The organism is Bradyrhizobium sp. 27S5 (assembly GCF_037217225.1).
Lineage (GTDB): Bacteria > Pseudomonadota > Alphaproteobacteria > Rhizobiales > Xanthobacteraceae > Bradyrhizobium > Bradyrhizobium septentrionale.
In genome coordinates, this window is sequence record NZ_CP147714.1 from 3,146,984 (window position 1) to 3,259,430 (window position 112,447).

Genomic DNA, 112,447 nt, shown 5'->3' on the forward strand with positions numbered 1-112,447 from the left:
GCACTGGCGAGCCGGAGCGAGTAGATGGGACGCATCATCTGCTGCGGCCTCGGCCCAGGCGATCCGGACCTGATGAGCGTACGCGCTGATCGCACTGTGCGTGCCGCAAAGCACGTCGCCTATTTCCGCAAGAAGGGCCAGCTGGGTCAGGCCCGCCGCATCGTGGAGGGGTTGCTCGTCGCCGACGTTAGCGAATATCCGATGGAATATCCCGTCACCACTGAGATCGCTTTCGACAGTCCGGACTATGCGCGGCTGCTCGCGGGATTCTATGACGAATGGGCCGAGCGCCTGGCGCGGCTTGCGCGCGCGATCGATGTCGTCGTGCTTTGCGAGGGCGATCCCTACTTCTACGGCTCGTTCATGCACCTGCATTCGCGCCTGCAGGCGCGTGTCGAGATCGAGGTGATCGCCGGCATTCCCGGCATGGCGGGTTGCTGGAATTCGGTCGGCCAGCCGATCGCGCTTGCCGACGACGTGACCACCGTGCTGATGGGCACGCTGCCGGAGGCGGAGCTCGAACTGAGGATGCGGAGTTCCGACGCGCTCGTCGTCATGAAGACCGGCCGCAATCTCAGGAAGATCCGACGCGCGCTCGCCTCGGCGGGGCGTCTCGACGATGCGTGGCTGGTCGAACGCGGCACCATGCCGGATCAGCGTGTCGCCCGGCTCGCCGAGATCGGCGAGGCCGACTGTCCGTATTTTGCGATCGTGCTGGTGCACGGGCAGGGACGGCGCAGGGAGGCGGCCGAATGACGGGAACGCTGACCATCGCGGGATTGGGACCGGGCGACGAGGCGCTGATCACGCCGGAAGTCACATCCGCGCTTGCGGCTGCGACCGACATCGTAGGCTATGCGCCCTATGTGACGCGCGTGCCGCCGCGCGCCGGGCTCACGCTGCATTCCTCGGATAATCGCGTCGAGCTGCAGCGCGCCGCCGACGCGTTGCGGCTTGCATCCGAAGGGCGCCACGTCGTAGTGGTGTCTTCGGGCGATCCCGGCGTCTTTGCGATGGCGTCCGCCGTGTTCGAGGCGCTCGAGGACGCGCCGCAATGGCGCGACCTCTCGATTCGCGTGCTGCCCGGCGTGACCGCGATGCTGGCGGCGGCCGCGAGCGCCGGTGCGCCACTCGGTCATGATTTCTGCGCGATCAACCTCTCCGACAATCTCAAGCCGTGGCCGCTGATCGAGAAGCGCCTGCGGCTTGCGGCCGAAGCCGATTTTGCCATCGCGATGTACAATCCGCGCTCGGCGAGCCGGCCGGAAGGTTTTGGTCGCGCGCTCGAAATCCTGCGCGAGGCGGGTTGCGACGAGCGGATCGTGGTGTTCGCGCGTGCCGTCAGCACGCCCGATCAGCGGATCGAGACGGTCGAGCTGCGCGACGCGAAGCCGGAAATGGCGGACATGCGGACACTGGTGATCGTCGGCAATTCGGCGACGCGGCGGGTCGGGCGCTGGGTCTACGCGCCGAGGCAGGTCCGATGACCGAGCCATTGCATCACATCGCCGACGCTTTCCAGCCGTGGTCGGTCGGGCAGAGGTGGCCGGGTGATCATGATGACGGGAAGGCCAAGCGCACGGGCGGCGTCGATCTTGGCGCGCGCGCCGGTTCCGCCGGAGTTGCGGGCAACGATCCAATCGATGCGACGCTCGCGCATCATCTCGAGCTCGCCGTCGAGCGTGAACGGTCCGCGCGACACGATGACGTCGGCATCGGGCAATGGCAGCGCTTGCTCGGGCGGGTCGACAAATCGCAACGTATAGGCGTGTTGCGGCCGGCTGCCGAACGGCGCGATGTGCTGGCGGCCGATCGCGAGGAATACGTTGGCGCGGCTGTCCGGCAGCGCGGCGACGGCGGAGGTGACGTCCGCGACCTCGATCCAGCGGTCGCCGGATGTTTTGTCCCACGGCGCGCGCTCGAGCGCGACCAGCGGCGTTTCGGTTTGCGCGCAGGCGGCGATCGCGTTGCGGCTCATCTCGACCGCGAAGGGATGCGTCGCGTCGATCACATGGGTAATGGCTTCGCGACGCAGATAGTCGGCAAGACCGCTGACGCCGCCGAAGCCGCCGATCCGGGTCGGCAGCGGCTGGTCGGCCGGCGCACGCGTGCGGCCGCCATAGGAATAGACCGCGTCGATCCCCGCGCGCGCGATTGCAGCGGCGAGCAGATTGGCGTCGGCGGTTCCGCCCAGGATCAGGGCGCGCATCATGAATAATCCCTGGTTGACCATCATCGGCATCGGCGAAGATGGCCTTGACGGCCTCTCCGACGCAAGCCGAAAGGCGCTTCGCGAAGCCGAAACAGTTTTCGGCGGTGAACGCCACCTCGCGCTGGCCGGCATCACCGACCGTGGCCGTGCCTGGCCGGTGCCGTTCGATGCGGGCATCGTGCTTGAATGCCGCGGCCGTCCGACGGCAGTGCTCGCCTCGGGCGATCCGTTCTGGCATGGCGTCGGTGGGAGCCTTGTCGAGACGCTGCAGGCCGGCGAGTGGGTCGCATACTCCGGACCATCGACGTTCTCGCTTGCGGCGGCACGCTTGGGCTGGCGCTTAGAGACCGTCATCTGCCTTGGCCTTCATGCGGCACCGTTCGAGCGTCTGTTGCCGCATCTCGTGCGCGGTGCACGGATCATCTGCTTGGTGCGCGATGGCAAGGCAGCTTCCGATCTCGCGCAATGGCTCACGGGCCGCGGCTGGGGGCCGTCATCGATGTGGACGCTTTCCGCGCTTGGCGGACCCCGTGAGTCCGTCACGCAGCATCGCGCGGACGGCTACGCCGGCGACGCAAGCGACAGCCTGGTCGCGGTCGCGTTGGAGGCGAGGGGAACGCTAGGGATCGCGCGCAGCTCAGGTCTTCCCGACGCACTCTTTGTGCATGACGGGCAACTGACAAAACAGCCGATCCGCGCGCTTGCATTGTCGGCGCTTTCGCCGCGGCCTGGCGAGCGGCTGTGGGACATCGGCGCCGGCTCGGGTTCGATCTCGATCGAATGGGCGCTGTGCGGCGGGACGGCGATCGCGGTCGAGGCCCGTGGCGAACGTGCCGCGAACATCCGCAGCAATGCTGCGAGCTTCGGCTTGGCCCACCGGATCACCGTGATCGACGGCGAGGCGCCCGGCATTCTATCGAATCTCGAAGCGCCCGATGCGGTGTTCATCGGTGGTGGCCTCGATGCGGCGATGTTCGACGCGATCTGGTCGCGTATCGCGACGGGAGCGCGACTGGTTGCGCATGCGGTGACCCTGGAAACCGACGCGCTGCTCTCCGATCTGCATCAACGCCATGGCGGCGACCTGATGCGCGTCGAGATCGCCCATGCCGAGCCGTTGGGGCGGTATCGCTCCTGGAAGGCTACGCGGCCGATCGTGCAATGGAGCGTTATCCGATGAAGGTCGCAGGTTTCGGATTCAGGCGTGACGCCAGTGCCGCGTCCTTGCGCGAGGCGCTCGACGCGGCCGGCGGTTCCGATGGCCTTGCGGCCGTTGCAACGGTGAGTGACAAGGCCGATGCGGTGGCGTTGAAACTGCTGGCGCAGGAACTGGATTTGCCGATCCGGGGGATTTCGGCAGAGAAATTGGCTGAGATAGAGACCGTAACGCAATCCGGGTTCATCAAGGCGAGGTTTGAAACGGGCTCGGTCGCCGAAGCCGCGGCAATCGCTGCGGCAGGACGCGGTGCGCGCCTGATTTCGGTCAGGGCGACGTCACAGGATCGGATGGCCACTGCGGCGATCGCGGAAGGAGACGGCGAATGACGGTGCATTTCATCGGCGCAGGGCCAGGCGCTGCCGATCTCCTGACCTTGCGCGGGCGCGATCTCATCGCCTCTTGCCCGGTCTGTCTTTATGCCGGATCGCTCGTGCCGGAAGGGGTCCTGGCGCATTGCCCAAAAGATGCGCGTATCGTCAACACGGCGCCGCTGTCGCTCGACGAGATCGTCGCCGAGATCGCCTCCGCGCATGCGGAGGGCAAGGACGTCGCGCGGCTGCATTCGGGCGATCTCTCGATCTGGTCGGCGATGGGCGAACAGTTGCGCCGGCTGCGCGCGTTACAGATTCCCTATTCGGTGACACCAGGCGTTCCGGCTTTTTCGGCGGCCGCGGCGGCACTGCAGTCCGAGCTGACGCTGCCGGGCCTTGCGCAATCGGTGGTACTGACGCGCACGCCGGGCAGGGCGAGCGCGATGCCAGACGGTGAAACGCTCGCGGCCTTTGCCGCAACCGGCGCGGTGCTCGCGATCCATCTCTCGATCCATCTGCTGGACAGGGTCATTGCCGAGCTCACGCCGCATTACGGAGCCGACTGCCCGGTGGCGATCGTCTGGCGTGCGAGCTGGCCGGACCAGCGCATCGTGCGCGCGACGCTTTCGACCCTCGACGCCGCCGTTGGCCCGGAACTCGAACGCACCGCGCTGATCCTGGTCGGCAAGACGCTGGGTGCCGATGAGTTCGCCGAAAGCCGCCTCTATGCGGCTGACTACGACCGCCGCTACCGGCCTGTGGGAGCCGAGCCACGCTTTCCGGAACCATCGCGATGAGCGCGGGACTTGTGATCTCGGCGCCGGCATCCGGCGTCGGCAAGACGACGCTGACCTTGGCGCTGGCCCGCGCCTATCGCAATCGCGGGCTGAAAGTGCAGTGCCTGAAGAGCGGGCCTGACTACATCGATCCCGCCTTTCATGCGGTGGCTACCGGACGCGCGTCGGTCAATCTCGATAGCTGGGCGATGGAGCTCGAGGCGATCGAGTGCCTGGCGAGCCGCGGCGCGGACGCCGACCTGGTGCTGGCCGAGGGCTCGATGGGCCTGTTCGACGGCGTTGCCGCGCGCGGCGTGTCCGGCACCGGCGCCACCGCAGATGTCGCCGAGATGATGGGGTGGCCGGTGTTGCTGGTGATCGATCCTTCCGGCCAGGCGCAGACGGCGGCCGCGGTCGCGGCAGGACTACGCGATTTCCGCACCGGCGTGCGGTTGGCCGGCGTCGTTCTCAACCGCGTTGCAAGCAAGCGGCATGAGGATCTGGTGCGCGGCGCCATGGCAGGCGCGGGCATTGCTGTGTTGGGTGCGCTGCCTCGCCATGCCGAGATTGCCTTGCCGAAGCGGCATCTTGGCCTGGTGCAGGCCGAAGAGCAGGCCGAGATCGACGGCCTGATCGAGGAAGCCGCGCGCTTCGTCGCCGAGCATGTCGACCTGGACGCCGTGCTGCGATCGGCCCGCGTCTCGCCGGTGCAATCGTCCACGCGCCGCTTCGGCGTCACGCCGCCCGGCCAGCGCATCGCGCTCGCCCGCGACGCCGCATTCTCGTTTGTCTATCCGCACATGCTCGAAGCGTGGCGCGCGGCCGGCGCAGACATCGTGACGTTCTCGCCGCTTGCCGACGAAGGCCCCGACGCCGACGCCGATGTGTGTTGGCTGCCCGGCGGCTATCCCGAACTGCATGCCGGCCGGCTTGCCGCCAACGGGCGATTTCTCGGGCAATTGCGTGGCTTCGCCGCGACAAAGCCGGTGCATGGCGAATGCGGGGGCTACATGGTGCTGGGCCGCGCGCTGACCGACGCCGATGATGTGCGCCACGAGATGGCGGGGTTGCTCGGCCTTGAGACGAGCTATGCCAAACGCCGCATGCATCTGGGCTACCGGCTTGCCGAGCTCGTTGCACCGATGCCCGGGCACGAGCCGGGCGCACGCCTGCGCGGCCACGAGTTTCACTACTCGACGATCATCGCGCAGCCGGATACGCCGCTCGCGGCGGTGCGCGATGCGACCGGCGCGATCGTGGCCGAAACCGGATCGCGGCGCGGCCGTGCAACGGGGACATTCTTCCATCTGATTGCGGAGGACCGGTGAGCGGATTCGTCTCCTTCGTCTCGGCCGGCCCCGGTGACCCCGAGCTCCTGACGGTGAAAGGGGCGGCGCGGCTGCGCGAGGCCGACGTGGTGCTCTACGATGACCTTGCCTCGGGCGCGATCCTCGATCTCGCGCGCAGCGGCGCCAATCTTGTCGCGGTCGGCAAGCGCGCCGGCCGGCTGTCGGCCAGGCAGCATCATGTCAGCCGGCTGCTGGTCGATTATGCCGCGACCGGCGTGCGCGTGGTGCGCCTGAAATCGGGCGACGCCGGCATCTTCGGACGGCTCGAAGAGGAGATCGAGGCGCTGCGCGCGGCAGGCATCGGGTACGAGATCGTTCCCGGCGTGACTTCGGCCTCGGTCGCCGCCGCACAGGCCGGCATTCCGCTGACGCGACGGCTGACCTCGCGCCGGGTCCAGTTCGTGACCGGCGCCGACGTCACCGGTGAATTGCCTGCGGACCTGAATTGGGCGGCGCTGGCCGATCCGGAAGCGACCACCGTCGTCTATATGGGGCGGCGCACCTTCCCGGCGCTGGCGGCAAGGCTGATCGCGCACGGCCTTGCGCCCGAGACGCCGGCGTTGCTGGCGGAATCGCTCGGCCATGCCGACGAGCGGATTGTTCGCACCACGATCGTGGACCTTGCCGAACGGCTCACGCATGCGGGTGCCGCAACGGCGGCCGCAATTATTCTGTTCGGTGCTTTGGCGCCGGACCAAGGGTGACGCGGTCATGCTGACGCTTTCTCTCATCGGCATCGGTTGCGGCGATCCCCAGCAGCTCACGCGTGCTGCGATCGCCGCGATCAATGCCGCCGATCTGATCCTGATCCCGCGCAAGGGGACCGCGAAGTCGGATCTTGCCGAATTGCGGCGAACGATTTGCGCGGAGGCGTTGAGCAACGACCGGACACGCATTGCGGAGTTCGACCTGCCGGTGCGCGATGCCGGCGAGGAGGATTATCGCCGGGGCGTGGACGATTGGCATGATGCGGTGGCCGCGACTTGGTCGCAGGAAATCGCGCGCCATCTCGGCGGCGAGGGCCGGGTTGCCCTGCTGATCTGGGGCGATCCGTCGCTCTATGATTCAAGCCTGCGGATTGTGCGACGGCTCGATCCGCTGCCATCGATCGAAGTCATCCCCGGCATCACGTCGATCCAGGCGCTGTGCGCGGCGCATTCGCTGCCGCTCAACGAGATCGGCGAGCCGTTCCTGGTCACCACAGGCCGGCGGCTGCGCGAGGGCGGATGGCCGTCCAGCACCGACACGGTGGTCGTGATGCTCGACGGGGGTGCTGCCTTCCAGACGCTGGATCCGGCGGGGCTGCGGATCTGGTGGGGCGCCTATCTCGGCATGGCGGATCAGATCATCATGGCCGGTGAGTTGGCCGAGGTCGGCCCTCGCATCGTCGCCGCGCGGCGTGAGGCGCGCGAGCGACACGGCTGGATCATGGATTGCTACATCCTCAAGCGGCAATCGTGATCCACGGGCGGCGCCAGCGTGCGGGGGCCGCTAATCCTTGAACGCGCGAATCGACGGCTGGATGGTCAGACGGTAGGCGACGAGCTTGTCGCCATCGAACAGCTCGAGCGTCGTCTCGCAGACCGGGCAGCGATACTCGCCCTTGTTTCCTGAGCCGGACGTCAACTCGAGGCGTCGGAATCCAGCCCCGCAGCGCGGGCACGTGACGTCGTCCTTCTTCATCGGCTCACCCCAGAACAACACCGGCGGTATTTTGTAACCCAGACCGCGCGGCTGAACTATGGTCATGGCCGGAGAGCTACCGGATCATTCGTGCATGGCAACGCCGACGCGACTTGGATCGAACAACCGAGCCGATAATTCGATCTCGCACGGGAAACGGATCGGCAATTTCAACGTATTCTGCAAATTCGGCAACGAGTTATGGCGTGACATCGAAGCACGTTCTGAACCTTACCTGCACCGCAACAATCGCCGCCGCGTCGCGATGCCCGTCGGTTTCCCAGTCCGCCCCGCCCCCCGTCAACACGCGATCGCCGGCGAACGCTGGGTTCGCCGGCGATCCGTCGCCATCAGCGGATGCCACCTATTGCCGCGTCAAGCGAACCACGTCCTGTCTCAGCAGGTAGAGCGAGACGGCGAGCAGGACGACATCCTTCATCAGGAAGGGCACGTTGCCGGTCATCGCAGGGAAACCTCCGGCCGCAACGTCCCAGCCTTCCGGCATGAACGGGATGATGGTGACCGTCGCGATGAACGTGCCGGTTGAGCCGAGCGCGCCGAGAACGCCGAGCCGCTTGTCCCAGAAGCCTGCGAGCAGCAGGGATCCGAAGGTCCATTCCGAGGCGCCGAGGAAATAGCTGGCGCCGGCATGGCCGAAGACGGGATACAGCCACCAGATCAACGGCCCGTTGCTGATGAACGGGACCAGCCGTTCGAATTCATACGGGAACCACTTCTGGTAACCGAAGAACAGGAACATGATCACCATCGAGGCCCGGACGATATGGTAGTCGAGATCCTCCGCGAGCAGGCCGGACCGATACAGCGCGCGAACAAGCGGATTTTGCGTGGTGTTGGCAAGCGTGGTGTTGGAAAGCGTGGTCATGGTCGTGATCCTTTGACGTGACATCGCGCGGTCGCTTCACGCGACGGCGGGGAAGTCGATGTCGGTGTCGTTGATGCGGTTGAAGACGTTGGTGAAGACGGTGGTCGCGAACGCCAGGCTGATCTCGACCAGTTGCGCGTCGCTGTAACCGGCCGCCTGGATCGCGGCGAAGTCCTCGGCGCTGACGGTGCCGCTCGACTGCGCAAGCTTGCGAACGAAATTGACCAGCGCATCGCGCTTGGCATCGCCGCTCGGCTCGCCGTCGCGGATCTGCTTCAGCGCGTCGGCCTTCACGCCGGCGAGTCTCGCGAGGTGCGAATGCGCGGCGACACAGTAATCGCAGCCGCCCGCGGCGCTGATCACGAGCTTGATGACCTCCTGATCGCGCTTGGGCAGGCTGCTGCCGGCCAGCACCGCATCGGCGGCGAGGATCGCCTTCAGCGCGGCCGGACCGTGGGCGGCGATTGCCGCGTAGGTGTTCGGGACGCTGCCGATCGCCTTCTTGATCTGGGCGTAGATCTGGCCCGACGGGCCGGTGTCGGTTTCGAGATTGGGGACTGAAAGACGGGACATGGTGGCACTCCGTGTTGGGGTTGGTGATCGATTACGGAGTGACAATAGAATTGCGATATGAGACATTGAATGTCGTCAAAGCTAACATATATGCTCTATCGTCTCAATCTGGCCGCTTCAGGAGATCGCCCATGGATTGGCTCAGCCGGCTGTTCGAGATGATGCCGGTGCGCGGCTGGCTCGACCTGCGCTGCAGCTACGGCGTGCCCTGGCGCATCGACCAGGGACCGGGGGGGAGCAACGAGATCCCCTATCATGCGGTGCTCGCCGGCTCGGCGATCCTGGACGACCCAGCGGGCGGCCGGCCGTTGCAGCTGAAGGCGGGCGACATTCTTCTGCTTCCCGGCAACCCGCGACACGTGATGCATGACGGCGGCGGGACACCACCGCTGCCGGCGCGCAACCGGGCGGCGCAGAATTTCACGATCAGCGAAAACCTGGGTTCGGACGAGCGGCTCGACCTGCTGTGCGGACACTTCGCTATCGCACCTCCGCACGACCGCCTGTTGCGCACCTATCTCCCGCCGCGGCTTGTCGTGCATGCCGGACCGCAGGTGGGAGAGGGGACGGCCGCACAACTCGCCGGACTTGTCTCGCTGATGCGCAGCGAAACGGCGGACGATCATCTGGGCGGCCGCGCCATGCTGAACGCGCTGTCCACGGCGATGTTTGCGCTTGTGCTGCGGCTTGCGAGCGAGACCGACGCAAAGTCACGCGGTCTGCTTGCGCTGGCCGGTGATCTTCGTCTTGCGCCGGCGGTGGCCGCCATGTTCAACGAGCCTGCGCGCGCATGGTCGCTGCCGGAGCTTGCGCGTCTCTGCAACATGTCGCGCGCAACGCTGGCACGGCAGTTCCAGGAGAAGCTCGGGCGATCGGCCAGCGATCTGCTCACCGATATCAGGATGACGCTGGCGGCGAACGAGTTGAGGCGATCGTCGCTCTCGACCGGCGGCGTTGCGGAAATGGTCGGCTATCAGTCGGAGGCCGCATTCCAGCGCGCCTTCAAGAGCCACATGGGCGTCACGCCGGCGCAGTGGCGAAAAGCGCAGCATTCCGGACAGGACGTGCTGGCGGACCGGGTCGCATCGGCCGATCCGAAGGCGATGTCCGCTGCTGTTGATCGATAGCCTGCGAAAGAGAGGCGGCCGATGGGCGATCGCCACCGGCCGCTTCGTGTGCCATCACGCCCGCACGGCGGCGGCCTGCTGCAGAACCGGGATCATGTCTTCCGGCTCCGGGCGGCTTGTGTAATCCGGGTTGACCTCGGAGTAGAGGATCACGCCGTTCTGTCCGATCACGTAGCGCCCCGGCATCGGCAGCGTCCAGCTCGGATCGTCGTTGAAGCTCGGCAGATCGTTCTTCAGCTGCTTGTAGAGCGCGACCAGATCATCGGGCAGATGGAAGCGCAGTCCGAAGGCCTCGCTGACCTCACCCTTCACGTCGGACAGGATCGGGAAGGAGAGCTTGTTCTGGCGCACCGATTTGCGGCTGTTCGGCGCGGTCTGCGGCGAGATCGCGACCAGTGAGGCACCGTATTTGTCGAACTCCGCTTTGGCGGCTTCGAGCGCCTGCAGCTCCATGTTGCAATACGGACACCAGACGCCGCGGTAGAAACTGAGCACCAGCGGGCCGCGCTGCAGCAGATCGGCCGAATTGACGACGTTGCCGTCGGGATCCCTGAGCGAGAACGACGGGGCGACATCGCCGGCCCGCCTGGCGCGCTGCGCGGCGCCGGACTCGATCAGCTCCGCGGTGGCGCGGTGCATGATCTCGATGACCGGCCGGGGAACGCTGTAGGGCGGCTTTCCGGCTTCGAAATCGGCTTTGAAAGCGTCGAGCTTGGCTTGAAGCGACATGCTTGGCTGCTGAGTGGTGGACGGCGGCGCCGTCCGTGTTGTTGAACTCACACGCAGCAAGCTAAAGGAGATCGCGGGGCCGGGTAGCGCTGCCGTCCGACTAGTCCTTATTCCCGTCGGGAATAAATCGAGTGGTCAGCAGCCGCGGCAGATGACCAGCCTGTGGTCGAGGTCCTGGTCGAACTGCTGTTGCTGTCGCTCCCATGCCGACACGGTCTCGGGCCTGGGAGCGTCGGCGCGCTGCGGCTGCCGGTGGCCGACCGGTGCCAGCCAGGGCCGGCGCGAGGTCAGCGCAGCCGCCTTGACGTCGGCATGATCCGCCATCGCGCTGATCTGCAAATCGGGAAACACGCGGATCGTATCGGACTGGTTGGCGTTCGCAGGTGAAAGCAGGCTGGCGAAGACGAAGGCCGCGGCGGCGGTATGGGCAGCGCGCTTCACGATCGAGATGCGGGACATGGCGACACTCCTTGGCGGGAGGCTCGGGATGAGCAACTCCATTGCCGCCACCCTACGCCGCGGTGCGCCGCGCTGAATGCCATCGGGGATCGAAGACATGCTCATTCGTCTCACCGGCCGCCGACGCGGGCCGGGGGACGTCGTCATTCGTTGAACGTGCGCTCGAAGAACGTCACGAACGTCCGCGCCTTGGCGGTCGCCGCGCGCCCGCCCGGAAGCACGGCCCAGAGATCGAGCGCGGGCAGACCCCATTCCGGCAACACCGCCCGCACGGCGCCCGACCGGAGTTCGGGGCTGAACATCCATTCCGATGCGACGGCGATGCCTGCATCGGCAAGCACTGCGGCCCTGACGCCTTCGGCGGCGGTCACCCGCAGCCGGCTCTGCACGGTGACGGCGAGCTCGGTGCTGTCGCGCCGGAACGACCACACGCTGCCCTCACGGAGATACACGACGGCCTGATGCCGGCTCAGCTCGCTCGGCGTGGACGGCGTGCCGGCGCGCTTGAAATAGGCCGGCGTACCCAGCACCAGGCGTTTGCATCTGGCGACACGGCGTGCGGTCAGCGTCGAGTCAGTCATCTTGCCCATTCGCAGCGCTACGTCGATGCCCTCCTGCACGAGGTCGATCTGACGGTCGTCGAGCACGACTTCGAGTTCGAGCTCCGGGTTCAGCGCCAGAAACTTCGGCAGCATCGGAATGAGGTGGATGCGGGCGAAGGTGACGGCGGCGCAGATCCGCAATCGGCCCTTGAGGCCGGCGCCGGCGCCGCGCGCGGCGAGCTCTGCTTCGGCGGCCTCTTCCAGCGCGCGCCTAGCGCGCTCGAGATAGCCCAACCCCGCTTCCGTCGGGGTGAGGCCACGGGTCGAACGGGTGAGCAGTTTGACCCCGAGGAATTCCTCGAGCTGCGCGATGGACTTCGAGACCGCCGGCTGGCCGATCCGAAGCTGCCGCGCGGCGCCGGAGAAGGATCCGGTTTCGATCACCCGAACGAAGGTCTCCATTGCCGCCAGGCGGTCCATGATATTCTCCGCAGGAATGAGCAGGTCCATCCTTTCTGCCATGCCCTGCGAAGGTTGACCACGCGTCCGCCGGTGCGCGCCCTCGGCCGCTCGATGGCGTCGCTAACGGTCGAACAGGGTTGGCTTGAACACGGAGAGCGGCGCGGGATCGCGGCTCGGCGGCGGCGGGACCTTTCCGTCGATATCGGTGAAGCCGTATTCGGCTGCCAGCTCCGAGGCGAGCAGGATCTGGCCGCTCTTGGCCATCACGTCGGGATCGGCGGCAAGGGCGGCGACCGCGCGGCCGGCGAACACCGGCGTCTCGCCGCGCTCGGCAATCAGCCTAGCGAGCGCCGGCGGCACGCGGTCGGGCTGCGCCGCAAGCTTCTCGCTCTTGATGTAACCGGGCCAGATCGAGACCGCGGCAATGCCGAAAGGCTGCAGCTCATGCGCCATGTCGCGCGCCATCCGGTCGACGCCTGATTTCTGAACGCCGAACGGGACATTGAAGGTGTATCTGACGCCGCCGCCCGACGAGGTGTTGACGATCAGGCCGCGCGCTTGCGGCAGCATCAGCGGGACCGCGAGCTGGCTGGCGACGAAATGCGAGCGCAGGCCGACACGATGCAGGGTGTCCCACAGCGAGGCCGGCACCTGCCAGAACGGGACATTGACCGGCATCACGTTCGGTGCCGCAAACACATTGTTGACGAGCACGTCGAGGCGGCCATGGTCGCGCCGGATCAGGTCGAAGATCTCCTGCACCGAACCGTCGTCCGAATGATCGCACAGCAGGCCGATGCCGCGGCCGCCGGCCTCATCGATCGCGGCGATGGTTTCATCCAGCGATCCCGGCCATTCCGATCCGCCGCGGTTGCGTGTGCGCGCCGTGACAATGACGGTCGCGCCGGCTTCGGCGAGGCCGATGGCCACGCCCTTTCCGACGCCGCGGCTTCCTCCCGTCACCAGCGCGATGCGATCCTTGAGGCGTCCCTTGGTCATGCGATCTCCCGATATGGCTTCTTCGGAAGATAACTTGACAATAATCTTCCTGGGAAGATATTAGGCTCAGAACGTCGAAGGCGTCAACCAGGGAGGTTTTGCGATGGTCACGAGGGAAGAGAATGAATTGCTGTGCCGCGTCACGGGTGACGCGCCGATGGGACGGATGCTGCGGCAGCATTACTGGCTGCCGGCCGTTCTCTCGGTGCGCGTGCGCAAGGGAGAGGCGCCGGTCCGGGTCAAGCTGTTCGGCCGCAACTTCGTGGCGTTCAGGGGCAAGGACGGCACCGTCGGCTTCCTCGATGAGGCCTGTCCGCATCGCGGCGCCTCGCTTGCGCTGGCGCGGGTCGATGATTGCTCGCTGACCTGCCTGTTTCACGGCTGGAAGATCAACGCCAGCGGCGAGGTACTGGACGTTCCGAACGAGCCGAACAACCCCAGGGAATTCGCCAAGACCGTGAAGGCGAAATCCTATCTGGTGCGGGAAGGCGCCGGGCTGATCTGGGTCTGGCTCGGGGAGGGCACCGCGCCGCCCGCGCCCGACTTCGAGTGGATGGATCTGCCGCCGGATCAGGTTTACACGGCCGGCATCGAGCTCAATGCCAACTGGCTGCAGGGCGTCGAGGCCACCATCGATTCCTCGCATGTCGCGCTGCTGCACCAGAGCTGGACCGCAACATCGTCGAGCGACTTCGGCGCGACCCGCGTCAATACCGAAGTCGGCTACGAATTCGAGAAGAAGTCCTACGGCTTCCGCGCCGCGGCGCTGCGCACCGCGCCGGATGGATCGTGCCTCGCCCGCGTCACCGAGTTCGTGATGCCCTACTATGGCCTGATCGCGCCGATCTTCTCCGGACCGCAGCAGGATCGCACTGCGATCATTGCGGTGCCGATCGACGACGAGAACCTGATCCAGTGGTACATCTTCTACAATCCCGAGAAGCCGGTGGATTCCTGGCGCAAGGTGCAGCGCGCCAACCAGTGGCCGATGGCCGGCGGCCTGCCGGGTGACCAAACCAACAATTGGGGACAGAACCGCCAGATCATGGATGCCGGCAACAGCACCGGTTTCCACGAGATCGTCATCGAGGATTTCGTGGTGATGGTCAGCATGGGGCCGATCGTCGACCGTTCGCAGGAATATCTCTGCTCGGCGGACCAGGCGATTGTCAGGGTGCGTCGCCAGCTGCTCGACGAGGTGCGCGGCTTCATGGAGGGCAAGGCGCCGAGGAGCGGCCAGAGCGAGACCATGTCCTACAAGGACATTCGCGCGGTCGGCGGCCGGCTCGCCTCCGCCTCGGAGGATTGGCGGCAGATTCCCCGCTGATCGGATTGGACCCCCAAGGGAAGTCGAGGGCGCGGACGGTGCGTCCGCGCCCATGTCCCGGCCCTGGCCCAGGAGACGCCATCTCATGACATTGCAAAAATCGACCTGGCATCATCTATGTGCCGCCGCGAAACTGTCGGAAGGCGAGCCGCTCGGCTTCAAGGTGGGCGCCCGGCGTGTCGCGCTCTACAAGGTCGACGACGACATCTTCGCAACGGACGATGTCTGCTCGCACGCGTTTGCGCTGCTGTCCACCGGGTTTCTCGAAGGGCATGTGATCGAGTGCCCGCTGCATGGCGCGATGTTCGATGTCCGTGATGGCAAATGCCGGTCGAGCGCCTACAAGGATATCGAGGCGTTCAAGGTCGAGATCCGCGATGGCGAGGTCTATGTGCAGCTCGACGGCGGTGCTGCGCTCGAAACTGCGCGTGACGGCGGCGTGAGCGTCAAATCGTGAGCGGCCTTGTCGTCATCGGCGCATCCTATGCCGGCATTCAGGCGGCGCTTGCGGCGCGTGATGCCGGCTATGCCGAACCGGTGACCGTGATCGCCGACGAGAGCGCGCTGCCGTATCAACGGCCGCCGCTTTCCAAGGACTTTCTGCTCGGCGAGATCGGCGCACAGGAGCTCCTCATGCACGACGAGGCCATTTTCGCGGGCAAGCGAATCGAGCTGCTTCTGGGCCATCGCGTCGTTGAGATCGATCGCAGTGCTGGCCGGGTCACGTCGGCGGATGGCGCGGTACTCGCCTTCGACAGCCTCGTCATCGCCACCGGCTCGCGTGCGCGAAGGATCGCTATCAGCGGCGCTGAACTCGACGGCGTCTGCTGTCTGCGATCAATCGCCGATGCCGTCGATCTCAAGGCGCGGCTCGGGCAGGCCAGCGAGATCGTCATCGTCGGCGGCGGCTTCATCGGGCTCGAGGTGGCGTCCTCCGCGGCCAGGCTCGGCAAGCGGGTGAGGGTGATCGAGGCCGCGTCCCGATTGCTCGAGCGGGCGGTATCTCCGGTGGTGTCGCGCTTCCTGCTCGATCGTCACGTCCGGGCGGGCGTTACGGTGAAGTTCGGCACAGCCGTTTCGGCCATGATCGGAGAGGGCGGACGGGTCGTGGCGGTCGAACTGAACGGTGGTGTTCGTCTCGGCGCCGACCTTGTCGTCGTCGGCATTGGCGGCATCGCCAATGATGAGCTCGCGATTGCCGCGGGGCTCGAATGCGCCAATGGCATTGTGGTGGATGAGCATGGCCGGACGGCACGCCCGGGCATCTACGCCGCCGGCGACTGCGCCAATCACTACAGCCGGTTCGCGGAGGGCTGGATCAGGCTGGAGTCGGTTCAGCATGCGCAGGATCAGGGAGCGGCCGCAGGGCTTGCGATCGCGGATCGCCACGAGCCGTACTGCAGTGTGCCGCGGTTCTGGTCGGATCAGCACGATCTCAAGCTTCAGATCGTCGGCTGCGCCGGGCGCAGCGACCGGACAGTGATCCGCGGCGCGATCGACGCCGGACGGTTCTCCGTGTTCAATTACCGACATGGCAGGCTGGTGGCGGTCGACAGCATCAACAATCCGGCCGACCAGATGGTGGCGCGGCGCCTGATCGCTGCCGGCATTTCGCCGACACCGGACCAGGCCGAAGACAGCTCATGTGATCTCAAATCGCTGTTGAAGACGGGCAACAAGGCTGTTGCGTAGTGTGTCGGCGGAGGCGGTCAATCGGCTGCGGCAAGCCGGCCGGACTTCTTCGGCGCCTTCACGGTTCGGACGGCGAGCAGCTTGCGCAGGCATCGGTCGAGCATGGCGAGCTCCGCCTTGGTCAGCCCGCTTGCCTCCGTCACGCCCTCAACGACCCTCGCCACCTCGGCAATGCCGCGGTCGGCGGTCGCAAGGCCCTTGGCGGTGAGGCGGACCAGCTCCGAGCGGCCGTCATCGCTGGCCGAGACGCGCAGCACGAAGCCGCCTTCCTGGAGCCGGGCCACGCGCTTGGTCATGGCGCCCGATGTGACGAGGAGGGCGCGGAACAGGTCGGTCGGACGCAACTCGTACGGCTTTCCCGAGCGCCTGAGCGCGAGCAGGACATAGAGCTCACCGGTCTGCAGGCCGACGGCCTTCGCTATGTCCTGCAGGCGCATCTCATGAAGCTGGTTGACGCGCTCGAGCCGCAACAAGGTGCAGGCGGCGGCGAGGTCGAGGTCGGGGCGCTGTTCGAGCCAGGCGGCCTCGATGTCGTCGTAAAGGGTGCTGTCGGGTGCAGGCGGCTGCTTGATCGCAGGTTCGGCGCGGCGTGACACGCTGCTCTTCTTCATTCCCTTCCAGTCCCCTTCGTCCCGCGCCAGCGGCGCGGCATCATCCGTACGATAATCTAACACCGTCGAATTGATGTGTCGCCCCGCAAGTTCCTGGACTCGCTCCAGGCGCTGCACATCGCTCTCCGGAGCGGCCATTTGCCGCTTGAGGTTTGGGTTGACAATTATCTTCCTAGGAAGGATATTCCGGGTAAGAAAACAGAGGGAGGCGCGCATGCGCGGACTTCGCGCGACATTCTGGTTCGCAGCCTTGCTGGCTGCTTGCGGTTCGGCCAGGGCGGCCGAGACCGAGTTGATCCTTGGACAGACCATGCCCTACAGCGGCCCTGCGTCGGCGCTGAGTGCCGTCGGCAAGGTGCAGACCCGCTATTTCCAGATGATCAACGACCGCGGCGGCATCAATGGCCACAAGGTCAGGCTGATCTCGCTCGACGATGGCTATAGCCCGCCGAAGGCCGTGGAGCAGACGCGCCGGTTGATCGAGAATGACGAGGCGGTCGCGATCTTCGGCAGCATGGGAACCGCGCAGAATGCGGCGGTCCAGAAATATCTCAACGCCAAGAAGATCCCTCAGCTGTTCGTGTTCGCGGCCAGCGAGCGCTTCGCCGATCCGAAGACGAGCCCCTACACGATCTCGGGGATGACGCTGTTCAGCACCGAGGCTGCGATCTATGCGCGGCTGGTGGCCGAGCACATTCCGGCGTCGCGCGTCGCCGTGCTGTACCAGAACGACGACTACGGCCGCGAATATCTCCGCAGCTTCAAGGTCGAACTGGCCCGGCTCGATCCCAAGGCCGAGATCGTCGCGGCGTCGCCTTACGAGGTCACGTCGCCGACGGTCGATTCGCAGGTGGTCTCGCTGGCCAGTACCAATGCCAACGTCTTTCTCAATGCGTCGACCGGCAAGTTCACCTCGCAGGCGATCCGCAAGGCAGGTGAGCTCGGCTGGCGTGCGCAGCAGTTCCTGCCGATCGGCAGCAACTTCGTGCCGACGATCCTCAAGCCGGCCGGGCTCGACAACGCCAAGGGGGCGATCTCGGCGACACCGACCAAGTCGGTCGGCGATCCGGAATGGGCCAACGATCCCGCCTATCTCGAGTGGCTGGCCTTTATGAAAAAGTACTATCCCGAGGGCGACATCGAGGATCAGCTCAACTTCACCGGATGGAACATCGCTGTCCTCATGACCAAGGTCATCGAGGCCTGCGGCGATGATCTGTCCCGGCAGAACCTCATGAAGCATGCCACCGCGCTGAAGAACGTTGCGCTTCCGGGGCTGATTCCGGGCATCACCGTCAACACCAGTCCGGACGATTATCGTCTGATCGCGTCGCTGCGGCCGCAGCGTTTCGATGGTGAGCGTTGGGTTCCGATGTCCGGGGCCATGGCCGCGCAGTGAGGTGTGCGCCGGTGATTGCCGCTAACGCCCACGCCTGAGCTCTTCGGTGGCGCGGCGGAGCACCTCGTGAAGCCATTCGTGCGATGGTTCGTCCTCGACGCGTTCGTGCCAGAGCAGCCGAACCTCAACGGGCGTCGTGGTGTAAGGCAGCTCATGGGTCGTGATCGCATGCGCCTGCTCGAGCGCCCGCGCCAGCGGCCGCGGAACGATCGCCGCCAGTTCGGACTCGACCAGCAGCGCGGGCAAAGCAAGGAAATGTGGCAGCGAGACCGCGATCCGTGGCGGGTGGTCACTGTCGGACAGCGCCCGTTCAAGCGCGGGGCGGTCATACATCTCCGAACGTCTGGCAAGCCCGCGCTCGGAGATGTAACCACCGATCGCGCCTTCCTGCTCGCCGCCAAAGGACACGACGACCAGCGGCAGGGTCGCGAGCTTTGCCTTGTCGAGCCGGCCAAGCTTGCGTTTTTTGCCGACGATCAGCACGTCGTCATATTCGAACAGCAGGGCGGTGCGGAAGCGGCTCGGCGGCGACGAGAACACGCCGATCGCGACATCGATGCGGCCGAGGTCGATCTGCTCGGCAAGATCGATCCGCGTCACCGGCTTGATGGTGAGGTCGATCGCGGGAGCCTCCCGGCTCAAGATCTTCAAGAGCGGCGGCGCCAGCACCATCGTCGTGAAGTCGTTGGCGGCGAGCGTGAACGGCTTGGTCGAGACCGCCGGAACGAAGGTCGGCAGCTCGACCGCGGCCTCCAGCGACCGCAGCGCCTGGCGGACCTGCGGGGCCATCGTCAACGCGCGGGCCGTCGGCTGCATGCCGGTCGCCGTGCGCACGAACAGGTCGTCATCCAGCATCTCGCGCAGCCGCGCCAGCGAATGGCTCACGGCAGACTGGCTCAGCGCGACCTTCTGGCTGGCGCGCAGCACGCTGCGCTCCTCCATGACGGCGTCGAACACCTTGAGCAGGTTCAGGTCCAGTGTCTTGAAGGAAACGGACACGATGGCAGTCCCGTCTGTAGCGGATCGCTCGCTCCGGCAAATCGTTACGATCGTGTGCAGTTAAGGCCAGGCGTACGGTGGATGCAACCGACCGGATCGTCCGGGAGCGCATCGCAGTATCGCTGCCATTGGCGATCTGAAGCCGGTTCAGGATCAAGCTGCAAGACTTTCACTTCCGCAACGCGACGTTCTGGCCAAGATTGCCGCCACCGGGTTTGGAGGAGAAAAACGATGAAGCCCTGGGTGAGATCGGCCCGAAGTGGTGTGCGCAAATCAGTTGGACTGGCGCTGACGCTCCTGGCTGTGGCGCCGTCCGCGGTTGCACAGAACGGGCCGGTCAGGCTCGGCGTGCTGACCGACATGTCGTCGCTCTACGCGGACAATGGCGGCCAGGGCTCAGTCGTCGCCGCGCAAATGGCGGTGGATGATTTCAAGGGCAAGGTGCTCGGGCGGCCGATCGAGATCGTCGCGGGGGATCACCAGAACAAGGCGGATATCGGCTCGGTGATTACCCGGCGCTGGCTGGAAAACGAGAACGTCGAGGCGATCCTCGATGTTCCGAATTCCGCGGTCGCGCTGGCGGTGCAAGGCATCACGCGCGACAAGAAGAAGCTCTTCCTTGCTACCGGCGCAGCGACGTCCCGGCTGACCGGCGACGAGTGCTCGCCGACCGGCATCCACTGGACCTACGACACCTATGCGCTGTCGCAGGGGACGACGCGCGCGATCTCGCGTCTCGGCGCCAGGTCCTGGTTCTTCCTGTCGGCCGACTATTCGCTCGGAGCGCAGCTCGAGGCCGACAGCCGCAAGGTGATCGATGCCACCGGCGGCAAGGTGGTCGGCGCGGTGAAGCACCCGATCAACACGCCCGATTTCTCGTCCTTCCTGCTGCAGGCGCAGGCCTCCAAGGCCGACGTGATCGCGCTCGCCGACGCCGGCGGCGATTTCATCAACGCCGTGAAGCAGGCGGGCGAGTTCGGCGTGACGCGCGGGCAAAAGCTGGCCGGCCTGATCGTCTTCATCGCCGACATCCACAGCCTCGGCCTGCAAAGCGCGCAAGGCCTGATGCTCAGCTCAGCCTACTACTGGGACCTCAACGATGAGACGCGGGCGTGGTCGAAGCGCTTCATCGAGAAGACGAAGAAAGTGCCCACCATGATCCATGCCGGCACCTATGGCGCTGTCATGCACTATCTCAAGGCGGTCGAAGCCACCGGTACGCTCGATGGGCCGACCGTCGCCGCCAAGATGCGCGAATTGCCGGTGAACGATTTCATGACCCGTAACGGCAAGATCCGACAGGACGGAAGGCTGGTCCGCGACATGTATCTGTTCCGCGTCAAGGCTCCGGAAGAGTCGAAGTACCAGTTCGATTACTACCAGCTGTTGGCGACGATCCCGGGGGACGAAGCTTTCAGACCGATGGAGGACGGCGGATGCCCGTTCGTGAAGAAGTCGTGATTGATGGGGTCGGCGCGTGCGGAGCTGCGCGCAATCCAATCGACGACGTGATCGCGAGCCGCCTTTCGTGCCGTCAGTTCTCCGACAGTCCGGTCGCGCGGTCGACCATTGAGCAAATCCTGCATGTGGCGCGGTTTGCGCCGAGTGGCGCAAACATCCAGCCCTGGCACGTCTACGTGCTCGCGGGCGCTGCCAAGACCGAGGTGTCGGCGGCCCTCCTGCACGCCTATGAGCGGGAGCCGAGCGAGCACGTCTCCGAGTATCAATACTACGCCACCGAGTTCCCCGAGCCGTATCTCAGCCGTCGCCAGGAGTTCGGCCGATTGTTCTATGGCTCGCTCGGGATAGAGCAGAGCGATGCCGCGGCGCGGAGCAGGCAGACCGCCAAGAATTTTGCCTTCTTCGGTGCGCCGGTCGGATTGATCGTGACCATCGATCGCCGCCTTGCCATGGGAAGCTGGCTCGATCTCGGCATGTTCATCCAGACCATGATGCTGGCTGCGGTGGGACGCGGACTGCAATCCTGCCCGCAGGAAACGCTCGCCAAGTACCACCGGATTTTGCGTTCGATGCTGTCGATCCCAGCGGAGCAGATGGTGGCCTGTGGCATCTCGATGGGCCATCCGAGGGAGCAGGCGAGAGCGCGGCTGATGCCGCGCGCGGATTTGGAGGCGTTCGCCTCCTTTGAGGGTTTTGAGAACTAGAACAGGAGTAAGTCATGGGAAGCCGGGAACAGCTTATCGAACGCAGCATTCCGTTTCTGCGCGAAGTCAAGGACATGACGCCGAGCGCGGCGATGGAGCGATGGCTCAACGAGACCTACGGGGAAGAGAGTGCGCTTTACCAGGATCTGGCACGCCTCATCAAATTGGGCGTCGAGGAAGGCTGGGCGGCGAACCAGGAAGTGGAGGGTCCGAACTATCGGCGCAGCCGCATCCTTGAGCCGGTCCCCGAGACGTTCCAGTTCAGCATCACCGCGGTTTACATGAACAGCGCCGATCCGCGCCGCTTCAAGGACGACGACGATCATGACGTGCTGCGCGGGCAGTATCACGGTCATCCCTACGGCGAGCTCAACCTCGTCGTTCCCCTCGACAAGGGCGCGCAGTTGAAGGGCTTGCAGGGCTGGCAGGGGCCGGGCTGGACGGCGCCGGATCCGGGCAGCCGACACTATCCCGAGGTCAGGGGCGGCGCGGTGATCGCCCTGTTCTATTTGCCGGCCGGGCGCATCTCCTACGATTTCAAGGTGCCGGCCTGACGTCCGGCGCCGGTGGCATCGGCAGCAACTCGGTCTGGAGCAAACCCATGACGTTGATCTATCCGGTCGCTTCGAACAGCGTCCATCCCGCGCGGCTGTCCCCTGCGTACCGGAGCGCGATCAAACGCGCGCCGCAAAAGCCGCTGATCCCGATGCGGCACACGCTCTCGGAGCTGACCGGGCCGGTCTACGGTCATGAGACCGTGCGCGAGCACGACAATGATCTCACCATCCAGGCGAGGGGTGAGCCGCTCGGCGAACGCATCATCGTGCACGGCCATGTGCTGGACGAGGACGGCCGCGGCGTGCCTAACACGCTGGTCGAGCTGTGGCAGGCCAATGCCTGCGGCCGCTACATCCATGTCGTCGACCAGCATCCGGCGCCGCTCGATCCGAATTTCACCGGCGCCGGGCGTACGCAATCCGATGCCAAGGGCTACTACAAGTTCATCACCATCAAGCCCGGCGCCTATCCCTGGGGCAATCACCACAATGCCTGGCGGCCGGCGCATATCCACTTCTCGGTGTTCGGCCACTCCTTCGTCTCGCGTCTGGTGACGCAGATGTATTTCCCCGGCGATCCCTTGTTTCCGTTCGATCCGATCTTCAACTCGGTGACCGATGAAAAGGCGCGGGCGCGGATGATCTCGTCGTTCGATCTCGACAACACCCAACCGGAATGGGCGCTGTGCTACTGCTTCGATATCGTGCTGCGCGGCCGCAACGCCACGCCGATGGAGACCAAGTAACGTGTCGAACCCGCGTCCTGATGGAATCACGCCCTCGCAGACCGTCGGCCCCTATTTCAAGTACGGTCTGACGCCGAACGGCGAATATGAGTGGAACGACGCCTTCACCAACAATCTCTTGACGGGCGATGTCTCGGGCGAGCGCATCCGCGTCGAGGGCAAGGTCTATGACGGCGCCGGCGCCGTGATCCCAGATTGCATGCTGGAGATCTGGCAGGCCGATGGCCAGGGCCGCTTCTCCGATCCGCAGGATGCGCGCGCACTGCCGAATTCGTCCTTCAAGGGTTTTGGCCGCTGCGGCACCGACAAGAGCGGCAGCTACGCCTTCGACACCTTCAAGCCGGGTGTGGTGCCGGATGCCGACGGCAAGCCGCAGGCGCCGCACGTCGCGCTCGCGGTGTTCGCGCGCGGCATGCTGTTGCATCTCTACACGCGGATCTATTTTGACGATGAGGCCGGCAACGCCGGCGATTCCGTGCTGGCGCTGGTGCCGGCTGATCGCCGCGCCACCTTGATCGCCAAGCGCAACGCCGGTGCGGGCAATACCTACAGTTTCGACGTCCATCTGCAGGGCGACAACGAGACGGTGTTCTTCGACGTCTAGCCGGTTGGGACGAATAGCTCAGCTCAAGCGGGGGACCGCCTCAGGACTTGCGGTGCCTCGCGTTGACCGCGATCGCGGCCGCGGCGGTGCGGTTCTCGACCCCGAGCTTGGCGTAAATCTGCTCGAGATGCTTGTCGACGGTGCGCGGGCTCAAGCCCAGGATCTGCGCAATGTCGCGGTTGGTCTTGCCCTTGGAAAGCCACGACAGCACCTCGCCCTCGCGGGTGGTCAGGCCGAGCTCGCTGGAGAATTCGGCCGGCATGTCGCCGCTGGTGTCCTTGGCCAGCCGCAGCAGGAATTCGTTGGGGCCGAGCTTGCCCATGAATTGGAGCCGAAGCTGCTCGTTGCCTGGAAACGACGCCACCGTCGCGGTCTTCTTTCCGGCACCGCCTTTTTGCGCCTGCTCGAGCCATTGCGGCATCGGCTCGGGCAACGCGAAATTGTCGGCGGCGTCGGCCAGCGTGTCGGACAGCAGTTTCTGTGCCTGCGGCGTCGCCCACAGCAGCGCGCCCGCGCTGTTGACCGCGAGCAGATAGCGGCCGGAGACGTCGAGCGCCGCACGGGCGCTTTGCGTCATCCGCGCATTGGCGAGATGGACGCGAATGCGGGCCAACATCTCCTCGACCACGATCGGTTTGGTGACATAGTCGACGCCGCCGGCCTCGAGCCCACGCACGATGTGCTCGGTTTCGGCCAGTCCCGTCATGAAGATGATCGGGACGCCGTCGAGCCCGGCGTCGCGCTTCAGCCGCCTGCAGGTCTCGAAGCCGTCCATGCCGGGCATCACGGCATCGAGCAGCACGATATCCGGCGTGATCTGGTCGACGATGCGCATCGCGGAGGCCCCGTCGAGTGCGACCATCACGGTCATGCCGGCGCCATCGAGCGCGTCGGTGAGGAGGCGCAACGTCTCCGGGGAGTCGTCGACGACGAGCGCTACGTCGCGCTTTCTTTGTTCAATGGTCATAGCTGTGCAATATCTTCAATGTCGCCATATACTGATCGAGATCGAACCGGTCGATCAGCGTGCGCATCTGGCCGACGAAATCGGCGTGTTCGGGATGTTCGTTGCCGATTTCGTCGAGCTTGAGCTGGATCGCCCTGATATAACCGAGCTGGCCGAGGCTGATCAGCTCTTCGACATATTTCACGGGCGGACGAGAGCCACCATCGGGTTTCCATTGCGGGGCCGGAGCCTGCTCGGCCTCATACTGCCACTCGATCTTGAGCAGCAGGCGGATGGTCTCTAACAGTCGCGGGATGTCGATCGGCTTCATCAAATAGCCGTCGTGGAACGGCTGCGCCAGCGGTGCGCCGTGAGCCTCCAGCGCGCTTGCCGAGATCATCAGGATGCGGGCCTGGTGATGACCTTCGGAACGCAAGGTCTCGGCGACCGTCCAGCCGTCCATGCCCGCCATCGAGATGTCGAGCAGGAACATGTCCGGCCGGCAATGCTGTGCGAGTGCAAGGCAGCCGGGTCCGTCCGGTGCGCTGAGCAGGATGAAGCCAAGCGGCGCCAGGATCTCGCGCAAAAGGTCGCGGTGGGTCGGGTCGTCGTCGGTGATCAGGATCGTCTTGCGCGGGCCATGATAGCCGTAGACGGGAGCATCGACCGGTGCATCGCGACGCGGATTGGTGACTTCGGAGAGCAGCAGCTTGACGCGGAACGTGCTGCCGGTGCCGACCGTGCTCAAGACCTTGATGTCGCCGCCCATCACGCCGGCGAGCAGGCGGCTGATGGTCAGGCCAAGCCCGGTGCCGGTCTGCGGTTGGGTGACGCCGAGCGCGCCGCGCTCGAAGGGCGCGAAGATCCGCTCGAGGTCGTCGGGCTGGATGCCTGGCCCGGTATCGATCACCTCGAACTCGGCGACCGGGCTGCGGTAGTGCACGACGAACTGCACCCGTCCGGTTTGGGTGAATTTGATCGCGTTCGAGAGCAGGTTGATCAGGATCTGCCGCAGCCGCTTCTCGTCGGCATAGACCACGACGGGCAGCACGGCCGGCCGCCTGAACACGAAGTCGATGCCCTTGGCGGCGGCCTGCAGGCGGAACATGCCGACCAGCTGCTCGAGGAAATCGTTCAGCCGCACCTCGTCGCGCGAGAGATAGAGCCGGCCGGCCTCGATCTTGGAGATATCCAGAATGCCGTCGATCAGTCCCGACAAATGATCGGCGCTGCGGCGGACCACGCGCACCTGGTCGCGCGGCCGAGTCTGCAGGCTGTTGTCTTGCTCCAGCAGTTGCGCGTAGCCGGAGATCGCATTCAGCGGCGAGCGGAGCTCGTGGCTGAGGCCCACGACGTATCGGCTTTTGGCGAGATTGGCTGATTCCGCGACTTCCTTGGCGCGCTGCAGTTCGGCATCGGTGCGCTTGTGGGCGTCGATCTCCTGGATGAGGAGGGTGGTCTGGCGGCGCGTTTCTTCTTCGGCGGCGCGCCGGCTCTGTTGCGCCAGCACGAACAGCCAGGCGACGACGCCGATGATGAGGGTCAGCGCAAAGAATACCTTCCACAACACGTCGGCCAGCAATTCGTTGGCATGCACGGCCGCCGTGGTCTGCAAATAGATCAGGCCGAGCACCAGTGCCACCAGACCGGCCGAGACTGCGAACACGCCGAGGTAATGTCCGAGCTGCGAGTTGAGGCGCGCATAGATCGGCTGCGGCATCACCTTGCCGAGGGCGTCCGAGACCTGCGCGCCGATCCGCGCGTGTGGCTTGCAGAGATCGTGGCAGCGCGCGTCGAGCGAGCAGCACAATGAGCAGATCGGGCCGGCATAGGCCGGGCATGAGGCCATGTCCTCGGGCTCGAATGCATGCTCGCAGATACAGCACTGGATCGATTCCAGGTTCTGCCAGCTGCGCTTCGGCTTGCGTGCGATGTAGTATTTGCCGTCGGTCGCCCAGGCAATCAGGGGGGCCGCGATGAACGCGACGGCCAGCGCAACGAAGGCGGACAGCGCCTTCGCCGTCGGGCCGAACAGGCCGTAGAACGCGCTGATCGAGACCACCGTCGCAATCGTCATCGCGCCGACGCCGACCGGATTGATGTCGCAGAGATGGGCGCGCTTGAACTCGATATGCTGCGGCCGCAAGCCGAGCGGCTTGTTGATGACGAGATCGGCCACCAGCGCGCCGACCCAGGCGATCGCGACATTCGAGTAGAGCGCGAGCGTCTGCTCCAGCGCCTTGTAGACGCCGATCTCCATCAACAGCAGCGCGACGACGACGTTGAACACCAGCCACACCACGCGGCCGGGATGCGAGTGGGTGAGGCGGGAGAAGAAGTTCGACCAGGCGATCGAGCCGGCATAGGCGTTGGTGACGTTGATCTTGACCTGCGACAGGATCACGAAGGTCCCCGTCAGCGCCATTGCGAGATCCGGCTGCGACAGCACGTAACGGAAGGCTTCGAGATACATGTTGGCGGGCTCGGCCGCGTGCTCGGCCGAGACGCCGTGGCTGAGCGCGAAGAAGGCCAGGAACGAGCCGGCCAGCAGCTTCAGCGCGCCGAGCACGATCCAGCCCGGACCGGCGCTGAGCAGGGCGATCCACCAGGCCTTTCGCGAGGTGCGGCGGTCACGCGGCAGGAAGCGCAGGAAGTCGACTTGCTCGCCGATTTGCGCCACCAGCGCGAACACGACGGAGGCCGCGGTGCCGAACAGCAGGAGATCGAGGTTGCCTGCGGGATCGCCGTGATCGCCAGCGAATTTGCGCCACTCGGTGAACGAATGCGGGTTGGCCCAGGCGATCGCCGCGAACGGCATGATGTGGAGGATGATCCACAACGGCTGGGTCCAGAGCTGGAAGCGGCTGATCAGCGTGATGCCGTAGATCACAAGCGGAATGATCACGACCGCGCTGATCAAATAGCCGATCGGTCGCGGAATGCCGAAGCACATGTCGAGTGCGCTGGCCAGGATCACGGCCTCGATCGCGAAGAAGATGAAGGTGAAGGAGGCGTAGATCAGCGAGGTGATGGTCGAGCCGATATAGCCGAAGCCGGCGCCGCGGGTCAGCAGATCGATATCGATGCCGCATTTCGCCGCGTGGTAGGCGATCGGCAGCCCGCAGAGAAAGATGATGACGCTGACGACCAGGATCGCGGCGGAGGCGTTCATCGCGCCATAGTTCAGCGTGATGGTGCCCCCGATCGCCTCCAGCGCAAGGAAGGAGATCGCGCCAAGCGCGGTGTTGGCGACGCGGGCGGCGGACCAGCGCCTGGCGCTCTTGGCGGTGAAGCGCAGCGCGTAGTCTTCCAGCGTCTGGTTGGCGACCCATTGATTGTATTGGCGCCTGACGCGGTCTATCCGCTGCCGCCCTGCCACTCGTTCTTACTCCTGGTCCACGATGCTCTGATCGCGGGCAAATCCCGTACCAAAAACCTACGTCGCTATTTTGCGGTGCAGTATACGCGATCTCACGTATCAGTGCGGTGCACAAAAGTAAGCAATCCTCGCCTCATCAATAAGCGTTCTCGAACCAGATGGGGTGCTCATGTCAGACGAAACAAAACCAGGCCTGCAGTCTCCGCTTCGGCGCAAGCTCTTGATGGGAATGGCCGCTTTGCCGGCCGTTTCGATGCTGGGCCGTCCGGCATTTGCCGATGTTCCTGCAACCTCCGCGGTCAACACCACGGGTCTTGCAGTCACCGATAGCGAAGTCACGGTCGGTATCCTGCACTCGGTGACCGGCACCATGGCGATCTCCGAGACCGGATCGGTCGAGGCCGAGAAGCTCGCGATCGAGCAGATCAACGCCGCCGGCGGCGTGCTCGGCCGCAAGATCAAGTTCATCCAGGAAGACGGCGCGAGCGACTGGCCGACCTTCGCGGAAAAGGCGAAGAAGCTCCTGGTCAACGACAAATGCGCGGCCGTGATGGGCTGCTGGACCTCGGCCTCGCGCAAGGCGGTGCTGCCGGTGTTCGAGCAGTACAACGGCATGCTGTATTACCCGACCTTCTATGAAGGCCTCGAGCAGTCCAAGAACGTCATCTACACCGGCCAGGAGGCGACGCAGCAGATCATCGCCGGCCTCGACTGGGTCAACAAGACCAAGGGCGCCAAGAGCTTCTATCTGCTCGGCTCGGACTACATCTGGCCGCGCACCTCGAACAAGATCGCGCGCAAGCACATCGAGAACCACCTGCAGGGCTGCAAGGTGGTCGGCGAAGAGTACTTCCCGCTCGGCTCGACCCAGTTCAATTCGGTCATCAACAAGATCAAGCTGACCAAGCCGGACGTGATCTACGCGATCATCGTCGGCGGCTCCAACGTTGCGTTCTACAAGCAGCTCAAGGCGGCCGGCATCGACCTATCGAAGCAGACGCTGCTGACGATCTCGGTCACCGAGGACGAGATCGACGGCATCGGCGGTGAGAACATCGCGGGCGCCTACGCCTGCATGAAGTACTTCCAGTCGCTCGACAATCCCAACAACAAGGCGTTCGTGCCCGCCTTCAAGAAGATGTGGGGTGAGAAGACCGTGATCGGAGACGTCACGCAGGCCGCCTATCTCGGCCCGTGGTTGTGGAAGTTGACGGTGGAGAAGGCGGGCTCCTTCGACATCGACAAGATCGCGGCGGCATCTCCCGGCGTCGAGTTCAAGGGCGCGCCGGAAGGTTACGTCCGGATCCACGAGAACCATCATCTGTGGTCGAAGACCCGCGTCGGACGCGCCAAGGCCGATGGCCAGTATGAACTGATCTACGAGACCGCCGATCTCGTCGAGCCGGATCCGTTCCCCAAGGGCTACCAGTGAGGCGGCGCGCTTAGCGCGCCACCCTCAACCTCAACGCATCGCGGCGTGGACGTCACCGCCCACGCCGCCGATCGGGCGCCGCTGCGCGGCGGCGTATGCTCCTTGGACTGGAGGATCAGATGTTCGGCGACTATTCGATCGGTGATCTCGGCGCCATCCTTGCGATGCAGGGATTCGCCGGGCTCATCCTGTTCTCCGTCTATGTGCTGATGGCGCTGGGGCTTGCCATCATCTTCGGCCAGATGGGCGTCATCAACATGGCCCACGGCGAGTTCATGATCCTCGGCGCCTACGTCACCTGGATGACGTCGAACACCGTGCAGCACATCGCGCCCTGGCTGTTTCCCGGCTACTTCTTCATCGCAATGATCCTGGCGTTCATCGCCTCAGGCGCGCTCGGCATGCTGGTCGAGTGGGCGCTGATACGCCATCTCTACAAGCGTCCGCTCGATACGCTGCTCGCGACCTGGGGCCTGAGCTTGATCTTGCAGCAGGCCTATCGCTCGATCTTCGGCGCGCGCGAGGTCGGCGTCGAGCTGCCGGAATGGATGATGGGCTCCTGGCAGGCGACCGACTCGATCCAGATCCCGATCAACGGCATGTTCGTGATGGCGCTGACCATCCTGATCACGATTGCGGTCGCTTACGTGCTGTTCTGGTCGAGCTGGGGCAAGCAGGTGCGCGCCGTGGTGCAGAACCGTGTGATGGCCGGCGCCGTCGGCATCAACACCGAGAAGGTCGACCGCTACACCTTTGCCCTCGGTTGCGGCATCGCCGGCGTCGCGGGCTCGGCCTTCACCATGATCGGGTCGACCGGGCCGACCGCCGGCCAGCTCTACATCGTCGATACCTTCCTGGTGGTGGTGTTCGGCGGCGCCGCGTCCCTGTTCGGCACCATCGCCTCGGCCTTCTCGATCTCGCAGACCCAGTCGACGCTGGAATTCTTCCTGTCGGGATCGATGGCAAAGGTGATCACGCTGCTCACGATCGTCGCGATCCTGATGGTGCGTCCGCAGGGGCTCTTCGCGCTCAAGGTCCGCAAATGAGAACAACAGGCAGGTCATGATCATCAACTCGCGCTTTTTCAATCGCTCCGAACTGATCGGCTTTTTTGCGCTCGCGGTGCTGTTGTTTGTCATCCTGCCGCTGTCGCTGGATATCTTCCGCCTCAACCTGGTCGCGAAATACCTGACCTACGCCTTTGTCGGCATCGGCCTCGTGCTGTGCTGGGGCTATGGCGGCATCTTGAGCCTGGGGCAGGGCGTGTTTTTCGGCCTCGGCGGCTACTGCATGGCGATGTATCTCAAGCTCGAGGCGTCCTCGGTTGCGAACACCAAGATCCAGTCGACGCCGGGCATTCCTGACTTCATGGACTGGAACCAGATCACGCAGCTTCCGCTGTTCTGGAAGCCGTTCCACAGTTTTCCGGTCACGGTACTGGCGATCTTGCTGGTTCCCGCCTTCTTCGCGCTGATCATCGGAGCGGCGATGTTCAAGCGCCGGGTCGGCGGCGTCTACTTTGCGATCATCACGCAAGCGATCGCCGCGATCCTCACCATTCTGATCGTGGGACAGCAGGGCTACACCGGCGGCATCAACGGCATCACCGACTTGCGTACGCTGCACGGCTGGGACATCCGCACCGATCACGCCAAATTCATTCTGTACTTCGTCGAGGTTGTGTTGCTGTTCGGTTGCATCGTCGCCGCGCAGTTCATCCGCCTGACAAAACTCGGGCGCATCCTGGTGGCGATGAGGGAGCAGGAGGACCGCGTGCGCTTCTCCGGATACAGCGTCGCCAACTTCAAGATCTTCGCGTTCTGCGCCGCGGCGGTGTTCGCCGCGATCGGCGGCGCGATGTTCACGCTCGAGGTCGGCTTCATGTCGCCGTCCTTCGTCGGCATCGTGCCGTCGATCGAGATGGTGATCTACACCGCGGTCGGCGGCCGGATGTCGATCTTCGGCGCGGTCTGGGGCGCGCTGCTGGTCAATTTCGCCAAGACCAGCCTTTCGGAATCCTTCCCGCAGCTCTGGCTGTTCGGCCTCGGCGCACTGTTCATCGCGGTCGTGCTGGCCTTCCCGAACGGGCTCTCCGGCATCTGGGCGGACCACGTCCAGCCGCGCATCGATCGCCTCTTGGCATCGCGAAGATCAAAATCGGCGGGCCTTGTCGCCGACGGCGCCCCGGCCGAGTGAGGAGGAACCAACATGCTCGTCGGCCATCAGCCCAAGGATTTTCTGCTCGCCGTCTCCGGACTCACCGTGTCCTTTGACGGCTTCAAGGCCGTCAACGATCTCTCCTTCTATGTCGAGGAGAACGAGATCCGCGTCATCATCGGCCCGAACGGCGCCGGAAAGACCACGGTGCTCGACCTGATCTGCGGCAAGACTCGGGCCACATCGGGCTCGATCCAGTTCCGCGGCCAGGAGCTGACCAGGCTGCGCGAGAACGAGATCGTGCAGGCCGGCGTCGGCCGCAAGTTCCAGACGCCGTCGGTGTTCGAGGACCTCACCGTGTTCGAGAACCTCGAAATCTCCTACCCGCGTGGCCGCACCGTGTTCGGCTCACTGGCCTTCCAGCGCGACGACGCGGTCAAGCAGCGGGTCGAGGAGGTCGCCGAGATGATCTTCCTGAAGGATCGCCTCAACACCTATGCCGACCAGCTCAGCCATGGTCAGAAGCAATGGCTCGAGATCGGCATGCTGCTGATCCAGGACCCGGACTTGCTGATGCTCGACGAGCCGGTCGCCGGCATGAGCGTGTCCGAACGCGCCAAGACCGCCGAGCTGCTCAACCGCATCATCAAGGATCGCTCGGTGCTGGTGATCGAGCACGACATGAAATTCGTCGAGGACATCGCGCACAAGGTCACGGTGCTGCACCAGGGGCAGATCCTGTCCGAGGGGACGATGGAGCACGTCAAGAACGATCCCAAGGTTATTGAAGTGTACCTGGGTCACTAAGGAGCGCGTCGATGCTGGCAATCAATGATCTTCACGTCGCCTATGGCCAGAGCGAGGTGCTGCACGGCCTCAACGTCTCCGTCGCGCCCAACGAGATCGTTGCGATCATGGGCCGCAACGGCATGGGCAAGACCACGCTGATGAAGTCCCTGATGGGCATCCTGCCGACCAAGAGCGGCAAGGTGACCATGGACGGCACCGAACTCGGCGCCATGAAGAGCTATGAGCGGGTCGCCAAGGGCCTGGCCTATGTGCCGCAGGGCCGCATGATCTTCTCCACCATGACGGTGAAGGAGAACATCGAGACCGGGCTCGTGGTGTCAGGCGGTTCCGAGGTTCCCGGCGATATCTACGAGCTGTTCCCGGTGCTGCTCGAGATGAAGGGCCGCCGCGGCGGCAATCTCTCGGGCGGGCAGCAGCAGCAGCTCGCGATCGCCCGGGCGCTTGCGACCAAGCCGAAGGTGCTGCTGCTGGACGAGCCGACCGAGGGCATCCAGCCATCAATCATCAAGGACATGGCGCGGACCTTGAAGCGGATCCGCGACGAGCGGGGACTGTCGATCGTCGTCTCCGAGCAGGTCCTGAGCTTCGCGCTCGACATCGCCGACCGTGTGCTCGTCATCGAGAACGGCGAGATCGTCCGCGACGATCCACGCGACGGCGTCGATGCCTCGCAGATCTCGAAATATCTGTCTGTCTAACCAGTAACCCAAGGGGAGCAAGCGATGCCAGATACACTGATCAAGGTTGATCTCAGCAAGTCCGCCTATGAAAACGACAAGATCCACAACCGCTGGCATCCGGAGGTTCCGATCGTCGAGTGGGTCAGCCCGGGCGACGATTTCATCATCGAGACCGTCGACTGGACCGGCGGCTTCATCAAGAATAACGACTCGGCCGACGACGTTCGCGACATCGACCTGTCGATCGTGCACTTCCTGTCGGGCCCGATCGGCGTCAAGGGTGCCGAGCCCGGCGACCTCCTGGTTGTTGACCTGCTCGACGTCGGTCCGCTCAAGGAGAGCCTGTGGGGCTTCAACGGCTTCTTCTCCAAGCAGAACGGCGGCGGCTTCCTCACCGACCATTTCCCGCTGGCGCAGAAGTCGATCTGGGACATCAAGGGCCTCTACACCTCGTCGCGTCACGTCCCCGGCGTGAACTTCGCCGGCCTGATCCATCCCGGCCTGATCGGCTGTCTGCCTGATGCCAAGATGCTGGCGGCCTGGAACAAGCGCGAGGCCGAGCTGATCGCGACCAATCCGACCCGGGTGCCGGGCCTCGCCAATCCGCCGTTCGCGCCGACCGCACATGCCGGCCAGGCCAAGGGCGATGCGAAGGCCAAGATCGGTCTTGAGGGCGCCCGCACCGTGCCGCCGCGCGAGCATGGCGGCAATTGCGACATCAAGGATCTGTCGCGCGGCTCGAAGATCTATTTCCCGGTCTATGTGCCGGGCGGCGGGCTCTCGATGGGCGATCTGCATTTCAGCCAGGGCGACGGCGAGATCACCTTCTGCGGCGCCATTGAAATGGCCGGCTGGCTGCACATCAAGGTCGATGTCATCAAGGACGGGGTGGCGAAGTACGGCATCAAGAACCCCGTGTTCAAGCCGTCGCCAATCACGCCGAACTACAAGGACTACCTGATCTTCGAGGGCATCTCGGTCGATGAGGCCGGCAAGCAGCACTATCTCGACGTCCACATCGCCTATCGCCAGGCCTGCCTGAACGCGATCGAATACCTGAAGAAGTTCGGCTACTCCGGCGCCCAGGCCTATTCGATCCTCGGCACCGCACCGTGTCAGGGCCACATCTCCGGCGTGGTTGACGTGCCCAATGCCTGCGCCACGCTGTGGCTGCCGACGGAAATCTTCGACTTCGACGTGATGCCGTCGTCGGCGGGACCGATCAAGCACATCAAGGGCGACATCCAGATGCCGATCTCGCCCGACAAGTAATCCTTCAAGTGATCCCTGCGCGAAGGATGCGGGACGGCTGCGTATTGGCCGCCCCGCATCCGCCGCGGGAGACCTCACACGATTGCGCGAGGATACGGAAATGCCGATCTACGAATATCTCTGCAACGACTGCGGTCCCTTCACCGACATGCGGCCGATGGCCGAATGCGACCTGCCGCAGGACTGTCCGCAATGCGAGACGACGTCGCCGCGCGTGATCCTGACCGCGCCGGCGTTCTTCTGCATGTCCTCGGACAAGCGCAAAGCTCACGCCACCAATGAGCAGAGTCGGCACGCGCCGAAGACGCTCGATCAGTACAAGGCCGCGCACGGCCTGGGCTGCGGCTGCTGCTCGACCACGGGAAAGAAGAAGCCGGCTCGGCTGATGACCAAGACCAAGAGCGGGGCAAAAGGCTTTCCGACCGCGCGTCCCTGGATGATCAGCCACTGACGACGGGGCGGGCCGTCAGGCCTGCTCGGCGACCTTCAAGGCCTCGGTGCGGATCTCCTCGACCAGCCGTTCCTTCAGGGTGACGAATTCTGGCGTGGTCTTGATCTTGTAGGAGCGGGGATGCGGCAGGTCGACCGTAATCTCGGCCTTGATACGGCCGGGACGCGCGCTCATGACGATGACGCGGCTGCCGAGGAAGATCGCTTCCTCGATATCGTGGGTGACGAACAGCACCGTCTTCTGGTCGCGCTCCCAGATGCCGAGCAGCATCTCCTGCATCAATGCCCGCGTCTGGTTGTCGAGCGCGCCGAACGGCTCGTCGAGCAGCAGGATCTTCGGATCATTGGCCAGCGCCCGGGCGATCGCGGTGCGCTGCTGCATGCCGCCCGACAGCTGTTTGGGCCAGTGATTTTCGAAGCCGGATAGTCCGACCCGGCGAATGAAGGCGTCGGCGATCTCGTGGCGCTCCGCCTGTCCAACGCCGCGCTCGCGCAGGCCGAAGGCGATGTTCTCGCGCACGGTCAGCCATGGAAACAGTGTGTAGGACTGAAATACCATGCCGCGATCGGCGCCGGGGCCTGTGACCTCGCGGCCATCGAGCGTGACCCGCCCGCTGGTCGGCCGGTCGAGCCCGGCAATGATCCGGAGCAAGGTGGACTTTCCGCAGCCGGAGGGGCCGAGGATGGTGACGAAATCGTTGTCGCCGACATCGAGCGTCGTCGGCTCGAGCGCCCGGGTCGGCGCGTGGCCGGCGCGGGCGGGGAAGGTTCGCGAGACCTGATCGATCCTGAGCGCGGTCATGCGAGCTTCCACGGGAACAGCCAGGCGTTGAAGGCCTTGAACAGGAAGTCGGAGATCAGGCCGATCAACCCGATGACGATGATGCCGAAGATGATCTGGCCGGTGTTGAGCAGCGCCTGGCTGTCGGTGATCATATGCCCGATGCCCGACGACGAGCCGATCAACTCGGCGACGATGACGTAGGTCCAGGCCCAGCCCAGCACCAGCCTGAGGATTTCGGCAATCTCGGGGGCTGCGGACGGCAGTAGCACGCGGCGGATGATGCCGCGGTCGCGCGCGCCGAGCGTGTAGGCGGCTTCGACCAGGTCGCGCCGCGTGGCGCCGACGGTCACCGCCACCATCAGGATGATCTGAAACACCGCGCCGATGAAGATCACGAGCAGCTTTTGCAGCTCGCCGATGCCCGCCCACAGGATCAACAGCGGGATGAAGGCCGACGCCGGCAGATAGCGCGCAAAGGACACGAAGGGTTCGAGGAAGGCTTCGATCGGCTTGTAGGCGCCCATCAGCACGCCGATCGGCACCGCAATCACGGCGGCAAGGGCAAAGCCGCCGACGACCCGCCAGACCGTCATCCCGATGTCGAACAGAAAGCCTTGCTTGGCGATCAGCTCATAGCCCTCCTGCACCATGGTCAGCGGGTTGGCGAGGAATGTCTTCGACACATGGCCGCCGAACGTGGCCCAGGACCAGAGGGCGACGAACAGCACGAAGAAGGCGAGGCCATAGGCCACGCGCTGCGTCGATGTCGTGGGCTCGAGGGGACGCATCACGGTATCCAGGCGTATCTCACGCGCCGGTCCCGCGCGCAGTGTCGCGAGGCGGGGCCGGCCGAAATGATTGTTGCGTTACTTGATGAAGCTTGCGTCGTAGATGTCCTCGACCTTCGGCGCAGCCTTGATGATGCCGACCTCAAGCAGCAGCTCGGCGGCGTCCTTGTTGAAGCTGAGGAAGTCGCCGGCGAAGAACTTCTGGTTGGCGGCCTTGTCCTGCCAGCGCAGGTATTTTGCCGAGTTGCCGAACTGCTCGCCGGACTGCTTCACGTCCGCGCCCATGATCTCGTAGGCCTTGGCCTGATCCTTGGCGATCATGTCGAGCGCCTCGAAATAGCTGTCGGCGAGCGCCTGGGCGGCCTTCGGATTCTCGCTGAGGAATTTCGGCGTGCAGCCGAACGTATCCATCACCATCGGATAGTCGAGCGTGGTCGCGATGATCTTGCCCTTGTCGGGCGCCGCGCGCACCGTCGATAGATAAGGCTCGTAGGTCATCGCGGCATCGTTCTGACCGGAGACGAAGGCCTGCGCGGCGGCAGCGGGCTCCAGATTCACCACGGTGACGTCCTTCACCGTGAGGCCATTCTTCTTCAGCATCCAGGCTAGCGCGAAATAGGGCGAGGTGCCCGGCGCGGACGCGGCGACGGTCTTGCCCTTCAGGTCCTTGATCGCGGCGACGTCGCTGCGCACCGCCATGCCGTCGGCGCCATAGCTCTTGTCGAGCTGGAAGATCTGCTTGGTCGCGACGCCGTTGGCATTCCAGGAGATCCAGGTCTCGACCGTCGTGGCGGCGCACTGGATGTCGCCCGAGGCAATCGCGAGATGCCGGTCCTTCTGCGGGATCTTCTTCAGCGTCACGTCGAGGCCGTTCTTCTTGAAAATGCCGGCCTCCTTGGCGAGCGTCAGCGGTGCGAAGCCGGTCCATCCGGAGATGCCGACGCCGACCTTGACCTCATCAGCGAATGCGGCGGTGGACGCGAGCAAAGCTGCGACTGCGGGCAATAGCTTGAAGGAACGCATGATTGTCGACCCCTTGGACGATGGATTGAACCCTGTTGATCTCTTCACGTCAGTGATCTCCTCACGTCAGTGATCTCTTCACGTCAGTGATCTCTTCACGTCAGTCGCGGCGGATTGCCGCATGAGACGCGTCTGTGAATGGTGGCCCATGATGCATTGCATGAATTATGCCGCGCAAGGCGTCCTCAGCCTCCCTTGAAGCGAGCCACCAGGCGGTGCGTCTCGCCCGGATAATGCAGCCGCACCGCGGTCAGCGTCCGCGCGCTACGCCAGGTGTAGCGGTCGATGACGAGACAGGGCGCGCCGACCGCGATGTCGAGTGCCTCGGCGGTGCGATCGTCAGCAACGACGGCGCTGATTGTATGTTCAGCCTCGGTCCACGGCACATGATGCAGTAGCCACGATCCCGGCGGTTCGCGTGCAAAGTCGGCCGTCGCGGCCTCCGGCACGGTGGTGAGATCGATCAGCCTGTCCTCGACGGCGAACGGCACATTGTCGGCGCTGTGCCGGCAGGCGATCGCGATCACCTTGCCGGCCTTGCTTGCGCCGAGCCGGGCGCGATCGGCTGATGTGGCGGTGCGCCGCCGGCAATCGATCAGCTGATAGCCATAGCTGCGCCCGAGCGCGGTGATCTCGGCGCGGATGTCCGCGATCTTCAGCACCGCCGACAGATGCTGCGGACGGCGCACGAAGGAACCGGCACGGCGCCGCCGCTCGATCAGGTCGGCCTGTGCCAGCTCCGACAGCGCCTTGTTCACCGTCATGCGCGAGCAGTGATAGCGCGCCATCAACTGGTGCTCGAAGGGGATGCGGTGACCCGGCGGCCATTCGCCGGTCAGGATTCGGGTCTCAATGTCGAGCCGGATCCGCTTGTAGAGCGTCGGCTTGCTGGCTGCATCGAGGCGGGCCCGATCGGAGGCGAGACTCATGCGACGAGCCTCCGGACGCTTGCATTGAATTGCTCGCACGCCCTGGCACGCAGCCGGTGCCGTCCGCCCGCGACCAACTTGTCGCCACCGGCCCAGACGCAGTCGATCGCGTCGGCTCCGGCCGCAAACAGCCAGCCGTCGAGAATGGCGTCGCCCGATCGTGCGGCGAGCGACGGATGCGCGGTGTCGAGGCTGACGATGTCGGCCCGTGCGCCGGGCATTAGTCCTGCACTGGTTTGTGCCAGAGCCTGCGCGCCGCCCGCGAGCGCGTGATCGAGCAGCGCGCGGCCGGTGGATGCGCCGGGACGCCCGGAGAGCACATTGCGCTCCCGGTGCTTCAGCCGCTGGCCGTACTCGAGCTGGCGCAGCTCGTCGGCGACACCGACCAGCACGTTGGAATCGGTTCCGATACCGAACCGGCCGCCTGCGGCAAGGAATTCGCGCGCCGAAAAGATGCCGTCGCCGAGGCTCGCTTCGGTGACCGGGCAGAGGCCGGCCACTGCGCCGCTGCGGGCGAGCGCAACGACTTCCTGATCGCCCATGTGGGTCGCGTGAATCAGGCACCAGCGCTGATTGACGGGCGCATGTTCGAGCAGCCATTCCACCGGCCGCCGCCCGGACCAGGCGAGGCAATCCTCGACCTCACGCACCTGCTCGGCAGCGTGGATATGGATTGGATCCGCCTCGGCAAGCGGGATGATCGCTGCGAGTTCATCCGGCGCCACTGCGCGCAGGCTATGCGGCGCGATGCCGATATTGGCGCCAGGCAATTTTCGGATCGCCTCGCGCGACGCAGCCATCAGCGCGGCGAACTGATCGACCGAGCAGATGAAGCGACGCTGCCCCGCATGCGGCGCTACCCCGCCAAAAGTGCTGTGGGCATAGAAGCTCGGCAGCAGCGTCAGCCCGATGCCGGAAGCCTCAGTCGCTTCCGCAATGCGCACCGCCATCTCCGCGGGATTGGCGTAGGGCGCGCCGTCGCGATCATGATGCAGATAGTGAAACTCGCCGACGCGGGTAAAGCCCCGCTCGAGCATCTCGACATAGAGCAGGGTCGCTACGGCCGCGACGTCGTCCGGCGTCATTTCCAACGCAAAGCGATACATCGTCTCACGCCAGGTCCAGAACGTATCGGTGGTGTCGCCGCGCAGCTCGGCGAGGCCGGCCATGCCGCGCTGAAAGGCGTGGCTGTGCAGGCTCGCCAATCCCGGAACCGCCAGTTGGTGACGTTCGTCGCCGGCGGTCGCCGCCACGCCCGGCGTCACCGAAGCGATCGTGCCGCTGGCGACGGCGACCTGCACGTCACTGGCCCAGCCCGAAGGCAGCAGCGCGAATGCGAAATGCAGTCGTGTCATTTTCCACGCCGGCTGGACAGAACCGGCACACGATTATATGTCTAGACATATAAGTCAAGCATCCCACCTCGAGGGGACGATCGCATGGCAGAGCGTTTCGACCGCATCTGGCACAACGCCCGGCTCGCCACGATGCGCGGCGATCGCGCCGATCTCGGCGAGATCGAGCGGGGCCTGATCGCGGCGCGTGACGGCCGCATCGTCTATGCGGGCGCGCAATCGGATTTTCCTGTGGATGCGGACGCCATTCAACGGATCGATTGCGGCGGCCGCTGGATCACGCCCGGGCTGGTCGATTGCCACACCCATCTCGTTTTTGGCGGCAACCGCGCGCATGAGTTCGAGCTTCGCCTAAAGGGCGCGAGCTATGAGGAGATCGCGCGCGCGGGCGGCGGCATCGTCTCGACCGTGGCGGCGACGCGCAAGGCGACCGAGGCGGAGCTTGTCGCCGGCGCACTGCCGCGGCTCGACGCGCTGATCGGCGAGGGCGCAACCACCGTCGAGATCAAGTCCGGCTATGGCCTCGATGCCGAGACCGAGATGCGGCAGTTGGCCGCCGCACGCAGCCTCGGCGAGTTGCGGCAGGTTGCGATCCGCGCGTCCTTTCTCGGTGCGCATGCGCTGCCGCCCGAAGCCGATGGCGACAAGGATCGCTACATCGATCTGGTCTGCAACGAGATGCTGCCGGCCTTGGCCAAGGCCGGTCTTGCCGATGCGGTCGATGCTTTCATGGAGGGCATCGCATTTTCCGGAGAGCAAACGGCGCGAGTGTTCCAGGCGGCGCGTGCGCTCGGACTACCCGTGAAGCTGCATGCGGATCAGCTGTCAAATCTTGGCGGTGCAGCACTCGCCGCAAAGTTCTCCGCGCTGTCAGCCGACCATCTGGAGCACACCGATGAAGCCGGCGTCGCCGCGATGGCAAAGGCGAGGACCGTCGCGGTCCTGCTGCCCGGCGCGTTCTACTTCATTCGTGAGACGCAGAAGCCGCCGGTCGAGCTGTTCCGCGCCCACGGCGTGCAGATGGCGCTGGCGACCGACTGCAATCCCGGCAGCTCGCCGCTCACCTCGCTCTTGCTCGCGATGAACATGGGCGCAACGCTGTTCCGAATGACGGTCGCCGAATGCCTCACGGGGGTGACGCGGGAAGGGGCGCGCGCGCTCGGCATGCTCGCCGAGACCGGCACGCTCGAAGCTGGCAAATGGTGCGATCTCGCCATCTGGGACATCGAGCGCCCGGCTGAACTGGTCTACCGCATTGGCTTCAACCCGCTGCACAGCCGGGTGTGGAGGGGGCAATGAACGATCGCGATGCGCCTGTCGTCGTGACCCCCGGAACCGTCGGCCTGGACGTGCTGGCGCGGGTGCTTGCAGGCGCGACCATCGTGCTCGATCCATCATGTTGGCCGCGCGTCGAAGCGGCCGCGGAGATCGTGGCGAAGGCCGCGCGTATCGACGTTCCCGTCTACGGCATCAATACCGGCTTCGGGAAACTGGCATCGACGCGTATCGCGCCCGACCAGACTGCGCTGCTACAGCGCAACCTCATCCTGTCGCATTGCTGCGGGGTAGGGCCAGCCACGCCCGAGCCGATCGTGCGCCTGATGATGGCGCTCAAAGTGATCTCGCTCGGCCGCGGTGCGTCCGGCGTGCGCCGCGATGTCATCGAGCAGTTGCAGGGCATGCTGGCGCGCGGCGTTGATCCGCTGGTGCCGCAGCAGGGCTCGGTCGGCGCCTCCGGGGATCTGGCGCCGCTCGCCCATATGACCGCCGTCATGATCGGCGAGGGACAGGCAATTCTTGACGGCAAGGTCGTGCCGGGCGGCGAAGCGCTCGCGGCTGCCGACCTCGCGCCGTTGACGCTCGGCCCCAAGGAGGGGCTCGCGCTGATCAACGGCACGCAGTTTTCGACCGCCTATGCCATTTCCGGAGTGCTGCGCGCGCATCGTCTGGCGTGTGCTGCGCTGGTGACCGGTGCGCTGTCGGTTGATGCGGCGATGGCCTCCACGGTGCCGTTCCGCCCCGAAATCCAGGCATTGCGCGGCCATGACGGGCAGATCGCCGCCGCTGCGACCTTGACCGCATTGCTCGACGGCAGCGACATCAGGCAATCGCATCTCGAAGGCGACGAACGGGTGCAGGACCCTTACTGCCTGCGCTGCCAGCCGCAGGTCGCGGGCGCCGTGCTCGATCTGCTCGCGCAAGCCGCGCGCGGGCTGGCCGTTGAAGCCAATGCCGTGACGGACAACCCGCTGGTCCTGGTTGAGACCGGCGAGATCGTCTCGGGCGGCAATTTCCACGCCGAGCCTGTGGCGTTCGCCGCCGACCAGATTGCGCTCGCGCTGGCGGAGATCGGCGCGACCAGCGAGCGCCGGATCGCGACCCTCGTCGACCCCGCCCTGAACTTTGGCCTGCCGCCGTTCCTGACGCCCGAACCCGGCATCAATTCCGGGTTCATGATCGCCGAGGTGACGGCGGCCGCGCTCTATGCCGAGAACAAGCAGCGCGCATTGCCATGCTCGATCGACTCCACGCCGACCAGTGCCAATCAGGAGGATCACGTCTCGATGGCCGCGCATGCCGCGCGCCGGCTGTCCGACATGGCTGACAACCTTGCCGCCATCCTCGGCATCGAGCTCTTGGTCGCCGCGCAAGGCATCACGCTACGCGCGCCACATTCGACAAGCGCGCCGCTCGCGGCCGTCATCGCCGCGTTGCGCGAGCACGTTCCGGCGCTCGCTGCTGATCGCTACATGGCCGACGATCTCGCCAAGGCTGCGGCGCTGATCGAGGCCGACACACTACCGGCTGCCGCGATCGCCGCCCTTTCAGCCGATCCGTTTCCAAGACTCGCTTAGAAGACTTGCTTAGAAGACTTGCTTAGCCGACAGGAACATCCGTCATGAACCGCCGATTGGACAACGAACGCATCATCCGTGCTCCCCGTGGCACCGACATCAGCGCCAAGAGCTGGCTGACGGAAGCACCGCTGCGCATGCTGATGAACAATCTGGATCCAGATGTCGCCGAGCGTCCGAGCGAGCTTGTGGTCTATGGCGGCATCGGGCGTGCGGCGCGCGACTGGGAGAGTTTTGATCGGATTGCCGCCTCGTTGCGCAAGCTCGAAGGCGACCAGACGCTCCTTGTGCAATCCGGTAAGCCGGTCGGGATTTTCCGCACCCATGCGGATGCGCCGCGCGTCCTGATCGCGAACTCGAACCTGGTGCCGCATTGGGCAACGCTCGATCATTTCAACGAGCTCGACCGGCAAGGCCTGATGATGTTCGGCCAGATGACGGCGGGCTCGTGGATCTATATCGGCAGCCAGGGCATCGTGCAGGGGACCTATGAGACGTTCGTCGAGGTGGGGCGCCGGCATTATGGCGGCAGTCTCGCCGGCAAATGGATCCTCACGGCGGGCCTCGGCGGCATGGGCGGCGCGCAGCCGCTGGCCGCGACGATGGCGGGCGCCTCGATGCTGGCGGTGGAATGCCAGCCGAGCCGCATTGAGATGCGGCTGCGCACGGGTTACCTCGACCGCCAGGCGACGACGCTCGATGAAGCGCTGGCGATCATCGCCGAGGCGGCCAAGAGCCAAAGGCCGGTTTCGGTCGGCCTGCTCGGCAATGCGGCCGAGATCTTTCCGGAACTGGTGCGCCGCGGCGTGCGTCCGGACATCGTGACCGACCAGACCAGCGCGCATGATCCGATCAACGGCTACTTGCCGAAGGGGTGGACGCTCGCCGAGTGGGAAGCCAGGCGCGCGGCTGACCCGAAGGCGGTGGAAAGCGCAGCCAAGGCCTCGATGGTCGATCACGTCCAGGCCATGCTGGATTTCCACGCGCAGGGAATCCCGACGCTCGACTACGGCAACAACATCCGCCAGATGGCGAAGGACATGGGCCTGAAGGCGGCGTTCGATTTTCCGGGCTTCGTTCCCGCCTATATCCGTCCGCTGTTTTGCCGTGGCGTGGGACCGTTCCGCTGGGCGGCGCTATCGGGCGATCCCGAGGACATCTTCAAGACCGATGCCAAGGTCAAGGAGCTGATGCCCAACGACAGCCATCTGCACAACTGGCTCGACATGGCAAAGGCGCGCATCAAGTTTCAGGGGCTACCGGCGCGGATTTGCTGGGTCGGTCTCGGCGACCGCCATCGTCTCGGCCTTGCCTTCAACGAGATGGTGGCGCGCGGCGAGCTCAAGGCGCCGATCGTGATCGGCCGCGATCATCTCGACAGCGGATCGGTGGCGAGCCCAAACCGCGAGACCGAGGCGATGCGCGATGGCTCCGACGCAGTGTCCGATTGGCCGCTGCTCAATGCGCTGCTCAACTGTGCGAGCGGCGCCACCTGGGTGTCGCTGCATCATGGCGGCGGCGTCGGCATCGGCTATTCGCAGCACGCCGGCATGGTGATCGTTGCCGACGGCACGCCGGAGGCGGCGCGCCGGCTCGAACGCGTACTGTGGAACGATCCGGCCACGGGCGTCATGCGTCACGCCGACGCCGGTTATGAGACCGCAGTCGAATGCGCCCGTGCCAATGGGCTTGATCTGCCGAGCTTGGGCGCCTGAGGTGACGTTGGCGAGAAGCGGGGTTTCTCGCCAAGCGTTTCAATCCGCCGAGAGCGGCTCGCCGGTCAGCGACCAGCTTTCGCCGTCGAATGTCGCAATCCGCAGCGTTCGGAACGGCGTGTAGTCGCCGGGCCGGGTGCTGATCGAGATGCCCGGCAGCATCATCGGCAGTCGTTCCCCGTTCAGCGACGTCGCCTCCTTGATCAGGTTCTCGCGGGTCAATTGATCGCCGCACTTGCGCAATGCCAACTCCACGGCATGCACGTTCATGTAGGCGACCAGCACGGAATAATCGTCCGGATTGGCCGAGGGGGCGTATTTCTTCAAGAAATCCTTGTAGGCGTTGACCTCGTCGTCCTTGGCCCAGGCCGGATCGCCGGGTTGCTTGAGGAACTGCGTGGTGACCAGCCCCTTCGACGCTTCGAGGCCTGCCGGCTTCAGGATGGTGTCGACCGATGCCGTCGAGCCGCCGATCACGTGCAGGGGTTTCCAGCCGAGCTCATAGACCTTGCGGATCGATTGCGCGGCGGCTTTCGACGACGACTGCTCGATCAGGGTGTCGACGCCGGCGGCCTTGAGCTGGACGATCTGCGAGTCGATCGTCGGGTCAGCGAGTTCGTAGGAGGCCTGGGCGACGATCAACTCCGCCTTGGAGCCGAGGCCGGCGCGGAGGCCCTTGAGGTAATCCTTGCCATAGTCGTCATTCTGGTAAAGCACGCCGATCCTGGCGTCCGGCTTTGCGGCCAGGATATACTTGGCGACGACGCGGCCTTCGGTTTCGAAGTCCGGATAAAGCGGGATGGTCCAGGGGAACGCCTTGGGATCGTTGAAGCGGCGTCCGCCGGCGGTGATGAAGAGCTGCGGCACCTGCTTGGCGTTCAGATATTTCTGGATCGCGACGTTGGGCGCCGTGCCGATCGTGCCGACCTCGGCCAGTATGCCGACGTCCTCGATCAGCTTGCGTGATTGCTCGACCGCCTTCGGCGCGCTGTAGGCGTTGTCGAGCTGCGTGAAGTTGATCTTGCGGCCATTGATGCCGCCTTGTGCGTTCAGCATTTCGAAATAGCCGACCACCGCGCGCCCGGCGCCTGCGCCGAAAGCAGAGGCGGGGCCGCTCAGCGGCGTCGACTGACCAAGCTTGATCTCGGTGTCGCTGGCGCCGGGACCATAGGCCTTCTGCGCGTCGGCAGGCGCCGCCAGCAGGGCGCACAGCGCCACGGCCGCCAGCGCCCGGTTGATGATGGGGTTCAAGGTCGTTCCTCCCTGTAATTCGTTTCTTGTTGAAATCGCTAGCGCAGCAACTCGCGGGCGATCACCACGCGCTGGATCTGGTTGGTGCCTTCAAAAATCTGGGTGAGCTTGGCGTCGCGCATCATGCGCTCGACCGGGTAGTCCATCGTGTAGCCGTAGCCGCCGAAGATTTGGACGGCGTCGGTCGTCACCTTCATGGCCATGTCGCTGCCGACGCATTTGGCCATGCTGGCGAGCACATTGAGGCGCTTCCAGTCGCCGGCATCGCCGGCGCGGGCGCATTCATAGACCAGCGCGCGGGCAGCCTCGATCTGCATCGCCATGTCGGCGAGCATGAACTGCACGCCCTGGAATTCGGAGATTGGCTTCTTGAACTGCTTGCGCTCCTTGGCGTAGGCGATGCAGGCATCGAGCGCGCCCTGCGCAAGGCCGACCGACTGGGCGCCGATGGTTGGTCGGTTGAGGTCGAGCGCGCGCATCGACGCGCGAAAACCCTTGCCTTCCTCGCCGACGAGATTCTCGGCGGGAACCCGGACATTGTCGAAGAAGATCGGCGTGTTGGGGGCGCCGCGAAAGCCCATCTTGCGCTCGTGCCGTCCGAACGAGATGCCCGGCATCTTTTTCGGTTCGACGATGAAGGCACTGATGCCATCAGCGCCGGCGCCGTCACTGGTCCGCGCCATCACCACGATATAGTCGGCGACGACGCCGTAGCTGCACCATTGCTTGCGGCCGTTCAGGACATAGCTGTCGCCGTCCTTCCGGGCGCGGGTGCTGAGTGCGGCGACATCGGAGCCGGCCTGCGGCTCGGAGATTGCAATCGCCGTGACGACGCCGCCCTCGGCGATGATGGGCAGATATTTCCGGCGCTGCTCCTCCGAGCCGAAATGCAGCAGCGGCATGATGAACATGGTGTTGAGTGCCGCGATCGATGCGCAGGCAGGGGAGACCTTCGAGATCTCCTCCCGCGCGATGCAGGCCATGGTCAAATTGCCGTTCGGGCCGCCGTAGCGCTCCGGCACCCAGAGCTGCATCAGTCCCATCTCGCCGAACAGCTTGACCAGCTCGAGCGGGAAGCGGTCGGTCTCGTCGATCTCGGCGGCGATCGGCGCCACATGCCTGGCGACCATCCTGCGCACGTTGTCGCGGAATGCGACCTGCTCCTCGGAAAAACTCATGCGGCTCCCCGTCTGTTTTCTTTGCCGGAAGCCAAAAAGGGGCTTCCATTGAATGGGTGATCCATTTAATAATTCACCGCATGAGCACCAAGTCAAGCCCTCGCGCTCCGCAGCGCCCTCGTGCCGCCTCGCCGAACCGGCGGGAGCGGGCCACAGATCTTCGTGCGGCCGGTTCCGCGGCCGCGCCGACCTTCAAGCCGATCCACACAAGGCGGACGTTCGAGGAAATCTGCGAGCGCATCCGCGAGCAGCTGGCACTCGGCGTGCTGAAGCCCGGCGACAAGCTGCCGGCCGAGCGTGAGTTGGCGCAACAGCTCGGCGTCAGCCGGAATGTGCTGCGCGAAGCGCTGCGCAGCCTCGAGATGGCCGGCGTGCTGCGGCTGCAGAAGGGCGTCAAGGGCGGCGCCTTTATCCAGCAGGGCGATACCCGCCGCATGAACGAGGTCATGCGGGACATGCTGAGCCTCGGTACGATCTCGGTGCGGGAATTATCGGAGGCGCGGGTCCATGTGCTCGACCTCGTGGTGCAGCTGGCCTGCGCCAATGCGCGGCGCGCCGACCTCGATGCGCTCGAAGCCAATATTGAGCGGACGGAGCTCGCTACGAAGGAGGGCCGGCTGCTCGATCGGGTCGAGTGCTCGCGCGAGTTCTACAAGCTGCTCGCGGCGTCGACCGGCAACAAGGTGATCGCGATGATCGTGGATTCCGTTACCGAGATCCACATGCGCTTCGTCTATGCCAAGGTTGCCTCGAGCGGGGTTGCGATGGCGCGGCTGGCAGAGAAGCGGCGGCAATTCCTGGCGGCGCTGAGCGAGCGCGACGTGGCGCTGGCAAGCCGGCTGCTGCGGTCGCACCTGGAATCCGTGCAGCGCATGCTGGAGCAGGATCCCGGGGCCATGTCGCTTCACGTCGCATTGGCTGACGTGCAGCCGGGGATGCGCCGGTAGCGCGCCGGGCCGGCAGAACAAATCAACGCTCAAACAGCAATACAAGGGAGGCAAACGTGTCCAATTACGCCAAATATGAATGTCTGACGGTCGAGGTTTCGCACAAGGTCGCGACCGTGACCTTGAACCGTCCGCAGGCGCGCAATGCCATCAATCAGAAGCTGATCCGCGAATTGCGGACGATCTGGGATGATCTCGCCGACGACCATGCCGTCAATGCCGTGGTGCTGACCGGCGCCGGCGACTTCTTCAGCGTCGGCGGCGACGTGAAGGCGATGTCGGAGCGTCCGGGCGGCGACGTGCTGGAAGAAGGCGAGGTGCACGATCCCATGATCAGCCGGCGCGGCGTCACCCGTCAGCTCGAGCTCGACAAGCCGATCATCGCCGCGATCAACGGCGACGCCATCGGACTCGCGGCGACCCACGCGCTGCTCTGCGACATCACCGTAATGGCCGAGGACGCCCGGATCGGCGACACCCACGTGTCCCGCGTCGGCCTGGTCGCGGGCGACGGCGGCACCGTGATCTGGCCGCTGCTGATCGGCATCAACAAGGCCAAGGAATTTTTGATCCGCGGCACGCTGCTGAAGGGCAAGGAGGCGGAGCGGATCGGGCTCGTCAATCACGTCGCGCCGCGCGCCGAGGTGTTGGCCAAGGCTCGCGAGATCGCGGTCGAGCTTGCGAACGGCCCGACCTGGGCCATCCGCTGGACCAAGCTGTCGATCAACCAGATCGTCAAGGAGCGCGTCAATATGCTGCTGGAGGCCTCGATGGCGCTCGAGCAGGTGACATTCGAGACCGCGGACCACAAGGAAGCGACCATGTCGTTCAAGGAGAAGCGCAAGCCCAGGTACGGCCAGGCATAGGCCGGGCGATGGTCGCGACCGAACTGTCGGGAGACGACGTCACAGGGATGCTGCGTGACTCCTTGCGTGGCTTCCTCGATGAGCATTGGCGCACACGTGGCCAGGCTGCCTCTGTCTCACCGGAGGAAGTCGCGGCGATCTGGCGCAGGCTCGTCGGGCAGGGGGTAGCCACGCTCGGTACGGAGGGTGGCGAAGGCGGGCTCGCCGAAATTCTCGTTGTCATGGCGGAGCTCGGCCGCGCCGGATGTCCGGCGCCGATGTGGTCCGTGGCGTTGGCCAATCTTGCGGTCTCCGGGTCGCAGATCGCTGCTGCCGCTGATTTGCTGAAGCGGCTGCATTCCGGCAAGGCGATTGTTGCCTTCTCATTCGCCGCGCTGGATCCCGATCCCGGCGCGGGCTCGATCCAGGTTGCGGGCCTCAAGGCAACGGGCGTGCTCCGCTTCGTCGAGACTGTGGCAAGCGCGACGCATCTCCTGGTCGCGCTCGATCAGTATCACCTTGCGCTGATCGACCTCGGCGGTCCCGGTGTCGAATACGTCGCGACCCGCGCGATGGGCGCGTCAGCGCTCTACGAGATCAGGCTGAACGCGGTGCCGGCCACGCTGATTCCCGTGGGATCGGTCGATGTCGGCGATCTCCGCCGCAAGGGCAAGACGGCGTTGATCGCGCGCGCCTGTGGTGCCGCCCGGCGCGCGTTCGACCTGGCGGTGGACTATGCCAAGGAGAGGCATCAGTTCGGGCAGCCGATCGGAAAATTCCAGGCCATTCAGCACAAGCTTGCAAACTGCCTGATCGCGCTCGAGGGCGTCAGGTTGATCCTGGAGCATACCGGCCGGTTGCATGACAATCGCGACGACGACTGGCGTTACTTCGCCGACTGCGCATCGGCATTCTCGGCCGATGCGCTGCGGCGGGTTTCGCTGGAGACCCAGCATATTTTCGGTGCGATCGGCTATGCCGAGGAGCACGAGGCGCCGGCCCATTTCAAGCGGGTGCACCTCGATACGATCGCGCTTGGCGGCGCGACGGATGCGAAACGCCGACTGGCGGCGCGGCTGCTGGACGCGGGCGGCGCGGGGCTGCCGCAATACGACCTCAGGCCGGCCGGCAATGCGTTGCGCGAGCAAGTCCGGCTTTGGCTCGAGCAGAACTGGTCCGGAAGCCGGAAGGACGCGTTCGACCAGAGGCCATTCGCCAAGCGCGAGTTCGATGCAAGCTTCACCCGCGACATCGGTGAGACCGGGTGGATCGGCCTCGGATGGCCGCAAGAATTCGGCGGCCAAGCGCGCTCTCCGCTGGAGCAGATCGCCTTCATGGAGACGATGGAGCGAGGCGAGGCACCGCGGATCGGCGCGGCGATCCAGGCCAACGCGCTGATGATGTTCGGCACGCCGGAGCAGCAGCAACAATACCTTCCGGAAATCCTGCGCGGCGAAGCCATGCACGGCATGGGTTACAGCGAGCCGCAGGCTGGTTCCGATCTTGCCGCGCTGCGTACCAGCGCTGTCAGGGACGGCGGCCAGTGGGTGATCAACGGCCAGAAGATCTGGACCACCACCTGGTGGGGAAAATACATGTTCCTCGCCGCGCGCACCGACAAGGACGCCAAACCGCCGCACGCCGGGATCAGCATGTTCATCGTTCCGATGGATGCGCCGGGCATCACGATCCGTCCGTCGGTTACGATGTATGACGGCACGTTCGCCAACATCTTCTACGACGATGTTCGCATTCCCGCCGAGAACCTGGTTGGCGAGGTCAATGGCGGCTGGAAGGTGCTGACCGGCGCGCTGGCCTTCGAGCGGGGGCTGGTCGGTGGCGGCATTGTGCTGAAGGTCGCGCATGCCTTCGAGCAGCTGCGTGCGCATGTCATCGGCGATCGGTCCCTGGCTGATGACCCGATCGTCCGCGACAGGATCGCGACTTTGGCGTCCGAAATCGAGATCGGTCGTCTCTTGATGATGCATTGCGCCGAGCTCGCCGCCGACGGCGTGACGCCACCGGAATATGGCGCGATTAGCAAGGTGTTCTCCGGTGAGCTGATGGAACGCTTCGGCGAGGCCGCGCTCGACATTCTCGGCATGCGCGCCGCGCTGTCCGAGCAGATGCCGGGTGCGATCGACAATGGCCGCTTCGAGCAAAACCTGCGGCATTCGCTGATGTGGGTGATCAGCATCGGGACCAACGAAATTCAGCGCAGCCTGATCGCGCAGCGCGCGCTCGGACTGCCGAGGTAGGAGAAGTCGGATGCAGAAGGATGGCGACAGGGCGCCGCTTGCCGGTGTGCGGGTGCTGGATTTTTCCATCATGGTGGCGGGGCCCTATTGCGCGCGGCTGCTGGCCGACGTCGGCGCCGAAGTCATCAAGATCGAGCCGCCGGAAGGCGACGACATGCGGTTGCGGACGCCGCTGCGCGAAGGCCACAGCACCTATTTCGGCCAGCTCAATGCCGGCAAGCGCAGCCTGGCACTGGACTTGAAGAACGCCGATGCGATCAAGCTCGTGCATCGCATGGTCGCGGAGATGGACATCGTCGTCGAGAATTTCCGTCCGGGGGTCATGGACCGCCTCGGTCTTGGCTACGAGGCGCTTTGCGAGATCAACCCGCGGCTGATCTATTGCTCGATCTCGGGATATGGCCAGACAGGCCCCGCTGCCGAGCGTGCGGCCTACGCCATGATCGTGCATGCCGAAAGCGGATTTGATACCTCGCTGATGCGCTACGCCGGTGACCGGGAGCGACCGGCTGCCGGGGCGATCTTTGTCGCCGATATCCTCGGCGGCATTTTCGGCTATTCCGCGATCCAGACCGCGATGGTCCAGCGTGCGCGCACCGGCAAAGGTCAGCGCGTCGACGTGGCGTTGATGGATTGCATGCTGAACCTCTTGGTCTACGAGCTTCAGGAGGCGCAATTCCCGATCCACTCGCCGCGGCCGACCTATGGCCCCGTGCGCACGCGCGATGGCGATATCCTGATCGCCCCGGTCACGCCGCGCAACTTTGCGGCGCTGTGCGAGGTGACAGGGCAGGATGAGCTGGCGAACGACCCGCGCTTTGCGACTATTCCGGCGCGCGGCGCCAACTGGACCGCCATGATGCAGGTGATCGAGCAATGGACCGAGCGCCACACCGTCGCCGAAAGCATCGCGGCGCTGGACCGCGCCGGCGTTCCCTGCGCCGAATATCGCGCACCTGGCGCGGCGCTGAGCGATCCTCATTTGCGCCAGCGCGGTGTGTTCGGGACGGTTGGGGACGGCGCCGGCGAATTCGTCGGCGTCAATGCGCCGTGGCAGATGTCGGGGGCTGATACGCCGATCGGGCGTCAGGTTCCCGGTATCGGTGCGCAGCGGGACGATGTGCTGTCGCGGCTTCTTGGATTATCGCCCGACGCAATCGCGGCACTCGCTGCCGCCGGCACGTTTGGAACGGCGCCGGTCTAGCATGATCCGGAAAAGTGCGAAGCGGTTTTCCGAAAAGATCATGCTCAAACAACGGGCTAAAGCGCGATGACGGTTCAGCCGAATCTCATCGCGCTTTAGGCGGCCCGGGCGCCGACGATCTCAAGCATCCGACGGCGCGTCCGGCGGCGGAGCCTTCGCGATCGCCAGCAGGCATTTCAGGAAATGGGCGCGGTCTTCCTTACGCAAGGGAGCCAGCATGATGTCTTGCAGCTCGGCGGCGGCCGGAATGACGGCGAGAAGCGCTTCCTCGCCCTTGGCGGTGATCTGCACCTGGAGTGAACGGCGGTCGTCCGGATTGTCCTTCTTTGCCACCAGCCGGCGCGCGACCATCCGTTTCAGCATTTCGCTGAGCGTGTTGCGGTCGCAGCTGATCCGGTCCGCCAGCACGGAGGGGGTAAGCGGGCCCAATTGGTAAAGCGCCATCAGGACGCCGAACTGCCGCGGCGTGATGTCGCTCTGGCGCGTCATGCTTTGGTAAAGCCCGTCGTAGCGGGCCTCCAGCAGCCGCAGCAGAAATCCGACGCCGCCTTCCAGTTGCCAGTTGCGCGCAATGTCTGCGGCCGAGCTCGTCTTCATTGCCTTGTCGGCTGCCATGCCGTCGTTGGACCCTGATTTTGCGAATTCGCGTTAGCCGTTAGCAGCTTGGCCTGACGTCCTCAACCCTGCGGTGAACCGCCGCCCGAGTCTGTTCGCAGGCGATGCAATGGCTCTCGGCCCTTGTCAGCCATCCGGCAATGTAGTACGTATACGTATCAAATGCGATGCGGAGACATCGTCTGGGGAGGTCGGTTTTGGACCTGCGTGAGCTGCTCTCTATTCCCTATCTGCTGGAGGCTGAGGCGGTCGAAACCGAGCCGGGGCAGTGGCGGGTTCGTCTCGCCTATCCGGAGCTCCCGGGATGCACGGCCGAAGCGGTCGTCGTCGAGGACGCATTGAGGGAACTGGAACGGCGCCGCATCGAGCTGATCGTCACCCTGGTCGAGGAGGGCAAGCAGCCTCCCGTTCCACGAAAACCGCTCACCGCATCCGATCCGCTTTGGACCGCTCAGGATCTCGGACAGTCTGACCGCGTCGCCGCGCTTCTCGGCGGAGCGGCAAGTCCGACCACCCGCAATTGATGGAGGCACACGCATGCTCTCGCGCGAAGACAATGAACGTCTGGTGAGGGTCGGCATGGGCACGCCGCTCGGCGATCTCTTCCGCCTTTACTGGATTCCCTTCCTGCCGTCGGCGGACCTCGCCAAGGACGGGCAGCCGAAGCGCATCCGGCTGCTCGGTGAGGATCTGGTCGCCTTCCGCGACACCGAAGGACGCGTCGGGCTGGTCGACCAGGCGTGCCCGCATCGCGGTGCGCCGCTGATCTTTGGACGAAACGAGGATTGCGGGCTGCGCTGCGTCTATCACGGCTGGAAGTTCGACGTCACCGGCGCGGTGACGGACATGCCGGCGGAGCCGGTGCGCAGTCGCCTCAAGGAGCGCGTACGGATCAAGGCCTATCCCTGCAAGGAACGCAACGGGATGATCTGGACCTATATGGGTCCCGACCAGACCGAGCTTCCGCCGCTGCCGAATCTCGAATGGAATCTGGTGCCGGCTGAGCAGGTGCACATCTCGGTTCGCGTCCAGGAGTGCAACTGGCTGCAGGCGGTCGAAGGCGAGATCGACTCGGCGCATGCACCGCTGCTGCATGGACGGCTGGATGCCCAGGGCACGACCAGCGCCTGGATCCAGAAGCGCGACCTGCGGCCGACCTTCGAATGCATCAAGCAGGACTTTGGCATGAGCATCGCGGCGCGGCGCAACTACGATGCCAATACGCTGTATTGGCGCGTCAACCAGTTCCTGCTGCCGTTCTATACGCTGGTGCCGCCGCTGTCGCCCTTCCCGGATCTGAGCGGGCACGCCTGGGTGCCGATCGATGACGAGAACACGCTCTGCATCATGTTCTCCTATCATCCGTCGGAGCCGCTGCTGGAGAAGACGCGGCAGGTCTTTGCCGAAGGACACAAGGGCCGCGAAAGCGGCCACGCCAGCCGCCACGCCCTGGTGCAGCACCCGGTGACGGTCCCATACGCGGGCTACTGGACCAAATACAATCCGCAGAACGGTTTTCATTTCGACTATGAGGCGCAGCGGACCACCTGGTTCTCGGGCCTGCCGGGTCTGTGGGTGCAGGACGGCGCCTGCCAGAGCGGCGTCTCGCCGATCTTCGATCGCTCCAAGGAGACGCTCTGCTCGAGCGACACCGGCATAGCGATGACGCGGCGCTTCATTCTCGAAGCGCTTGGTGCCTATCGCGATCACGCGATCAAGCCCAAGGGCGTCTCGGACCCCGACGTGTTCATGGTGCGGGCGGTGTCGTTGCGGCTGCCGCCGGAGGAATCCTGGGTCAATGTCGGCGCGCCGTTCATGCGGGCGAAGCTCGGTGCCGATTTCGGGTACGAGCTGTGAGCGCATCCCGCCATGGCTGACGTGACGCAGGACGTGCTGGTCAAGCGCATCGGCTATGAGGCCGAGCGGATCAATTCCTACGAGCTGATCGCCCGCGCCGGCGGCGAGCTGGCGCCGTTTACCGCCGGCAGCCACATCGATCTGCAATTGCCGAACGGCATGATCCGCAGTTACTCGCTGGTCAACGACCAGCGCGAACGGCATCGCTATGTGATAGCGGTCAATCGGGATGGCGAGAGCCGGGGTGGCTCCAGCTTTGTCCACGACTGCATCAAGGCGGGAGATATCCTCACGATATCTCGACCACGAAACAACTTCGCGCTCCACGAAGAGGCCGAGCACTCGATCCTGATCGCGGGGGGCATCGGTATCACGCCGCTGCTGTCGATGATCCGCCAGCTCGAGACGTTGGGACGCCGCTGGGAGCTGTTCTATGCCGCGAGGAGCCGCGCCGCCGCCGCCTTTCTCGACGAGTTTGCTGCATTCCGACCGGATGTCCATTTGAACATGCATGTCGATTTCGACGACGAGCGATCGGGACGTGTCTTCGATATCCCGGCTATCGTCAGGAACGCACCGGCTCACGCGCATCTCTACTGCTGCGGCCCGGTGCCGATGCTCGAAGCATTCGAGGCGACGACCGCCGATCGTCCGGCCGATCACGTCCATGTCGAGTATTTCAAGGCGCGCGAAGCACCGGCCACCGAGGGTGGCTTCGACGTCAGGCTCGCGCGGAGCAACCGCACGATTGCGGTCGATGCCGGCAAGACGATCCTCGATGCGCTGCTCGATGCCGGAGTTGCGGTGAACTACGCCTGCGCTGAGGGGGTCTGCGGCACCTGCGAGACGCGCGTGCTCGAGGGCATTCCCGATCATCGCGATCAGTTCCTGAGCCAGGACGAGCAGGCGGCGAACCAGAGCGTCATGATCTGCTGCTCGGGCGCCAAATCGCGGACGCTGGTGCTCGATCTCTAAGACAACAACATATTAAGGGTGGTAACAGTGAAATATCTTTCGCGTATAGTCAGAATATCGCTGCTGGCCGTTTGGGCCAGTTCTCCCGCATCGGCGGACGCTGCGCGCACCATCAAGATCGGCGTGCTCAATGACGCATCCGGTCCCTACTCGGACAATGCCGGCGAAGGGTCGGTGACGGCAGCCAGGATGGCCGCCGAGGATTTCATGCGGCTTCATCCCGATTTCAAGGTCGAGATCGTCTCGGCCGACCACCAGAACAAGGCCGACGTCGGCGCTGCAATCGCGCGCCGCTGGATCGATCAGGAGAAGGTCGATGCGGTCGCCGACGTGCCGAACTCGGCCGTTGGGCTCGCCGTCAACGAGGTCGTGCGCGGAACTAGGGCGGCGCTGATTGCATCGAGCGCGGCGTCGTCGGACCTGACCGGGAAACATTGCTCGCCCAACACGATCCAGTGGACGTTCGACACCTGGGCAGCCTCGCACACGATCGGCGCCTACCTCGTCCGTCACGGCGGCAAGAGGTGGTACTTCATCGCGACCGACAATGCGCTCGGCAAGTCGATGGTGCGCGACGGGACGGCGGTGATAGGTGCCGGCGGCGGCTCCGTGCTCGGGTCGGTCAATGTGCCCATCAACAATGCGGACTATGCCTCGTTCATTCTGCAGGCCGAGGGCTCGGGCGCGGACGTGATCGCGTTCGCAACGGCAGGCGGCGACACGGTCAGCCTGATCAAGCAATCCGCAGAATTCGGGCTGAAGCAGAGCGGGCGGACCTTCGCGGCGCTGCTGACCACCACCAACGATGTCGAATCCAGCGGGCTTGCGGTCGGCGAGGGGCTGATCATCACCCAGCCGTTCTACTGGAACCTCAACGAGGCCAGCCGCGCCTGGTCGGCCAGGTTCAGCGAGCGGCAACATGGGCAGTCACCGACCGCGTTCCACGCCGGCGTGTACTCTTCGGTGCTGGCCTATCTCAACGCGGCGCTGGTGGCAGGCAGCAACGATGCCCAGGTCGTGATCCGCAAGCTGAAGGAGACGCAGATCGATGACGTCTTGTTCGGGCCAGTTGTCGTTCGCGCGGATGGCCGCGCCATTCACAACATGTACATCTTCAAGGTGAAGAGCCCGACTGCCTCGAAGAGCAAGTGGGATCTGCTGGAGCAGGTCGGCGTGCTGTCCGGGCCGGAGGCGTTTCGGCCGCTCGATCAGGGCGGCTGCTCGCCCGTCGAGTCATCGAAGAGCAATTGAACGTTTGCGGCAAACGTGGATCAACACTTCTCAAACCGACGGATGTCCTGATGTTGGATCAGCTTGAAGCCGAATTCCCGGAGCACACGCCTCGCGCCTCCAATGCGCCAAGGGCGCTTCAGGGGATTCGGGTGGTCGATTTTTCCCATTTCATCGCGGGACCGTTTGCCACCATGATCCTGGCCGACATGGGCGCCGAGGTGATCAAGGTCGAGGCGCCCGGCCGCGGCGACGATTTGCGTCGCTATCCTCCTGTGCATCCCGATCTCAAGCACGGCGCGCCGTTTCTCTGGACCAACCGCAACAAGCGCAGCGTTGCGCTCGATCTCAAATCCCCCGAGGGCCTGAAGGTTGCGCGTGAGCTGATCGCCACGGCCGACGTCGTCGTCGAGAATTTCTCCGCCGGCGTCATGGCGCGGCTGGGGCTCGACTACGAGAGCTGCCGCAAGATCAAACCCGAGATCATTTATTGTGCGGTATCAGCCTATGGACGCGATGGGGCATTTTCGGATCGGCTCGGTTTCGACCCGATCGCGCAGGTCGAAAGCGGCTTCGTGTCGATGAACGGCTATGCCGATCGCGAGGGCGTGCGGGCATTGTCGCCGGTGATGGATATCAGCACCGCGATGATGGCGAGCAATGCAATCCTCGGGGCTCTGTTCGCACGGGAGCGCAGTGGGCAGGGACAGGCCATCGAGGTATCGTTGTTCGAGAATGCCGTGCTGATGACGGGATACGCGACCATGCAGTCGCTCTTCAACGATGCCGATCCGGAGCGAAGCGGCAACACCAGTCCCGACACCTGCCCGTCGGGCGTGTTCCTGGCCAGCGATTGCTCGTTCTACATCAATTGCGGCAATGACAAGATCTTCCAGCGCTTGATGTCGCAGGTGCTCGGGCGCGAAGACCTCGCCGCGGCCGAGATTTATGCGACAGGCCCGGACCGGATCCGCCGGCGTGAGGAATTGTTCGCGATCCTCGGTGACGCATTTGGCAAGCAGCCCTGGTCACACTGGCAGAGACGGATGCGGGCGGCCGGTGTGCCCTGCGGCCAGCTGCGCACTGTCGGCGAAGCGATCCGCTCACCCGAGGCGAGGGAGCGCGCCATCGTCACCCGGATTCCGCACGAGACGGTCGGCTGGGTGCCGAATGTGAACCTGCCGATCCGCTACTCGCGGACGCCGATCGTCGATCCGGTCGCGGCGCCGGCGATCGGCCAGCATACCGAAGGCGTGCTGCGCGAGCTGCTCGGCTATGACGAGGCACAGATCGCGCGTCTTGCCGCGGGCGGCGCTTTCGGCAGCCAGCCGTCACGGAAGGATGCCAAAGAGGACGTCAAGGCGTGACGGCGCGAGCGCGAGACGAGCGGACGCTGCGGGGCCGTGTCGCCGTGATCGGGATCGGCGAAACCGAATATTATCGCCATGGCGCGTCTCCCGACCCGGAATTCAAGCTCGCGCTGAAAGCCATTCTGGCGGCGTGCGAGGACGCCGGGCTCGATCCCCGCGACATCGATGGCTTTTCCTCCTACAGCGACGATCGCAGCGAGGCGTCGCGGCTGGCGGCGGCGCTCGGCACACATCGATTGCGCACAGCGACCATGCAATGGGGCGGAGGAGGTGGCGGCTGCTGCGCGGCCGTTGCCAATGCGGCGGCCGCGATTGTCGCGGGTCTGGCCGATTGCGTCGTGGTCTTCCGATCGTTGGCGCAGGGCCAATATGGCCGCTTCGGGCAGGCGGCCGGGATCCACACCGTGTCGGGCGAACGGTCCTATTTGATGCCTTACGGCGTGCTGGCGCCGCCGCAGCGCTTTGCGATGCGCGTGCAGCGCTACATGCACGAGCAAGGCGTCCGGCAGGACGCCTTGCGCGCGATTGCGCTCGCTTCCTATCATCATGCCCAGGCCAACCCGCGTGCCGTGATGCACGGCAGGCCGCTCGATCCCGGGAAATACGATGCTTCGCGCTGGATCGTGGAGCCGTTCCATCTCTACGACTGTTGCATGGAGAATGACGGCGCGGCGGCCCTGGTGCTGGTGCCGGCCGATCGCGCCGGCGACTTCAGGCGCAAGCCGGCCTATCTGCTCGGTGCGGCCTTTGGCTCCGGACATCGTGCGGCCGCGACGGCGCACAACGCGCCGCTCTATGCCACTGCGAGTTTCGACACAGTGGCGCCTGATCTTTACCGGATGGCCGGGGTAGGGCCGTCCGACGTCGGTGTGGTCCAGGCGTATGAGAATTTCACCGGCGGCGTCGTGATGGCGCTGGCGGAGCATGGCTTCTTCAAGCCGGAGGACGCCAACGACTTTCTGACATTCGACAACCTGATCGCGCCGTCCGGGCGGCTGCCGCTCAACACCAGCGGCGGCAATCTCGCCGAATGCTACATGCACGGCTTTGAGCTCGTGCTGGAGGCCGTTCGTCAGGTGCGCGGCACATCGACAAGCCAGGCCCGCCGCAGCGATGTCGCAATGGTCATTGGAGGTCCGATGGTGTCACCCGCGAGCAACCTCATTTTGGGTTCGGAGGCCACCTTATGACCAATCCGAGCGCAGGCTATCTTCCGGCGGGCCTGCCAATCCCGGTCGCAGAGCCTGATGGTCTGTCAGCGCCTTATTGGGAAGGATTGCGACAGGGCAGGCTGCTGGTGCAGCGCTGCAGCCATTGCAACAGTTGGCAATTCGGACCCGAATGGCTCTGCCACCGCTGCCACACTTTCGATCCGGAATGGACGGAGGTCGCCCCGCGCGGCCGGATCTTCAGCTGGGAGCGCGTGTGGCATCCCTCACACGCGGCGCTGAAAGGGCATGGACCTTATATTGCGGTGCTTGTCGATCTGCCTCACGCCGGGGGAATCCGCATGGTCGGCAATCTGCTCGGCGATCCCGCGCAGAAGGTCACGATCGGCGCTGACGTGGAGGGAGTCTTCGAACATCATCCGGAGTCGAATCCACCGTACGCCTTGCTGCAATGGCGCCAGCAGCAGGTTTCCTCGAAGTGACCGTTCGCGACTGCCCTCGATACGGGAAATCGATCGCAGGTCTACCGGAGATAGATGGTTCGCGAACCGTTGCACCTATGATCAGGCATTAAGACATCCACTTGCCCGGTTTCGCGTCAGCTCCGCTGACAGGATGAGCGGCCGGGGTCCTTGTCTCGCGGCAGATGTCATGCAATCTTGCGCCGCCGGCAAAGCTGTTCGAGAGCAACAAGAACAATAATCCCTCTCGTCCCTCCAACTCTGTTGAGGGCCTGATCATGTCGAACCTTACCCAAACGACGTCCGCCCCGTGGCGGATAGGAGTGCTGTTCTCGCGAACCGGTTTCATGTCGGTGATCGAGGAGACCCAGTATCAGGGCACGCAACTCGCGATCGAGGAAGTGAATGAGGCGGGCGGGGTCTGCGGCCGTGAGCTGGTTCCCGTTGCCTACGATCCGGGCTCGGATTCCGCCGCTTATGGCCATTACGCCAAGCGGCTGATGGTCGAGGACCAGGTCAGCACGATCTTCGGCTGCTACACCTCGTCGAGCCGCAAGGCTGTTCTGCCGGTGGTCGAACGGCTCAACGGCCTGCTCTGGTATCCGACGCTTTACGAAGGCTTCGAGGCATCGCCGAACGTCATCTACACCGGCGCCTCGCCGAACCAGAACAGCCTCGCGCTGTGCCGCTATCTGATGGATACGTTCGGAACGCGGTTCTACTTCGTGGGCTCGGATTACATCTATCCGCGCGAATCCAACCGCGTGATGCGCGAATTGCTCAAGGCCAATGGCGGATCGGTGGTCGGCGAGCGCTATGTCAATGTCTATGCGCGCTGGCAGGACTTTGTGCCGATCATCCAGGACATCAAGCGCGTCAGGCCCGACGTGATCTTCTCGACTGTCGTCGGCGAAGGCACCGTGTTTCTCTATCAAGCCTACGCCAATGTCGGGCTCGATCCGAAGCGGGTGCCGATCGCCAGCCTGACCACGACGGAAGCCGAAATTGCGGCCATGGGCTTCGACGTCGGCGCGGGGCACGTCACGGCGGCATCTTATTTCCAAGGCGTCGAGGGCAGTGCCAACAACGCATTTGTGCAGCGCTTCAAGAAGCGGTTCGGCGCCGACGTCTCGACCAACATGTGCGCCGAATCGTCCTATTTCCAGCTGCATCTGTTCGCGAAGGCGCTCGAACAGGTCAATTCGCTCGACACGGAAGTGCTGCGCTCCATGGTGTTCGGCACCAGCTTTGATGCGCCGCAAGGGGCGGTGACAGTCAACCCGATGTCGGGGCATACTGATCTGTGGACCCGGATCGGGCGTGCCAATCGCACTGGGCAGTTCGATATCGTCAGCCAGTCGAAGGAGCCGGTGCATGCCGATCCGTTCCTGATCGGATACGGTCGTGCAACGCAAACAGGAAGCGTCCAATGAACGAAATGTCGCGTAAGCCGACGCTGAGCCGAGACGTCGGCGGGCGCAAGACCATGGTTCAGGAACTTGCCGATCTGTCGGCGGTGGTGGTCGCGCCGGTCGACGATCAGGTCGGCATGTTGCTGCGCGAGTTGCAGCGGTTCCGGATGCGGGTGCGTCAGGTCTGGCCGATGCCGGAGAGCGTGCCCGCCGATGCCGACGTGGTTTACTGCGAATATTCACCTGATCTGGCGCGGCGTCTGCCATGGATTCCGGGCGATGCGCGATCGGCGCTGGTCGTGATCCTGCCGGCGACGGAGACCGTTCATGCCGACGCGCTGTGTCATGCGACGCCGAACGCCATTCTGCCGCGGCCGTTCACGCAGAATGCGGTGTTGTCGAGCCTTGTGCTGGCGCGCAGCCAATTTGGTTATGAGCGGCGGCTCCGCAGCAAGATCGAGAAGCTTGACGACAATCTGCGTTCGATGCGCACGGTGGAACGCGCCAAGGCCATTCTGATGGCGACGCGGCAGATGCCGGAAACCGAAGCCTATGGCTTCATAAGACGACAGGCGATGGATCGTCGCGTGTCGGCAAGCGCCGTAGCCGCGGCGATTGTTGACTCGTTCGAACTGCTTGGCTACGATCATCAACAGTAAGCCCCAATAGCGGGGCCGGCGGCGACAGCGCCGCCTTCGACACAACCGGCAACAAAGCCCTCCCAATGCTCGCGTAAGCGCGCATCGGGAGGGCTTTTTGTTTTTTCAGTCCTGAAGGGAGCTAGGGATGAGCATTTCACGGCGGACTTTGCTGAGGAATACCGCGGCGCTTGGCGCGTTTGCCGGCGCCGGACTGCCGCACATCTGGATCAAGAACGCCGACCTCGCTTACGCCGCGGGCGGCGAAATCAAGGTCGGCGTGCTGTTCTCGCTGACGGGAACGACCGCGATCATCGAGGAATCGCTCAACAAGGCGACGCTGCTCGCCATCGAGGAAATCAACGCCGCGGGCGGCATCAAGGGCAGCAAGATCGTGCCGATCGTCGAGGATCCTGCGTCCGATCCCGCGACCTTCTCGGAGAAGGCCCGCAAGCTTGTCGTCGGCGACAAATGCGTCAGCGTGTTCGGCTCCTACACCTCGGCGAGCCGCAAGGCGGTGCTCCCGGTGTTCGAGCGGCAGAACAATCTCTATTGGTATCCGACGCTCTATGAAGGCCGCGAGTGCTCGAAGAACGTGATCTACACCGGCGCCGTGCCGAACCAGCAGCAGGACGAGTTCGTGCCCTGGCTGGTCAAGAAGTTCGGCAAGAAGTTCTACCTGATCGGCTCCAACTACATCTATCCGAAGGAAGAGAACAACTACTGCAAGAAGCTGCTCGAGAAACTCGGTGGCGAGGTCGTCGCGGAAGAATATGTGCCGCTCGGCCATTCCGAATTCTCTTCCGTCATCAACAAGATCCGCTCGACCCAGCCGAATGTGATCTTCTCCACCGTGGTCGGCGATTCCGTGGTCGCGCTGCATCGCCAGTATCGAGCTGCCGGCCTCGATCCCGAGAAGATGCCGATGGCGAGCCTCACCACGTCCGAGAATGAGGTCGCGGCGATGGGCGGCGAGGCCGCCGCCGGCCACTTCACTTCGGCGCCGTACTTCATGGTGCACAAATCGCCGGAGAACGAGAAGTTCGTCGCGGCCTACAAGAAGCGCTGGGGCGCCGACAAGGTGACGCATTTCGTGTCGGAGGCCTGCTACTTCCAGACCTATTTGTTCAAGCAGGCGGTCGAGAAGCTTGCGACCAGCGACCTGACGCCGCCGAACATTCGCGACGCAGTCAAGGGCGAGGGAATGATTGCGCCGCAGGGCAAGGTCCAGATCGAGTCGGAGAACCTGCACACCTGGCTATGGCCGAAGATCGCCCAAGCGAAGTCGAACGGCCAGTTCGAGATTCTCGTCGAATCCAAGGAATGGCTGAAGCCCGTACCTTACGCGGCCTATCCCGGGCAGTCCTGCACCGAGAAGGGCCTGGTCGAGAAGAGCTGACGACCGGGGCTGACCAAGGCCGTTGGCGTGCGGCGCCGGCGGCCGGCGTCCCGCAGCAAATGTGCCTCTCGCATGCATGCGTGCGAGGGGCAGGCGCACCAACATTGAAGAGCGGATCCCGACGTGGACCAATTCATCGAACAAATCGTCACGGGCCTCAGCATCGGGTCGATCCTGCTGCTGGTCGCGCTGGGACTGTCGATCATCTACGGTTCGATGGGCATCATCAATCTCGCCCATGGCGAGTTCGTGATGCTCGGTGCTTACGCCGCCTGGGTGTTTCACACCTATTTCGGGTGGAGTCTGCTGACGAGCCTGGTTCCGATCTTCCTCGTGGTTGCCGCGTTCGGCTGGGTCATCGAGCGCTACGTCCTGAGCCTGCTCAACAACCGGCCGCTGGATACGATTCTTGCGACCTGGGGTGTCGGCATCATGCTGCAGCAGGCGGTGCGGCTGATGGTCGGCAGCGAATTGCGCTACGTGCAGCTGCCGCCGGCGCTGTCCGACAGCATGAACGTGTTCGGCATCCCGATATCGTCGTATCGTGTGTTCCTGTTCGTGGTGTCGATCGCGCTGTTCATGGCGACCTGGTTGCTCATGAATCGCACCACGGTCGGGATGAAGCTGCGTGCCATCATCCAGGACCGTTCGGTCGCCGCCTCGTTCGGCATCAACGCCAAGCGGGTCTATGCGCTGACGTTTGCTTATGGCGCCGGACTTGCGGGCCTTGCCGGCGCACTGGTGTCGCCGCTCAAGAGCGTGTCGCCCGATATGGGCACCGGCTATGTGGTCGACGCCTTCATGGTGGTCGTGCTCGGCGGCGTGCAGAGCCTCGCCGGCACCGTGGCGAGCGCCTTCATCCTCGGCGAGCTCTCCGGCGGCATTGCCTTCCTGCAGAACGACACGGTGGCGAAGGCAATCGTGCTGCTCGCCATCGTCGTGCTCATCCGTTTCCGCCCCGAAGGGCTTTTCACCGCTCGCGTGCGGGCCTGAGACAGATCGCTCATTCATGCCGTCGAATGTGACTACCTCCAGCGGATTGCAGCGCCTGATCGCGCAGCTTGCCCCGCTGCTCATCGTCTGCGCGCTCGTGTTCGCGCTGCCGGTGCTGCTCAACAATGACTTCCTGCTCAACAAGGTCGCGCGCTATCTGGTGCTTGGCATCCTTACGGTGTCGCTCGGGCTGTCCTGGGGCTTCGGCGGCATCCTGAACCTCGGCCAGGCGATGAGCTTCGGGCTCGGCTCCTACGCCATGGCGATGGCGCTGAAGCTCAAGACCGTGCCGGTGCATACGGGGGCGAGCGGGCTGCCGGACTTCATGGTCTGGAACAATGTCGCGCACCTGCCATGGTTCTGGGAGCCATTCCGCTCGTTGACCTTCGCTATCGCGGCGGGCCTGCTCGTGCCGGCGCTGGTTGCGGCGGCACTCGGCTGGTTCATGTTCCGCGGACGGGTGACCGGCGTCTATGTCTCGATCATCACGCTCGCCACCATGGTGGTGATCAACCTCGTGATCATCGACCAGCAGAGCTACACCGGCGGCTTCAACGGCATCACCGATCTCGCCCAGCTCGAGATCTTCGGCGTCGCGTTCGATGCCTATGGCCGCGCGACCTATTATCTCGTCGCCTGCTGCGTGCTGCTCAGCCTGCTGGTCGCCTTTGCCTTCACGAAGTCCAGGGCCGGTCTGATCGTGCAGGCGATCCGCGACCATGAGAGCCGGGTGCGCTACTTCGGTTACGACGTCGCGCGCTACCAGATCTTCGTGTTCGCACTGTCGGCTGCGATCGCGGGGCTTGCCGGCATGCTCTACACCGTGGTGATGGAGTTTGCCTCGCCGACCTTCCTTGGCGTGCAGATTTCGCTGTCGGTGGTGGTGTGGTGCGCGGTCGGCGGCCGGCAGAGCCTGGTCGGTGCGTTCCTCGGCGCGGTGCTGGTGGCGGGCATGCAGGGTGCGCTGTCGGAATCCGCGGCGTTCCTGGAAACCTGGACGCTGGTGATGGGCGCGTTGTTCGTGCTCGTGGTGCTGTTCCTGCCGAAGGGGCTCGCCGGCCTCGCCCAGGTCGTCGTGCGCTGGATCGTGCAACGCCGGCAGGCCACCGGCCGTGGTGTTGCGCAAGGCGTCGGCCAGACGGAGGGCAGCACATGACCTCCCACCTCGAACTCCGCGACATCTCGGTCAGCTTCAACGGCTTCAAGGCGATCAATGGCCTCAACATGAGCGTCCGCAAGGGCGAGCTGCGCTGCCTGATCGGGCCGAACGGCGCGGGCAAGACCACGGCGCTGGACATCATCTGCGGCAAGGTCAAGCCGAGCGGCGGCACCGTCAGCTTTGACGGCACCGCGCTGCAGGATCTCGAGGAATACGAGATCGCCCGCGCCGGCGTTGGCCGCAAGTTCCAGGTGCCGAGCGTGTTCCGCGAGCTCTCGGTCTCCGAGAATCTTGAAGTGGCCCGAGCGCGCCGCACCTCCGTGTTCGGCAACCTTCGCTGGAATGTCGGCAATTCCGGGCGCCCGGACGTCGAACGTCTTGCCGAACTGGTCGGGCTCACCGAGCAGCTCGATCGGCCCGCCGCCTATCTGTCGCACGGCCAGACCCAATGGCTCGAGATCGGCATGCTGGTCGCCCAGGACGCCGAGCTGATCCTGATGGACGAGCCCACCGCGGGCATGACGGCGCAGGAAACCCGCAAGACCGCCGAACTGTTCGCGCGGCTGAAAGGCAAGCACACGCTGATCGTGGTCGAGCACGACATGGGTTTTGTGAAGGCGATCGGCGACATCATCTCGGTGATGCATATGGGCCAGATGCTGGCCGAGGGCACCGCGGCGGAGGTCGAGGCGCATCCCGAAGTCCGCCGCGCCTACCTCGGATCGGGAGGCATCAGCCATGCTTGAGCTGACCGACGTCGATGCCTTCTACGGCAACAGCCGCGCCCTGCAGGGCATCAACCTGATGGTCGGCAATGGCGAGTTCCTCTCGGTGCTCGGCCGCAACGGCGTCGGCAAGACCACGCTGATGCGCAGCATCCTCGGCCTGATGGACCGGGTCACCGGACGGCTGTCGCTCGACGGCGCCGACATCTCGCCGCTGCGGACCTATCAGCGCGCCAAGGCCGGCATTGCCTATGTGCCGCAGGGCCGCGGCATCCTGCCGCGCTTCACCGTGCGGGAGAACCTGACGCTGGGCACCTTCGCTGCGAAATCGGCCAACGGCATCGAGGAGTGGGTGCTCGAGCTGTTTCCGGTGCTCAAGGATTTTCTCAATCGCTACGGCGGCAATCTCTCCGGCGGCCAGCAGCAGCAGCTCGCGATCGCGCGTGCGCTGCTCGCCCAGCCCAAGGTCATCCTGCTGGACGAGCCGACCGAGGGCATCCAGCCGAACATCGTCGAGCAGATCGAGGACGTGATCGTCCGCCTCAACCGCGAGCGCGGGATCACGGTCGTGCTGGTCGAACAGAATGTCGCGTTCGCGCGGCGTGCGTCTCACCGCTTCGCGCTGCTCGAAAAGGGACGCGTCGTCGCCAAGGGCGCGATCGGTGAGCTCACCGATGATCTCATCCAGCTGCACATGGCAGTGTAGCGGGAATTATGGTTCAAGAAAGGGAGTCGAGACATGTTGCATGGAGACATATCGAGCAGCAAGGACACGGTCGGCGTCGCCGTGGTCAATTACAAGATGCCACGCCTGCACACCAAGGCGCAGGTGCTGGATAACGCGCGCAACATCGCCAACATGGTCGAGGGCATGAAGCTCGGCCTGCCGGGCATGGACCTGGTGATCTTCCCGGAATACTCGACCCACGGCATCATGTACGACTCCAAGGAGATGTACGAGACGGCATCGTCGGTGCCCGGCGAGGAAACCCGCATCTTCGCGGACGCCTGCCGCAAGGCCAAGGTCTGGGGCGTGTTCTCGCTGACCGGCGAGCGCCACGAGGAGCATCCCAACAAGGCGCCGTACAACACCCTGATCCTGATGAACGACAAAGGTGAGATTGTCCAGAAATACCGCAAGATCATGCCATGGGTGCCGATCGAGGGCTGGTATCCCGGCGATTGCACCTACGTCTCGGAAGGGCCGAAGGGGCTGAAGATCAGTCTGATCATCTGCGACGACGGCAACTATCCGGAGATCTGGCGTGATTGCGCGATGCGCGGCGCCGAACTGATCGTCCGCTGCCAGGGCTACATGTATCCGGCCAAGGAGCAGCAGATCCAGATCTCGAAGTCGATGGCCTGGGCCAACAATTGCTACGTCGCGGTCGCCAACGCCTCGGGCTTCGACGGCGTCTATTCCTACTTCGGCCATTCCGCGATCATCGGTTTCGACGGCCGCACGCTCGGCGAGTGCGGCACCGAGGACAACGGCATCCAGTACGCCCAGCTCTCGGTGTCGCTGATCCGCGACGCCCGCCGCAACATGCAGTCGCAGAACCATCTCTTCAAGCTGATGCACCGCGGCTATACCGGCCTGATCAACTCCGGTGACGGTGACCGCGGCCACGCCGTCTGCCCCTACACCTTCTACAAGAACTGGATCACGGACCCCGAGGGGACGCGGGAAATGGTCGAGGCCATGACCCGTCCGACCGTTGGGACCGACGAATGTCCGATCGAGGGCATTCCGAACCAGAAAGTCGCGCATCGCTAGGCGACATCGACGATCGGCGCCGGCGCGACGTTTGCGCGCCGGCGTGGTTCGAGGCAACGGCGGGCATTTCCACACAGGGGAAGCAGGGGCGATATCATGAGCAGTCAATCGAATAGCGGGCTGGTTCATCAGACCGAGGGCCAGATCGACGACCTTCTCGGTCATGAGTTCGAGCACGAGCCGGTGCCGATGAACGCCCGGCGCAGCGCCTTCTCGGTCACCATGGTGTGGCTGGGCTTTCCGATGATCATCACCGGCGCGATGACCGGATCGCTGCTCGTGCTGGGCATGGGGTTCAAGAATGCGCTGGTAGCGATGATCGTCGGCAATTTGATTATGTTCGCCTATGTGGGCGCGCTCGGCCTGATCGGTACCAGGCGCGGCATGAACTTCGCGCTGATCGCGAGCATTGTGTTCGGCAAGAAGGGTTACGTGCTGGCGTCGGGCCTGCTGTCGACGCTGCTGCTCGGCTGGTACGCCGTGCAGACCGGCATCACGGGCGCCTTGATCTCCTCGACCTACGGCCTCAATTACGTGGCGATGACCATCGTGGCCGGCGTGCTCTATATCGGCATCACCTTCGTCGGCGTAAAGGGCCTGCACTATATCGGGCTGGCGTCGGTGCCGCTGTTCGTCGTGCTCGGCCTTTGGGTCGCGGCCGACGCCGCCTCGACCACGACAGCAGCGGCGATCTTTGGCTATGCCGGCAATAATGGCGTGGCCAGCATGTCGATGGGCGTCGGTCTCACGGTGGTGCTCGCGCTGTTCATCGACGCAGGCACGGTGACCGCCGACTTCAACCGCTGGGCCCCGAGTGCGCGATCATCACTGTTTGCCACCTTCAGCGCGTTTCCGTTTGCCAATCTGGTGGCGATGCTCGTCGGCGGCGTGATGACCGCGGCGCTCGCCGTGCCGAACGCCAATCCGTTCGGCGTCGACAACATGTTCGGCTACATGAACGGCAAGCAGCTGACCTGGCTCAGCATTCTTGCGTTCATCTTCCTCTACGCCAATCTCGGCTCGGTCTGCTCGCACTGCCTGTATAATGCGGCCACCGGCTGGTCGCGCATTCTGGGCACCAACATGCGCTTGATGGCCGTGATCCTCGGCGCCATCGGCATCGTCGTTGCGGCTGGCAATGTCTGGGCGTTCTTCATCCAGTGGTTGTCGCTGCTCGGCATCCTCGTGCCGCCGATCGGTGCGATCATCCTGGTCGATCAGTACCTGCTGCGCGCCGGTGCGCGGGCGGACGTGGACTGGCGTGCGAAGCCGTTCATTGCCTGGGGCATCGGGTCGCTGTGCGCCTTTGCAGTTGAAAACCTGATGCCGGGGCTGTCCACTGCGATCTCGGCCGCGCTGGTCGCCGGCATCGTGTACGGGGCGATCGCACGGGTGGAGCCGTCCGCCGAAAAGGTGGCGCGTCCCGCATAAGCGACAGGCTCAATCAAGCAAAAAGGATGCATCAATGAGCGTCGACTATCAGATCTACGATCTCGGCAATCTGACCTTGCAGCGCGGCGCGACCATCCGCGACTGCAAGCTCGCCTACAAGACGTTTGGCCAGCTCAACGCGGCTAAGGACAACGTGATCGTCTATCCGACCTGGTACTCCGGCCAGCACTACGACAATGAATGGCTGATCGGGCCGGGCATGGCGCTCGATCCGGCAAAATACTTCATCATCATACCCAACATGCTCGGCAACGGCCTGTCGTCATCGCCGAGCAACACGCCGGAGCCGTATAACGGGCCGCGTTTTCCGCAGGTGACGGCCTATGACAATGTGCGCGCCCAGCACCGGCTGGTCACCGAGCAATTCGGCATCAAGCACATTCGCCTGGTGGTCGGCTGGTCGATGGGCGCGTTGCAGACCTTCCATTGGGGTGCGCTTTATCCCGACATGATGGACTTGCTGGCGCCGTTCTGCGGCTCAGCCAAATGCTCGCGCCACAACTACGTGTTCCTCGAGGGCGTCAAGGCCGCGCTCACAGCGGATGCCGCGTGGAAGGAGGGCTGGTACACCGACAAGCCGGCCCGCGGCCTGCGCGCCGCCGCGCGGGTCTATGCCGGCTGGGGCTTTTCGCAGGCCTTCTATCGCGAGCAGCTCGACATCAAGACGCTGGGCTATTCGTCGCTGGAGGATTTTTTGGTGGCGTTCTGGGAAGGCTTCTTCCTGCCGAAGGATCCCAACAACCTGCTCACCATGCTGTGGACCTGGCAGAACGGCGACATCAGTGCCAATGAGATCTACAATGGCGACTTCAAGGCTGCGCTCAGGGCCATCAAGGCCAAGGCTTATGTCATGCCGGGCCAGACCGACCTTTATTTCCCGCCGGAGGATAGCGAGATCGAAGTGGCGAACATGCCGAACGCCAAGTTCGTGCCGGTGCCCTCGATATGGGGCCACTTCGCGGGCGGGCCGGGAACCAATCCGGTCGATGTCGCCTTCATCGTCACCAAGCTCAAGGAATTGCTCGCATCGTGAGATCGAACGGTTGCGTGCGCGATCATGGGAGGCGTGAGCTTGTCCAATCCCGCTCTGCTGCTTGACCAGTACCGTATCCGCGAGGAGCCGTATTACCGGCCGCTCAAGGATGAGGTCGAACTGTTCGGCGCAGCCTATGCGAACCGCATGCCGGTGATGCTGAAAGGGCCCACCGGCTGCGGCAAGACGCGGTTCATCGAATACATGGCGTGGCGGCTCGGCCGCCCGCTCATTACGGTCGCCTGTCACGAGGACATGACGGCGGCCGATCTGGTGGGGCGCTGGCTGCTCGATGCACAGGGTACGGTGTGGAGCGACGGGCCGCTCACCACCGCCGTGCGCCTTGGCGCGATCTGCTATCTGGACGAGATCGTCGAGGCGCGCCAGGACACCACCGTCGTGATTCATCCCCTGACCGATGATCGTCGTGTCCTGCCGCTGGAAAAGCGTGGCGAACTCATCCACGCTCATTCCGACTTCCAGCTTGTGATCTCCTACAATCCGGGCTACCAGAGCGCGATCAAGGACCTCAAGGAATCCACCAAGCAACGTTTTGCGGCGCTGGATTTCGGGTATCCGGACCGGTCGGCGGAGACCGAGGTGGTGTCGCGCGAGGCCGGCATCGAGCCCAACCTCGCTGATCTCCTGGTGAAGATCGCGCAGCACAGCCGCAACCTGAAGGGCCAGGGTCTCGACGAGGGCGCCTCGACCCGGATGCTGGTCAATGCCGGCCGATTGATCGGATGCGGCATCAGCCTCGAAAAGGCGTGCGAGACCACGATCGTCGTTCCCCTGACCGATGATGCGGACACCAGGAACACGTTGCGCGACGTGATCTCGGCCTCCGCGTGAATGGAAGCCTCGAGGTGGCGGTCGCGCAAATCAGTTCGCTCGATGGCTTCCGGTCCGGACGCCGGCTTGCGGCACTGTTGCGCGGTCACGACGAGATCGCCGCGGCAGTGCAGGCGGCGCGCGCCACATTGCAGCCCGTCGTCTCGTTCGATCATCTCGCGGCCTGGGACGAGGCTGTGCACGGCCTGTTCGCGGCCAATCTCGGCGCAGCCATGGTGCTCGGCTATCTCAGGCTATCGGAACGCTGGCCGGCGCAGCGACCGGCCGACGACCTGGTCGCGATCGGCCGTGCGGTCAGCGACATCGGCCGCAGCGCCGGAAGCCGCGTCGCTCACGCACTGCTGACTGAGCTGTCCAAGGTGCTGCCGCGGCTTGCGGGTGCTGGAGAGCTCACCGCGGTTCTCGCCGCGTTCGGCCAACTCGCAGACATGGGGCCGGAGTCGGCCGGCCTTGCGATCGTTCGGCTGGAGCCGTTTCTGGCACAGTCCGGCGGCGAGGCGTTCTCCGCCTGGGTCTCCGCCGGCTTGCGCGCGAGCGGAGGCCGCGCGGCGCGTCGGCGGGCCTATTTCGCGCTCGACGATCCGCTGTCGGCGCGTCTGTTCGCAGCCGGGCGGACAGCGGATGATTTTGCGCGGCTGGAGACGCGTCTCGCCGCAACGACCGTTGCGTTGTGGAACAGAAAGCCGCGTCTCCGCAAACTGGCCGTTGCACCGACGCCGGTGCCGCGGCGGACCTCGCTCGCGGCCGGCTTCATCGGCCTGCCGGAGACGTTTCCCGGCTTCGAAGGCGAGGGGGCGGACGCGATCTATCTCGCAGCGGTCGCGCACGCCGGGGCGCATCTCGTGCATTCCACCGTCCGCTTTCCGGTCGGGCGATTGAAGGCGCTGCAGATCGCGCTGGTCTCGCTGATCGAGGATGCCCGGGTCGAGACGCTGGCGCTTCGTGAACTGCCCGGCCTGCGCCGGCTGTGGCTGCCATTTCACACCGCGACGCCATCCGGCCAGGCGACGGCGGCCGGGCTGATGACGCGGCTGGCGCGGGCGCTGATCGACCCGGATTATCAGGACCCGGATGCGTGGGTCACCAAGGGACAGCAGCTGTTTGCTGCCGCCGCCGACCGCTGGACCGATCCCGCCATCAGCCGCGAGATCGGCGGGCTGCTCGGCAATGACATCGGGCAGATGCGGCTGCAGTTCAACGCCAAGAGCTATGTCGTCGAACCCGCCTATCGCGACGACAATCTGGCACTGTGGGATTTCGGCGATCAGCCGGACAGCCCGGCCGAGACGATCGAGCTCGCGGTCGATTCCGTGCGGATCGAGCGGCGCGATGATCCAGCCGCACAGTCGGCCGATGACGACGCCAAGCCGGACGAGACGCTGCGTGCGAAGGCCCGCGCAGTCACGCTGCTGGACGGATTTCCGGCCGCAACCTATCCGGAATGGGACTATGCCGCGCGCGCCGAGCGGGCGGACTGGACCACCATTCTGGAGGCCGATGCCGCCGTTTCCGCGAAGCCGTTCGATCTGCCGGCGGACACGGACACGATGCGCTGGGTCACACGCTTGACCCGCGATGCGTCGATTGGCCGCCGCATCCGCCACAAGGGCCAGCGCGACGGCGAGGCGCTCGACATCGATGCGGCAGTCGCCGTGACGATCGAGCGGCGTGCCGGCAACACTGGCGAGCCCAGGGTCTATCAGCGCGATGCGCCGGGACCGCGCGATCTCGCCATCCTGCTGCTGATGGATCTGTCGCAATCGACCGCCGACCGCGATCGCCGCGGCCGGACCGTTCTCGACGTCGAGCGTAAGGCAGCCGCGATCATGGCGACGGCGGTCGAGGCCGCCAATGACGCGATCGCAGTGCATGGCTTCAGCTCCGACGGCCGCGAACGCGTGCGTTATCTGCGCATCAAGGACTTCGAGGAGCCGATGGACGCTGTGGTACGGTCGCGCCTCGCGGGCATTGCCAGCAGCCATTCCACCCGGCTTGGTGCGGCCTTGCGCCATGCGGGCGGCTACCTCGCGGGACGACGTGCGTTCCGCAAGGTGCTGCTGCTCCTGACCGATGGCGAGCCCTCCGACATCGACGTGCCCGATCCGCAATATCTCGTGGAGGACGCGCGTCGTGCCGCGCAGCAGCTGCGGCGGCGCAGCACCGATATCTTTGCGTTCGGCATCGGTGAAGGCAGATTTCCCCAGCTCGATCGCATTTTCGGCGAGCGCTATGCGCTTCGCGTGCCGCGCATCGAGGTGCTGCCGCAACGGGTGATGCAGCTTTATGCGGAACTGAAGAAGTAGTCCTGGCAGCTAGCCTATTGCCCGCGGCAGGGAGCCCTTTGCCGTAATCTCCGCAGAAATGTCCTCGATTGTCTTGCGCTGTTCCATGGCGGCCTGCCGGATCAGCGCAAAGGCGGCCGGCTCGGCCAGCGCATGCGTGTGCATGACCTGAAGCACGGCGGCGAGCACGATGCGACGGGATCGAAGCCGCTGCTCGAGCTTGAGCACCTGCTGCTTCAACTCGTTGGTGCGCTCGTTCCGTTCGAAGGCCATCACGAGCGCGGCATAGATGCCCGCCGAGCGCAGCGGCTTGACCAGGAACGATACCGGGTCGAGGTCGAGCACCAGCTTCAGCCGGCTCGGCGTCTCAGTGCCGATCAGGGCGATGACCGGGCTCCGCCCAAGCGACGCACGCTGCGCCGGTGAGGTGAGCGGCAGGAACTCGTCGTCGACCAGCGTCACGTCCGGTCGGCAGTCGATCTTGGCGCCGGGCTCCCATGTGACAATCTCGATCCCGAGACGCTCGAACTGGCGCCTGACGATCGAGGCATCGCGCTCGTCCTTGATGGCGACCAGCGCCTTGCGTCCGCGCAGCGAAAATGACGACGGTTTGCTCATTTCACAACCCGCAAATGCGGCGCATTCGGCGACGCTGCATCCCTTGCGGGGCTGGCGGCGACGTCGAGCTGCGTCAGATAAGGATCAGGCTTAACCGGAGCCTCAGCTTCCCAGAAGATGTCAAACTGTCCCTCGGCGTTGGAGACGGCCAGCCGCGGCGTCAGGACGCAGTGGTTGTTGCTATCATCGATCCAGACCGGACCCTGTGGCGAATTGTAGCGATGGCCGGCAGCAGCGCGCCGCACCTCGCCGATATCAGAGGTGCCGGCGCGCTGCAGCGCGCGGGCCAAGAGATAGACCGCGACATAGGCGGATTGTCCGTCCACCGAGGGGCTGCTGTGTTCGCCGTAACGGGCCTTCCAGCGCGCAACGAAAGCCTTGTTCTCGGGCAGGCGAATGCTTTCGAAATAGGCCGATGATGTGATGCATCCGGCCGATGCAGGGCCTGCGATCTTGAGCTCCGGCTCGCACAGGCTGCAGCTCAGCATGGGAATGCTGAGGTTGGCCGCAGTGGTTGCGGCATGAAAGGCACGGATGAAATCATAGCTCGAACTGCCGACCAGCGTGTTGAAGACAACCGGCGGCCGGCGCCGCACGATCTCGTCGACGATGTGCGTGACCGCGCTTTCACCGAGTTCGAGCAGGCGTTCGGCGAGAATGCGACCTCCCGCCGCCGTCACCAGCTCGCGGGTGACGCGATTGGTTTCCCAGGTCCAGACATAGTTGGAGCCGACGCAGAAGATCTCGCGCGACAGATTGTCGAGCACGTAACGCACCAGCGGCAGCACGTTGTGATTGGGCGAGGCGCCGACATAGATGACGTTGTCGGAGCATTCGAAGCCCTCGTAGCGAGCAGGATACCAGAGCAGTCGGTCGGTGCGCTCGACGATCGGAAGCACCTGTTTGCGCGAGGCCGATGTGTAGCAGCCGATGATGTGCTCGACCCCGACATTGCGAATGAGGTCGTCGCAGACCGTATGGTATTCCGCAATCACCCCGCGGGGATCGCGGACATGCGCTGACATCGAGAAATCGAAGCCATCCTGCTCGTTGATCTCGTCGACCGCCATCATCGCGCTCTTGAGGATCTCGCGCCCCATGGCCTGATAGGGCCCGTGCTGCGAGCAGATGATGCCAACTGGTATGGACGGCTTTGTCATCGACGACTTTCACTGAATTCACGAAGCAAACCATCTTCGCAGAGGTCGGGGCAAGAGGTCATGCCGTTTTGCTGCGCATGCACCTCGCGAAATTTGTGCAGCCAGCCTCGTTGACAACGCGCTGCACACTTCCTTAGAATTTTCTCCTACAGGGCTTCCTGTCGAACTTGCGTGCGTCGATTTGGCCGATGACGTCCCGGTCGCCGTGCAGAGTGCTCCGTTCGATCCCGGGCCCGATGCGATAGTTCATAGCCGCGGCATTTGAGCCATTCGTCACCTTCGTTTCGGAGGGGCGGGTGGCTTTTTGCTTTTGCCGCTAAACAAATTGGCGACACGTCCGTGTCGCCAAGCCGGAGGCGCATGCGCGGTGATGGGCAGTGCCTGCGCTTGCGTCATGTCAAGTGCGGGGATGCGAGACGATGACGGAACTTCACTATCTCGGGCTGATTGAGGTCGGGCAGCAAATCCAGGCCAAGAAGCTCTCGCCGGTCGAAGTGACCAAGGCGATGCTCGGGCGGATCGAGCAGCTCGACGGCAAGCTTAAGAGCTACGCCTATGTGATGGCCGATGCGGCGCTTGCGGAAGCGGCGGCGGCCGAAAAGGACATCGCGTCCGGCAAGGTCAAGGGTCCGTTGCACGGCGTACCGATCGCGATCAAGGACCTGTGCTGGGTCAAGGGCGCTCCCGCCGCGCACGGCATGACCATCCATCGTGATTTCCGGCCGAGCGAGGATGCCACGGTGGTCGTGCGTCTGAAGGATGCCGGCGCTGTCATCCTCGGCAAGCTGCAGCAGACCGAGGGCGCCTATGCCGATCATCACCCGAAGATCGATCCGCCGAAGAACCCGTGGAGCGCCGATCTGTGGTCGGGCGCATCCTCGAGCGGTTCCGGCGTCGCCACCGCAGCGGGACTTTGCTTCGGTTCGCTTGGAACCGACACCGGCGGCTCGATCCGCTTTCCCTCCGCCGCCAACGGCATCACGGGGCTGAAGCCGACCTGGGGACGCGTCAGCCGTTACGGCGCCTTCGAACTTGCGGCCACGCTGGATCACATCGGTCCGATGGCGCGCAGCGCGGCCGATTGTGGCGCCATCCTCGCCGTGATCGCCGGCCAGGACCCCAAGGACACCACGTCGGTGCCGCTGGCCGTGCCGGACTATCTCGCTGGTCTCACCGGAGACCTGCGCGGCGTGACGATCGGCGTCGATCGACGCTGGACCAGCGAAGGCACCGACGATGCCGCCGGTAAGGTGCTCGCCGAAGGTCTGCGGGTTGCGGCCGATCTCGGCGCCAAGATCAAGGAGATCACGTTCCCCGATCCCAAGGCCGTGATCGAGGACTGGTTCCCGCTGTGCGGCATCGAAGTGGCTGTGGCGCACGAAGAGACCTATCCGGCGCGCAAGGACGAGTACGGTCCGGGGCTGGCAGGCCTGCTCGATCTCGGCCGGGCGCAATCCGGCATGGACTATCAGAAGATCGTGCTGCGGCGTGAAGCGTTCCGCGGCGCGGTGCGGCTGCTGTTCGAGACCGTCGATCTGATCGCCGTCCCGGCCCAGGCATTCGCGGCGCCGACGCTGGCCAAGATGGCGGCGCTCGGCGAGGACGCGTCGCTGATTGCCGGGCTGCTTCGCTTCACCTGTCCGTTCGACATGACCGGAAGTCCGACTGTGACGCTCCCCGGCGGCTTTGCGCCGAGCGGCGGCCCTGTCGCCTTCCAGTTCGTCGGCCGTCACTTCGACGAGGCAAGTCTCGTCCGCGCAGGCGATGCCTTCCAGCGCGTCACCGACTGGCACAAGCGCCATCCCGCGATCTGAGTTGAGGAGCCGTTGGCATGACCGAAGACTGGTTGAAGAGTTCCATCATGGCAAAGCGGGCCGTCGCCAAGGGCGCGACCGACACGACCCATAGTTTGACGATCGAGCAACAGGGCGGCTTCCATTACGTCTATGGACCCTATGCCAAGCCGACGCTGTCGATCGATCCGGGCGGGGTGGTCGTCGTCGAGACCGAAGACGCCTTTGGCGGCGTGCTCACCAGCGAGACCGACAGCCCGACGGCGAAGCTGAACTTTCCTTACCTGAACCCGCAATGCGGGCCGATCGCGGTCAAGGGCGCCAAAAAGGGCGATTGCCTCGCTGTCTATATCCGCGACGTCGAGACCCGCGGCGCACAGCCGGCAGGCACCACCTGCATCATTCCGGAGTTCGGCGGTCTGGTCGGGACCGCATCCACGGCGTTGCTCAATCCGCCGCTGCCCGAGCGCGTCAAGAAACTGCATGTCGACCGCAACGGGGTGCGCTGGAGCGATAAGATCACGCTGCCCTACGAGCCGTTCATCGGCACCATCGGCGTGTCGCCCGAGATCGAGGCGATCTCCTCGCTGCAGCCCGACTATCACGGCGGCAACATGGACCTGCCCGACGTCGCGCCGGGTGCGATCATTTATTTGCCGGTGCATACCGAGGGCGGGCTGCTCTATGTCGGTGACTGCCACGCCACGCAAGGCGATGGCGAGCTCTCAGGTGTCGCGCTCGAGCAGCGCGCGACCGTCACGCTGCAGGTCGATCTGATCAAGAACTGGAGCTTTGCCTGGCCGCGGCTCGAGACGCGCGACTTCATCATGACGATCGGCAGCGCACGGCCGCTCGAAGATGCGGCGCGTATCGCCTATCGCGAGCTGGTGCGGTGGATGAGTGCGGACTACGGCTTCGAAGAGATCGACGCCTACATGCTGCTCAGCCAGGCCGGCCGCATGCGGCTCGGCAACATGGTCGACCCCAAATACACGATGGGGGCGTCGATCCTGAAGAATTACCTCAAGGCGTGACTTCCAACATTCTTTAAAGAGAGGACATCGCGATGATTTCGGGGCGTGTAGTCGGAATAGCTTTGCTTGGTGCCGTGATGGCGACGGCAGCAATAGGTAGCGCCCGGGCAGCCCAGCCGCCGTTGAAGATCGGCTTGCTGGAGGACGTCTCCGGCGACCTTGCATTCATGGGTATGCCAAAGCTGCACGGATCGCAGCTGGCGGTCGAGGAGATCAACAAGAGCGGCGGCATTCTTGGGCGGCAGATCGAGTTGATCCATCTCGATCCGCAGGGCGACAATGCCCGCTACCAGGAGTTCGGCAGGCGCTTGCTCAATCGCGATAAGGTCGACGTTCTGATCGGCGGTATCACGTCGGCCTCGCGCGAGGCATTGCGTCCGATCGTCGATCGCACCACGACGCCATACTTCTATACCAACCAGTATGAAGGCGGCGTCTGCGATGCCAGCATGATCAGCATGGGCGCGGTGCCGGAGCAGCAGTTCTCGACCCTGATCCCCTGGATGGTCGAGAAGTTCGGCAAGAAAGTCTACGTCATCGCCGCGGACTACAATTTCGGCCAGATCTCCGCGGAGTGGAACCGCAAGATCATGAAGGATCTCGGCGGCGAGGTCGTGGGCGAGGAATTCATTCCGCTCGGCGTGTCGCAGTTCGCGCAGACGATCCAGAACATCCAGAAGGCAAAGCCGGACTGGTTGCTGACGATCAATGTCGGCGCCGCGCAGGACTCGTTCTTCGAGCAGGCGGCTGCCGCCAACCTCAATCTGCCGATGGGGTCTTCGATCAAGGTCATGCTCGGTTTCGAGCACAAGCGGTTCAAGCCGCCAGCGCTCAACAACATGCATGCGACCGCCAACTGGTTCGAGGAGATCGACACCCCCGAAGCCAACGACTTCAAAAAACGCTGGCACGCCAAGTTCCCCGATGAGCTCTACATCAACGACATGGGCTACAACGCCTACAATGCGCTCTACATGTACAAGACGCTGGTCGAGAAGGCGAAGTCGACCAAGCTCGAGGATATGCGCAAGGTGATCGCAACAGGCGATGCCTGCATCGACGCCCCCGAGGGCAAGGTCTGCATCGATCCGAAGAGCCAGCATACGTCGCACCGCATGCGCCTGATCTCGGTCGGGCCCAAGCATGAGGTGACCGTCGAGAAGGACTACGGGACGATCCAGCCGTACTGGTTGGGCGAGATCGGCTGCGATCTCACCAAGAAGAACGACAAGGACCAGTACACGCCGAGTCATCTTCCCAACAAATCGTGACGCGAACGGGCACGATTCTTGCTCGTGTTGTGCATCACGACTTCGAACCGAGCCGGCGCCGCAATGATGCGGCGCCGTGATCACGGAGACCGGAATGTCGGCTGAACTCTTCTCGTTATTCTATCAGTTCGCCGACGTCTTCGCGTTCCTGATCCTGTCGGCGGCGGGGCTTGCCATTGTGTTCGGCATGATGGGCGTCATCAATATGGCGCATGGCGAGTTCATCATGTGCGGCGCCTATGTGACCGTTGGGCTCGTGAATCTCGGCGTACCGCTTCCGATCGCCCAGATCCTGGCCGCGCTGACCGCTGGGATTATCGGCATGATCGTCGAGTTCCTGATCGTCCGGCGCTTCTACAAGCGTCCGCTCGATTCCCTGCTTGCCACCTGGGGCCTCAGCCTGATCGTGACGCAGTCGATGCTGCTGATCGTTGGATCCGCGGTGCGCGGCATCGGCACGCCCGAAGGAAGCTTTGCGATCGGGGGCTACACGTTCTCGACCTACCGTCTTGTGCTGTTCGGTTGTGCAGTGGCGGTGCTGGCCGGCCTCTACATCATCTTCATGAAGACCCGCTTCGGTGTGATCGCGCGCGCGACGATGCAGAACGCGGCCATGGCGAAGGCGCTTGGCGCGCGCACCGGGCGGATCTATTCCATCAGCTTCGGGATCGGCACGGCGCTTGCGGGACTTTGCGGCGCGCTTTACGCGCCGACCATGACGCTGATCCCGACCATGGGCGCGACCTTCGTGGTCGAGAGTTTTGTCACCGTCGTGATCGGCGGCGCCAACGTCTTGCTCGGAACCGCGCCGGCCGCGGTGTTCCTGGCGATGATCAGGATGGCGCTGAATGCGAGTTATGGCCAAATCATCGGGCAGATCGGCATGCTGTTTGCCGTCATCCTGATCATACGTGTCCTGCCTGAGGGACTATCCAGCGTGCTGGTTCGCCGTGGCCGCTAGACGGGAATTTTGGATGTTCAAGCTGCTCGACGGTCCGCAGACGCTCGGACGAGGCAAGATCTTCTGGTCCTGTTTCCTGGCTGTGCTGGCGGGCGCGCTGATCTATCCGTTGTTCGCTGATTCCTATGATGTCGGCAATTTTGCCTACTTCCTGATCTGGATCTTCATGGCGCTCGGCCTCTGCCTGATGTGGGGGTACGGCGGCATGCTGTCGTTCGGCCAGACCTTCTTCTTCGGCATCGCCGGCTACGGCTATGGCGTGCTCGCCATCAACATGGGCGGGGGAACGGCGACGATCGCAGCGCTGGTTCTCTCCGTCCTGATCGCGATGATCGCGGCCGGGATCCTCGGCTATTTCATGATCTGGGGCGGCATTAGCGGGATCTTCTTCGGCATCGTGACGCTGTCGGCGACGCTGGTGCTTGCATTCTTCCTCGGGCAGACGGCCGGACCGGAATGGCATATCGGTCCGGCCCGGCTGAACGGCTTCAACGGCATGAAGGGAATGGACCCGCTCACCGTCCGTGACTTCACCATCGAAGGATCGGCACTCTATTACGTCATGATCGCGCTGATCGTGATCGTCTACATCGCGCTGCGCATGCTGGTGAACTCGAGCATCGGCAACGTGATCGTGGCGACGCGCGAAAATCCGCAGCGCGCCGAGATGCTCGGCTATGACGTCCGCAAGTATCAGCTGCTGACATTCGTGATCGGCAGCGGCCTCGCAGGGCTCAGCGGTGCGCTGTACACGTCCTGGGGCCAGTTCATCACGCCGTCCAGCATCGGCCTGCCGGCGGCGGCGATGCCGATCGTGTGGGTGGCATTCTCCGGACGCAACGATTTGACCGCGACGCTGGTTGGTTCGTTCCTGCTGCTGTTCGGCTTCCAGACCATCACGGTCTACAGTCAGCAGGCGGCGCTGGTGCTGATGGGCGTGCTCCTGCTCGCTACCGTGATGTTGGCGCCGCAGGGATTTGTGCTCGGTATCGGCAAGCTCGTCGTCGATTGGTGGTCCCGCCGTCGGCGACGCGACGATGGCCCCGCGCTGGCGGAGGCCGGCCGTCTGCAATCGGATGAGACCTGAATCATGGCACTGGTCGATGTGAAAGGCATATCCAAGCGGTTCGGTGGATTGACCGCCGTCTCCGACGTCGACCTGACGGTCAATGTCGGCGAGGTGCATTGCCTGATCGGGCCCAACGGGGCCGGGAAGAGCACGCTGTTCAAGCTGATCGTCGGCCTCTACCCGCCGACCGCGGGCAGCATCTTCTTCGACTCCGTCGATATCACCAATGAGCGTCCCTACGCGCGGGTGCAACGCGGCATGAGCATCAAGATGCAGGCGCCGAGCGTGTTCAAGGAACTGCCGGTGCGGCAGAACATCCAGATCGCGCTTCAGGAACGGCTTTCGGGCGCTGAACGCAGCGCCGAGGAGGAGCGGCTGTTGTCGCTGCTCAATCTGGCCGACGACAGCGGCAAGCTCGCGGGGGCGCTGTCGCACGGCCAGCAGCAATGGCTCGAGATCGGCATGGCGCTGGCGTTGCAGCCGCAACTCCTGCTGCTGGACGAGCCGACCGCCGGCATGTCGCCGGAGGAAACCTACAAGACCGGTGAACTGATCAAGTCGTTCAATGCCGAGGGCATGACGGTGCTGGTCGTCGAGCACGACATGGCGTTCGTACGTCAGGTCGCGCAGCGCGTCACTGTTCTGCATCTTGGCAAGATCTTTGCGCGCGGCAGTCTGGAAGCCATCCTGGAAGATGAGAAGGTCGCGGAAATCTATTTGGGTAAGACCCATGCCCACTGATCGCATTCTGGACGTGTCGGGACTTTGGGCGGGCTACGGCGCGACGCCGATCCTGCAGGGTGTCAGCATGTCGGTCTCGCGCGGCGAGATCGTCGGCGTGATCGGCCGCAACGGCGTCGGCAAGTCGACCCTGATGCGGTGCCTGATCGGCCTGCTGCAGACCTGGCGCGGCACCATCACCTTCATGGATCAGGACGTGACGCAGCTCGAGGCAGACGCGCGGGCGCGCGCCGGCTTCGGCTACATCCCGCAGGGCCGCGACGTGTTTCCGCAAATGAGCGTCGAGGAGAATTTGCAGGTCGGCGAGCTGATCGGCGGACCCGACGGCAAGAAGCTGCCGGAACTCGTCTATACGTATTTTCCGCGCCTCAAGGAGCGCCGGCGGCAGATCGCCGGCACCATGTCGGGCGGCGAACAGCAGCAGCTTGCGATCGGCCGCGCGCTGATCGGCAACCCGTCGCTGATGATTCTCGACGAGCCCTCCGAGGGCATCCAGCCGTCGATCGTGCAGCACATTTGCGAGGCGCTGAAATCGTTCCGGGACGAGCTTGGGACGACGATCATCTTCGTCGAGCAGAATCTCGACACCATCCTGGCGATCGCCCAGCGCTGCTACATCATGGAAAAGGGCAAGATCACCCGATCGCTGGCCGGTGAGGAGGTCAACGCGGATACTGTTCGCGCACAACTGCTGCTTTGATACCGCACGTTCGACAATCGATAATAAATGGAGGGAATGAACATGGATCTCGGACTCAAGGGAGCAAAGGTTCTCGTCACCGGCAGCACCAAGGGCATCGGCAGGGCGATCGCCGACACGTTCGCGGCCGAAGGCGCCAATGTTGGAATCTGCGCGCGCAATCAGGGCGACGTCGACGCCGCGGTCACTGCGATCAAGGCCAAGGGCGTTGCCGCGTTCGGCGGTGCCGTCGACGTCTCGAACGGGCCGGCGCTGAAGGCCTGGGTCGCTGACATGGCATCCAGGCTCGGCGGCATCGACGTCGTGGTCGCCAATGTCAGCGCGCTCTCGATCGGCCAGGACGAGGGGAGCTGGGAGAAGGAATTCTCCACCGACATGATGGGGACGGTGCGGCTCGTCAACGCCGCGATGCCGTATCTCGAGAAGAGCGCGGCCGCTGCGATCGTCACCATCTCCAGCGTCTCGGGGCGCGAGGTCGATTTTGCCAGCGGTCCTTACGGGACGTTCAAGGCCGCGATCATTCACTACACGCAGGGCCTCGCCTACCAGCTTGCCGCGAAGGGCATCCGGGCCAATTCGGTGTCGCCGGGCAACACCTATTTCGAGGGCGGCGTCTGGAACATGATCAAGGACGGTAATCCCGAACTGTACAAGACCGCGCTGGCGCTCAACCCGACCGGCCGGATGGGTACGCCGCAGGAGATGGCGAACGCCGCTGTGTTCCTGGCGAGCAAGGCGGCGAGCTTCATCACCGGGACCAACCTCGTCGTCGACGGCGCCTTGACGCGCGGTGTCCAGTTCTAGCCGGGGCCACAACGACATGTCAGCGGATCCATTGCACTACAAATCCATCACCGAGATCTCCGAGCTGTTCCGCAGCAAGGAGGCGAAGCCTTCGGAGGTCACGGAGGCGATCCTGGGCCGGATCGCGAAGCTGGATGGCCAGTTTCATGGCTACGCGCTCGTGCTCGCGGAGCGGGCGATGGCCCAGGCCAAGCAATACGATGCAGAGATCGCCAAGGGCATCTGGCGCGGCCCGCTGCATGGCGTTCCGATCGGGTTGAAGGACCTCTGCTACACGAATTTTGCGCCGACGGCGGCCGGCACGACGATCCACGCCAGGTTCGTGCCGTCCTTCAATGCCACGATCGTGGACCGGCTCGAGCTTGCCGGCGCGGTGACGCTCGGCAAGCTCAAGATGACGGAGGGGGCCTATACCAGCCACCATCCCGCCGACCACCAGGCGCCACTCAATCCGTGGAATGTGGACTATTGGGTCGGTTCTTCGTCGACCGGATCCGGTGTCGCGACGTCGGCCGGCCTCTGCTACGGCTCGATCGGCAGCGATACCGGCGGCTCGATCAGGTTTCCGTCGGCAACCTGCGGGTTGACCGGAATCAAGCCGACCTGGGGCCGCGTCAGCCGGCACGGCATCTTCCCGTTGGCGGATTCGCTCGATCACGTCGGACCGATGTGCCGCAGCGCTGCGGATGCCGGCGCGATGCTCGGCGTCATCGCGGGCGCTGACGTCAACGACCCGACTGCGTTGCGGGCGCCGGTGCCGAACTATCTGGCCGGCGCAGGCGACGGCATAAGGGGCTTGAGGATCGGCGTCGATCGCAGGTACACCCAGGAGGGCATCGATCGGCAGGTCGTGGTCGCCTTGCTGGAAGCCGAGCGCACGCTCGCCGCTCTCGGTGCCGACATCCGTGAGGTGCATTTCCCGCCTTATCAAAGGCTCGTCAGCCAGTGGATCCCGATGTGCTCGGTGGAGACGGCTGAGGCGCATCTGGACACCTACCCGTCGCGGAAGTCGGAATACGGACCGGATCTCGCCCAGGTCATCGAGCAGGGCAGGTCGGTGAGTGGCGTCGATATTGCCGCGATCCATCACGAACGGCTCAAGTTCAGCGGCAGCCTCGCTGCGATGTTCGAGGATATCGATCTGCTGCTGATCCCGACGATGCCGGTGCCGATCCCGACGCTCACCAAGATGAGCGAATACGGCGCCGATCCCACGGTGTTGTTGAGCATCCTGCGTTTCACCGCGGTGTTCGACTTCTCGGGCAGCCCGACCATCACGCTGCCGATGGGCATGGCGTCGGACAAGATGCCGCTCAGCATGCAGCTGGTCGGTCCGCATCTCTCCGAAGATTTGCTGGTCCGCGCCGGTTGCGCGTTCCAGTCGGTGACGGATTGGCACACGCGGCGGCCGCCCGTCGAATAAAGCGCCGTCAACCGGTCTTGTCGACGTTCCAGAACAGCGGCACCGGCGCGCGGACGATGTCCTTCAGCGCCTTCCGCGTCGCGGCCGGCTGATTGTATTGCCCGGTGGGCACGTGGGTGACCACCTCATAGGCGCGCGCCTGGATCTTGTCGGCGAGCGCCTTCTGGTCGGATGGCGCCGCGGTGCGGGCAAAGCCGTCGCGCAGCCGCTCGAGCTCGGCGTCCTCGACCCAGCCGAAGAAGCCGCCGTTCTTGCCCTTGCCGTTGACGCAGGCGTTGCCGATCGGATTGATCAAATCGGCGCTGGCCCAGGTCGAGTGGTAGAGCGACCAGCCGCCCTCGGCCGGCATCGACTGCTTGGCGCGCCGCGCCACCACCGACCCCCAGTCCATCGCGAGCAGGTTGACGTTCATGCCGATCGCGCGCAGCGCTTCGGCGGTGACGGTGCCGAGCGCCGTGATGATCGGCGCGTCGGTCGCGTGCAGGATCGTGATCGGCTCGCCCTTGTAGCCGCCTTGCTTCAGCAGCTCCTTCGCCTTGGCCGTATCGGCTTTGGTCGACCAGCCGACCGCGCTTTCGAACGGCGTGCCGGCGATGAAGATCGCGGGCGTGATCTTGTAATAGTCGGGATTGCCGATCTGGGTGTCGAGCCAGTCCTTCTGGTTCACGGCGTGCAGCACGGCCTGGCGGATCTCCGGCCGGTCGAACGGCGGCACCAGCCAGTTCATCCGGCACATGCCGGAAAATCCAAGCGTATTGTAATCGGTCAGCTCGACATTCGCGGCGCGCGCCAGCATCGCATGATGGTCGTGCGGCGGCACTTCGAAATAGTCGATCTCGTCGTTCATCAGCGCGTTGGTCGCGATCTGGAAATCCGGCACGCTGATCCATTCGTAGCGGCCGATTTTCACGACCTTGCCGCCGCCGGTCCCGTCGGATGGCTCGTCGCGCGAAATGTAGTCGGGATTCTTCTCGTAAGCGGCCTTGACGCCGGGCTGGAATTCCGCCGTCACGAAGCGGAATGGCCCGGAGCCGAGATGATCCGTGATGGCCTGGTCGGCGGGTGTCGCGGCAATCCGCGCCGGCACGATGAAGGGCACGTTGGCGGTCGGCTTGCCGAGCGCCGCCAGCACGAAGCCGCACGGCTCCTTCAGCACCATGCGGAAGGTGCGCTCGTCGACCGGTTTCAGCTCGACGACGAACTCGAACAGTTTCTGGCCCATCGTGTCGCGTTTGGCCCAGCGCTGCAGCGAGGGGATCACGTCGGCCGACGTCACCGCGCTGCCGTCATGGAATTTGAGGCCGGGGCGCAGACGGAACGTGTAAGTCAGATTGTCGGCCGAGACCTCCCAGGCCTCGACCATCTGCGGCTCGATCTCGAGTTTCGAATTGGTCGAGAACAGCGTGTCATAGATCATGTAGCCATGGTTGCGCGCCGTCCACGCCGTCGTCATGATCGGGTCGGTGGCGCGCAGCGGTGCATGCATCACCGCAGTGATGGTTTTCGAGCTGGCCCGCGCGATGCGCGGCATCGCAACGCCCAGGCTCGCGCCGGCGCCGATCTGCAGGAGGGTGCGCCGGTTGATCGATGGTCCCATGATGTCCCCCTGTCGCAAACCTGTCAGGCCTGGCCGCTGAGCCTGGCCGCGATCGCGCGGTAGCCGCGCATCCACATGTGATCGAGATCGAGATCCATCGGCAGCGGCTGCGAGGAGACGCGCGCGATCACGGTTTCATTGACCGGATCGATGTAGATCCACTGGCCATGAATGCCGACTGCGGCAAACGGGGCTTCGCGCCGGTCGAGCGTGTACCACTTGTTGCGGTAGTTGCCGTTTGGAAACACCTTCGTCAGGTCGCCGCGCGACCACGCCTCGGCATTGCCGTTGTGCCTGATGTCGTCGATCCACCATCCCGGCACGACCTGTCGGCCGTTGCTGATGCCGTGATTGCGCATCATCTCGCCGAAACGGGCGAGGTCGCGCAATGTCGCGCAGACGCCGCCGGCGACGCGGGCCGCACCGCGGGAATCGACCGTGATGTAGGCGTCGTGCTCGGCGCCCATCGGCTGCCACAGATAGTGGGAGAGGATTTTCGCATAGGACATGCCGCAGGCGCGCTCGTAGACCCAGCCCAGCACGTCGGTGTTGGTCGAGACGTAGTGGAAGGTCTGGCCATGCGGCGCGCCGTTCGGCCGCAGCGTGCGCAGGTAGTCGCGCAGATTGCTCGGCGGAATGGCTGGATCCGGTGGCTCCCAGCCGGTCGAGCGGCGGTAGTTGATGACGTCGCCGTCGCGCGCCATGTAATCCTCGTCGAAGCAGATGCCGACGCTCATGTCGAGCAGATGCCGCACCGTGCAGCCGTCGCCATAGACCGATCCCTCCATCTCCGGGATGTAGCGCGTCACCGGCGCGTCGGGGTCGAGCTTGCCGCGATCGGCCAGGATGCCGCCAAGTGTGCCGGCGACCGACTTGCTGACCGAGAAGATCAAATGCGGGGTGCCCGGTGTCAGGCCGTGGGCATACCATTCGAACGCGATCTCGCCGCGATGCGACACCACGATGCCGTCGGTGTGGCTCGCGCGCAATGCCTGGCCGACGCCGACCGCCTCGCCGCGCGGGTTTGCGAAGCTGACGTCGTCGAGATAGCGCGGCGCAAAGGACAGCGGCGCCGGCACTGAGGCGCGCGCGATGTTTGCGGTGGGCAAGAGCTCGCGCACGTTGCGGAACGCCCATTCGCTGTAGGGATGCTGACGCCAATTGGCCAGCGTGACTTGTTCGTCGGCCGCCGGAGGGAAGGCGGCCATGATGCGACGCGAATTCATTGTTGATCCAGCAATGCCATTGGAAGTTTCACGAAAGTTCCGCATGCGCCGCGCCGCTCGCAATCAACCGGATGGTGGAGGTGGCCGCCGGGTTACCCCGGTGTAACCGTTTCAAGGATGTGCGTGGCGCGGGCTTGGCCCGCAAATTGCTTGACTAAGCCCTGCGTCTGTCCCAGCGTGCCGAGCATGCGACGCGCAGACGTCCGCCATCGGGAAACATCGGGAGGTAGGTCATGATCGCGCTTCTGGGCCGACCGGATCCGGCGACCACGCAGGCCATTCAGTTCGCGCGCGGCATTCTCGAGGGGTCCGCGACCGCGTTCTACGAGGTCGACGGCAACCTCACCCTCAACCGCTTCGTGCTCAGCAGCAACGTGCCGCCGAGCTTCCACGATCAGTATCTTGCCGGCATGAACCGGCTCGATCCGCTGCATCCGCGCTCGGCGAGCAACCGGCCGATTGCGCGGCTGAGCACAGCCCTCGATCAATGCGCGACCCAGGAGGCGGCGACCTACCGCGCCTTCGCCGGCCAATGCGGCGTCGCCGACATGATCGAGTTCTTCTTCCGCCGCAACGACCGGATCGTGGCCGGAATGAGCGTGCTCTGGGCGCCGGGCTGCGCGATTCCGGACGGCAGCATGCACATCGCCGAGAAGATCCACGACTATCTCGAGTTCAACCTGACCAGCCGCCTGTCGTCCAATGCCGACGAGCCGCCGCGCTACGGACTGACCTCGCGCGAGATGGAGGTCGTCGAGCTGCTGTGCTGCGGCCGAACCAATCGCGAGATCGGCGAGTGCCTGAGCATCGGTCTCGCGACGGTGAAGACGCATTTGATCCATATCTTCGAGAAGCTCGGCGTCGAGACCCGCTCGGCGGTTGTCGCGCTGATGTCGCGGCCGCATTAGGCCGCGGGCGCTGTGATTCAACTGCCAAACAGCTAGTTCGGTGTCATCACCCGCGCAAGCGGGTGATCCAGTATTCCAGAGACGCCGGTGCTTGAGCCGAGAGGCCGCGGCGTACTGGATCGCCCGCTCGAGCCGGGCGATGACAGTGTGGGTGGGGACACAGCTTCGCATTCTCGCGACATGAATCGTCCGAGCTTTGCTTCTCGTTCCGCCCTCCTCTCGCAGAGGGCGCAGGGAAAGCCGGGTGCCGATCGCACCCATGGGCCCCGAGCAAAGGGTAGAAAGCTCGGGGGTAGGACCACAGGTGTAACCAGGAACTCCGGCTTTCCCTGCGCGATGGGTTACGGCTTACTTCGTGCTCTCCCCGGCGAGACTGGGCTTGTTTGTCACCGCCTTCGCAGAAACGCATTCGCGTTTCGCAAGGGGACACCGGCCGCTAGGGCGTCAGGACCACACGACTTCACCGTCCGCCTCAATCACGCTTCGTCCGTCGTGATCTCAGCGTCCACCGCATCCCACACCGCGTTCGTGACGACCGCGAAGCGCCCCTCGATCGGGTGAGACGGGCGAACCATACACTGAGTTGCAATTCCGATAAACCGAAATATTTTTGCTGCGAGGGCTTGACGCGTTTTGCTGAGTTGCCCGTCGGGTTGTTTTGTCGCACGCGGCAAGCGCGCAGCCGCAGGCCGGCCTCGTCCGCGTCACCCGATCCACCGTACGGTTGATTGCTGCACCCGCCCGCGCAGGCCGAAAGTTCCCCAAGGACCGGTGTCGTTTTCGACAATGTTGGCGAGCGGCTGCCGCTCGCAACATCAGAGGATCCGACATGCGTGATTTCATGGCCATCGGTCGCTCGGTGGCGGTTGCCGAGCGTGGCATGGCCGCAACCTCGCACCCGCAGGCGACGCTCGCCGCGGTCGAGATGCTGAAGGCCGGTGGCAACGCGGTCGATGCCGCGGTCGCGGCGGTCGCGGTGCAGGGCGTGGTCGAGCCGCAGATGACCGGGATCGGCGGCGATTGCTTTGCGCTGGTTTCGCCGAGGGCCGGCGAGCCGATCGCGCTGAACGGCTCGGGCCGCACGCCTGAAGGCACCGATGCAGAGAAATTTGCCGCGAGCGGCGCGCGCGACATTCCGCCGACCGCGCCTGAAGCGGTGACCGTACCCGGCGCGATCGATGCGTGGTGCAGGCTGGTCGCCGACCACGGCAGCAGGTCGCTGGAAGAAATCTTCCGGCCGGCGATCACAGCCGCCGAGCAAGGCTTTTGTGTCACGCCGCGCGTCGCCGAGGACTGGCGCCGCTTTCGGGCCCGGATCGAGATCGACGCCAATGCGGCGGCGCAGTTCCTCCCGGGTGGCAAGGCGCCAGATGTTGGCGACATCCGTACGCAACCGGCGCTCGGCCTTACCCTGCGCCAGATCGCGCAACACGGGCGCGACGCCTTTTACGCCGGCGAGGCCGCCGACGAGATGGCCGGCATCTTGCGCGGGCTGGGCGGGGCCCACAGCACTAAGGATTTTGCCGCACAGACCTCGGACTATGTGCGCCCGATCTCGGCGCGCTATCATGACCATGACGTGGTCGAGTGTCCGCCGAACGGGCAGGGGCTCGCGGCGCTGATGATCCTGCGGACGCTCGCGGGCTTCGACGTCGCAGCGCTCGCGCAGGCCGATCGCATCCATCTGCTCGCCGAAGCGACCAAGGCCGCCTACCGGGCGCGCGACGCCTTCTTCTGCGATCCCGCCGTCAGCAACGTCGATCCGGCCGCATTTCTTGCCGATGACTATATCGAGACGATCCGCAGCAAGATCGACATGAAGCGGGCCTCCACACCTGCCGCCTGGGATGATATCGAGCACCGCGACACCGTCTATGTCACCGTGGTCGACCGCGACCTCAATGCCGTCTCGCTGATCAACTCGCTGTTCTATCCGTTCGGCAGCGGCATCTACGCGCCGAAGTCGGGCGTCCTGCTGCACAACCGCGGCTGGAGCTTCCGCGCCAGGCCCGGGCATCCGAATTCGCTCGGGCCGCGCAAGCGGCCGATGCACACGATCATCCCCGGCCTCCTCCGCAAGGACGGCAAGACCGTGATGTCGTTCGGCGTGATGGGCGGGCACTACCAGGCGGCGGGTCATGCCAATCTGCTCTCGAACATTTTTGACATGAAGATGGACATCCAGGCGGCGGCCGAGGCGCCGCGCACCTTTGCCTTCGATGGCGTGCTGTCGCTGGAGACGACGATATCGCCCGCGATCCGCGACGAGCTGCGCGCCCGCGGCCACGATGCGCGCTTCTCCGAGGAGCCGATCGGCGGCTGCCAGGCGATCCGCATCGACCATGCGCGCGGGGTGCTGTTTGGTGCCTCCGATCACCGCAAGGACGGTCTGGCGCTGGGCTTCTGACCAGGTTCGGCCGTGGCCGTGAATTATTTCTGGAAAGATATTAATCGTCCATCCAAGGGTTGATTGTAGCTGCACCCCGCGTTCGCCGAAGCTCGGCGTCGGGGAGCGCTTCATGGCAGCGATTTCCGAAGCAGAGTCTGGCAGGGTGATCGGCGTGTCGGTGGGGGAGTCCGCCGACGCGGCGGAGCATGCCGGCCGGTTCGGTGGCTGGAAGTTGCGCATGGATCAGGTGTCGTCGGGACGGTTCGCCGGACGTCTGGTGAGGATCCGGCTCGAGAGCCTTGAGATCGTCAGGGAGACCACGACGCAAGCGCTGATCAAGCAAGGTAAGGCGTGGCCGGATGCTCTGGTGTTCAGCCTGCCGCTGGCGGCGTCAAGCGACGGACATTTCAACGGCCGCTCCTTGGCGTTTCCCGATGTATTGCTCAACGATGGCGTCGATCTGCCGCCGCTGGTGACGCCGACCCTGCTGGACGTCGTATCGATTGCGATCGCGCGCGATCATCTTGCGTCATCGCTGGACGCGCTCGGCGAGACGCAGTCCGCGGACCTCGTTTCCGGCTATCGGCAACCGCACCATTCATTCGGTGGGCCGGGATTGCCGGCGCTCCAACAGGGTTTTCGCGAAATCTGCGATCCAGGTCATCAGCTTGAGACGACGATCGGGTTTTGTCGCACGCGCGCATCACTCCAGGATATGGTGGTCGGCGCGCTCGCCGAAATCCTGTCGAAGACGTCGCGGGCCGAGGTCAGGGCGGCGACCGCCCAAAAGAGACTGGTCGATCGCGTCAGCGACTACATGTTCGCGCATGTCGACGATCCGCCCAACATCGCCGATTTGTGCCGCATCGCCGGTGTAAGCCGCAGGACGTTGCAGGCCTGCTTTCGGGATGCGCTCGGTCTCACGCCGTCGCAATATCTGCGGACGCTGCGGCTGAACGCCGTGCGCCGCGAGTTGCGTGCGCTTGCTGCGGCGGGCCGGCCGATCTCGATCGGCGATGTGGCGGCGCGGTGGGGTTTCTGGCACTGGAGCCGCTTCACCGAAAACTATCGGCTGCTGTTTGGCGAATTGCCCTCGCGCACCGTTCAGAACGTGCTTTCCGCCCCACGCTAGGACTTTTTCATTGCCACTTCGGCGGGCCTGCCGATTCCGGATAACGCATGCCGGAGATGCTTTCCTAGGCTTGCCCGGATTTGCAGCGCCGCGTCGCGGCGCAGCGATATCGGGGACGGAGGGGCAACATGAACTTCAACGGACGACTTACGGCCGCGGCGCTTGCCGTGACAGCGGCGAGCATGACATCAGCCAACGCATTCGAGTTCGGTTACGCGGGTTGGGCGCAGAAGCCGGGCATCACACTCGGCGGCGGAACGGCCGGCGCGCCGCCGCCCGGGCTTTATAGCTTCAATCAGGTCTTCACCTATCAATCGAACATTGTCGGGCCGGGCGCGCCGAATATCGGTGGGGCGGCGACGCCGGTGCATGCGGCGGTCGAGGCGTCGGGCTTGCTGTGGGTGCCAGGCTGGACGTTCCTCGGTGCAACCTACGATGCGGTCATCGTGCAGCCCTGGATCATGGCCGACGTCGGCTCGCCGGTGAACATCCAGCAGGCCGGCATGCACAACACCTACATTGTGCCGGCCGAACTGAGCTGGAAGCTCGGCGATAGCGGCTTCTTCATCAAGACGGGACTCGGCATCTATGTGCCGAATGGCTCGATCAGCGGGCCGGCCGGCTTGAGCAACGTCGGCAATCCCTGGTGGACGTTTCAGCCCGAGTTCGTGGTGTCCTACCTGAAGGATGGCTGGAATCTGACGGCGAACCTGTTTCAGGAGATCAATACCAGCAATTCGATCACCGGTTATCGCTCCGGCGACGTCCTCCACGCCGAGTTCACGGCCACCAAGACGATCGGCAACTGGACCGTCGGTCCCATCGCCTATTACGCCGGGCAGGTGACCAACGACACGTCGAGCGCGTTCTATAACGGCGCGATCAACGTCAACCGGTATAACATCTGGGCCGGCGGCGGCCTCGTTGGCTACAATTTCGGACCGGCAGCGCTGACCGTCTGGGCAACGCACGAGTTCTCCTCGAACGCCTCCGGCGGCACCGCCGGCCCGCCCGGAATTGATACGGCGTCGATCACCAAGGGCAACTCGGTGTTCGCCAATCTGAGCTTCCGTCTCTGGGCACCGGATGCCCCGGAGGGGCCGCCGAAGCGGCCGATGTTCACCAAGTAGCGAAAGCGCCGACGTATCCCGCCAGGCAGATCAAAAGGAGCCGCGTTGATCGCGCGGCTCCCCGATGGCTGCCCGTTTTCATCACCTGAGCCCGGCAGGCCCGTAGCATCCACCGGACGGTGGATTGTTCCAGACGCCGACATGCCGAACCTTCGGCCATCATGCCGGCGTCGTGCGCGGTTCAGCCCTACGCACCGCGCGGCGAAAGGCTGATCGCTACAGGCTTTCCCAACCGAGAAGTTGATCCGTATGAGCAGGACATTCGCCGACACGGTCTTCCGCAACGGCCGGATCTACACGTCGAACCGTGAGCTGCCCTGGGCGACCTGCGCGGCGGTCAAGGCCGGCCGGTTCATCGCCGTGGGCGACGAATGCGATGTTGCGGAGCTGGTCGGCGAGGGGACCGCGACCGTCGATCTCGGCGGCCGGATGGCGATGCCGGGCATCGTGGACATCCACAATCACATCATGATGGGCGGGCACGCCGATCTCTACGAGCTGCGCTTCTCCAACGCCGACAGCATTCCAAGGATCGCCGAGACCCTGCACAAGGCGGCGTCGGCGGCGGCGCCCGGCGCCTGGATCGTCGGCGGGCAGTTCGGCAACAATCTGCTGAACGAGATGAACACCGCGGAGTCCTGCGCGCTGCTGGATGCGGCATGCCTCGGGCATCCCGTGGTGCTACGCGACGACAGCTATCACAATCGCTGGGCGAGCTCGGCGGCGTTGCGGCTTGCCGGCGTGCAGGCCGATTCCCCTAACCCGACCGACGGCGAGATCGGCCGCGACCTCAAGAGCGGGACGCTCACCGGGATCATGATCGAGGCCGCCTCGGGCTTGGTCGAGCGGGCGCTCGCCGCCTCCGGGCACTACACAGCCGAGATGGACCGCGCGGCGGTGGCGCGCTCGATCGGAGTCCTCAACACCTATGGCGTCACCGCCTTCATCGACGCCGCCAGCATGCAGCCGATCATGGCCGCGCTGAAGGGGCTCGACGACCGCGGGGAGCTCACCGCCTGGGCGGTCTGCGCGATGCCGGTGGTCGAGCCGGGCTTCATGTTCGGCAAGGCCGGCGAGGAGCTGTTCGCGCTGCGCGAACAATATCGCGGCGCGCATGTGAAGCCCGATTATGTCAAGGTGTTCCTCGACGGCGTGCCCGGCGCCAAGACCGCGGCGTTCCACGAGCCTTACATCGCCGATCCCGTGCGCGGCTGCTGCTTCCGCGGCTCGACGATGCTGACGGTGCCGGACCTGATCCGCTGGCTCGGACGCTGCGAGAAGCTCGGGCTCGCCGCAAAGATCCATTGCGCCGGCGATGCCGCCGTGACGCAGGCGCTCGATGCGATCGACGTCGTGCGCAGCTTCAACGGTCCGACCCATCTGGTGCACCAGATCGCGCATGCGAGCTACATCGCGCCCGACGACATCCCGCGCTTCGCCGAGCTCGGCGTCGCGGCCGATCTGTCGCCGATCATCTGGTATCCGACCATCTTCCTCGAGGCGCACAAGGCCGCGATGGGTGAGGAGCGGGCGCAGCGCTTCTGGCCGAACAAGGATTTGAAAGAGGCCGGCGCGCTGGTGGCCGGCGGCTCGGACTGGCCGGTGATCCCGATCCCGGATCCCTGGCAGGGCATCGAGGGCATGGTGACCCGGCAAAATCCGACCGGGGATTTTCCCGGCAAGTCGCTGTGGGCCGAGCAGGCGCTCGATCTCGCCACCGTGATCGACATCTACACCATCGATGCCGCGCGCGCGGCCGGGCTCGGCCAGTCAATCGGCTCGATCGAGGTGGGCAAATCGGCCGACCTGATCGTGCTCGACCAGATGATCTTCGACATCCCGCCGGATCAGCTGGCCGACACGCGCGTCGAGATGACCTTCTTCGAGGGCCGCAAGGTCTTCGAGCGGGGTGCGTGATGGGAGCAGTGGATCAGATCCCGGTCACGGTGCTGACCGGCTTCCTCGGCAGCGGCAAGACCACGGTGCTGAACCATTTGCTGCGCCAGCCGGAGCTTGGCGGCGTTGTCGCCATCATCAATGAGTTCGGCGAGGTGGCGCTGGATCATCTGCTGGTCGAAAGCAGCGAGGACCGCCTGGCGCTGCTCGACAATGGCTGCATCTGCTGCTCGGTGCGCGAGGATCTGATCGAGACGCTGGCCGATCTCGCAGCGCGTCGTGCCGCCGGGACAATCCCGCCGTTCCACCGCGTGCTGGTCGAGACCACCGGGCTCGCCGATCCCGTGCCCGTGCTGCACACGCTGATGACGGCGCCCGATGTCATTGGTCGCTACCGGATCGACGGCGTGGTCGCGACCGTCGATGCGGTCAATGGCGCGCACACGCTCGAGTCGCACAGCGAGGCCGTCAGGCAGATCGCGGTTGCCGACCGGCTGCTGGTCACCAAGACCGATCTCGCTGCCGATGATGCGCTGGCGCGGCTCGACGCGCTGATAGCGGCGCTCAACCCGGTGGCGACGCGCCATCGCGTCCGGAACGGGACCGTCGATCCGGCAAAGGGTTCTCGATGCCGGGCTGTTCGATCCGTCGGCCCGCTCAGCCGATGTCGTGCGCTGGTTCGATCTGGCCTCGCAGGCGGCCAACGCGCCGCACGACCATGCAGATCACCATTGTGATGGCGATGAATGCGGCCACCATAGCCACCACACGCACGACGCAGGCGTGTCGTCCTACAGCCTTGTTATCGACGAGCCGATCCAGCGCGACGCGTTCGCGCGCTGGCTCGACTATGTCGCGGCGCTCAAAGGTGAGGACCTGCTGCGCTTCAAGGCCATCGTGCATATCGCCGAACAGCCCGATGCGCCTGTTGTGGTGCATGGCGTGCAGCATGTCTTCCATCCGCCGATCACGCTGGGCGGCTGGCCGTCGACCGACCGGCGCTCGCGGCTCGTCTTCATCGTGCGCGGCATCCCGCGCCAGATCATCGAAAACACATTGTGCAAATTCGCAGCCGTGAGCCGCGCGGCGATCCAGCGATCGGCGGCCTAGAGCATGATCCGGAAAAGTGTGAAGCGGTTTTCCGAAAAGATCATGCTCAAAGAAAGCCAGCTTACTTCAGAGTTTGTTTCAGGGAGAGGGACATGACCGAGAATTCAAAGACGAACTCGTCCGGCCGGCTCAACCGGCGGACATTGTTGAAGGCGGCCGGCGCCTCCGGACTCGTGTCTGCCATGAACGTGCCGCTGGTCAATATCGCGCGCGCCGCGAGCAATACGATCAAGATCGGCTGGGTCGGATGCCTGTCCGGCGTCCGCGCGCCGTTCGCCGAGCCCGACACCTGGATCCACGAGCGCATCAAGGCGCGCGTGAAGGACGGCCTGAAGATCGGCGGCAAGACCTATCAAATCGAATTCGTGTTCAAGGACAACCAGTCCGATCCGAACCGTTCGTCGGTGGTCGCGAGCGAACTGGTGTTGCGCGAAAAATGCGATCTCATCCTGGTCGAGGACGGCGACGCCCAGGCGCCGGTGCAGGAGCTGTCGGACGCCCGGTCGATCCCCTCGATCTCGACCATGGTGCCGTGGCAGGGCTGGATGTTCCCGCGCAAGTCGACGCCGGACAAGGGCTTTCCCTACAGCTTCCATTTCTTCTGGGGCGCCGACGACGTCGTCAAGAACTTCCTCGGCATGTGGCAATCGGTCGACACCAACAAGAAGGTCGGCACGCTCTATATCGACAACCCGGCCGGACAGGCGTTCTCCGATCCGAAGGTCGGGTTGCCCGGCGGCATCGCGCAGGCCGGCTATCAGGAATTCTCTGCCGGCAAATTCCAGATCGCGACCGACGACTTCACCAATCAGGTCTCGGCGTTCAAGAACAACGGCGTCGATATCGTCTCCGGCTTCACCTACGGCAATCACTGGGTGACGCTGTGGAATCAGGCGGCCCAGGCCGGCTTCAAGCCGCAGATCTGCACGGTGGCGGCGGCCTTTTTGTTCCCGAGCGCGGTGAATGCGCTCGGCGATCGCGGCGACGGCATGTCGACCGAAGTGTGGTGGACGCCGGCCTATCCGTTCAAGTCGTCGCTGACCGGGCAGAGCGCCGGCGATCTCGCCGCGGAGTGGGAGAAGACCACCGGCAAGCAATGGACCCAGCCGATCGGCTATGCCCACGCGCTCTGGGAGGTCGCGCTGGCGGCGCTGCAGAACAGCGATCCCAAGGACAAGAACTCGCTGCGCGATGCGATCGCCGGCCTCGACATGGAGACCGTCGTCGGCCGGGTCAAGTTCAAGGACAGCCCGATCAAGAGCGTCGCGGTGACCTCGCTGTCGGGCGGGCAGTGGCGCAAGACCAAGGGCGGCAAATCGAAATACGAACTGCTGATCGTGCACAACGGCACCGCGCCGTTCATCCCGAAGCAGGCCGATCTCGCGCTGCTCTCCAAGCTGGCCTGAGATGGCACCGCTTCTGCGCGTCAGCGGGCTGTCGAAGCGCTTCGGCGAGATCGTGGTCGCCGACGGGGTCAGCTTCGAGCTGGCGCGCGGCGAATGTCTCGGCGTGATCGGCCCGAACGGCGCCGGCAAGAGCTCGCTGCTCAACCTGATCGTCGGCCTGCTTGCGGCCGACGGCGGCTCGATCATGCTCGATGGCGCTGACATCACCGGGCTGCCGCCGCACCGGAGGGCGCGGATGGGGCTCGGGCGGGCGTTCCAGATCCCGCAGCCGTTTCCGCATCTGTCGGTCTATGAGAACGCGCTGGTGGCTGCGTCCTACGGCGCCGGCCTGCATGGCGATGCAGCCTGCGCCTGGACGATGCAGGTGTTGCAGCGGACCGGGCTCGACGCCAAGGCGGACAAGCTTGCGGGCGCGCTGCCGCTGATCGACCGCAAGCGGCTGGAATTTGCCAAGGCGCTGGCCTCGAAGCCGAAGCTGATCCTGCTCGACGAGATCGCCGCCGGCTTGACCGAGCCCGAGGTCGAGCGCCTTGTCGCGATCATCCAATCGGTGAAAGCAGATCATGCCATGATCTGGATCGAGCACATTCCGCACGCCTTGCGCGCGGTGTCGGATCGCATCCTGGTGCTCGATTTCGGCCGCAAGGTTCTGGAGGGCCGGCCGGCCGATGTCATGGACAGTGCGGTGGTGCGCGAAATCTACATGGGATTGAAGGCTGATGGCGTTGCTTGACGTGGACGGCCTGCAGATCTTCTACGGCGATCTCCAGGCTGTGTTCGACATGAACTTCACCGTCGCCGACGGCGAGGCGGTGGCGCTGGTCGGCGCCAATGGCGCCGGCAAGTCGACGTTCCTGAAGGCGCTGGTCGGCTTGAATGACGAACGCAAGGGCTCGGTGCATTTCGACGGCGTCGATATCTCGCAGATGCCGGCCGAGGACGTCTCGCGGCTCGGGCTCATCATGGTGCCCGAGGGCCGGCTCTTGTTCGACTCGCTGACCATCGAGGAGAACCTCCTGATGGGCACGGTGAACCGGCGCAAGGGCAGCTGGACGCTGCGGCGGGTGTTCGACCTGTTCCCGATCCTAGAGGAGCGGCGGCGGATGTTTCCCGGCCAGCTCTCCGGCGGCCAGCAGCAGATGGCCGCGATCGGCCGCGCGCTGATGTCGAACCCGCGGCTGCTGTTGTGCGACGAGATTTCGCTCGGGCTCGCGCCTGTGATGGTCGAGCAGATCTATCGCTCGTTTGCCGACATTCGCGGCGAGGGCACTGCCGTCGTGCTCGTCGAGCAGGACGTCAACCGCGCGCTCGCGGCGTCGGAACGGATCTATTGCCTGTTGAAGGGGCGGGTGTCGCTGACCGGCCCGGCGCAGGGACTGCAGCCCGAACAGCTGACGCATGCCTATTTCGGCAACTAGAAGACTGATGAAACATGATCTGGGTTGAGACATTGATCAACGGTGCCTTGCTGGGCGGGCTCTACGCGCTGCTCGGCATCGGCCTCGCCTTGGTGTTCGGCGTGATGCGTGTCGTCAACATCGCGCACGGCGAGTTCATGGTGCTGAGTGCGTTCTGCGCCGTGCTGCTCGCCAATCTGTTTCCGCAGGTCCCGCCGCTGTTGATGCTGATCCCGGTGATCGCGCTGTCGTTCGGCGTTGGATGGCTCTACCAGGCTGTCATCGTCAACCGCGTCGTGACCTCGCCCGATCCGCTGTCGCCGTTGCTCCTGACCTTCGGCGTCTCGGTGATCCTTCGCAACGTGATGGTCGAGGTGTTCGGCGCCGACGTGCGCAGCCTGCAGGTCGGCGAACTCTCCCGCGCCAGCCTCGAAATCGCCGGCCTCAATATCGGAATCATGCCGCTGCTGACGCTGGTGCTCGCCGCACTGCTGTTCATGACGCTGCAGCTAATCCTGCGCCATACCGAGTTCGGGCGGATCGTGCGCGCCACCGCCGACCGCCGCGACATCGTCCGGCTGTCCGGGGTGAAGCCCGACCGGGTCTACAATTATGTGATGGGCCTGTCGCTGGCGCTCGGCGCGATCGGTGGCGTGCTGCTCGCGGTGCGTTCGAGCTTCACGCCGTTCTCCGGCGCCGAACGCCTCCTGATCGCGTTCGAGGTCGTGGTGCTCGGCGGGCTCGGCTCGTTCTGGGGCGCGCTGCTGGGCGGCGTCGCGCTCGGCATGGCGCAATTGATCGGGCTGAAGATCGATCCAAATGCGGGGCTGCTCTATGCGCATCTGTTGTTCTTCATCATGCTGCTGATCCGGCCGTCGGGCCTGGTGTCGAGCAGGGTATGATCCCGATGCCGACACGGACCATTCTGCTGGCCAGCGCCGTCGCTCTCGTCGCGGTGATCGCTGGTGCCCCCTTCGTGCTGAACGAAGGCGTTCTGCGGCTCGCGACCGAGTGCCTGCTGCTGCTGACCATGGCGCAGATGTGGAACCTGCTGGCGGGCTATGCCGGGCTGGTGTCGCTCGGCCACCAAGTCTTCATCGCCTTCGGCGCCTACGCGCTGTTCCTGACATCTAGCTGGCTCGGGGTGACGCCGATCTGGGTCCTGCCGATCGCGCCGCTGGTCGCCGCTGCGGTCTCCGCCATCATCGCCTTTCCGCTGTTCCGGCTGCGCGACGCCTATTTCTCGATCGCGATGTGGGTGTTCGCCGAGATCATCGGCGCCTTCACCATGAAATCGCAGGCGGTCGGCGGCACCTCCGGGCTGCCGCTCGCCACCAGCAAGCTGATCGATTTCGACTGGTTCGAGCCGACCCTGTTCTGGCTCGCGGGCGGTCTGACGCTTCTGACCATCGGAGCGCTGTACCGGTTGATGACCTCGAGCTTCGGGCTCGGGCTGATGAGCGTGCGCGACAATGATCTCGCGGCGATGAGCGTCGGCGTCGACGTCCGGCACAACCGCTTCGTTGCCTTCGTGCTCTCGGCGGCCGGATGCGGACTGGCCGGTGCGTTGAGCTTCATGGGCAATCTGTTCATCGCGCCGCTCGCGGCATTCGACGTCAACTGGTCGGTCTACATGATGTTCATCGTGATCATCGGCGGCATCGGAACCCTGGAAGGGCCGATCCTGGGCGTCATCATCTTCTTCGGCCTGCGCGAATTGATGACCGGACCGCTCGGACTGTCCGGCGGCTGGTATCTGGTCGGGCTCGGCATCATCGCCGTTGTCGTGATGATGGTGGCGCCGCGCGGCATCTGGCCGGTCCTGCGCGACCGCCTCGGCGTGCGGTTGCTGGACGTGCACCGCACCTCGCCGCGCCCCGCCGGGGCCGCGATCGAGCCGGGGCCTTCGGAGCAGGTGGCTGGATAAGGCTTCACGCCGTCGCCGTTGCTTGTATTCTGGCGGCTCCAGTTTTGAGGAGAGGGCGCAATGGCGCTGATATCGCGGGTTGGCGGATGGGCATTGGCCGGTCTGGTTGCGGTGACGCTGGCGGCGCCGCCGCCCGCGCGGGCCGAGCGCCGAATGTGGCCGCAGGTCGCCGCCATGCACCCGATGGACGGGCTCACCACGGACGAGATCCGCTCCGTCTCCGACATCCTCCGCGCTGCCGGCAAGTTCGACGACGCCACCCGCGTCGTCTCGATGACGATTGAGGAGGATCCCAAGGACGAGGTGCGGGCGTGGCGGCCCGGACAGCCGTTCGCGCGCCGTGCCGTCGCGACGCTGCTGAGCGGCGGGCATCTCTATGAAGCGCACATCGATCTCGCCGCGCGGAGCCTGCTCGGCTGGGACGAGGTCAGGGATCATGAGGCCGCGCTGACGATCGACGAACTGATGTCCGCCGGCGATTTGCCGAAGCAGGACCCGCGCTGGGTCGCCGCGATGGCGAAGCGCGGCATCACCGATTTCCGCAACGTGCTGTGCCTGCCGCTGACGGTCGGTCCGGTGACCGATCCCGCCATGAAAGGCCGCCGCCTGCTCAACGTTCCCTGCGTCGATACCTCGGGCGCCGCCAACAATCTCTGGGGCAAGCCGATCGAGAACCTGTTCGCCCAGGTCGATCTCAAGAGCAAGACGGTTCTGTCGGTGACCGATCTCGGCGTGGTGCCACCGCCGCCGCAGACGCCGTCGCACGCCTATGCCGACTCCGGAAAATATCGCAAGCCGCCGAAGCCGATCGAAATCACAGCGCCCCAGGGCAGCAACGTGAAAGTGGAGAGCGGCCAGGTGCGCTGGGACAACTGGTCGTTCCATGTCCGGCTCGAGCCGCGCGTCGGCGCGGTGCTGTCGCTGATCCGCTACGACGATCACGGCACGTTGCGCGACATCGCCTACCAGATCTCGGCGAGCGAGATGTTCGTGCCCTACATGGATCCGGCCGAGACCTGGTCGTTCCGCGCCTACATGGATATCGGCGAATACGGTTTTGGCGTGCTCTCCAGCGAATTGCAGCCCGGTGCCGACTGCCCCGAAGGCGCGCATTTCCTCGACCTGACGATCTCGGACACCAAGGGCATGCCTGTGGTCTCCAAGGGAGCGGTCTGCATCTTCGAGCGCCCGACCGGCGATCCGATTTGGCGCCACAGCGAGCTGATCAACAATACCGCCGAGGTGCGGCCGAACAACGAGCTGGTGGTGCGGATGGCGCCGGTGGTCGGGAACTACGATTATCTGGTGGATTATGTGTTCGACCGCGCCGGCAACATCGACGTGAGACTCGGCGCTTACGGCATCGATGCAACCAAGGGCGTGGCGAGCCGCAACCTGAGCGACCCGACGGCCGCGCAGGATACAGCCTATGGAACGCTGATCGACGAGCGGCTGCTTGCGGTCAATCACGATCACTACATGACGTTCCGGATCGACATGGACGTCGACGGCACCCCGAACCGGCTGGTCGAGGATCGCTTCAGCGTCCGGCGGCTGGAGCAGGGCCAGCGCAAGAGCCTCTGGCAGGTCGAGAGCAAGCCGGTCGCGACCGAGGGGCCGATCACGATGCCGCTGAACGCGGCGCAGTTCAGGGTCGAGAGCACGGGCAAGACCAACAAACAGGGATATCGCACCAGCTATCAGCTGATGCCCGGTCACTCCGACGTCTCATTGCTCGCCAATGACGATCCGATCCAGCTCCGCGCAGGCTTCAGCGCCTACACGCTGTGGAGTTCGGCCTACGCCAAGGACGAGCGATACGCGGCGGGCATGTATCCGAACGGAAATGCGGATGTCGATGGCCTGCCGAAATGGACCGCGGCGAAGCGGCCGATCGAGGACCGCGACCTCGTGCTGTGGTACACGGTCGGCTTCCGCCACGTGCCGCGCGCCGAGGATTGGCCCGTGATGCCCGGCCTGTGGCACGGCTTCCGGCTGCGTCCGTTCAACTTCTTCGATCGCAATCCGGCGCTCGACGTGCCGCCGGCGGTCGAGGCCAAGGACACGACCAAAGGTACGAAATGAGCGGGCGTGTGGATCGCATCGCTGTGGTCGCCGGCGCCGTGCTGGCGTTGTTGGCGGCACAGTCGGCCGCGCGCGGCGCAGCGGCCGAAAGCAGCGCTGATGATGCATCCTTGCTCTATCTGAGCAGCAACGACTGGGAGCGGCAATCCGCCCCGCGCAAGGTCGCGCTGGCGGCCGACTTCATGCGGATCTTCTGCACCGACCAGCGCATGTCCGCGGCATCGCTGGCCGATTGCCTTGATCACAATGAGAAGGACGGCGCGCCGTTCGAGCGCGCCATGGCCTGTGTCAGTGCGCTGTCAGCCGGCCGCTGAGAGGCCGGCGTCGATCCCCTCGGCGATCCGGGACACGTCGGCTGTGGTGAGAATGAGGGGCGGCGACAGGATCAGGTTGTTGCCGGAGACGCGCAGCATCACGCCGGCCTCGTAGGCACTGTCGGCGACCTTCGCCATCGTCTTCTTGTCCGCGGGCTTCTTGCTGGCGCGATCGGCCACCAATTCGAGCGCGGCCATCAGGCCCTTGCCCCTGACGTCGCCGACCAGGGGATGTTTGGCCTTGAGCTGCGCCAGCGCGGAGGCGAGTTCCTTGCCGCGCGCCGCGGCATTCTCGTCGAGCCTGAGACGGCGCGTCTCGGCCAGCGCCGCAAGGCCCGCGGCGCAGCCGACCGGATGGCCCGAATAGGTGTAGCCATGGCCGATCGAGCCGAACGTGCTTGTGTCGGCCTCGAAGGTCTCCGCGATCTGTTCGCCGATCAGCGTCGCGCCGAGCGGGAAATAGCCCGAGGTGATCGCCTTGGCCATCGTCATCATGTCGGGCTTCACGCCCCACAGTCGCGAGCCCGACCACGCGCCGGTGCGGCCGAAGCCGGTGACGACCTCGTCCGCGATCATCAGGATGCCGTGACGGTCGCAGATCTCGCGCGCCAGCTTCATAAAACTGTCCGGCGGCACGATCACGCCGCCGGCGCCGAGCACCGGCTCCATGATAAAGGCAGCGATGGTGTCGGCGCTCTGGAATGTGATCTCCTCCTCCATCGCCGCCGCGCAGAGCTGCGCGAGTTTTGCGGGATCGGTCTCGTTGAAGGGATTGCGATAGGTCGACGGCGCGGGAATGTGGAACACGCCCGGCAGCATCGGCTCATAGTTGCGGCGGAAATTGGTATTGCCGTTGACGGAGGCGCCGCCGAAATGGGTGCCGTGATAGCCCTTCTTCAGCGCCAGGAACTTGCTGCGGTCGGCCTGGCCCTTGATCTTCCAGTATTGCCGCGCCAGCCGCAGCGCCGTCTCGACCGAGTCCGATCCGCCCGAGGTGAAGAAGGCGCGCACCATGCCCTCCGGCTTGAACCATTCGGTGAGCTCGTAGGCGAGCTCGATCGCGGGACCGCTCGAGGTGCCGCGGAAGCCCGAATAATACGGCAGGGCGCTGAGCTGGTCCGCGATCGCCTGCTTGATCGGATCGCAGCTGTAGCCGAGATTGACGTTCCACAGGCCGCCGACTGCATCGATCACGGTCTTGCCGTCGATATCGGTGACTTCAACGTCTTCGCCCTTCATCACGATCCGCGGCGGCTGCGCCCGCATCTCGGCGGGATGGGCCATCGGGTGCCAGATCGGCTTGGCGTTGTTCTCAACCAGGAAGTTTCTGTCGCGCATGATCGCTCTCTGTCCGGCTGGAGCCGTTTCCGTTCCGATGGAATCGGAACGGGGCTCCAGACTCTAGTCTTGACGCGTTTTCTTCACGCGAACCGGTACCCACTTCGCTCGAAAACGCTTTAGTCGAATTGCAGCCCGAAATGCCGCAGCGCCTCGCTGTAGGACGCGGCCGGGCTGCGCACGTCGAACAGCACGGTGCGCATGTTGCATGCGGCGGCGCCCGTGATGTTGCGGCGCTGATCGTCGACGAAGACGCAATCTTCCGCCTGCAGCGCCAATTCGTCCAGCACGCTTTGGTAGGCGCGGGGGTCGGGTTTCAGGATCCCGGTATGGGTGGCGTCGACGATGGTGTCGAAACGCTTGAGGATGGGAAGGCGGCTGCGAAAATCTTCGCCATAGAACAGGTCGAGCTCGTTCGAGAGGATGGCGAGCCGGAATCCGGCGTCGGCGGCGATGTCGATCGCACGCGCCGCCTCGGGGCGGATCACGGTGCCGGGATCGGCGCCGCGCGCACGTTTCACGAAGGTTTCCATGTCGCGCCAGTCTTCGCCGAGCATGCACCCGACCTCGCGGCTGCGGGTCAGCCAATAGTCGCGCTCCGAAATCTCGCCATGCTGCATGGAAGTCCAGAGCGGATCGCTGTCGGGCGCGAACGGCCCGAGCCATTTCAGCGTGCAGGGGGCGAGCCCGAGCGCGCGCTCGGTCAGGTCATGAGTCTCGAACAGGGTTTTTGAGATCACCCCGCCGAAGTCGAGCACCAGCGCCTGGGCGAGCGGCCGCCTCATGCGGCAACCGTGGTGCGGCCGGGTGGGACAATGCCGGTCGCGACCCAGCGGTCGAAGATGCCGAGCACGGTTTCATTGAATGCCGCGCTGTTGATGTGGTCCTTGATCTCGTGCAGCTCGACCGGCGGTTCGACCGCCGAGCGCATCGCCTCGACAAAGGCAGAGAGGGCATCCGGATCGTGCAGGGCTTCGCCTTCGCGGTCCCATTGCTGGATGCCGCCGGCCGGCAGCACGAAGGCGACCGGTGCGCTGGCGCGGGACAGTTTCTCCGCAATCGCCTGTGCGATCCGGCGGCGATCGGCGGACCCCGACGTCGCCGACGCAAGCAGCCGGTTATGGGCGTGGAACGGACGATCTGACAGCTCGTCCGGAACGCCAAGCCATGCCGGGAAATCCACCATGTCGATCGCCCCGGGCGCGACAATCTGCGGAATGCCGGCTCTGCCCGCATTCTCCAGCCTGTCAGCGCCGGAATTGACCACCGAGCCGGTGAGCTGGTTGGCGACCTCCTGCAGACTGAGGTCCAGCACCGCGGCGAAGCCGCCTTGCGCGGCGATCGATTCCATGGCGCGACCGCCCATGCCTGTGGTGTGGAAGACGACGACCTCGTAACCGCGCCGTTCGAGCTGCGGCTTGAGCTCGACCATGTAGCGCAGGCAGCTCTTGCCAAGCGAGGTGATCGCAACGACCGGCCGGTCCCGGCCAGGCCTGATCGCGCTTTTCGCCGCGCCGACGATCGCGCCGCAGGCCTGCGACAGCACGGCGGTGCAGGTGCCGTTGAGGCCATAGAGGCCGCCGGCCCACAGGATCATCATCAGATCGGCGGCGACGCGCTCGGGCGGGATCAGATGCGAGAAGGCGACGGTCGAGACGATCAGCTTCGGTAGGCCGAGCGGCAGCGCCTGCGCGACGTCGAGCGCAAGGTCGGTTCCCATCGTGCCGCCGATTGCGATCACGCCGTCGATGGAATCGCGCTCTGCGAGCTCGCGGGCCAGATTGGCGGCGCCAACCGCCATCAGGGACATCGCGGAGTTCTCGTCGCCGCTGGAGGCAATCGCCGCGATCGTGGTCTCTGCGGCGGCGGCCACCGCATGCTTGTCATGCGCCACCTCGTACGGCGGATCGCCGAGCACGCTGATGTCCATCATGATGGTTTGGCCGCCGGCACGCGCGATGCACTCGCTCATGAACAGCAGTTCGTCGGCCTTGGTGTCTCCAGTACCGATCAGGAGAATGCGGGGCTGCGTAATCTCGGACATGACCTTCGGCTCGCCGGCGGGCGTAAGGGAGGGTGACAACCGGTTTGCATAGCGCAGGCGGAGCGCTCGGCCATCGTGCGATCACGCTATGGGGACGGCGCCTGCCGTGACATCCACCTATCGGTTGATTGCTGGCAAAGCCTTGATTTGGCGAGGATTGCGTCATGTGAGCAGGTCCGCCGAGGGGCCGCTCCGTCACCACAAATGGTTAGCATGCAGCAAGCCCAGATCGATCGACTACGGTCGGCCGCCATTCCGGCCCAGCACCTCTTTATCGGCGGCCGGCCGATGCCGTCGCTCAGCGAGGCACGGCTCGACGTCGTGTCGCCGATCGACGGCCAGGTGCTGACCACGATCGCCGATGGCGATGCAGCCGATATCGACCGTGCGGTGAAACGCGCCCGAGATGCGTTCGAGCACGGAGCATGGTCGCGCGCGGCGCCGGCGCAACGCAAGAAAGTGCTGCTGCGCTTCGCCGATCTGATCGAACAGCACGCGCTCGAGATCGCGGTGCTCGGCGTGCGCGACAACGGCACCGAGATCGGCATGGCCTACAAGGCCGAACCGCTGTCGGCGGCGGGCACCATCCGCTACTACGCCGAAGCGATCGACAAGGTCTATGGCGAGATCGCACCGACCTCAGGTGACGTCCTCGGGCTGGTGCATCGCGAGCCGCTTGGTGTCGTCAGCGTGATCGTGCCCTGGAATTTCCCGCTGATGATCGGCGCATGGAAGATCGGCCCGGCGCTCGCCGCCGGAAACTCGGTCGTGGTCAAACCGCCTGAGCTTGCGTCGCTCACGCTGTTGCGGCTTGCCGAGCGCGCCACGGAGGCGGGTCTGCCGGACGGCGTGCTCAACGTCGTCACCGGCCGCGGCGCATCGGCCGGCGAGGCGCTCGCGCTGCATATGGATGTCGACGCGCTCGCCTTCACCGGCTCGGGGGCGGTTGGCCGGCGGCTGCTGGAATGCTCGGCGCGATCAAATCTCAAGCGCGTCCACCTCGAGCTCGGCGGCAAGTCGCCCAACATTGTCTTTGCCGATGTGCCCGACATCAAGCTGGCGGCCAAGGTCTCGGCGAACGGTATCTTCCGCAACTCGGGCCAGGTCTGCGTGGCCGGCTCGCGGCTGCTGGTGCAGTCCTCGATCTACGATCGTTTCATGGACGAGCTGCTCGCCGCCACCACAAAGCTCAGGGTCGGCGATCCCCTCGAACTGACCTCGGATATCGGTGCTGTCGCGAGCAAGGTGCAGCTGCGCAAGAACCTGGACGCCGTTGCCCGCGCGGAACAGCAGGGCGCGAAGCGGCTGATTGGCGGCGAGCAGATCCGCGCCGAGAGCGGCGGCAATTTTATGGCGCCCGCGATCCTCACTGAGGTGACGCCGTCGATGGAGGTCTGGCGCGAGGAGGTGTTCGGCCCGGTGCTGTCAGTCACGCGGTTCGACGGCGAGGAAGATGCCATCACGCTCGCCAATGCGACGCCGTATGGACTTGCATCGGCGGTGTGGACCAGCCGCCTGGCAACGGCGCATCGCATGGTGCGCGCCATCAAGGCCGGCGTCGTGCACGTCAACACCTATGGCGGCGCCGACATCACGGTGCCGCTCGGTGGCTTCAAGCAATCCGGCTTCGGACGTGACAAGTCGCTGCACGCGCTCGACGCCTATACCGACCTCAAGACCGCCTGGATCGCGCTATGACAACTGCAACGACTGAGCGCAGCGGCGTTCTGAACCGATTGCTCGATGCCGAGCAGGAGCGCTTCCGGGCGCTGCATCCGCGATCGGCGGCGGCCTGGCAGCAAGGCAGGGAGCACTATCTTTATGGTGGCCCGTCGCACTGGATGCGGCGCTGGGCCGGCGGTTTTCCGATCTATGCAGAGGAAGCGCAGGGCGCGCATATCAGGGATATCGACGGACGCGACTACGTCGATTTCTGCCTCGGCGACACCGGCGGCATGTGCGGACACGCGCCGGAGGCGGTGACGGAGGCCGCTCTGGCTCAGCTCAAGCGCGGCGCGACCATGATGCTGCCGACGGAGGACAGCCTCTGGGTCGGGGCGGAGCTGTCGCGCCGCTTCGGTCCGAAATACTGGACATTGACGACGTCGGCGACTGATGCCAACCGCGCCGCGATCCGCATCTCGCGCATGATCACCGGCTGGCGCAAGGTGCTGGTGTTCTCCGGCTGCTACCATGGCGGCGTCGAGGAGGCGCATGTCGAGATCCGCGACGGCCGCGTCGGCTTGCGCAACATGATCCACCCCAACGGCATCGATCATGACGCCGTGAGCCGGGTCGTCGAGTTCAACGATGTCGCTGCGCTGGAGGCGGCGCTTGCGCAAGGCGATATCGCCTGCGTGCTGACCGAGCCGCTGATGACGAATTTCGGCATGATCCCGGTCGACCCCGGCTTCCACAGCGCATTGCGCGACCTGACCCGCCGCGCCGGCACCGTCCTGATCATCGACGAGACCCACACATTGTCGTGCGGACCGGGCGGCTATACCGAGAGCCACGGGCTCGAGCCCGACATCTTCGTCGCGGGCAAGGCGATCGCGGGGGGCATCCCCGCCGGCGTGTTCGGTCTCAGCGAGGACATAGCCGAGCGGCTCTGGACAATCGTCCCCCACGTCAATCCGCGCGAGCGGCAGTCCGCGCATCTTGGGTTCGGCGGCACGCTCGCCGGCAACGCGCTGACGGTTGCGACCATGCGCGCGGTGCTGGAGAAGGTGCTGACGCCTGCGAATTACGAGCGGATGATCGGAACCGCGACCTGGCTTGCGCAGGAAGCCCGCGGGCTGATCGACGCGGCCGGTCTGCCCTGGCACGTTACCCAGATCGGCGCGCGCGCCGAGATCATGTTCATGCCACGGCCGCCGCGCAGCGGCGCCGACGTCATTGCGAGCCGGCAGCCCGATCTCGAGACCTTGCTGCATGCGTTCTACATGAACGAGGGCATTCTGGTCACCCCGTTCCACACCATGTTGCTGATGTGTCCGGCGACGTCGGCGCGGGATGTCGACAGGCACACGGCGGCCTTCGCGCGGTTCATCGATCTGCTGCGAGGGGCGGGAGCAATCTGATGCAGGCGCTTCCGTTCAATCTCGACGGCCGGGTCGCCGTCGTCACCGGCGGCGGCCGCGGGATCGGCGCCGCCATCGTGACGCGGCTCGCGCAGGCCGGTGCGACCGTGGTGATCGCCAACCGGACGCGTGAGGTGGCCGAGGCGCTGGCACGCGAGCTGGCGGCTGATGGACGGGCGGCGCATTGCGTCCCGTTCGACAGGCTCGACCGGAGCAGCTTGCGCACGATGGTCGACGGCGTCGCTGCCCAGCATGGCCGGCTCGACATCGTCGTGCACAATGCCGGCGACTGCCCATGGGCCTCGCTTGAGGAGCTCGATGAAGCGAAGCTCGACGAGACGCTGGCGCTGAATCTGAACGCCAGCATCTGGCTCGCACAGGCCGCGATTCGACATATGCGCGCGATCGGCTTCGGGCGCATCCTCGTGACATCGTCAGTGTCGGCGCGCGTTGCGATGGGCGGCGGTGCGCATTACTCGGCGGCGAAGGCCGGCGTCAACGCGTTCATCCGAGGCGCCGCGTTCGAGCTGGCGCGCGACGGCATCACCGTCAATGGCGTCGAGGCCGGCTTCATCGAAAAGCCGGGCCGCGGCACCATGAGCGTGCCGGAGAACAAGGCGAAGCTCGAACGCTTCATTCCGATGGGACACATGGGCAGCGCCGACGACATCGCCTGCGCGATGCTCTATCTCGCTTCCGCTGAGGCCAGATACGTCACCGGGCAGACCATCGTCGTCGACGGCGGCTCGACGCTGCCGGAGACCGGATTTGCTGTCGAACGGCAGTGGGGACTCTAGATGAGCATGATCTTTTCGGAAAACCGGCTTCCACTTTTCCGGATCATGCTCTGATGCCGCGGCTGGAAGGAAAGACGGCGCTGGTGACGGGCGCAGCCACGGGGATCGGCCGGGCCACGGCGGTGCTGCTGGCACTGAGCGGCGCGCGCGTCGTGTTGTTCGGCCTCGGCGACGCCGAGCTTCAGGCCGCTGCGGCCGAATGCGGAGGGCAGGCGATCCATGGCGACGTCACCCGGCCGGACGACATTGCCAAAGCCGTCGCCGCCTGCGGCGCGTGGCTCGACATCGTCGTCAATGCCGCCGGCCTGATCGTGCCGGATAGCCCCTCGAGCGTCTCCGACGAGGTGTGGGCGAGGACGCTCGACGTCAACCTCACGGGGACCATGCGGGTCTGCCGCGCATCGCTGCCGCTGCTGCGGCAGCGCGGCGGCGCGATCGTCAACATCGCCTCGGTTGCTGCGTTCAATGCCAGCCCGGATAGCGCAAGCTACGCGGCCAGCAAGGCGGCGGTCGTCGCCTATACGCGCTCGCTGGCCTACGCGCACGGTGCCGACGGCATCCGCGCCAATGCCGTGGCGCCGGGCTGGGTGCGAACGCCGATGAGCGCCTATGAGATGCAGCTGCTCGCGGACCAGAACGGCACCACCGCCGATGCCGAGTTTCGCGGCGTCGAACGACGGATCGCGCTGGGACGGATGGCCGAGCCCGCCGAGATCGCCGCGTGCTGCCTGTTCCTCGCCTCCGACGAGGCGTCGTTCGTGACCGGGGCGGTGCTGGTCGCCGATGGCGGCGGCCGCTCGCCGACGCAGAACCGCGCAGTCTAGAACGTCGCGCGGCTTGTCGCGGGCAGGCGGCACCTTGCTATGAATCGGCGGATTTGGCAGTCTCGCGCCGTCACGTCATTCGATCGAGGGCGTTATGCAAAAGTCATTTTCCGTGATCATTGCCGCAGCCGCTTCAATCGTCGTTCTGTCCTCGACGGCGGCGCGATCCGGCGACTATCCGTTTGGCGATCCGCCGTACCGGCTGGATTACGTGCAGGAGCCTCAGATCGAATCGGGCTGCTGGAAATGGAATTGGCAGCTGTACCAGTGGCAGGATCGCTGCCCGGTCTACATCTATCCCAAGGCTTACATGTTCTCGCGATCGTCGCGCGCCGTGCTCCGCACCAAGGGGTGAGGAGCAGCTCGGCCGCCTGAAGCGCGCCGCGTCACGCCATGAGGTGCAACGCGGAGCACGTGCACTTACGAGTGCGCGATGGTGCAGGCCACCTGGTGGTGCTTGCCGAAGTTGAGCAGCGCGTTTTCCCGGAAGCCGTCCAGCCAGATGCCGCGACCGGCATAGCGATAACCGACCCCCATCGGAACGTGCCGCACATGGACGCCGCCACGGCCGGTGAGCAGGGAGGCCGTGACCACTTCGCCCTCGACCGACACGGCGCGTGGGCACAGCGGATATTGATGGCCGTTCTCGCAGGTGAACACGATCTCGGTGCAGCTGCCGACCGGTGCCTTCGTGATCAAGCCGAGATCCGCAGCCGCCGCAGGCCCCGAATTGCCTGATAGCGCTGCACTCAAAGCCAAGATGCCTGCGACCGCGTAGCAAAACCGAATACGCATCAGTGCCCCCTCGTCCAGCGATAGGCTAAGTAAATTGAGAAAATATCTGACGCCAAATGAGCAAAAAAACCCTCAGAGGTCAAACCGGTCCCGCGCTCGTCCGGCCCCATCCGTCGACTGCCCGTGCGCTTTGCGGCCTGGTGTTGCGCCCGAAGCGGCGCGCCAAGGCACGTTGCAGCGGGATCGGAGCGTCAGGTGTTGCAGGTTTGCTGCAGTGAGTCTGAATTCGGCTGGAAGCTGTCGGGAAGCGTTAACGTGCTTTTACTGGCCACAATTGGTCTGCAAGTGATGTGACGTATTGAGCCGTGTTCCGGGGGCTGCGTCGAACGCGCTGACCGGACCGCATCACGAATGCATTCGGACGAACATCGGGGGTGGGAATGAACTTCCG

At 64.8% G+C, this 112,447-nt stretch carries 109 protein-coding genes (2 of these 109 cut by a window edge); 81 read left to right on the forward strand and 28 right to left on the reverse strand.

Annotated features, from left to right (window positions below; genetic code table 11):
• The 3 genes in view from WDM24_RS14570 to cobJ are tightly spaced (each overlapping or abutting the next) and all read left to right on the forward strand, a layout consistent with a single transcriptional unit that may run on beyond the window.
• Positions 1-24 carry the 3' portion of a precorrin-8X methylmutase gene (locus tag WDM24_RS14570; RefSeq protein WP_166294007.1) on the forward strand. 606 nt of this gene lie to the left of the window's left edge, so the window shows 24 of its 630 coding nt (coding positions 607-630); its start codon lies off the left edge, out of view; it ends in the stop codon at positions 22-24.
• The gene (locus WDM24_RS14575) at positions 25-756 is read left to right on the forward strand and encodes a precorrin-2 C(20)-methyltransferase (RefSeq protein ID WP_338698909.1); all 732 of its coding nucleotides are present in this window, start codon (positions 25-27) and stop codon (positions 754-756) included. It abuts the gene before it with no gap.
• The gene (gene cobJ / locus WDM24_RS14580) at positions 753-1,487 is read left to right on the forward strand and encodes a precorrin-3B C(17)-methyltransferase (RefSeq protein WP_166294010.1); all 735 of its coding nucleotides are present in this window, start codon (positions 753-755) and stop codon (positions 1,485-1,487) included. Before WDM24_RS14575 ends, cobJ begins: the two co-directional genes overlap by 4 nt.
• On the opposite strand, the gene WDM24_RS14585 is transcribed toward cobJ, so the two are convergent.
• Positions 1,463-2,212 carry a cobalt-precorrin-6A reductase gene (locus WDM24_RS14585; RefSeq protein ID WP_338698912.1) on the reverse strand — a complete coding sequence of 250 codons (750 nt, stop codon included), beginning with the start codon at positions 2,210-2,212 and terminating at the stop codon, positions 1,463-1,465. The two genes, cobJ and WDM24_RS14585, sit on opposite strands and share 25 nt — an antisense overlap.
• Between WDM24_RS14585 and cbiE the strand changes: the two genes are divergently transcribed.
• Genes cbiE through cobF form a run of 6 tightly spaced genes read left to right on the forward strand, consistent with a single transcriptional unit; the run spans position 2,211 to position 7,328 of the window.
• Complete coding sequence (cbiE, locus tag WDM24_RS14590) at positions 2,211-3,392, forward strand: precorrin-6y C5,15-methyltransferase (decarboxylating) subunit CbiE (protein WP_338698914.1); 1,182 nt, start codon at positions 2,211-2,213, stop codon at positions 3,390-3,392. The two genes, WDM24_RS14585 and cbiE, sit on opposite strands and share 2 nt — an antisense overlap.
• On the forward strand, positions 3,389-3,757 hold the full coding sequence (locus WDM24_RS14595; protein WP_166294014.1) for a cobalamin biosynthesis protein: 369 nt from the start codon (positions 3,389-3,391) through the stop codon (positions 3,755-3,757). The genes cbiE and WDM24_RS14595 overlap by 4 nt, the downstream gene beginning before the upstream one ends.
• Positions 3,754-4,539, forward strand: a complete 786-nt coding sequence (gene cobM / locus WDM24_RS14600; RefSeq protein WP_338698916.1) for a precorrin-4 C(11)-methyltransferase — start codon at positions 3,754-3,756, stop codon at positions 4,537-4,539. The genes WDM24_RS14595 and cobM overlap by 4 nt, the downstream gene beginning before the upstream one ends.
• Entirely contained in the window at positions 4,536-5,846 is a 1,311-nt protein-coding gene (locus WDM24_RS14605; RefSeq protein ID WP_338698917.1) for a cobyrinate a,c-diamide synthase, read from the forward strand. The genes cobM and WDM24_RS14605 overlap by 4 nt, the downstream gene beginning before the upstream one ends.
• Positions 5,843-6,571 carry a uroporphyrinogen-III C-methyltransferase gene (cobA, locus tag WDM24_RS14610; protein ID WP_338831706.1) on the forward strand — a complete coding sequence of 243 codons (729 nt, stop codon included), beginning with the start codon at positions 5,843-5,845 and terminating at the stop codon, positions 6,569-6,571. The genes WDM24_RS14605 and cobA overlap by 4 nt, the downstream gene beginning before the upstream one ends.
• Before the next feature lie 7 nt (positions 6,572-6,578).
• On the forward strand, positions 6,579-7,328 hold the full coding sequence (gene cobF / locus WDM24_RS14615) for a precorrin-6A synthase (deacetylating) (RefSeq protein WP_338698920.1): 750 nt from the start codon (positions 6,579-6,581) through the stop codon (positions 7,326-7,328).
• Between the two features lie 30 nt (positions 7,329-7,358).
• Here the strand turns inward: cobF and WDM24_RS14620 are convergent, their stop codons facing one another.
• The 3 genes from WDM24_RS14620 to WDM24_RS14630 form a co-directional block, all read right to left on the reverse strand.
• Positions 7,359-7,550 carry a hypothetical protein gene (locus tag WDM24_RS14620; RefSeq protein ID WP_166203936.1) on the reverse strand — a complete coding sequence of 64 codons (192 nt, stop codon included), beginning with the start codon at positions 7,548-7,550 and terminating at the stop codon, positions 7,359-7,361.
• 364 nt (positions 7,551-7,914) lie between these two features.
• Positions 7,915-8,436, reverse strand: a complete 522-nt coding sequence (locus WDM24_RS14625; protein ID WP_035976744.1) for a YkgB family protein — start codon at positions 8,434-8,436, stop codon at positions 7,915-7,917.
• A 36-nt stretch (positions 8,437-8,472) separates the two neighbouring features.
• A complete protein-coding gene (locus WDM24_RS14630) occupies positions 8,473-9,009 on the reverse strand; it encodes a carboxymuconolactone decarboxylase family protein (protein WP_338698925.1) in 537 nt (178 codons plus the stop codon).
• A 131-nt stretch (positions 9,010-9,140) separates the two neighbouring features.
• On the opposite strand from WDM24_RS14630, the gene WDM24_RS14635 reads away from it, so the two are divergent.
• On the forward strand, positions 9,141-10,136 hold the full coding sequence (locus WDM24_RS14635; protein WP_338831707.1) for an AraC family transcriptional regulator: 996 nt from the start codon (positions 9,141-9,143) through the stop codon (positions 10,134-10,136).
• Positions 10,137-10,190: 54 nt separating this feature from the next.
• Here WDM24_RS14635 and WDM24_RS14640 read toward each other — a convergent pair whose 3' ends face one another.
• The 4 genes from WDM24_RS14640 to WDM24_RS14655 all read right to left on the reverse strand — a co-directional run bounded on the left by WDM24_RS14640 (position 10,191) and on the right by WDM24_RS14655 (position 13,327).
• The gene (locus WDM24_RS14640; RefSeq protein WP_338698929.1) at positions 10,191-10,865 is read right to left on the reverse strand and encodes a peroxiredoxin-like family protein; all 675 of its coding nucleotides are present in this window, start codon (positions 10,863-10,865) and stop codon (positions 10,191-10,193) included.
• A 135-nt stretch (positions 10,866-11,000) separates the two neighbouring features.
• Positions 11,001-11,324 (reverse strand): hypothetical protein, encoded by a 324-nt coding sequence (locus WDM24_RS14645; protein WP_338698931.1) that lies wholly within the window; start codon positions 11,322-11,324, stop codon positions 11,001-11,003.
• A 143-nt stretch (positions 11,325-11,467) separates the two neighbouring features.
• Positions 11,468-12,346 carry a LysR family transcriptional regulator gene (locus WDM24_RS14650; protein WP_338698933.1) on the reverse strand — a complete coding sequence of 293 codons (879 nt, stop codon included), beginning with the start codon at positions 12,344-12,346 and terminating at the stop codon, positions 11,468-11,470.
• A 102-nt stretch (positions 12,347-12,448) separates the two neighbouring features.
• Entirely contained in the window at positions 12,449-13,327 is an 879-nt protein-coding gene (locus WDM24_RS14655) for an SDR family NAD(P)-dependent oxidoreductase (protein ID WP_166294031.1), read from the reverse strand.
• Positions 13,328-13,430: 103 nt separating this feature from the next.
• Here WDM24_RS14655 and WDM24_RS14660 point away from each other — a divergent pair, with 103 nt between their 5' ends.
• From WDM24_RS14660 to WDM24_RS14670, 3 genes are all read left to right on the forward strand, one after another.
• Positions 13,431-14,654 carry a Rieske 2Fe-2S domain-containing protein gene (locus WDM24_RS14660; protein WP_338831708.1) on the forward strand — a complete coding sequence of 408 codons (1,224 nt, stop codon included), beginning with the start codon at positions 13,431-13,433 and terminating at the stop codon, positions 14,652-14,654.
• Between the two features lie 85 nt (positions 14,655-14,739).
• Positions 14,740-15,111, forward strand: coding sequence for a non-heme iron oxygenase ferredoxin subunit (locus WDM24_RS14665; protein WP_338698938.1), 372 nt, complete (start codon positions 14,740-14,742; stop codon positions 15,109-15,111).
• On the forward strand, positions 15,108-16,346 hold the full coding sequence (locus WDM24_RS14670; RefSeq protein ID WP_338831709.1) for an FAD-dependent oxidoreductase: 1,239 nt from the start codon (positions 15,108-15,110) through the stop codon (positions 16,344-16,346). Before WDM24_RS14665 ends, WDM24_RS14670 begins: the two co-directional genes overlap by 4 nt.
• 17 nt (positions 16,347-16,363) lie before the next feature.
• Here the strand turns inward: WDM24_RS14670 and WDM24_RS14675 are convergent, their stop codons facing one another.
• A complete protein-coding gene (locus WDM24_RS14675) occupies positions 16,364-17,173 on the reverse strand; it encodes a MarR family winged helix-turn-helix transcriptional regulator (protein WP_338698942.1) in 810 nt (269 codons plus the stop codon).
• Here WDM24_RS14675 and WDM24_RS14680 point away from each other — a divergent pair.
• Positions 17,172-18,356, forward strand: a complete 1,185-nt coding sequence (locus tag WDM24_RS14680; protein WP_166294041.1) for an ABC transporter substrate-binding protein — start codon at positions 17,172-17,174, stop codon at positions 18,354-18,356. The two genes, WDM24_RS14675 and WDM24_RS14680, sit on opposite strands and share 2 nt — an antisense overlap.
• Positions 18,357-18,377: 21 nt before the next feature.
• On the opposite strand, the gene WDM24_RS14685 is transcribed toward WDM24_RS14680, so the two are convergent.
• A complete protein-coding gene (locus WDM24_RS14685) occupies positions 18,378-19,355 on the reverse strand; it encodes a LysR family transcriptional regulator (protein WP_338698945.1) in 978 nt (325 codons plus the stop codon).
• A gap of 231 nt (positions 19,356-19,586) precedes the next feature.
• Between WDM24_RS14685 and WDM24_RS14690 the strand changes: the two genes are divergently transcribed.
• From WDM24_RS14690 to pcaG, 5 genes are read left to right on the forward strand one after another with little or no spacing between them, the layout of a single operon-like run.
• Entirely contained in the window at positions 19,587-20,816 is a 1,230-nt protein-coding gene (locus WDM24_RS14690) for an ABC transporter substrate-binding protein (RefSeq protein WP_338698947.1), read from the forward strand.
• Entirely contained in the window at positions 20,792-21,520 is a 729-nt protein-coding gene (locus tag WDM24_RS14695) for a nitroreductase (RefSeq protein WP_338698949.1), read from the forward strand. Before WDM24_RS14690 ends, WDM24_RS14695 begins: the two co-directional genes overlap by 25 nt.
• A gap of 14 nt (positions 21,521-21,534) precedes the next feature.
• Positions 21,535-22,074: a DUF4863 family protein gene (locus tag WDM24_RS14700; protein ID WP_338698951.1), complete on the forward strand. Its 540-nt coding sequence runs from the start codon at positions 21,535-21,537 to the stop codon at positions 22,072-22,074.
• 47 nt (positions 22,075-22,121) lie between these two features.
• On the forward strand, positions 22,122-22,823 hold the full coding sequence (gene pcaH, locus WDM24_RS14705; RefSeq protein WP_338831710.1) for a protocatechuate 3,4-dioxygenase subunit beta: 702 nt from the start codon (positions 22,122-22,124) through the stop codon (positions 22,821-22,823).
• 1 nt (position 22,824) lies between these two features.
• The gene (gene pcaG / locus WDM24_RS14710) at positions 22,825-23,427 is read left to right on the forward strand and encodes a protocatechuate 3,4-dioxygenase subunit alpha (protein WP_338831711.1); all 603 of its coding nucleotides are present in this window, start codon (positions 22,825-22,827) and stop codon (positions 23,425-23,427) included.
• 40 nt (positions 23,428-23,467) lie between these two features.
• Here the strand turns inward: pcaG and WDM24_RS14715 are convergent, their stop codons facing one another.
• Both WDM24_RS14715 and WDM24_RS14720 read right to left on the reverse strand, forming a co-directional pair.
• Positions 23,468-24,394 (reverse strand): response regulator transcription factor, encoded by a 927-nt coding sequence (locus WDM24_RS14715; protein ID WP_338698957.1) that lies wholly within the window; start codon positions 24,392-24,394, stop codon positions 23,468-23,470.
• Entirely contained in the window at positions 24,384-27,752 is a 3,369-nt protein-coding gene (locus WDM24_RS14720; RefSeq protein ID WP_338831712.1) for a hybrid sensor histidine kinase/response regulator, read from the reverse strand. The genes WDM24_RS14715 and WDM24_RS14720 overlap by 11 nt, the downstream gene beginning before the upstream one ends.
• 169 nt (positions 27,753-27,921) lie before the next feature.
• Here WDM24_RS14720 and urtA point away from each other — a divergent pair, with 169 nt between their 5' ends.
• The 7 genes from urtA to WDM24_RS14755 all read left to right on the forward strand — a co-directional run bounded on the left by urtA (position 27,922) and on the right by WDM24_RS14755 (position 34,554).
• Entirely contained in the window at positions 27,922-29,184 is a 1,263-nt protein-coding gene (gene urtA, locus WDM24_RS14725; RefSeq protein ID WP_166203950.1) for an urea ABC transporter substrate-binding protein, read from the forward strand.
• Positions 29,185-29,303: 119 nt separating this feature from the next.
• Entirely contained in the window at positions 29,304-30,230 is a 927-nt protein-coding gene (urtB, locus tag WDM24_RS14730; RefSeq protein WP_029080655.1) for an urea ABC transporter permease subunit UrtB, read from the forward strand.
• Between the two features lie 16 nt (positions 30,231-30,246).
• The gene (urtC, locus tag WDM24_RS14735; RefSeq protein WP_338698966.1) at positions 30,247-31,380 is read left to right on the forward strand and encodes an urea ABC transporter permease subunit UrtC; all 1,134 of its coding nucleotides are present in this window, start codon (positions 30,247-30,249) and stop codon (positions 31,378-31,380) included.
• A gap of 12 nt (positions 31,381-31,392) precedes the next feature.
• Positions 31,393-32,148: an urea ABC transporter ATP-binding protein UrtD gene (urtD, locus tag WDM24_RS14740; RefSeq protein ID WP_029080653.1), complete on the forward strand. Its 756-nt coding sequence runs from the start codon at positions 31,393-31,395 to the stop codon at positions 32,146-32,148.
• 11 nt (positions 32,149-32,159) lie between these two features.
• Positions 32,160-32,849, forward strand: coding sequence for an urea ABC transporter ATP-binding subunit UrtE (urtE, locus tag WDM24_RS14745; RefSeq protein ID WP_338698968.1), 690 nt, complete (start codon positions 32,160-32,162; stop codon positions 32,847-32,849).
• A 24-nt stretch (positions 32,850-32,873) separates the two neighbouring features.
• Positions 32,874-34,103 carry a formamidase gene (gene fmdA / locus WDM24_RS14750; protein WP_338698972.1) on the forward strand — a complete coding sequence of 410 codons (1,230 nt, stop codon included), beginning with the start codon at positions 32,874-32,876 and terminating at the stop codon, positions 34,101-34,103.
• A gap of 100 nt (positions 34,104-34,203) precedes the next feature.
• Positions 34,204-34,554, forward strand: coding sequence for a zinc ribbon domain-containing protein (locus tag WDM24_RS14755; protein WP_338698974.1), 351 nt, complete (start codon positions 34,204-34,206; stop codon positions 34,552-34,554).
• A 15-nt stretch (positions 34,555-34,569) separates the two neighbouring features.
• Here the strand turns inward: WDM24_RS14755 and WDM24_RS14760 are convergent, their stop codons facing one another.
• From WDM24_RS14760 to WDM24_RS14780, 5 genes are all read right to left on the reverse strand, one after another.
• Positions 34,570-35,355: an ABC transporter ATP-binding protein gene (locus WDM24_RS14760; protein WP_338698976.1), complete on the reverse strand. Its 786-nt coding sequence runs from the start codon at positions 35,353-35,355 to the stop codon at positions 34,570-34,572.
• Positions 35,352-36,125 (reverse strand): ABC transporter permease, encoded by a 774-nt coding sequence (locus WDM24_RS14765; protein ID WP_338698978.1) that lies wholly within the window; start codon positions 36,123-36,125, stop codon positions 35,352-35,354. The genes WDM24_RS14760 and WDM24_RS14765 overlap by 4 nt, the downstream gene beginning before the upstream one ends.
• 78 nt (positions 36,126-36,203) lie before the next feature.
• Positions 36,204-37,148 carry an ABC transporter substrate-binding protein gene (locus WDM24_RS14770; RefSeq protein WP_338698980.1) on the reverse strand — a complete coding sequence of 315 codons (945 nt, stop codon included), beginning with the start codon at positions 37,146-37,148 and terminating at the stop codon, positions 36,204-36,206.
• Positions 37,149-37,333: 185 nt separating this feature from the next.
• Complete coding sequence (gene hutC / locus WDM24_RS14775) at positions 37,334-38,077, reverse strand: histidine utilization repressor (protein ID WP_338831714.1); 744 nt, start codon at positions 38,075-38,077, stop codon at positions 37,334-37,336.
• Positions 38,074-39,432 carry a formimidoylglutamate deiminase gene (locus WDM24_RS14780; protein ID WP_338698984.1) on the reverse strand — a complete coding sequence of 453 codons (1,359 nt, stop codon included), beginning with the start codon at positions 39,430-39,432 and terminating at the stop codon, positions 38,074-38,076. Before WDM24_RS14780 ends, hutC begins: the two co-directional genes overlap by 4 nt.
• A gap of 84 nt (positions 39,433-39,516) precedes the next feature.
• Here WDM24_RS14780 and hutI point away from each other — a divergent pair, with 84 nt between their 5' ends.
• The 3 genes from hutI to hutU are packed head-to-tail and all read left to right on the forward strand — an operon-like array spanning position 39,517 to position 44,002.
• Positions 39,517-40,731 (forward strand): imidazolonepropionase, encoded by a 1,215-nt coding sequence (gene hutI / locus WDM24_RS14785; protein WP_338698986.1) that lies wholly within the window; start codon positions 39,517-39,519, stop codon positions 40,729-40,731.
• Positions 40,728-42,287, forward strand: coding sequence for a histidine ammonia-lyase (hutH, locus tag WDM24_RS14790; RefSeq protein WP_338698988.1), 1,560 nt, complete (start codon positions 40,728-40,730; stop codon positions 42,285-42,287). The genes hutI and hutH overlap by 4 nt, the downstream gene beginning before the upstream one ends.
• Positions 42,288-42,331: 44 nt before the next feature.
• A complete protein-coding gene (gene hutU / locus WDM24_RS14795) occupies positions 42,332-44,002 on the forward strand; it encodes a urocanate hydratase (RefSeq protein WP_338698990.1) in 1,671 nt (556 codons plus the stop codon).
• Positions 44,003-44,041: 39 nt separating this feature from the next.
• Here the strand turns inward: hutU and WDM24_RS14800 are convergent, their stop codons facing one another.
• Positions 44,042-45,244, reverse strand: coding sequence for an ABC transporter substrate-binding protein (locus WDM24_RS14800; protein WP_414645754.1), 1,203 nt, complete (start codon positions 45,242-45,244; stop codon positions 44,042-44,044).
• 47 nt (positions 45,245-45,291) lie between these two features.
• Positions 45,292-46,431, reverse strand: coding sequence for an acyl-CoA dehydrogenase family protein (locus WDM24_RS14805; protein ID WP_338698992.1), 1,140 nt, complete (start codon positions 46,429-46,431; stop codon positions 45,292-45,294).
• Between the two features lie 80 nt (positions 46,432-46,511).
• Between WDM24_RS14805 and WDM24_RS14810 the strand changes: the two genes are divergently transcribed.
• The 4 genes from WDM24_RS14810 to WDM24_RS14825 are packed head-to-tail and all read left to right on the forward strand — an operon-like array spanning position 46,512 to position 51,685.
• Positions 46,512-47,378 (forward strand): FadR/GntR family transcriptional regulator, encoded by an 867-nt coding sequence (locus WDM24_RS14810; RefSeq protein WP_338698994.1) that lies wholly within the window; start codon positions 46,512-46,514, stop codon positions 47,376-47,378.
• A 56-nt stretch (positions 47,379-47,434) separates the two neighbouring features.
• Positions 47,435-48,244, forward strand: a complete 810-nt coding sequence (locus WDM24_RS14815) for an enoyl-CoA hydratase/isomerase family protein (protein WP_338698996.1) — start codon at positions 47,435-47,437, stop codon at positions 48,242-48,244.
• Positions 48,245-48,252: 8 nt separating this feature from the next.
• Entirely contained in the window at positions 48,253-50,481 is a 2,229-nt protein-coding gene (locus WDM24_RS14820) for an acyl-CoA dehydrogenase family protein (RefSeq protein WP_338698998.1), read from the forward strand.
• Positions 50,482-50,491: 10 nt separating this feature from the next.
• Complete coding sequence (locus WDM24_RS14825; protein ID WP_338699000.1) at positions 50,492-51,685, forward strand: CoA transferase; 1,194 nt, start codon at positions 50,492-50,494, stop codon at positions 51,683-51,685.
• A 120-nt stretch (positions 51,686-51,805) separates the two neighbouring features.
• Here the strand turns inward: WDM24_RS14825 and WDM24_RS14830 are convergent, their stop codons facing one another.
• Positions 51,806-52,300, reverse strand: a complete 495-nt coding sequence (locus WDM24_RS14830) for a MarR family transcriptional regulator (protein ID WP_338699002.1) — start codon at positions 52,298-52,300, stop codon at positions 51,806-51,808.
• 197 nt (positions 52,301-52,497) lie between these two features.
• Between WDM24_RS14830 and WDM24_RS14835 the strand changes: the two genes are divergently transcribed.
• The 19 genes from WDM24_RS14835 (at position 52,498) to WDM24_RS14925 (ending at position 73,105) form a co-directional block, all read left to right on the forward strand.
• On the forward strand, positions 52,498-52,824 hold the full coding sequence (locus WDM24_RS14835; RefSeq protein WP_338699004.1) for a hypothetical protein: 327 nt from the start codon (positions 52,498-52,500) through the stop codon (positions 52,822-52,824).
• A 13-nt stretch (positions 52,825-52,837) separates the two neighbouring features.
• Positions 52,838-54,157, forward strand: a complete 1,320-nt coding sequence (locus WDM24_RS14840) for a Rieske 2Fe-2S domain-containing protein (protein ID WP_338831715.1) — start codon at positions 52,838-52,840, stop codon at positions 54,155-54,157.
• Between the two features lie 12 nt (positions 54,158-54,169).
• The gene (locus WDM24_RS14845) at positions 54,170-55,132 is read left to right on the forward strand and encodes a PDR/VanB family oxidoreductase (RefSeq protein WP_338699008.1); all 963 of its coding nucleotides are present in this window, start codon (positions 54,170-54,172) and stop codon (positions 55,130-55,132) included.
• A gap of 27 nt (positions 55,133-55,159) precedes the next feature.
• Entirely contained in the window at positions 55,160-56,383 is a 1,224-nt protein-coding gene (locus WDM24_RS14850; protein ID WP_338699010.1) for an ABC transporter substrate-binding protein, read from the forward strand.
• Positions 56,384-56,433: 50 nt separating this feature from the next.
• A complete protein-coding gene (locus tag WDM24_RS14855) occupies positions 56,434-57,729 on the forward strand; it encodes a CoA transferase (protein ID WP_338831716.1) in 1,296 nt (431 codons plus the stop codon).
• On the forward strand, positions 57,726-58,922 hold the full coding sequence (locus WDM24_RS14860; protein ID WP_338699014.1) for a thiolase C-terminal domain-containing protein: 1,197 nt from the start codon (positions 57,726-57,728) through the stop codon (positions 58,920-58,922). Before WDM24_RS14855 ends, WDM24_RS14860 begins: the two co-directional genes overlap by 4 nt.
• Positions 58,919-59,383: a Zn-ribbon domain-containing OB-fold protein gene (locus WDM24_RS14865; protein ID WP_166294095.1), complete on the forward strand. Its 465-nt coding sequence runs from the start codon at positions 58,919-58,921 to the stop codon at positions 59,381-59,383. Before WDM24_RS14860 ends, WDM24_RS14865 begins: the two co-directional genes overlap by 4 nt.
• Positions 59,384-59,640: 257 nt before the next feature.
• The gene (locus WDM24_RS14870; RefSeq protein WP_210297516.1) at positions 59,641-60,795 is read left to right on the forward strand and encodes a transporter substrate-binding domain-containing protein; all 1,155 of its coding nucleotides are present in this window, start codon (positions 59,641-59,643) and stop codon (positions 60,793-60,795) included.
• The gene (locus WDM24_RS14875) at positions 60,792-61,433 is read left to right on the forward strand and encodes an ANTAR domain-containing response regulator (protein ID WP_029080628.1); all 642 of its coding nucleotides are present in this window, start codon (positions 60,792-60,794) and stop codon (positions 61,431-61,433) included. The genes WDM24_RS14870 and WDM24_RS14875 overlap by 4 nt, the downstream gene beginning before the upstream one ends.
• Positions 61,434-61,560: 127 nt before the next feature.
• Positions 61,561-62,811: a transporter substrate-binding domain-containing protein gene (locus tag WDM24_RS14880; protein WP_175619249.1), complete on the forward strand. Its 1,251-nt coding sequence runs from the start codon at positions 61,561-61,563 to the stop codon at positions 62,809-62,811.
• A 123-nt stretch (positions 62,812-62,934) separates the two neighbouring features.
• Entirely contained in the window at positions 62,935-63,804 is an 870-nt protein-coding gene (gene urtB / locus WDM24_RS14885) for an urea ABC transporter permease subunit UrtB (RefSeq protein WP_029080626.1), read from the forward strand.
• A 16-nt stretch (positions 63,805-63,820) separates the two neighbouring features.
• The gene (gene urtC / locus WDM24_RS14890) at positions 63,821-64,960 is read left to right on the forward strand and encodes an urea ABC transporter permease subunit UrtC (protein ID WP_338699019.1); all 1,140 of its coding nucleotides are present in this window, start codon (positions 63,821-63,823) and stop codon (positions 64,958-64,960) included.
• Entirely contained in the window at positions 64,957-65,709 is a 753-nt protein-coding gene (gene urtD / locus WDM24_RS14895; protein WP_338831717.1) for an urea ABC transporter ATP-binding protein UrtD, read from the forward strand. Before urtC (WDM24_RS14890) ends, urtD (WDM24_RS14895) begins: the two co-directional genes overlap by 4 nt.
• Positions 65,702-66,394 (forward strand): urea ABC transporter ATP-binding subunit UrtE, encoded by a 693-nt coding sequence (urtE, locus tag WDM24_RS14900; RefSeq protein ID WP_029080623.1) that lies wholly within the window; start codon positions 65,702-65,704, stop codon positions 66,392-66,394. Before urtD (WDM24_RS14895) ends, urtE (WDM24_RS14900) begins: the two co-directional genes overlap by 8 nt.
• A 33-nt stretch (positions 66,395-66,427) precedes the next feature.
• Positions 66,428-67,465 carry an aliphatic amidase gene (locus tag WDM24_RS14905; RefSeq protein ID WP_029080622.1) on the forward strand — a complete coding sequence of 346 codons (1,038 nt, stop codon included), beginning with the start codon at positions 66,428-66,430 and terminating at the stop codon, positions 67,463-67,465.
• Positions 67,466-67,561: 96 nt separating this feature from the next.
• Positions 67,562-68,896, forward strand: coding sequence for a purine-cytosine permease family protein (locus WDM24_RS14910; protein ID WP_338699026.1), 1,335 nt, complete (start codon positions 67,562-67,564; stop codon positions 68,894-68,896).
• Between the two features lie 34 nt (positions 68,897-68,930).
• Positions 68,931-69,950, forward strand: a complete 1,020-nt coding sequence (locus WDM24_RS14915) for an alpha/beta fold hydrolase (RefSeq protein WP_338699028.1) — start codon at positions 68,931-68,933, stop codon at positions 69,948-69,950.
• A 39-nt stretch (positions 69,951-69,989) separates the two neighbouring features.
• Positions 69,990-70,802, forward strand: coding sequence for a CbbQ/NirQ/NorQ/GpvN family protein (locus tag WDM24_RS14920; protein WP_029080619.1), 813 nt, complete (start codon positions 69,990-69,992; stop codon positions 70,800-70,802).
• Positions 70,803-70,816: 14 nt separating this feature from the next.
• Positions 70,817-73,105 carry a nitric oxide reductase activation protein NorD gene (locus tag WDM24_RS14925; protein WP_338699030.1) on the forward strand — a complete coding sequence of 763 codons (2,289 nt, stop codon included), beginning with the start codon at positions 70,817-70,819 and terminating at the stop codon, positions 73,103-73,105.
• 9 nt (positions 73,106-73,114) lie between these two features.
• On the opposite strand, the gene WDM24_RS14930 is transcribed toward WDM24_RS14925, so the two are convergent.
• The gene (locus WDM24_RS14930) at positions 73,115-73,702 is read right to left on the reverse strand and encodes an ANTAR domain-containing response regulator (RefSeq protein ID WP_338699032.1); all 588 of its coding nucleotides are present in this window, start codon (positions 73,700-73,702) and stop codon (positions 73,115-73,117) included.
• Positions 73,699-74,862, reverse strand: a complete 1,164-nt coding sequence (locus WDM24_RS14935; protein WP_029080616.1) for a transporter substrate-binding domain-containing protein — start codon at positions 74,860-74,862, stop codon at positions 73,699-73,701. The genes WDM24_RS14930 and WDM24_RS14935 overlap by 4 nt, the downstream gene beginning before the upstream one ends.
• Positions 74,863-75,281: 419 nt before the next feature.
• On the opposite strand from WDM24_RS14935, the gene WDM24_RS14940 reads away from it, so the two are divergent.
• The 9 genes from WDM24_RS14940 to WDM24_RS14980 all read left to right on the forward strand — a co-directional run bounded on the left by WDM24_RS14940 (position 75,282) and on the right by WDM24_RS14980 (position 84,658).
• Entirely contained in the window at positions 75,282-76,676 is a 1,395-nt protein-coding gene (locus tag WDM24_RS14940) for an amidase (protein ID WP_338699035.1), read from the forward strand.
• A gap of 17 nt (positions 76,677-76,693) precedes the next feature.
• Positions 76,694-77,689 (forward strand): acetamidase/formamidase family protein, encoded by a 996-nt coding sequence (locus WDM24_RS14945; protein WP_338699037.1) that lies wholly within the window; start codon positions 76,694-76,696, stop codon positions 77,687-77,689.
• A 77-nt stretch (positions 77,690-77,766) separates the two neighbouring features.
• Positions 77,767-78,960, forward strand: coding sequence for an urea ABC transporter substrate-binding protein (locus WDM24_RS14950; protein WP_338699039.1), 1,194 nt, complete (start codon positions 77,767-77,769; stop codon positions 78,958-78,960).
• A 94-nt stretch (positions 78,961-79,054) separates the two neighbouring features.
• Positions 79,055-79,921 (forward strand): ABC transporter permease subunit, encoded by an 867-nt coding sequence (locus WDM24_RS14955; RefSeq protein ID WP_166203989.1) that lies wholly within the window; start codon positions 79,055-79,057, stop codon positions 79,919-79,921.
• Positions 79,922-79,934: 13 nt separating this feature from the next.
• Positions 79,935-81,008 carry a branched-chain amino acid ABC transporter permease gene (locus WDM24_RS14960; protein ID WP_338699044.1) on the forward strand — a complete coding sequence of 358 codons (1,074 nt, stop codon included), beginning with the start codon at positions 79,935-79,937 and terminating at the stop codon, positions 81,006-81,008.
• 3 nt (positions 81,009-81,011) lie between these two features.
• Complete coding sequence (locus WDM24_RS14965) at positions 81,012-81,731, forward strand: ABC transporter ATP-binding protein (protein WP_338699046.1); 720 nt, start codon at positions 81,012-81,014, stop codon at positions 81,729-81,731.
• A complete protein-coding gene (locus WDM24_RS14970; RefSeq protein ID WP_338831718.1) occupies positions 81,721-82,431 on the forward strand; it encodes an ABC transporter ATP-binding protein in 711 nt (236 codons plus the stop codon). Before WDM24_RS14965 ends, WDM24_RS14970 begins: the two co-directional genes overlap by 11 nt.
• A 42-nt stretch (positions 82,432-82,473) precedes the next feature.
• A complete protein-coding gene (locus tag WDM24_RS14975) occupies positions 82,474-83,235 on the forward strand; it encodes an SDR family NAD(P)-dependent oxidoreductase (protein WP_338831719.1) in 762 nt (253 codons plus the stop codon).
• A gap of 16 nt (positions 83,236-83,251) precedes the next feature.
• Positions 83,252-84,658 carry an amidase gene (locus WDM24_RS14980; RefSeq protein WP_338699052.1) on the forward strand — a complete coding sequence of 469 codons (1,407 nt, stop codon included), beginning with the start codon at positions 83,252-83,254 and terminating at the stop codon, positions 84,656-84,658.
• Positions 84,659-84,665: 7 nt separating this feature from the next.
• Here WDM24_RS14980 and WDM24_RS14985 read toward each other — a convergent pair whose 3' ends face one another.
• Positions 84,666-86,255, reverse strand: a complete 1,590-nt coding sequence (locus tag WDM24_RS14985; protein ID WP_338699054.1) for an ABC transporter substrate-binding protein — start codon at positions 86,253-86,255, stop codon at positions 84,666-84,668.
• Between the two features lie 23 nt (positions 86,256-86,278).
• Positions 86,279-87,481 (reverse strand): serine hydrolase, encoded by a 1,203-nt coding sequence (locus WDM24_RS14990; protein WP_338699056.1) that lies wholly within the window; start codon positions 87,479-87,481, stop codon positions 86,279-86,281.
• 233 nt (positions 87,482-87,714) lie between these two features.
• On the opposite strand from WDM24_RS14990, the gene WDM24_RS14995 reads away from it, so the two are divergent.
• The 14 genes from WDM24_RS14995 to WDM24_RS15060 all read left to right on the forward strand — a co-directional run bounded on the left by WDM24_RS14995 (position 87,715) and on the right by WDM24_RS15060 (position 103,175).
• On the forward strand, positions 87,715-88,389 hold the full coding sequence (locus tag WDM24_RS14995; protein ID WP_338699058.1) for a helix-turn-helix transcriptional regulator: 675 nt from the start codon (positions 87,715-87,717) through the stop codon (positions 88,387-88,389).
• A gap of 829 nt (positions 88,390-89,218) precedes the next feature.
• Positions 89,219-90,796 (forward strand): gamma-glutamyltransferase family protein, encoded by a 1,578-nt coding sequence (locus tag WDM24_RS15000; protein ID WP_338831720.1) that lies wholly within the window; start codon positions 89,219-89,221, stop codon positions 90,794-90,796.
• Between the two features lie 112 nt (positions 90,797-90,908).
• The gene (locus tag WDM24_RS15005; protein WP_338699062.1) at positions 90,909-91,910 is read left to right on the forward strand and encodes a helix-turn-helix domain-containing protein; all 1,002 of its coding nucleotides are present in this window, start codon (positions 90,909-90,911) and stop codon (positions 91,908-91,910) included.
• Positions 91,911-92,038: 128 nt separating this feature from the next.
• Entirely contained in the window at positions 92,039-93,040 is a 1,002-nt protein-coding gene (locus WDM24_RS15010; protein ID WP_338831721.1) for a SphA family protein, read from the forward strand.
• Between the two features lie 249 nt (positions 93,041-93,289).
• Complete coding sequence (locus WDM24_RS15015; protein ID WP_338831722.1) at positions 93,290-94,957, forward strand: amidohydrolase; 1,668 nt, start codon at positions 93,290-93,292, stop codon at positions 94,955-94,957.
• Positions 94,957-95,673 carry a GTP-binding protein gene (locus tag WDM24_RS15020; RefSeq protein ID WP_338831723.1) on the forward strand — a complete coding sequence of 239 codons (717 nt, stop codon included), beginning with the start codon at positions 94,957-94,959 and terminating at the stop codon, positions 95,671-95,673. Before WDM24_RS15015 ends, WDM24_RS15020 begins: the two co-directional genes overlap by 1 nt.
• A gap of 46 nt (positions 95,674-95,719) precedes the next feature.
• On the forward strand, positions 95,720-96,046 hold the full coding sequence (locus WDM24_RS15025) for a GTP-binding protein (protein WP_338831724.1): 327 nt from the start codon (positions 95,720-95,722) through the stop codon (positions 96,044-96,046).
• 92 nt (positions 96,047-96,138) lie between these two features.
• Positions 96,139-97,452 carry an ABC transporter substrate-binding protein gene (locus tag WDM24_RS15030; protein ID WP_338699070.1) on the forward strand — a complete coding sequence of 438 codons (1,314 nt, stop codon included), beginning with the start codon at positions 96,139-96,141 and terminating at the stop codon, positions 97,450-97,452.
• A gap of 1 nt (position 97,453) precedes the next feature.
• The gene (locus WDM24_RS15035) at positions 97,454-98,185 is read left to right on the forward strand and encodes an ABC transporter ATP-binding protein (protein ID WP_338699072.1); all 732 of its coding nucleotides are present in this window, start codon (positions 97,454-97,456) and stop codon (positions 98,183-98,185) included.
• Complete coding sequence (locus WDM24_RS15040) at positions 98,172-98,870, forward strand: ABC transporter ATP-binding protein (protein ID WP_338699074.1); 699 nt, start codon at positions 98,172-98,174, stop codon at positions 98,868-98,870. The genes WDM24_RS15035 and WDM24_RS15040 overlap by 14 nt, the downstream gene beginning before the upstream one ends.
• A gap of 14 nt (positions 98,871-98,884) precedes the next feature.
• Positions 98,885-99,751, forward strand: a complete 867-nt coding sequence (locus WDM24_RS15045) for a branched-chain amino acid ABC transporter permease (RefSeq protein ID WP_338699076.1) — start codon at positions 98,885-98,887, stop codon at positions 99,749-99,751.
• 5 nt (positions 99,752-99,756) lie between these two features.
• Complete coding sequence (locus tag WDM24_RS15050; protein ID WP_338699078.1) at positions 99,757-100,776, forward strand: branched-chain amino acid ABC transporter permease; 1,020 nt, start codon at positions 99,757-99,759, stop codon at positions 100,774-100,776.
• 60 nt (positions 100,777-100,836) lie between these two features.
• The gene (locus tag WDM24_RS15055) at positions 100,837-102,861 is read left to right on the forward strand and encodes a tyramine oxidase (RefSeq protein WP_338699080.1); all 2,025 of its coding nucleotides are present in this window, start codon (positions 100,837-100,839) and stop codon (positions 102,859-102,861) included.
• Between the two features lie 8 nt (positions 102,862-102,869).
• Positions 102,870-103,175: a hypothetical protein gene (locus WDM24_RS15060; protein ID WP_338699082.1), complete on the forward strand. Its 306-nt coding sequence runs from the start codon at positions 102,870-102,872 to the stop codon at positions 103,173-103,175.
• Here the strand turns inward: WDM24_RS15060 and WDM24_RS15065 are convergent.
• The 3 genes from WDM24_RS15065 to WDM24_RS15075 all read right to left on the reverse strand — a co-directional run bounded on the left by WDM24_RS15065 (position 103,161) and on the right by WDM24_RS15075 (position 106,557).
• On the reverse strand, positions 103,161-104,513 hold the full coding sequence (locus WDM24_RS15065; protein WP_338699084.1) for an aminotransferase class III-fold pyridoxal phosphate-dependent enzyme: 1,353 nt from the start codon (positions 104,511-104,513) through the stop codon (positions 103,161-103,163). The genes WDM24_RS15060 and WDM24_RS15065 overlap by 15 nt on opposite strands.
• A gap of 119 nt (positions 104,514-104,632) precedes the next feature.
• Positions 104,633-105,298, reverse strand: a complete 666-nt coding sequence (locus tag WDM24_RS15070) for an HAD-IA family hydrolase (protein WP_338699086.1) — start codon at positions 105,296-105,298, stop codon at positions 104,633-104,635.
• On the reverse strand, positions 105,295-106,557 hold the full coding sequence (locus WDM24_RS15075; RefSeq protein WP_338699088.1) for a Tm-1-like ATP-binding domain-containing protein: 1,263 nt from the start codon (positions 106,555-106,557) through the stop codon (positions 105,295-105,297). Before WDM24_RS15075 ends, WDM24_RS15070 begins: the two co-directional genes overlap by 4 nt.
• Before the next feature lie 213 nt (positions 106,558-106,770).
• Here WDM24_RS15075 and WDM24_RS15080 point away from each other — a divergent pair, with 213 nt between their 5' ends.
• The 5 genes from WDM24_RS15080 (at position 106,771) to WDM24_RS15100 (ending at position 111,616) form a co-directional block, all read left to right on the forward strand.
• Complete coding sequence (locus WDM24_RS15080) at positions 106,771-108,255, forward strand: aldehyde dehydrogenase (protein WP_338699090.1); 1,485 nt, start codon at positions 106,771-106,773, stop codon at positions 108,253-108,255.
• The gene (locus tag WDM24_RS15085; RefSeq protein ID WP_338699092.1) at positions 108,252-109,640 is read left to right on the forward strand and encodes a transaminase; all 1,389 of its coding nucleotides are present in this window, start codon (positions 108,252-108,254) and stop codon (positions 109,638-109,640) included. The genes WDM24_RS15080 and WDM24_RS15085 overlap by 4 nt, the downstream gene beginning before the upstream one ends.
• Positions 109,640-110,437, forward strand: coding sequence for an SDR family oxidoreductase (locus WDM24_RS15090; RefSeq protein WP_338831725.1), 798 nt, complete (start codon positions 109,640-109,642; stop codon positions 110,435-110,437). The genes WDM24_RS15085 and WDM24_RS15090 overlap by 1 nt, the downstream gene beginning before the upstream one ends.
• Before the next feature lie 53 nt (positions 110,438-110,490).
• On the forward strand, positions 110,491-111,261 hold the full coding sequence (locus WDM24_RS15095) for an SDR family NAD(P)-dependent oxidoreductase (RefSeq protein WP_338699096.1): 771 nt from the start codon (positions 110,491-110,493) through the stop codon (positions 111,259-111,261).
• A 94-nt stretch (positions 111,262-111,355) separates the two neighbouring features.
• A complete protein-coding gene (locus WDM24_RS15100; RefSeq protein WP_166204015.1) occupies positions 111,356-111,616 on the forward strand; it encodes a hypothetical protein in 261 nt (86 codons plus the stop codon).
• A gap of 65 nt (positions 111,617-111,681) precedes the next feature.
• On the opposite strand, the gene WDM24_RS15105 is transcribed toward WDM24_RS15100, so the two are convergent.
• The gene (locus WDM24_RS15105; protein ID WP_029080586.1) at positions 111,682-112,056 is read right to left on the reverse strand and encodes a hypothetical protein; all 375 of its coding nucleotides are present in this window, start codon (positions 112,054-112,056) and stop codon (positions 111,682-111,684) included.
• Positions 112,057-112,436: 380 nt separating this feature from the next.
• On the opposite strand from WDM24_RS15105, the gene WDM24_RS15110 reads away from it, so the two are divergent.
• On the forward strand, positions 112,437-112,447 hold the start of the coding sequence (locus WDM24_RS15110; RefSeq protein WP_338699100.1) for a DUF3617 family protein. 550 nt of this gene lie beyond the right edge of the window; the window shows 11 of its 561 coding nt (coding positions 1-11); it begins with the start codon at positions 112,437-112,439; the stop codon falls past the right edge of the window.

Excerpts from the sequence above, each read along its gene's own strand:
- WDM24_RS15055 (WP_338699080.1), top strand. The coding sequence starts at position 100,837 with ATGGCGCTGATATCGCGGGTTGGCGGATGGGCATTGGCCGGTCTGGTT.
- WDM24_RS15040 (WP_338699074.1), top strand. The coding sequence starts at position 98,172 with ATGGCGTTGCTTGACGTGGACGGCCTGCAGATCTTCTACGGCGATCTC.
- WDM24_RS14855 (WP_338831716.1), top strand. The coding sequence starts at position 56,434 with ATGTTGGATCAGCTTGAAGCCGAATTCCCGGAGCACACGCCTCGCGCC.
- WDM24_RS14595 (WP_166294014.1), top strand. The coding sequence starts at position 3,389 with ATGAAGGTCGCAGGTTTCGGATTCAGGCGTGACGCCAGTGCCGCGTCC.
- WDM24_RS15015 (WP_338831722.1), top strand. The coding sequence starts at position 93,290 with ATGAGCAGGACATTCGCCGACACGGTCTTCCGCAACGGCCGGATCTAC.
- WDM24_RS14970 (WP_338831718.1), top strand. The coding sequence starts at position 81,721 with ATGCCCACTGATCGCATTCTGGACGTGTCGGGACTTTGGGCGGGCTAC.
- WDM24_RS15000 (WP_338831720.1), top strand. The coding sequence starts at position 89,219 with ATGCGTGATTTCATGGCCATCGGTCGCTCGGTGGCGGTTGCCGAGCGT.
- WDM24_RS14810 (WP_338698994.1), top strand. The coding sequence starts at position 46,512 with ATGAGCACCAAGTCAAGCCCTCGCGCTCCGCAGCGCCCTCGTGCCGCC.
- WDM24_RS14845 (WP_338699008.1), top strand. The coding sequence starts at position 54,170 with ATGGCTGACGTGACGCAGGACGTGCTGGTCAAGCGCATCGGCTATGAG.
- WDM24_RS14840 (WP_338831715.1), top strand. The coding sequence starts at position 52,838 with ATGCTCTCGCGCGAAGACAATGAACGTCTGGTGAGGGTCGGCATGGGC.
- urtE (WP_338698968.1), top strand. The coding sequence starts at position 32,160 with ATGCTGGCAATCAATGATCTTCACGTCGCCTATGGCCAGAGCGAGGTG.
- WDM24_RS14955 (WP_166203989.1), top strand. The coding sequence starts at position 79,055 with ATGTCGGCTGAACTCTTCTCGTTATTCTATCAGTTCGCCGACGTCTTC.
- WDM24_RS14935 (WP_029080616.1), bottom strand. The coding sequence starts at position 74,862 with ATGACAAAGCCGTCCATACCAGTTGGCATCATCTGCTCGCAGCACGGG.
- WDM24_RS15035 (WP_338699072.1), top strand. The coding sequence starts at position 97,454 with ATGGCACCGCTTCTGCGCGTCAGCGGGCTGTCGAAGCGCTTCGGCGAG.
- WDM24_RS14960 (WP_338699044.1), top strand. The coding sequence starts at position 79,935 with ATGTTCAAGCTGCTCGACGGTCCGCAGACGCTCGGACGAGGCAAGATC.
- WDM24_RS14880 (WP_175619249.1), top strand. The coding sequence starts at position 61,561 with ATGAGCATTTCACGGCGGACTTTGCTGAGGAATACCGCGGCGCTTGGC.
- WDM24_RS15085 (WP_338699092.1), top strand. The coding sequence starts at position 108,252 with ATGACAACTGCAACGACTGAGCGCAGCGGCGTTCTGAACCGATTGCTC.
- WDM24_RS14940 (WP_338699035.1), top strand. The coding sequence starts at position 75,282 with ATGACGGAACTTCACTATCTCGGGCTGATTGAGGTCGGGCAGCAAATC.
- urtE (WP_029080623.1), top strand. The coding sequence starts at position 65,702 with ATGCTTGAGCTGACCGACGTCGATGCCTTCTACGGCAACAGCCGCGCC.
- cobJ (WP_166294010.1), top strand. The coding sequence starts at position 753 with ATGACGGGAACGCTGACCATCGCGGGATTGGGACCGGGCGACGAGGCG.
- WDM24_RS14655 (WP_166294031.1), bottom strand. The coding sequence starts at position 13,327 with ATGACCAAGGGACGCCTCAAGGATCGCATCGCGCTGGTGACGGGAGGA.
- urtD (WP_029080653.1), top strand. The coding sequence starts at position 31,393 with ATGCTCGTCGGCCATCAGCCCAAGGATTTTCTGCTCGCCGTCTCCGGA.
- WDM24_RS14905 (WP_029080622.1), top strand. The coding sequence starts at position 66,428 with ATGTTGCATGGAGACATATCGAGCAGCAAGGACACGGTCGGCGTCGCC.
- urtC (WP_338698966.1), top strand. The coding sequence starts at position 30,247 with ATGATCATCAACTCGCGCTTTTTCAATCGCTCCGAACTGATCGGCTTT.
- WDM24_RS15100 (WP_166204015.1), top strand. The coding sequence starts at position 111,356 with ATGCAAAAGTCATTTTCCGTGATCATTGCCGCAGCCGCTTCAATCGTC.
- WDM24_RS14755 (WP_338698974.1), top strand. The coding sequence starts at position 34,204 with ATGCCGATCTACGAATATCTCTGCAACGACTGCGGTCCCTTCACCGAC.
- WDM24_RS14680 (WP_166294041.1), top strand. The coding sequence starts at position 17,172 with ATGCGCGGACTTCGCGCGACATTCTGGTTCGCAGCCTTGCTGGCTGCT.
- WDM24_RS14650 (WP_338698933.1), bottom strand. The coding sequence starts at position 12,346 with ATGGACCGCCTGGCGGCAATGGAGACCTTCGTTCGGGTGATCGAAACC.
- WDM24_RS14830 (WP_338699002.1), bottom strand. The coding sequence starts at position 52,300 with ATGGCAGCCGACAAGGCAATGAAGACGAGCTCGGCCGCAGACATTGCG.
- WDM24_RS14975 (WP_338831719.1), top strand. The coding sequence starts at position 82,474 with ATGGATCTCGGACTCAAGGGAGCAAAGGTTCTCGTCACCGGCAGCACC.
- WDM24_RS14765 (WP_338698978.1), bottom strand. The coding sequence starts at position 36,125 with ATGCGTCCCCTCGAGCCCACGACATCGACGCAGCGCGTGGCCTATGGC.
- WDM24_RS14625 (WP_035976744.1), bottom strand. The coding sequence starts at position 8,436 with ATGACCACGCTTTCCAACACCACGCTTGCCAACACCACGCAAAATCCG.
- WDM24_RS14690 (WP_338698947.1), top strand. The coding sequence starts at position 19,587 with ATGAAGCCCTGGGTGAGATCGGCCCGAAGTGGTGTGCGCAAATCAGTT.
- cbiE (WP_338698914.1), top strand. The coding sequence starts at position 2,211 with ATGAATAATCCCTGGTTGACCATCATCGGCATCGGCGAAGATGGCCTT.
- WDM24_RS14660 (WP_338831708.1), top strand. The coding sequence starts at position 13,431 with ATGGTCACGAGGGAAGAGAATGAATTGCTGTGCCGCGTCACGGGTGAC.
- WDM24_RS14700 (WP_338698951.1), top strand. The coding sequence starts at position 21,535 with ATGGGAAGCCGGGAACAGCTTATCGAACGCAGCATTCCGTTTCTGCGC.
- WDM24_RS14805 (WP_338698992.1), bottom strand. The coding sequence starts at position 46,431 with ATGAGTTTTTCCGAGGAGCAGGTCGCATTCCGCGACAACGTGCGCAGG.
- WDM24_RS14645 (WP_338698931.1), bottom strand. The coding sequence starts at position 11,324 with ATGTCCCGCATCTCGATCGTGAAGCGCGCTGCCCATACCGCCGCCGCG.
- urtC (WP_338699019.1), top strand. The coding sequence starts at position 63,821 with ATGCCGTCGAATGTGACTACCTCCAGCGGATTGCAGCGCCTGATCGCG.
- WDM24_RS14865 (WP_166294095.1), top strand. The coding sequence starts at position 58,919 with ATGACCAATCCGAGCGCAGGCTATCTTCCGGCGGGCCTGCCAATCCCG.
- WDM24_RS15070 (WP_338699086.1), bottom strand. The coding sequence starts at position 105,298 with ATGAGGCGGCCGCTCGCCCAGGCGCTGGTGCTCGACTTCGGCGGGGTG.
- WDM24_RS14715 (WP_338698957.1), bottom strand. The coding sequence starts at position 24,394 with ATGACCATTGAACAAAGAAAGCGCGACGTAGCGCTCGTCGTCGACGAC.
- WDM24_RS14980 (WP_338699052.1), top strand. The coding sequence starts at position 83,252 with ATGTCAGCGGATCCATTGCACTACAAATCCATCACCGAGATCTCCGAG.
- WDM24_RS14630 (WP_338698925.1), bottom strand. The coding sequence starts at position 9,009 with ATGTCCCGTCTTTCAGTCCCCAATCTCGAAACCGACACCGGCCCGTCG.
- hutU (WP_338698990.1), top strand. The coding sequence starts at position 42,332 with ATGAACCGCCGATTGGACAACGAACGCATCATCCGTGCTCCCCGTGGC.
- WDM24_RS14760 (WP_338698976.1), bottom strand. The coding sequence starts at position 35,355 with ATGACCGCGCTCAGGATCGATCAGGTCTCGCGAACCTTCCCCGCCCGC.
- WDM24_RS14985 (WP_338699054.1), bottom strand. The coding sequence starts at position 86,255 with ATGGGACCATCGATCAACCGGCGCACCCTCCTGCAGATCGGCGCCGGC.
- WDM24_RS14620 (WP_166203936.1), bottom strand. The coding sequence starts at position 7,550 with ATGAAGAAGGACGACGTCACGTGCCCGCGCTGCGGGGCTGGATTCCGA.
- WDM24_RS14640 (WP_338698929.1), bottom strand. The coding sequence starts at position 10,865 with ATGTCGCTTCAAGCCAAGCTCGACGCTTTCAAAGCCGATTTCGAAGCC.
- WDM24_RS14990 (WP_338699056.1), bottom strand. The coding sequence starts at position 87,481 with ATGAATTCGCGTCGCATCATGGCCGCCTTCCCTCCGGCGGCCGACGAA.
- WDM24_RS14910 (WP_338699026.1), top strand. The coding sequence starts at position 67,562 with ATGAGCAGTCAATCGAATAGCGGGCTGGTTCATCAGACCGAGGGCCAG.
- WDM24_RS14915 (WP_338699028.1), top strand. The coding sequence starts at position 68,931 with ATGAGCGTCGACTATCAGATCTACGATCTCGGCAATCTGACCTTGCAG.
- WDM24_RS15080 (WP_338699090.1), top strand. The coding sequence starts at position 106,771 with ATGCAGCAAGCCCAGATCGATCGACTACGGTCGGCCGCCATTCCGGCC.
- WDM24_RS14635 (WP_338831707.1), top strand. The coding sequence starts at position 9,141 with ATGGATTGGCTCAGCCGGCTGTTCGAGATGATGCCGGTGCGCGGCTGG.
- WDM24_RS15105 (WP_029080586.1), bottom strand. The coding sequence starts at position 112,056 with ATGCGTATTCGGTTTTGCTACGCGGTCGCAGGCATCTTGGCTTTGAGT.
- WDM24_RS14965 (WP_338699046.1), top strand. The coding sequence starts at position 81,012 with ATGGCACTGGTCGATGTGAAAGGCATATCCAAGCGGTTCGGTGGATTG.
- fmdA (WP_338698972.1), top strand. The coding sequence starts at position 32,874 with ATGCCAGATACACTGATCAAGGTTGATCTCAGCAAGTCCGCCTATGAA.
- cobM (WP_338698916.1), top strand. The coding sequence starts at position 3,754 with ATGACGGTGCATTTCATCGGCGCAGGGCCAGGCGCTGCCGATCTCCTG.
- WDM24_RS14945 (WP_338699037.1), top strand. The coding sequence starts at position 76,694 with ATGACCGAAGACTGGTTGAAGAGTTCCATCATGGCAAAGCGGGCCGTC.
- WDM24_RS15045 (WP_338699076.1), top strand. The coding sequence starts at position 98,885 with ATGATCTGGGTTGAGACATTGATCAACGGTGCCTTGCTGGGCGGGCTC.
- WDM24_RS14950 (WP_338699039.1), top strand. The coding sequence starts at position 77,767 with ATGGCGACGGCAGCAATAGGTAGCGCCCGGGCAGCCCAGCCGCCGTTG.
- cobF (WP_338698920.1), top strand. The coding sequence starts at position 6,579 with ATGCTGACGCTTTCTCTCATCGGCATCGGTTGCGGCGATCCCCAGCAG.
- urtD (WP_338831717.1), top strand. The coding sequence starts at position 64,957 with ATGACCTCCCACCTCGAACTCCGCGACATCTCGGTCAGCTTCAACGGC.
- WDM24_RS14605 (WP_338698917.1), top strand. The coding sequence starts at position 4,536 with ATGAGCGCGGGACTTGTGATCTCGGCGCCGGCATCCGGCGTCGGCAAG.
- WDM24_RS14820 (WP_338698998.1), top strand. The coding sequence starts at position 48,253 with ATGGTCGCGACCGAACTGTCGGGAGACGACGTCACAGGGATGCTGCGT.
- WDM24_RS15095 (WP_338699096.1), top strand. The coding sequence starts at position 110,491 with ATGCCGCGGCTGGAAGGAAAGACGGCGCTGGTGACGGGCGCAGCCACG.
- WDM24_RS15010 (WP_338831721.1), top strand. The coding sequence starts at position 92,039 with ATGAACTTCAACGGACGACTTACGGCCGCGGCGCTTGCCGTGACAGCG.
- hutI (WP_338698986.1), top strand. The coding sequence starts at position 39,517 with ATGGCAGAGCGTTTCGACCGCATCTGGCACAACGCCCGGCTCGCCACG.
- WDM24_RS14665 (WP_338698938.1), top strand. The coding sequence starts at position 14,740 with ATGACATTGCAAAAATCGACCTGGCATCATCTATGTGCCGCCGCGAAA.
- WDM24_RS14585 (WP_338698912.1), bottom strand. The coding sequence starts at position 2,212 with ATGATGCGCGCCCTGATCCTGGGCGGAACCGCCGACGCCAATCTGCTC.
- WDM24_RS14825 (WP_338699000.1), top strand. The coding sequence starts at position 50,492 with ATGCAGAAGGATGGCGACAGGGCGCCGCTTGCCGGTGTGCGGGTGCTG.
- WDM24_RS14930 (WP_338699032.1), bottom strand. The coding sequence starts at position 73,702 with ATGAGCAAACCGTCGTCATTTTCGCTGCGCGGACGCAAGGCGCTGGTC.
- WDM24_RS14575 (WP_338698909.1), top strand. The coding sequence starts at position 25 with ATGGGACGCATCATCTGCTGCGGCCTCGGCCCAGGCGATCCGGACCTG.
- pcaH (WP_338831710.1), top strand. The coding sequence starts at position 22,122 with ATGACGTTGATCTATCCGGTCGCTTCGAACAGCGTCCATCCCGCGCGG.
- urtA (WP_166203950.1), top strand. The coding sequence starts at position 27,922 with ATGTCAGACGAAACAAAACCAGGCCTGCAGTCTCCGCTTCGGCGCAAG.
- WDM24_RS15030 (WP_338699070.1), top strand. The coding sequence starts at position 96,139 with ATGACCGAGAATTCAAAGACGAACTCGTCCGGCCGGCTCAACCGGCGG.
- urtB (WP_029080655.1), top strand. The coding sequence starts at position 29,304 with ATGTTCGGCGACTATTCGATCGGTGATCTCGGCGCCATCCTTGCGATG.
- WDM24_RS15050 (WP_338699078.1), top strand. The coding sequence starts at position 99,757 with ATGCCGACACGGACCATTCTGCTGGCCAGCGCCGTCGCTCTCGTCGCG.
- hutC (WP_338831714.1), bottom strand. The coding sequence starts at position 38,077 with ATGAGTCTCGCCTCCGATCGGGCCCGCCTCGATGCAGCCAGCAAGCCG.
- WDM24_RS14695 (WP_338698949.1), top strand. The coding sequence starts at position 20,792 with ATGCCCGTTCGTGAAGAAGTCGTGATTGATGGGGTCGGCGCGTGCGGA.
- WDM24_RS14875 (WP_029080628.1), top strand. The coding sequence starts at position 60,792 with ATGAACGAAATGTCGCGTAAGCCGACGCTGAGCCGAGACGTCGGCGGG.
- WDM24_RS15090 (WP_338831725.1), top strand. The coding sequence starts at position 109,640 with ATGCAGGCGCTTCCGTTCAATCTCGACGGCCGGGTCGCCGTCGTCACC.
- WDM24_RS15065 (WP_338699084.1), bottom strand. The coding sequence starts at position 104,513 with ATGCGCGACAGAAACTTCCTGGTTGAGAACAACGCCAAGCCGATCTGG.
- WDM24_RS15075 (WP_338699088.1), bottom strand. The coding sequence starts at position 106,557 with ATGTCCGAGATTACGCAGCCCCGCATTCTCCTGATCGGTACTGGAGAC.
- WDM24_RS14770 (WP_338698980.1), bottom strand. The coding sequence starts at position 37,148 with ATGCGTTCCTTCAAGCTATTGCCCGCAGTCGCAGCTTTGCTCGCGTCC.
- WDM24_RS14675 (WP_338698942.1), bottom strand. The coding sequence starts at position 17,173 with ATGCGCGCCTCCCTCTGTTTTCTTACCCGGAATATCCTTCCTAGGAAG.
- WDM24_RS15005 (WP_338699062.1), top strand. The coding sequence starts at position 90,909 with ATGGCAGCGATTTCCGAAGCAGAGTCTGGCAGGGTGATCGGCGTGTCG.
- WDM24_RS14870 (WP_210297516.1), top strand. The coding sequence starts at position 59,641 with ATGTCGAACCTTACCCAAACGACGTCCGCCCCGTGGCGGATAGGAGTG.
- WDM24_RS14995 (WP_338699058.1), top strand. The coding sequence starts at position 87,715 with ATGATCGCGCTTCTGGGCCGACCGGATCCGGCGACCACGCAGGCCATT.
- WDM24_RS14780 (WP_338698984.1), bottom strand. The coding sequence starts at position 39,432 with ATGACACGACTGCATTTCGCATTCGCGCTGCTGCCTTCGGGCTGGGCC.
- hutH (WP_338698988.1), top strand. The coding sequence starts at position 40,728 with ATGAACGATCGCGATGCGCCTGTCGTCGTGACCCCCGGAACCGTCGGC.
- WDM24_RS15020 (WP_338831723.1), top strand. The coding sequence starts at position 94,957 with ATGGGAGCAGTGGATCAGATCCCGGTCACGGTGCTGACCGGCTTCCTC.